The sequence below is a fragment of the Pseudophaeobacter sp. 1A16562 genome, assembly GCF_041008785.1.
In the GTDB taxonomy this organism is placed as follows: domain Bacteria; phylum Pseudomonadota; class Alphaproteobacteria; order Rhodobacterales; family Rhodobacteraceae; genus Phycobacter; species Phycobacter gallaeciensis_A.
In genome coordinates this window covers 1-115,343 of record NZ_JAXGFT010000013.1, presented here as the reverse complement: position 1 = coordinate 115,343, position 115,343 = coordinate 1, and the positions used below count along the sequence as shown (strand labels likewise).

Annotated in this window: 93 protein-coding genes, 1 tRNA gene and 1 riboswitch (1 of these 95 running past the window's edge); of the genes, 50 read left to right on the top strand and 44 right to left on the bottom strand. The window is 61.7% G+C overall.

Annotated features, from left to right (window positions below):
- The 8 genes in view from SM764_RS17515 to SM764_RS17480 are tightly spaced (at most 10 nt apart) and all read right to left on the bottom strand, a layout consistent with a single transcriptional unit that may run on beyond the window.
- Nucleotides 1-459 carry the 5' portion of an SDR family NAD(P)-dependent oxidoreductase gene (locus SM764_RS17515; RefSeq protein ID WP_369002355.1) on the bottom strand. The gene continues 267 nt to the left of window position 1, outside the view, so only the first 459 of its 726 coding nucleotides appear in the window; its start codon is at nucleotides 457-459; the stop codon falls past the left edge of the window.
- Nucleotides 456-1,229: a cyclase family protein gene (locus SM764_RS17510; protein WP_369002354.1), complete on the bottom strand. Its 774-nt coding sequence runs from the start codon at nucleotides 1,227-1,229 to the stop codon at nucleotides 456-458. The genes SM764_RS17515 and SM764_RS17510 overlap by 4 nt, the downstream gene beginning before the upstream one ends.
- Nucleotides 1,226-2,476 (bottom strand): SDR family NAD(P)-dependent oxidoreductase, encoded by a 1,251-nt coding sequence (locus SM764_RS17505; protein WP_369002352.1) that lies wholly within the window; start codon nucleotides 2,474-2,476, stop codon nucleotides 1,226-1,228. The genes SM764_RS17510 and SM764_RS17505 overlap by 4 nt, the downstream gene beginning before the upstream one ends.
- The gene (locus SM764_RS17500) at nucleotides 2,473-3,642 is read right to left on the bottom strand and encodes a thiolase family protein (RefSeq protein ID WP_369002351.1); all 1,170 of its coding nucleotides are present in this window, start codon (nucleotides 3,640-3,642) and stop codon (nucleotides 2,473-2,475) included. The genes SM764_RS17505 and SM764_RS17500 overlap by 4 nt, the downstream gene beginning before the upstream one ends.
- The gene (locus SM764_RS17495; protein WP_369002350.1) at nucleotides 3,639-5,243 is read right to left on the bottom strand and encodes an AMP-binding protein; all 1,605 of its coding nucleotides are present in this window, start codon (nucleotides 5,241-5,243) and stop codon (nucleotides 3,639-3,641) included. Before SM764_RS17495 ends, SM764_RS17500 begins: the two co-directional genes overlap by 4 nt.
- Nucleotides 5,240-5,713, bottom strand: a complete 474-nt coding sequence (locus tag SM764_RS17490; RefSeq protein ID WP_369002349.1) for an aromatic-ring-hydroxylating dioxygenase subunit beta — start codon at nucleotides 5,711-5,713, stop codon at nucleotides 5,240-5,242. The genes SM764_RS17495 and SM764_RS17490 overlap by 4 nt, the downstream gene beginning before the upstream one ends.
- Nucleotides 5,710-7,050 carry an aromatic ring-hydroxylating dioxygenase subunit alpha gene (locus SM764_RS17485; protein ID WP_369002348.1) on the bottom strand — a complete coding sequence of 447 codons (1,341 nt, stop codon included), beginning with the start codon at nucleotides 7,048-7,050 and terminating at the stop codon, nucleotides 5,710-5,712. Before SM764_RS17485 ends, SM764_RS17490 begins: the two co-directional genes overlap by 4 nt.
- Before the next feature lie 10 nt (nucleotides 7,051-7,060).
- Nucleotides 7,061-8,005, bottom strand: a complete 945-nt coding sequence (locus SM764_RS17480) for a PDR/VanB family oxidoreductase (RefSeq protein WP_369002347.1) — start codon at nucleotides 8,003-8,005, stop codon at nucleotides 7,061-7,063.
- A gap of 90 nt (nucleotides 8,006-8,095) precedes the next feature.
- Here SM764_RS17480 and SM764_RS17475 point away from each other — a divergent pair, with 90 nt between their 5' ends.
- From SM764_RS17475 to SM764_RS17460, 4 genes are all read left to right on the top strand, one after another.
- Nucleotides 8,096-8,569, top strand: a complete 474-nt coding sequence (locus SM764_RS17475) for a MarR family winged helix-turn-helix transcriptional regulator (protein ID WP_369002346.1) — start codon at nucleotides 8,096-8,098, stop codon at nucleotides 8,567-8,569.
- A 117-nt stretch (nucleotides 8,570-8,686) separates the two neighbouring features.
- Nucleotides 8,687-9,709 carry a TRAP transporter substrate-binding protein gene (locus SM764_RS17470; protein ID WP_369002345.1) on the top strand — a complete coding sequence of 341 codons (1,023 nt, stop codon included), beginning with the start codon at nucleotides 8,687-8,689 and terminating at the stop codon, nucleotides 9,707-9,709.
- A gap of 75 nt (nucleotides 9,710-9,784) precedes the next feature.
- Nucleotides 9,785-10,291, top strand: a complete 507-nt coding sequence (locus SM764_RS17465; protein ID WP_274867577.1) for a TRAP transporter small permease — start codon at nucleotides 9,785-9,787, stop codon at nucleotides 10,289-10,291.
- Nucleotides 10,284-11,597: a TRAP transporter large permease gene (locus SM764_RS17460; protein ID WP_369002344.1), complete on the top strand. Its 1,314-nt coding sequence runs from the start codon at nucleotides 10,284-10,286 to the stop codon at nucleotides 11,595-11,597. The genes SM764_RS17465 and SM764_RS17460 overlap by 8 nt, the downstream gene beginning before the upstream one ends.
- 131 nt (nucleotides 11,598-11,728) lie before the next feature.
- On the opposite strand, the gene SM764_RS17455 is transcribed toward SM764_RS17460, so the two are convergent.
- Entirely contained in the window at nucleotides 11,729-12,691 is a 963-nt protein-coding gene (locus SM764_RS17455; protein ID WP_369002343.1) for a Gfo/Idh/MocA family protein, read from the bottom strand.
- A 707-nt stretch (nucleotides 12,692-13,398) separates the two neighbouring features.
- Between SM764_RS17455 and SM764_RS17450 the strand changes: the two genes are divergently transcribed.
- Entirely contained in the window at nucleotides 13,399-15,624 is a 2,226-nt protein-coding gene (locus tag SM764_RS17450; protein ID WP_369002342.1) for a hybrid sensor histidine kinase/response regulator, read from the top strand.
- A 106-nt stretch (nucleotides 15,625-15,730) separates the two neighbouring features.
- On the opposite strand, the gene SM764_RS17445 is transcribed toward SM764_RS17450, so the two are convergent.
- Entirely contained in the window at nucleotides 15,731-17,308 is a 1,578-nt protein-coding gene (locus tag SM764_RS17445) for a bifunctional metallophosphatase/5'-nucleotidase (protein WP_368946811.1), read from the bottom strand.
- Nucleotides 17,309-17,482: 174 nt separating this feature from the next.
- Here SM764_RS17445 and SM764_RS17440 point away from each other — a divergent pair, with 174 nt between their 5' ends.
- From SM764_RS17440 to arsC, 4 genes are read left to right on the top strand one after another with little or no spacing between them, the layout of a single operon-like run.
- Nucleotides 17,483-17,821: a DUF952 domain-containing protein gene (locus SM764_RS17440; protein WP_369002341.1), complete on the top strand. Its 339-nt coding sequence runs from the start codon at nucleotides 17,483-17,485 to the stop codon at nucleotides 17,819-17,821.
- Nucleotides 17,818-18,249 carry a DUF1330 domain-containing protein gene (locus SM764_RS17435; protein ID WP_274833844.1) on the top strand — a complete coding sequence of 144 codons (432 nt, stop codon included), beginning with the start codon at nucleotides 17,818-17,820 and terminating at the stop codon, nucleotides 18,247-18,249. The genes SM764_RS17440 and SM764_RS17435 overlap by 4 nt, the downstream gene beginning before the upstream one ends.
- Nucleotides 18,246-19,304, top strand: a complete 1,059-nt coding sequence (locus tag SM764_RS17430) for a quinone-dependent dihydroorotate dehydrogenase (protein WP_369002340.1) — start codon at nucleotides 18,246-18,248, stop codon at nucleotides 19,302-19,304. The genes SM764_RS17435 and SM764_RS17430 overlap by 4 nt, the downstream gene beginning before the upstream one ends.
- The gene (gene arsC, locus SM764_RS17425) at nucleotides 19,301-19,642 is read left to right on the top strand and encodes an arsenate reductase (glutaredoxin) (protein WP_369002339.1); all 342 of its coding nucleotides are present in this window, start codon (nucleotides 19,301-19,303) and stop codon (nucleotides 19,640-19,642) included. The genes SM764_RS17430 and arsC overlap by 4 nt, the downstream gene beginning before the upstream one ends.
- Here the strand turns inward: arsC and SM764_RS17420 are convergent.
- From SM764_RS17420 to SM764_RS17410, 3 genes are read right to left on the bottom strand one after another with little or no spacing between them, the layout of a single operon-like run.
- On the bottom strand, nucleotides 19,639-20,961 hold the full coding sequence (locus SM764_RS17420; RefSeq protein WP_369002338.1) for an MATE family efflux transporter: 1,323 nt from the start codon (nucleotides 20,959-20,961) through the stop codon (nucleotides 19,639-19,641). The two genes, arsC and SM764_RS17420, sit on opposite strands and share 4 nt — an antisense overlap.
- A gap of 13 nt (nucleotides 20,962-20,974) precedes the next feature.
- Nucleotides 20,975-21,493, bottom strand: coding sequence for a PaaI family thioesterase (locus tag SM764_RS17415; RefSeq protein WP_065273350.1), 519 nt, complete (start codon nucleotides 21,491-21,493; stop codon nucleotides 20,975-20,977).
- Nucleotides 21,490-21,912: a PaaI family thioesterase gene (locus SM764_RS17410; protein WP_065273823.1), complete on the bottom strand. Its 423-nt coding sequence runs from the start codon at nucleotides 21,910-21,912 to the stop codon at nucleotides 21,490-21,492. Before SM764_RS17410 ends, SM764_RS17415 begins: the two co-directional genes overlap by 4 nt.
- 173 nt (nucleotides 21,913-22,085) lie before the next feature.
- Here SM764_RS17410 and SM764_RS17405 point away from each other — a divergent pair, with 173 nt between their 5' ends.
- The 9 genes from SM764_RS17405 (at nucleotide 22,086) to SM764_RS17365 (ending at nucleotide 31,142) form a co-directional block, all read left to right on the top strand.
- Nucleotides 22,086-22,454 (top strand): MerR family transcriptional regulator, encoded by a 369-nt coding sequence (locus SM764_RS17405; protein ID WP_065273349.1) that lies wholly within the window; start codon nucleotides 22,086-22,088, stop codon nucleotides 22,452-22,454.
- A 371-nt stretch (nucleotides 22,455-22,825) separates the two neighbouring features.
- Nucleotides 22,826-23,227 (top strand): MerR family transcriptional regulator, encoded by a 402-nt coding sequence (locus tag SM764_RS17400; RefSeq protein WP_065273348.1) that lies wholly within the window; start codon nucleotides 22,826-22,828, stop codon nucleotides 23,225-23,227.
- Between the two features lie 78 nt (nucleotides 23,228-23,305).
- Nucleotides 23,306-25,087, top strand: a complete 1,782-nt coding sequence (locus SM764_RS17395) for an acyl-CoA dehydrogenase C-terminal domain-containing protein (protein WP_369002337.1) — start codon at nucleotides 23,306-23,308, stop codon at nucleotides 25,085-25,087.
- An 84-nt stretch (nucleotides 25,088-25,171) separates the two neighbouring features.
- The gene (locus SM764_RS17390) at nucleotides 25,172-25,384 is read left to right on the top strand and encodes a hypothetical protein (RefSeq protein WP_274827894.1); all 213 of its coding nucleotides are present in this window, start codon (nucleotides 25,172-25,174) and stop codon (nucleotides 25,382-25,384) included.
- 35 nt (nucleotides 25,385-25,419) lie between these two features.
- Nucleotides 25,420-26,571, top strand: a complete 1,152-nt coding sequence (locus SM764_RS17385; RefSeq protein ID WP_065273345.1) for an acyl-CoA dehydrogenase family protein — start codon at nucleotides 25,420-25,422, stop codon at nucleotides 26,569-26,571.
- Nucleotides 26,572-26,601: 30 nt separating this feature from the next.
- Nucleotides 26,602-27,234: a glutathione S-transferase family protein gene (locus tag SM764_RS17380; RefSeq protein ID WP_065273344.1), complete on the top strand. Its 633-nt coding sequence runs from the start codon at nucleotides 26,602-26,604 to the stop codon at nucleotides 27,232-27,234.
- A 10-nt stretch (nucleotides 27,235-27,244) separates the two neighbouring features.
- The gene (locus tag SM764_RS17375; protein ID WP_369002336.1) at nucleotides 27,245-28,456 is read left to right on the top strand and encodes an acetyl-CoA C-acetyltransferase; all 1,212 of its coding nucleotides are present in this window, start codon (nucleotides 27,245-27,247) and stop codon (nucleotides 28,454-28,456) included.
- Nucleotides 28,456-28,941, top strand: a complete 486-nt coding sequence (locus tag SM764_RS17370; protein ID WP_369002335.1) for a cupin domain-containing protein — start codon at nucleotides 28,456-28,458, stop codon at nucleotides 28,939-28,941. The genes SM764_RS17375 and SM764_RS17370 overlap by 1 nt, the downstream gene beginning before the upstream one ends.
- Nucleotides 28,938-31,142, top strand: coding sequence for a 3-hydroxyacyl-CoA dehydrogenase NAD-binding domain-containing protein (locus SM764_RS17365; RefSeq protein WP_368946729.1), 2,205 nt, complete (start codon nucleotides 28,938-28,940; stop codon nucleotides 31,140-31,142). The genes SM764_RS17370 and SM764_RS17365 overlap by 4 nt, the downstream gene beginning before the upstream one ends.
- 124 nt (nucleotides 31,143-31,266) lie before the next feature.
- On the opposite strand, the gene SM764_RS17360 is transcribed toward SM764_RS17365, so the two are convergent.
- The 3 genes from SM764_RS17360 to SM764_RS17350 all read right to left on the bottom strand — a co-directional run bounded on the left by SM764_RS17360 (nucleotide 31,267) and on the right by SM764_RS17350 (nucleotide 33,665).
- A complete protein-coding gene (locus SM764_RS17360) occupies nucleotides 31,267-31,929 on the bottom strand; it encodes a Hint domain-containing protein (RefSeq protein WP_368946730.1) in 663 nt (220 codons plus the stop codon).
- 109 nt (nucleotides 31,930-32,038) lie between these two features.
- Entirely contained in the window at nucleotides 32,039-32,689 is a 651-nt protein-coding gene (locus SM764_RS17355) for a sulfotransferase family 2 domain-containing protein (RefSeq protein ID WP_274832076.1), read from the bottom strand.
- 52 nt (nucleotides 32,690-32,741) lie between these two features.
- Nucleotides 32,742-33,665, bottom strand: coding sequence for a DMT family transporter (locus tag SM764_RS17350; RefSeq protein WP_274827886.1), 924 nt, complete (start codon nucleotides 33,663-33,665; stop codon nucleotides 32,742-32,744).
- Nucleotides 33,666-33,742: 77 nt separating this feature from the next.
- Between SM764_RS17350 and SM764_RS17345 the strand changes: the two genes are divergently transcribed.
- From SM764_RS17345 to SM764_RS17335, 3 genes are all read left to right on the top strand, one after another.
- Nucleotides 33,743-35,371 (top strand): AMP-binding protein, encoded by a 1,629-nt coding sequence (locus SM764_RS17345; protein ID WP_369002376.1) that lies wholly within the window; start codon nucleotides 33,743-33,745, stop codon nucleotides 35,369-35,371.
- A 110-nt stretch (nucleotides 35,372-35,481) separates the two neighbouring features.
- On the top strand, nucleotides 35,482-35,673 hold the full coding sequence (locus tag SM764_RS17340; protein WP_065273337.1) for a YgaP family membrane protein: 192 nt from the start codon (nucleotides 35,482-35,484) through the stop codon (nucleotides 35,671-35,673).
- A 124-nt stretch (nucleotides 35,674-35,797) separates the two neighbouring features.
- Nucleotides 35,798-36,808 carry a hypothetical protein gene (locus SM764_RS17335; protein WP_065273336.1) on the top strand — a complete coding sequence of 337 codons (1,011 nt, stop codon included), beginning with the start codon at nucleotides 35,798-35,800 and terminating at the stop codon, nucleotides 36,806-36,808.
- 72 nt (nucleotides 36,809-36,880) lie between these two features.
- On the opposite strand, the gene SM764_RS17330 is transcribed toward SM764_RS17335, so the two are convergent.
- The 7 genes from SM764_RS17330 to SM764_RS17300 form a co-directional block, all read right to left on the bottom strand.
- Nucleotides 36,881-38,659 carry a methyl-accepting chemotaxis protein gene (locus SM764_RS17330; RefSeq protein WP_369002334.1) on the bottom strand — a complete coding sequence of 593 codons (1,779 nt, stop codon included), beginning with the start codon at nucleotides 38,657-38,659 and terminating at the stop codon, nucleotides 36,881-36,883.
- A gap of 256 nt (nucleotides 38,660-38,915) precedes the next feature.
- Nucleotides 38,916-39,692 (bottom strand): type 2 periplasmic-binding domain-containing protein, encoded by a 777-nt coding sequence (locus SM764_RS17325; RefSeq protein WP_274827884.1) that lies wholly within the window; start codon nucleotides 39,690-39,692, stop codon nucleotides 38,916-38,918.
- Nucleotides 39,693-40,016: 324 nt separating this feature from the next.
- Nucleotides 40,017-42,866, bottom strand: coding sequence for an aminomethyl-transferring glycine dehydrogenase (gene gcvP / locus SM764_RS17320; protein WP_274827883.1), 2,850 nt, complete (start codon nucleotides 42,864-42,866; stop codon nucleotides 40,017-40,019).
- Nucleotides 42,867-42,976: 110 nt separating this feature from the next.
- On the bottom strand, nucleotides 42,977-43,336 hold the full coding sequence (gene gcvH, locus SM764_RS17315; RefSeq protein ID WP_065273332.1) for a glycine cleavage system protein GcvH: 360 nt from the start codon (nucleotides 43,334-43,336) through the stop codon (nucleotides 42,977-42,979).
- A gap of 40 nt (nucleotides 43,337-43,376) precedes the next feature.
- Entirely contained in the window at nucleotides 43,377-44,516 is a 1,140-nt protein-coding gene (gene gcvT / locus SM764_RS17310; protein WP_369002333.1) for a glycine cleavage system aminomethyltransferase GcvT, read from the bottom strand.
- Between the two features lie 91 nt (nucleotides 44,517-44,607).
- A riboswitch (glycine riboswitch) is annotated at nucleotides 44,608-44,692 on the bottom strand.
- Between the two features lie 185 nt (nucleotides 44,693-44,877).
- Nucleotides 44,878-46,332, bottom strand: coding sequence for a glutamine synthetase family protein (locus SM764_RS17305; protein WP_368946738.1), 1,455 nt, complete (start codon nucleotides 46,330-46,332; stop codon nucleotides 44,878-44,880).
- A 78-nt stretch (nucleotides 46,333-46,410) separates the two neighbouring features.
- Nucleotides 46,411-47,727, bottom strand: coding sequence for a Rieske 2Fe-2S domain-containing protein (locus SM764_RS17300; protein WP_369002332.1), 1,317 nt, complete (start codon nucleotides 47,725-47,727; stop codon nucleotides 46,411-46,413).
- 179 nt (nucleotides 47,728-47,906) lie between these two features.
- Here SM764_RS17300 and SM764_RS17295 point away from each other — a divergent pair, with 179 nt between their 5' ends.
- From SM764_RS17295 to SM764_RS17280, 4 genes are all read left to right on the top strand, one after another.
- Nucleotides 47,907-48,683: an IclR family transcriptional regulator gene (locus tag SM764_RS17295; RefSeq protein WP_369002331.1), complete on the top strand. Its 777-nt coding sequence runs from the start codon at nucleotides 47,907-47,909 to the stop codon at nucleotides 48,681-48,683.
- Between the two features lie 199 nt (nucleotides 48,684-48,882).
- Entirely contained in the window at nucleotides 48,883-49,713 is an 831-nt protein-coding gene (locus tag SM764_RS17290) for a bifunctional allantoicase/(S)-ureidoglycine aminohydrolase (protein ID WP_369002330.1), read from the top strand.
- A gap of 95 nt (nucleotides 49,714-49,808) precedes the next feature.
- Entirely contained in the window at nucleotides 49,809-50,201 is a 393-nt protein-coding gene (locus tag SM764_RS17285) for a hypothetical protein (RefSeq protein WP_369002329.1), read from the top strand.
- A gap of 121 nt (nucleotides 50,202-50,322) precedes the next feature.
- On the top strand, nucleotides 50,323-51,309 hold the full coding sequence (locus SM764_RS17280; RefSeq protein WP_082996131.1) for a type I glyceraldehyde-3-phosphate dehydrogenase: 987 nt from the start codon (nucleotides 50,323-50,325) through the stop codon (nucleotides 51,307-51,309).
- Nucleotides 51,310-51,585: 276 nt separating this feature from the next.
- On the opposite strand, the gene SM764_RS17275 is transcribed toward SM764_RS17280, so the two are convergent.
- The 3 genes from SM764_RS17275 to puuE all read right to left on the bottom strand — a co-directional run bounded on the left by SM764_RS17275 (nucleotide 51,586) and on the right by puuE (nucleotide 55,001).
- On the bottom strand, nucleotides 51,586-53,013 hold the full coding sequence (locus SM764_RS17275) for a uracil-xanthine permease family protein (RefSeq protein ID WP_274836857.1): 1,428 nt from the start codon (nucleotides 53,011-53,013) through the stop codon (nucleotides 51,586-51,588).
- Between the two features lie 87 nt (nucleotides 53,014-53,100).
- Entirely contained in the window at nucleotides 53,101-53,589 is a 489-nt protein-coding gene (locus SM764_RS17270; protein ID WP_368946741.1) for an ureidoglycolate lyase, read from the bottom strand.
- Entirely contained in the window at nucleotides 53,586-55,001 is a 1,416-nt protein-coding gene (puuE, locus tag SM764_RS17265) for an allantoinase PuuE (RefSeq protein ID WP_369002328.1), read from the bottom strand. The genes SM764_RS17270 and puuE overlap by 4 nt, the downstream gene beginning before the upstream one ends.
- 182 nt (nucleotides 55,002-55,183) lie before the next feature.
- Between puuE and uraH the strand changes: the two genes are divergently transcribed.
- Nucleotides 55,184-55,540, top strand: a complete 357-nt coding sequence (gene uraH, locus SM764_RS17260; RefSeq protein WP_369002327.1) for a hydroxyisourate hydrolase — start codon at nucleotides 55,184-55,186, stop codon at nucleotides 55,538-55,540.
- A gap of 12 nt (nucleotides 55,541-55,552) precedes the next feature.
- Here the strand turns inward: uraH and SM764_RS17255 are convergent, their stop codons facing one another.
- Nucleotides 55,553-56,488 (bottom strand): LysR family transcriptional regulator, encoded by a 936-nt coding sequence (locus SM764_RS17255; RefSeq protein WP_274827872.1) that lies wholly within the window; start codon nucleotides 56,486-56,488, stop codon nucleotides 55,553-55,555.
- Nucleotides 56,489-56,627: 139 nt separating this feature from the next.
- Here SM764_RS17255 and SM764_RS17250 point away from each other — a divergent pair, with 139 nt between their 5' ends.
- The 3 genes from SM764_RS17250 to SM764_RS17240 all read left to right on the top strand — a co-directional run bounded on the left by SM764_RS17250 (nucleotide 56,628) and on the right by SM764_RS17240 (nucleotide 63,315).
- The gene (locus tag SM764_RS17250; RefSeq protein WP_369002326.1) at nucleotides 56,628-57,857 is read left to right on the top strand and encodes a urate hydroxylase PuuD; all 1,230 of its coding nucleotides are present in this window, start codon (nucleotides 56,628-56,630) and stop codon (nucleotides 57,855-57,857) included.
- 167 nt (nucleotides 57,858-58,024) lie between these two features.
- Entirely contained in the window at nucleotides 58,025-59,836 is a 1,812-nt protein-coding gene (locus SM764_RS17245; protein ID WP_369002324.1) for an autotransporter assembly complex protein TamA, read from the top strand.
- Nucleotides 59,833-63,315 (top strand): translocation/assembly module TamB domain-containing protein, encoded by a 3,483-nt coding sequence (locus SM764_RS17240; protein WP_369002323.1) that lies wholly within the window; start codon nucleotides 59,833-59,835, stop codon nucleotides 63,313-63,315. Before SM764_RS17245 ends, SM764_RS17240 begins: the two co-directional genes overlap by 4 nt.
- A gap of 54 nt (nucleotides 63,316-63,369) precedes the next feature.
- Here the strand turns inward: SM764_RS17240 and SM764_RS17235 are convergent, their stop codons facing one another.
- Complete coding sequence (locus SM764_RS17235) at nucleotides 63,370-64,338, bottom strand: glucokinase (protein WP_369002322.1); 969 nt, start codon at nucleotides 64,336-64,338, stop codon at nucleotides 63,370-63,372.
- Nucleotides 64,339-64,520: 182 nt separating this feature from the next.
- Here SM764_RS17235 and SM764_RS17230 point away from each other — a divergent pair, with 182 nt between their 5' ends.
- Nucleotides 64,521-65,588, top strand: a complete 1,068-nt coding sequence (locus SM764_RS17230; protein ID WP_369002321.1) for a glycosyltransferase family 2 protein — start codon at nucleotides 64,521-64,523, stop codon at nucleotides 65,586-65,588.
- Here SM764_RS17230 and SM764_RS17225 read toward each other — a convergent pair.
- Nucleotides 65,585-66,337, bottom strand: coding sequence for a WecB/TagA/CpsF family glycosyltransferase (locus SM764_RS17225; RefSeq protein WP_369002320.1), 753 nt, complete (start codon nucleotides 66,335-66,337; stop codon nucleotides 65,585-65,587). The two genes, SM764_RS17230 and SM764_RS17225, sit on opposite strands and share 4 nt — an antisense overlap.
- 257 nt (nucleotides 66,338-66,594) lie before the next feature.
- On the opposite strand from SM764_RS17225, the gene SM764_RS17220 reads away from it, so the two are divergent.
- From SM764_RS17220 to SM764_RS17180, 9 genes are all read left to right on the top strand, one after another.
- On the top strand, nucleotides 66,595-68,058 hold the full coding sequence (locus SM764_RS17220; protein WP_369002319.1) for a hypothetical protein: 1,464 nt from the start codon (nucleotides 66,595-66,597) through the stop codon (nucleotides 68,056-68,058).
- Nucleotides 68,059-68,413: 355 nt separating this feature from the next.
- Nucleotides 68,414-74,935 carry a type I polyketide synthase gene (locus SM764_RS17215; RefSeq protein WP_369002318.1) on the top strand — a complete coding sequence of 2,174 codons (6,522 nt, stop codon included), beginning with the start codon at nucleotides 68,414-68,416 and terminating at the stop codon, nucleotides 74,933-74,935.
- A 6-nt stretch (nucleotides 74,936-74,941) separates the two neighbouring features.
- Nucleotides 74,942-75,973, top strand: a complete 1,032-nt coding sequence (locus SM764_RS17210; protein ID WP_369002317.1) for a glycosyltransferase family 2 protein — start codon at nucleotides 74,942-74,944, stop codon at nucleotides 75,971-75,973.
- The gene (locus tag SM764_RS17205) at nucleotides 75,970-80,559 is read left to right on the top strand and encodes a MupA/Atu3671 family FMN-dependent luciferase-like monooxygenase (protein WP_369002316.1); all 4,590 of its coding nucleotides are present in this window, start codon (nucleotides 75,970-75,972) and stop codon (nucleotides 80,557-80,559) included. The genes SM764_RS17210 and SM764_RS17205 overlap by 4 nt, the downstream gene beginning before the upstream one ends.
- The gene (locus SM764_RS17200; RefSeq protein ID WP_369002315.1) at nucleotides 80,556-81,275 is read left to right on the top strand and encodes a 4'-phosphopantetheinyl transferase family protein; all 720 of its coding nucleotides are present in this window, start codon (nucleotides 80,556-80,558) and stop codon (nucleotides 81,273-81,275) included. The genes SM764_RS17205 and SM764_RS17200 overlap by 4 nt, the downstream gene beginning before the upstream one ends.
- A 3-nt stretch (nucleotides 81,276-81,278) precedes the next feature.
- A complete protein-coding gene (locus tag SM764_RS17195) occupies nucleotides 81,279-82,211 on the top strand; it encodes a hypothetical protein (RefSeq protein WP_369002314.1) in 933 nt (310 codons plus the stop codon).
- Nucleotides 82,208-84,727, top strand: coding sequence for a hypothetical protein (locus SM764_RS17190; protein WP_369002313.1), 2,520 nt, complete (start codon nucleotides 82,208-82,210; stop codon nucleotides 84,725-84,727). The genes SM764_RS17195 and SM764_RS17190 overlap by 4 nt, the downstream gene beginning before the upstream one ends.
- The gene (locus SM764_RS17185) at nucleotides 84,724-85,554 is read left to right on the top strand and encodes a glycosyltransferase family 2 protein (protein ID WP_369002312.1); all 831 of its coding nucleotides are present in this window, start codon (nucleotides 84,724-84,726) and stop codon (nucleotides 85,552-85,554) included. Before SM764_RS17190 ends, SM764_RS17185 begins: the two co-directional genes overlap by 4 nt.
- 295 nt (nucleotides 85,555-85,849) lie before the next feature.
- Nucleotides 85,850-87,217, top strand: coding sequence for an oligosaccharide flippase family protein (locus SM764_RS17180; protein WP_369002311.1), 1,368 nt, complete (start codon nucleotides 85,850-85,852; stop codon nucleotides 87,215-87,217).
- 93 nt (nucleotides 87,218-87,310) lie between these two features.
- Here SM764_RS17180 and SM764_RS17175 read toward each other — a convergent pair whose 3' ends face one another.
- The 4 genes from SM764_RS17175 to SM764_RS17160 all read right to left on the bottom strand — a co-directional run bounded on the left by SM764_RS17175 (nucleotide 87,311) and on the right by SM764_RS17160 (nucleotide 92,073).
- Nucleotides 87,311-88,555 carry a GumC domain-containing protein gene (locus tag SM764_RS17175; RefSeq protein ID WP_369002310.1) on the bottom strand — a complete coding sequence of 415 codons (1,245 nt, stop codon included), beginning with the start codon at nucleotides 88,553-88,555 and terminating at the stop codon, nucleotides 87,311-87,313.
- A 111-nt stretch (nucleotides 88,556-88,666) separates the two neighbouring features.
- A complete protein-coding gene (locus SM764_RS17170; protein ID WP_274833780.1) occupies nucleotides 88,667-89,530 on the bottom strand; it encodes a CpsD/CapB family tyrosine-protein kinase in 864 nt (287 codons plus the stop codon).
- A 193-nt stretch (nucleotides 89,531-89,723) separates the two neighbouring features.
- Nucleotides 89,724-90,359: a sugar transferase gene (locus tag SM764_RS17165; RefSeq protein WP_369002375.1), complete on the bottom strand. Its 636-nt coding sequence runs from the start codon at nucleotides 90,357-90,359 to the stop codon at nucleotides 89,724-89,726.
- 634 nt (nucleotides 90,360-90,993) lie between these two features.
- On the bottom strand, nucleotides 90,994-92,073 hold the full coding sequence (locus tag SM764_RS17160; RefSeq protein ID WP_369002309.1) for an AraC family transcriptional regulator: 1,080 nt from the start codon (nucleotides 92,071-92,073) through the stop codon (nucleotides 90,994-90,996).
- A 417-nt stretch (nucleotides 92,074-92,490) separates the two neighbouring features.
- Between SM764_RS17160 and SM764_RS17155 the strand changes: the two genes are divergently transcribed.
- Nucleotides 92,491-93,381 (top strand): 2-dehydro-3-deoxygalactonokinase, encoded by an 891-nt coding sequence (locus SM764_RS17155; protein ID WP_369002308.1) that lies wholly within the window; start codon nucleotides 92,491-92,493, stop codon nucleotides 93,379-93,381.
- Between the two features lie 58 nt (nucleotides 93,382-93,439).
- Here the strand turns inward: SM764_RS17155 and SM764_RS17150 are convergent, their stop codons facing one another.
- Complete coding sequence (locus SM764_RS17150) at nucleotides 93,440-94,234, bottom strand: TIGR03084 family metal-binding protein (protein WP_369002307.1); 795 nt, start codon at nucleotides 94,232-94,234, stop codon at nucleotides 93,440-93,442.
- A gap of 101 nt (nucleotides 94,235-94,335) precedes the next feature.
- Between SM764_RS17150 and SM764_RS17145 the strand changes: the two genes are divergently transcribed.
- Both SM764_RS17145 and SM764_RS17140 read left to right on the top strand, forming a co-directional pair.
- On the top strand, nucleotides 94,336-95,007 hold the full coding sequence (locus SM764_RS17145) for a TetR/AcrR family transcriptional regulator (RefSeq protein ID WP_369002306.1): 672 nt from the start codon (nucleotides 94,336-94,338) through the stop codon (nucleotides 95,005-95,007).
- A gap of 5 nt (nucleotides 95,008-95,012) precedes the next feature.
- A complete protein-coding gene (locus SM764_RS17140; protein ID WP_065273304.1) occupies nucleotides 95,013-96,155 on the top strand; it encodes an acyl-CoA dehydrogenase family protein in 1,143 nt (380 codons plus the stop codon).
- A gap of 15 nt (nucleotides 96,156-96,170) precedes the next feature.
- Here the strand turns inward: SM764_RS17140 and SM764_RS17135 are convergent, their stop codons facing one another.
- Nucleotides 96,171-97,178, bottom strand: a complete 1,008-nt coding sequence (locus SM764_RS17135) for a hypothetical protein (RefSeq protein ID WP_369002305.1) — start codon at nucleotides 97,176-97,178, stop codon at nucleotides 96,171-96,173.
- A gap of 328 nt (nucleotides 97,179-97,506) precedes the next feature.
- Here SM764_RS17135 and SM764_RS17130 point away from each other — a divergent pair, with 328 nt between their 5' ends.
- From SM764_RS17130 to SM764_RS17120, 3 genes are all read left to right on the top strand, one after another.
- Nucleotides 97,507-98,805: a hypothetical protein gene (locus SM764_RS17130; protein WP_369002304.1), complete on the top strand. Its 1,299-nt coding sequence runs from the start codon at nucleotides 97,507-97,509 to the stop codon at nucleotides 98,803-98,805.
- A gap of 207 nt (nucleotides 98,806-99,012) precedes the next feature.
- Nucleotides 99,013-99,798, top strand: a complete 786-nt coding sequence (locus tag SM764_RS17125; RefSeq protein WP_274827852.1) for an EAL domain-containing protein — start codon at nucleotides 99,013-99,015, stop codon at nucleotides 99,796-99,798.
- 150 nt (nucleotides 99,799-99,948) lie between these two features.
- Nucleotides 99,949-101,559, top strand: coding sequence for a calcium-binding protein (locus tag SM764_RS17120; RefSeq protein ID WP_368946767.1), 1,611 nt, complete (start codon nucleotides 99,949-99,951; stop codon nucleotides 101,557-101,559).
- Between the two features lie 136 nt (nucleotides 101,560-101,695).
- On the opposite strand, the gene SM764_RS17115 is transcribed toward SM764_RS17120, so the two are convergent.
- Nucleotides 101,696-103,015 (bottom strand): ATP-binding protein, encoded by a 1,320-nt coding sequence (locus SM764_RS17115; RefSeq protein WP_369002303.1) that lies wholly within the window; start codon nucleotides 103,013-103,015, stop codon nucleotides 101,696-101,698.
- 89 nt (nucleotides 103,016-103,104) lie between these two features.
- Between SM764_RS17115 and SM764_RS17110 the strand changes: the two genes are divergently transcribed.
- From SM764_RS17110 to SM764_RS17100, 3 genes are all read left to right on the top strand, one after another.
- A complete protein-coding gene (locus SM764_RS17110; RefSeq protein WP_369002302.1) occupies nucleotides 103,105-104,019 on the top strand; it encodes an MBL fold metallo-hydrolase in 915 nt (304 codons plus the stop codon).
- Between the two features lie 124 nt (nucleotides 104,020-104,143).
- A tRNA-Asn gene (locus SM764_RS17105) sits at nucleotides 104,144-104,218 on the top strand.
- 101 nt (nucleotides 104,219-104,319) lie between these two features.
- Entirely contained in the window at nucleotides 104,320-106,410 is a 2,091-nt protein-coding gene (locus tag SM764_RS17100) for a tyrosine-type recombinase/integrase (protein ID WP_369002301.1), read from the top strand.
- A gap of 53 nt (nucleotides 106,411-106,463) precedes the next feature.
- Here SM764_RS17100 and SM764_RS17095 read toward each other — a convergent pair whose 3' ends face one another.
- The 6 genes from SM764_RS17095 to SM764_RS17070 form a co-directional block, all read right to left on the bottom strand.
- Nucleotides 106,464-106,880, bottom strand: a complete 417-nt coding sequence (locus SM764_RS17095) for a hypothetical protein (RefSeq protein ID WP_369002300.1) — start codon at nucleotides 106,878-106,880, stop codon at nucleotides 106,464-106,466.
- 11 nt (nucleotides 106,881-106,891) lie between these two features.
- Nucleotides 106,892-107,269, bottom strand: a complete 378-nt coding sequence (locus tag SM764_RS17090) for a hypothetical protein (protein ID WP_368946793.1) — start codon at nucleotides 107,267-107,269, stop codon at nucleotides 106,892-106,894.
- A gap of 217 nt (nucleotides 107,270-107,486) precedes the next feature.
- Complete coding sequence (locus SM764_RS17085; protein WP_368946794.1) at nucleotides 107,487-107,870, bottom strand: hypothetical protein; 384 nt, start codon at nucleotides 107,868-107,870, stop codon at nucleotides 107,487-107,489.
- 227 nt (nucleotides 107,871-108,097) lie between these two features.
- Nucleotides 108,098-109,486, bottom strand: coding sequence for a hypothetical protein (locus SM764_RS17080; protein ID WP_369002299.1), 1,389 nt, complete (start codon nucleotides 109,484-109,486; stop codon nucleotides 108,098-108,100).
- Nucleotides 109,483-111,354 carry a site-specific integrase gene (locus SM764_RS17075; protein WP_369002298.1) on the bottom strand — a complete coding sequence of 624 codons (1,872 nt, stop codon included), beginning with the start codon at nucleotides 111,352-111,354 and terminating at the stop codon, nucleotides 109,483-109,485. The genes SM764_RS17080 and SM764_RS17075 overlap by 4 nt, the downstream gene beginning before the upstream one ends.
- A 17-nt stretch (nucleotides 111,355-111,371) precedes the next feature.
- A complete protein-coding gene (locus SM764_RS17070) occupies nucleotides 111,372-112,079 on the bottom strand; it encodes a helix-turn-helix transcriptional regulator (protein ID WP_369002297.1) in 708 nt (235 codons plus the stop codon).
- 392 nt (nucleotides 112,080-112,471) lie between these two features.
- Here SM764_RS17070 and SM764_RS17065 point away from each other — a divergent pair, with 392 nt between their 5' ends.
- Nucleotides 112,472-113,152, top strand: a complete 681-nt coding sequence (locus SM764_RS17065) for a hypothetical protein (RefSeq protein ID WP_368946798.1) — start codon at nucleotides 112,472-112,474, stop codon at nucleotides 113,150-113,152.
- Nucleotides 113,152-114,165, top strand: coding sequence for a hypothetical protein (locus SM764_RS17060; protein ID WP_368946799.1), 1,014 nt, complete (start codon nucleotides 113,152-113,154; stop codon nucleotides 114,163-114,165). The genes SM764_RS17065 and SM764_RS17060 overlap by 1 nt, the downstream gene beginning before the upstream one ends.
- Nucleotides 114,166-114,345: 180 nt before the next feature.
- On the opposite strand, the gene SM764_RS17055 is transcribed toward SM764_RS17060, so the two are convergent.
- The gene (locus tag SM764_RS17055) at nucleotides 114,346-114,720 is read right to left on the bottom strand and encodes a hypothetical protein (protein ID WP_368946800.1); all 375 of its coding nucleotides are present in this window, start codon (nucleotides 114,718-114,720) and stop codon (nucleotides 114,346-114,348) included.
- A complete protein-coding gene (locus SM764_RS17050) occupies nucleotides 114,710-115,210 on the bottom strand; it encodes a hypothetical protein (protein WP_369002296.1) in 501 nt (166 codons plus the stop codon). Before SM764_RS17050 ends, SM764_RS17055 begins: the two co-directional genes overlap by 11 nt.
- Nucleotides 115,211-115,343 lie beyond the last annotated feature (133 nt).

Sequence of the window (115,343 nt, the reverse complement as noted above, 5' to 3'; positions counted from 1 at the left end):
GCGGGCCATGCCGATGATCCCCGCCTTGGTCGCCGAGTAGGCCGTGCGCGTCGGCACACCAAGTGCCGCACGCGAGCCGTTGAAAAGAACGCGTCCAAAACCGCACGCCTTCATCGCAGGCAGGAAGGCCTGCAACAGCGTCAGCGGGGCCGCAAGGTGCAGCTGCGTCAGCCCGGCCAGATCTTCGGGCGATGCCTCTTCCAGCAGATTGGGCCAGATCATCCCGGCATTGTTCACCAGATGTGTCACGTCATGATTGGCTGCGATTTCTGCTGCAGCCCTCGCCGTGGCGCTTGCGTCCAGCAGGTCGACCTCCACGTGGTGCAGGCCCGGATCCGACCACTCAGGCGCGCCGCGTGACAGGGACACGACCGTATATCCCCTAGCAATCAGGCGCTGCCCCAAATCGGCGCCAATGCCCTTGCTGCCGCCCGTGATCACGGCTGTATACTTGCTCATGTCGTCACCATTGCCAGCACGCGCAGGGGGCTGCCTGTGCCGCCTTTTATCTTGAGAGGGGGGGCGATCAGAAGCGCGCCCGTGGGGGGCAGCTGATCCAGGTTGCGCAGGCATTGCAGCCCGAATTTGCCTGCCCCATGAAGCAAGTAATGCGCCGGATAGGGTGGCACGTAATGAGCGCCCTGACCGGCATCGGTGCCAACGGTTTCGGTGCCAAAGCCGCGAATATCGCGTTTCAGCAGCAGTTCGATCGCTGCCGGGCTCGGCCCCGGTGAATGCGGCCCGTCCTCTGCCATGTTGAGATAGGCTGCCCCGCTGCGCTTGGACCAGTCGGTGCGCATCAAGACCCAGCTATCGGCAGGGATTTCTCCGTGTTCGGCTTCCCAGGCTTCGATGATCTCTGGCGTCAGTTCGAAATCGTCGTCCTTGGCCGCGCCTTCGGAACAATCGATCACCACGACCGGGCCGACAAAGACGCTAGGATCGATCTCATCCACTGCGCCATTGGGCACATCCTTGCCCGACACCCAGTGGATAGGGGCGTCAAAATGGGTGCCCGTGTGTTCATTGAGGGTCAGGTTGTGCCACTTCCACGCGGGTCCGCGATGATCATAGGCGCTGACCTCTTCCATGCGGAAGCGGGCACATTGGCCAAATTCCGGCGGCAGGATGATCACCGGGAAATCCGGGTCCAGCGTATGGGTCAGGTCCACGATACGCGCCGCACCGCTGCCCAGCGCCACCGCCACATCTGCAATAAGATCGCTCATGATCCGCCTCCGGTCATTTCCCGCTCCAGCAGCAGCGCATCCGCCTGCCAGCGCGCATAGTGATCACGCGCGATGTCGCCGCAGGTGACCTCTTCCAGCCCATCAACCAACCCGCCGACGACCGAGCGCGCCACGGCGTTCGGCGTCACCTTGGGCGGTGGCAGGGGCTGGAACCAGGCATCACCCTCGATGGGGCCGATATAGACATTCATCACACGCAAGCCGCTCTGGCGGAATTCGGCGCGCAGGCTTTGCGAGATCGACCGCGCCGCCGCCTGGGACGCCCCGAATGTGCCAAAGCCCGGATCCGGCACCAGCGCCTGAACCGAGAGGATGTTCACGAAGGCCGCCGCCGAGTTGGTGCCATCCTGCACCCGCGCCGCCATGCCGGGGCCAAACCCCTGCGCCAGCCGCATCAAGCCCAAGGTGTTCACCTCGAAACCGTCGCGGGCAAAGACCGTGTCATTGCCCATGATCCCGCCGGGGCGCACGAAACTGGCCGTGTTGATCAGGATATCGACCTTGCCGCCGATCTCGGCCGCCAGCTTTTCGATCGACGTCACATCCGTCACGTCCAGCGGCAGCAGCGAGACGTTTTCCATCGCTTCAAAGGCCGCGCGTTCCGGCCAGCTGCGCCAGGCTTCCGGCTCCCCCAGGAACACATGGGAGGCACCGGCCTTGAGCAGCGCCTGCGTCAGGGCTAGGGCCACCGGCGCGCGCGCATCACTGATCAGGACGCGGCGGTATTTTGGATCGGACGACATCGCCCGCAGCACGGAATCATCTTGCATCGCATCGCTTCCTTTCTGTGGCAGCGCAACCAAGACGCCCTGCCCGGCCCTGTCCAGTTTCAACGCCATGCGCACCACATCGCCGCGACCGACCTCGCCATGCAGATGGCAATTCAGCATCGGCCCAGCATCGAGTTTCACCGCGCCCATGCGCCAGGGCATCCGTTCACGGAAATAGGGTTCGGGCGACACACGGATGGTGGTTTCAGCCATGACTGTGCCGGATGGATCCACATCCTGCCAAGGCAGATCAGTGGATAGGCATTTGTGGCAGGCATCGCGTGGCGGATATTGCACCGCCTGGCAGTCTGCACAAACCTGCAGGCCAAAACGACCCTGCGCGGCCATCACACCCAACCCCAACGCGGCCCGGCTGCGCGTGGCGGGGGGCAGCACCGGCACGGTCGTGCGTTTTTGCGGGTCTTTCTTTTTCGGTGGGACCAGCGGTTCGCTCATGTCGCCCCTCCTTCGATGACGGCGGCAGAGGAACAAAGACCCCGGTCATAGTTGATCACGCCAAAGCCCGACACGGCCGCCCGGCGGGCGCCCTCGACCTGGGTTGGCCCCGCCGTTCCTGTCACCTGCCGCAGCGCCTCGACAAGACCAAGGTAGCCGCCTGCCGCGCCGGCCTGCCCGACCGACAGCTGCCCGCCCGAGGTGTTATGCGGAAAATCGCCGCCGATGGTTAGATCGTGGCGGCGCACGAACTCCGCGCCCTCGCCCTTGGCGCAGAACCCCAGATCCTCGAACTGCATCATGCAGATCACCGGGTAGTCATCATAGGTTTGCAAGACGTCGATCTCGTCCGGGCCATGGCCCGCCATCTGCCACAGCTCGTCCACGTCCACGGCCCAGCCGCCGCGCAGCTGCATGGGATCCTCGGGAAAGGCATTGGTGCGCTCGATGGTGGCGCTGATGCGGGCAAAGGGCAGCCCCTTGGCCACGGCCATCTCTTCGCGCATCACTACAAAGGCTTCAGCGCCTGCGCAGGGCATCACGCAGTCAAACAGGCCGATCGGGTCCGAGATCATGCGGCCCTCAAGGTATTGATCAAGACTCAGCGGTTTTTTCATGATCGCCTGCGGGTTCTTCAGGGCATTGGCCCGCTGCGCCACCGCGATGCGGCCAAAATCCTCACGCGTGGCGCCAAACTCTTGCATATAGGCGTCCTGCAACAGGGCAAAGCTCGCGTTGGGGCCGCCAAACCCATAGGGAAAGGTCGCATCCATCGAGAACCGCGAAAAGGCGGACAGAAGGGTGCGGAAACTGTCGATCCGGTTGGTATCCCCCGACACGCAGGCGATGACATCGGCATCGCCGCATTGCACCGCGCGCGCCGCCCGGCGCAGGGCGGCAACACCGCAGGCTCCGCCCATCGGAACGGTATCGAGCCAGCGGGGCGAAAGGCCCAGATGCTGGGTCAGGCCAACAGGCGTATCGGGCGCCAGCGTGAAACTGGAGACCGAAAGCCCGTCCAGTTGCTGCGGCGTCATGCCGATCACCTTCAGCGCCTCGCGCAGGGCGCGGGCGATCCACCAATGGGCGGTTTCATTGGTGTAGCGCACGTAGGGCACCGACACGGGCGCGGTCAGCACAACCCCGTCATAGGGCAGTCGGTTCATGCCGCGCTCCGCTTTTTCAGATGGCGGGTGTCGATGGTCTGGGGATCCTTCAGCAGTTCAGCCGCGCGCGTCTTCAACACCGCCCGTTGCAGTTTCTGGGTCGCGGTGACGGGCAGGTCTTCGACAAAGGCGATGTAGCCGGGCGCCTTGTAATAGGCCAACTGCGTCAGGCACCATGTGGTGATCTCATGGGCAAGCTCTGGGCTGGCCCCCTCCTTGGCAATGATGCAGGCAAAGACCTCGTCGCCCCGGATCTCATCAGGAGCGGCGGCGACCGCAACGCTTTGAACTGCCGGATGGCGGGCCAGGACGGATTCCACCTCGACCGCCGCGATGTTTTCCCCGGATCTGCGGATCACGTTCTTCTTGCGGTCGACGAAATACATTGTCCCGTCCGCCGCGCGCCGCACGATATCGCCGGTGTGGAACCAGCCGCCTTCCCAGGCCTCATCCGTTGCGTCCGGGTTCTTGAAGTATCCGGCAAAGAAGCCCTTGCGCGGATCCGACCCCGCATGGCGCACCAGCAATTCGCCCTGATCTGCATCCGCGCCGCTGTCATCCACCAGCCGCGCCTCGACCGTGTCCTGCGGCCAGCCGATGCAGGAGGTGCCCACATTGCGTGGTTCGCGGTTGGCACAAATGGTGGCCCCTGCCCCGGTTTCGGTCATCGCCCAGGCCTCGGTCAGGGCAAAGCCGAAGCGTTCTTCGAAGGGGGCATGGAGTTTGGGATCAATCCCTGCGCCAAACCCGAAGCGTACCGAGTGATTGCGATCCTCCGCGCAAGGCTCCGCCCCCATCAGCATCGAGGGCATCACGCCCAGATAATGCAGGCAGGTTGCCCGGCTGCGGCGCACCGAGTCCCACCAGCTGCGCGGATGAAAGCGGTCCAGCGCCGTGAGACACCCGCCCACGGCAACCATCGCCATGAAGGAAAAGGCCATGGCGTTCATGTGAAAGATCGGCAGCGGCGTGATCATCCGCTCGCCATCCGTGTTCAGCGCACAAACACCGGTTGCGGTGCTGTACCAGCGGCCCGCCTCGATGAAATACTCATCGGTCAGGATACAGCCCTTGGGCTGCCCGGTGGTGCCCGATGTATAAAGGAGCGCCGCCTCTGCATCGCCATTACGCACGGCGATGGCCTCGGTTCTGACGGCCTTCGGCAGCGGTTCCCCAAGTGTCACCACAGGCATCTGCACCTTGGCCGCCTCGGCGGCGCGGCGCAGCTCGTCCGCGCGACTGGCCAGCGACAGCGCCAGAACAGGTTCGCCGTGCCCGATCATGTATTCCATTTCAGCGGCGCGCAGATCGGGGTTCACGGGAACGACGGAGATCCCGAGTGCATTGAAGGCCAGCCACCACAGGAAATAGCTGGGCCGGTTCTCCAGCAAGACCATAACGCGCTGACCCTTGACGTATCCGGCAGCCTCAATCTCTGCGACATGGCCCTGCACCGTCTTTAAGGCCTCGGCGTAGGTGATCTCACCTGCGTCGATCCCGTAGATCTCTGCCGTCTCTGGCAGCACATTCAGGAACGGACGGTCAGGCCAGCGGGCGGCGCTCTCTGCAAAGGCGCCAAAAACGGTCTGTGCGGTAATCATGGCAGCAACTGGATATTGCGGAAGGCCGCGTCGCAATTGAGGAGATCAACCCGCTTGCCCGCGATCCGAAGCGCCCCGTCCACCAGGGCGAGATCATGCCGCACGGTCAAGGCCAGCAACTGCTGCTCGTCCAGGCGCGTCTCCACGTAGTGCATCGAGGTATTGGTCACGAAACGGTCATCCCCCATCTCATCCACGAATGGGCGCTGAATGACATGATGACAGCGGCTTTTAGGCTTTTGGCTGAAGGTGCGCGCGCCGTTCAGACGCTCCACCCGCAGCTTCAGCATGAACATGTCCTCGTATAGAAGCGAGGTCTGATTGATCGGATCGGTCTGCTTGTAATCAAGCGGCATCCAGTAGATCCCGTCGGGCAGCCAGAGCGACAGCCACTCGTCATAGCGCCCCTCGTCCAGCATCCGCACCTCGCCATAGATGAAATCGATCAGCTGATCCCGTGTGACACTCATTCCGCCACCTCCTGCTCCGGGGCATCATAGGTCATGAACTTGGCCCAGGCGTTGAACTGGTTGCGCATCTGGCGTTCGGTGGTGCCATTGTGGACGGCTTCCTCGCTGAAATCCTCGTCGTCTTCGAGAAGGCGCTGGACATTGACCCATTCCATCCCGTCGGCGTGCAATCCTTCCTGCGCGCGCTCGTACATCTCAAGGTCGTCATGTCCGACAATCGAGGTGGGCGCATTGATCATGCGGTTGTACATCGCGGTGCGGGCAGTCAGCGCATCCGGCGCCCCGACCAGACGGTAGATGTAGCTTTCCACGATGGTCTTGTCGGCCGCGAGCGGGATGAAGACCCGCAGCTGCTGGATCGGACCCTTGATCATGATATTGGGGAAATAGACGGTGTTGTGCCGGTTGTCGTCTAGGATGGCCTTTGCCCTCTCCTCTCCGTAGCTTTCCGTCAATGCTTCGAAATACCCCGGAATGGCGGAGTAGTCCGAATGGATCGAATGGCTGACGCCCGTGTGCCCATGCCCGTTGGGCCATGTGCGGATGCCCATGCCCTCGAAGAACTCATAGGGGGACATGAAGGGCGCGATGATCTCCATCGCGGGGGGCTTGGGCGTGCCTTCTGGCAGGTCCAGCTCTTCGTATAGATTCACTGCGGTTCCGGCGCTGCTTTCATGCGCGACCATTGGATGGCAGGTGTCGGTCTGGTTCTCGACCAGCATTTTCCAATTGCAGTGATGCAGATAACGCAGCGGCGGGCCGACCACCTCAAGCCGACCTTCGGGCGAGCGGTCCACCATATTGTCGAGCGAGCTGAGACTGTCGCCAAAGAACTCCTCGAAACTGATGCCCTCTTCGGCCAGCCGCGCAAAGATGAAGCCACGATAGTTCTTGACGGCGCCAACCGCCTTCATGCCCTTGCCGCTTTCTGTCTCTTCAAGGCCGGTGCCCTCGTATCCCTTTTTGAGTGGGATCGCGAGCAGGCAGCCATCGGTCTTGAAGGACCACGCGTGATAGGGGCAGCGGAAGAATTTACCGGTATTGCCCTGGCGGTCGATGACGATCTTGGTGCCCTTGTGCGGGCAGCGATTATAAAGAACCTGGATGTCATCCGCCTTGTGGCGCACCTGGATGACCGGCTGATCCCCGATCTGGGTCGCAAAGTAATCGCCCTTGGCCGGGGTCTGGCTTTCGTGGCCGACAAACACCCAGGAGTTGGCAAAGACGTGCTTCATCTCAAGCTTGAAGATGTCCTCGTTGATATAGACATCCCGGTGCACCTGATGGGGCTGCACAAGGGACGCCGCCGCAGTTGGGTTTCCTGAATAGCTGACCATGTCCGTTCCCCTATATATCCAGCACCAGCCGCGCGGATTTCGCGCGGCTTACGCATATCTGCATCACATCACCGGCGGCGCGTTCCGCTTCGCTGAGCACAACATCGCGGTGATCCGGCACGCCCTCGATCACATCGCATTGGCAGATGCCGCAATCGCCACGCTGGCAATCGTAAAGGACATCGACGTCATGCTCCTCCAGCACCTCGACGATGGTTTTGTCCGCAGGGATGGTGAAGACCCTGCCATCGTTGATCTGCACCTCAAAGGCGCTGTCACCCTCCTGCGCCTCGGCCGCGGTGAAGAGTTCGAAATGCACATGATCCGCTGGAATACCGGCACCTTCGGCCTTGGCGCGCACCGCATCCAGCAGGCCCCGCGGACCGCAGGCGTAAAGATGTGCATCCCCCAACCCGCTGATGAGCGCATCCAGATCCAGCGCGCTCGAGTCATCATCGCAATGCAGGTGAAACGCCTCGCCCAAGGTGTCCGCCAGCCTCTCGTGATAGGCCATGGCGGCACCCGTACGGCCCGCATAGTGGAACGCGAATCTTTGGCCTGCCGCCTGCAAGGCCGCCGCCATCGAAATCATTGGCGTGACCCCGATACCGCCCGCCAATAGAACAGCCGGGGCGTCCAGCTTCACCGGGAAATCATTCTTGGGCGCTGCAATAGTAACAGGATCTCCCACCGTCAGCGCATGCATCGCCTTGGAGCCACCCTGCCCCTCGTCTTCGCGCTGAACGGTGATGCGGTATTCCTTCGGCGCGGACATCAGGTCAGCATCAAACGCCACCAGTGAATAGGCGCGGGTTCCGCCCGGCACGTCGAACTCGACATGCGCGCCGGCCTCCCATTCGGGCAACACGCGACCATCTGTTGCAGCCACTGTCAGGCTGCTGATACGGTCGGTCAGCGGTGTAACCTCCAGCACGACACCATCAATTTTGCTCACGGGAGTCCTCCTTTTGAAAGAATATGAAATTTCATATAACTCAGGTCAAGACATTTCTGGGCGTCGCCTTGGCGCATGCTGGGTGGACCTATGACAACGCCAGTCAGCCCGGATGGCACACCGGGGTTTGTGAGCAACTACCTGCTTTATCTGCTTGCTGCCGCCAGCGAAGGGGCCAGTGCCCAGTTTCACGCCCAAGTCCGCAGCTCGGGCCTGCGCGTGCCGGAATGGCGGGTGCTGGCCTGCCTGCACGACTGCGAAGGCGCAATGATCACGCAGTTGGCCCGGATCGCGCTGGTTGAGCAATCCCGCCTGACCCGCATCATCGCCCAGATGGAGAAGCGCGGACTACTGATCCGCCAAAGCGATCCCGAAGATGGCAGACGGGTCCGCGTCTTTTTGACGCCGGAGGGGCGCGCGTTGACCAACAGGCTGGTTCCACAGGCACAAGCCCATGAAAAGGCCTTGCTAGAACGCCTGAAAGAGCACGGCGGACACCACCTGAAGCCCATACTGCATGCATTGCTGAACACCCTGGAAGAGGACGCGCCAGAGAAGCTTTAAGCAGAAAATAGTTTTCAAGACGGCAAAAATGGAGTTACATGAAAACGCATATACCTTCCGAATTGGGGCGATAGACCCTGAAAATGGTATGAATCCAACATTCTGGGAGACACTCCAATGACCAAGCTAACCAAGATTCTGGCCAGCGCCGCCGTTGCGATCAGCATGGGAACCAGTGCATTTTCTGCCGAAACGATCACCATTTCCACATGGCTGCCGCCCACCCACCCGGTGAACACTGAAATGTTCGCTCAACTGGGCGAGATGATGTCCGAGGCCACGGACGGCGCCGTGACGACCGAGCTGAAGAGCGGCCTTGCCTCGCCGCCTGCGCAGATGGATCTGGTCCTTGATGGCATCGCGGATGTGGCAATCCTGTTTCACGGTTACACGCCCGGACGGTTCGTCGGCACCAAGCTGGTCGAGATCCCCGGCTACGAGGGCAACGCCGAAGCCTCCTCGGTCGCTCATTGGCGGGTGCACGAAGCCATTCTCAAGGACCTGAACGAGCATCGCGGCGTCAAGGTCATCGCGCTGACGACCCACGGCCCGGGGCAGATCCACTCGAACAAAGAGGTCAACACCCTGGCCGATCTGTCTGGCCTCAAGACACGTTTGGGCGGTGGTGTCTCCGCAGACGTAGGCGCGAAACTGGGCCTTGTCGGCATCCAGGTGCCTGCCCCCAAGGTCTACGAGACGCTTGATTCTGGCGCTGCAGATGCGGTTGCTATGAACCTTGGCGAACGTATCAGCTTCAAACTGAACGAAGTGGCCAAGAACGTGTATGAAATGCCCGGTGGTTTTTATCGTGGCTCCTTCTCGGTCATCATGAGCCAGGAGAAATTCGACAGCCTGCCCGCCGATGTGCAGGAGGCCCTCGACGGCAAGGTCTTCGGCGAACCTGCTTCGCGGATGATGGGCGCGGTCTGGGACAAAAGCGACGCGACCGCACGCAAGCTGACCCTGGACACCGCGGACAATAAGATCGTTGAGGCCAGCGCGGAAGATCAGGCAGCCTTTGCCGTCATGGCCGCAGAGGTCCGCGACAAGATCATCGCAGAGGTGACAGATGCAGGCGTCGACGGGCAAGCCGCCTATGACATGATGGTCAAGGAAATGGCCGCCGCGTCTGGCAAGTAAACGATCCGGAAAACGGGACCGGCGCACAGATGGGCGCCGGTCCTTTCATATCCTACTGCGCTCAAGCGAGGCCCGATGCAATACGCCCTCCGGTTCCTGACCGCCCTTTCAAAACTGCCGATGTTCCTGGCCAACCTGTCCCTTTTTGCGCTGATGTGCCTGACCTTTGCAGATGTGCTGATGCGTTCGGTTTTCAATGCCCCGATCGAAGCGGCAACCGAGCTGATCCGTATCGGCATTGCGCTTATCGTGTTCGCCGCCTTGCCGGTTCTGAGCGCCCAGAACGGCCATATCGCCGTTGATCTGTTGGACGGGCCGTTCCGCAGGATGAGACTTGAACGCTGGCGTGATGCGGCTGTTGCCCTGATCTGTGCTGTGATGCTGTGGTATCCGGCGGGCCGTGTTGTCGATCTGGCGGAACGCTCGCGCAGCTACGGCGACGTGACAGAATATCTGTCGATCCCCACTTTTTATATCGCCTATTTCATCGCAGCGATGATCTACATCACCGCTGTCGCATTGATCGGGCGCGGCCTGCTGCACCTCATTGCGCCGCATATGCTGGAGGCCAAGAATGCTTGAATCCTTCCTTGGCTTTATCGCCGTCTTCGTTCTGGTCCTGCTGCGCATCCCGATTGCCTTTGCCATGGGTTTTGTCGGCATGATCGGGCTGATTTACGAAACCAGCTATCGCGCTGCGATTTCGATGGTCGGGCGCTTGATCATCGACACCGCACAGGACTACGGCCTCAGCGTCATTCCCCTGTTCATCCTGATGGGGCTTTTCGTCAACAAGGGTGGGATCAGTCGCGAGCTCTACCGCGTCTCGAACGCCTTTCTGGGACATTTCCGTGGCGGTCTGGCCATGGCCACAATCGTGGCCTGCGGTGGGTTTGCGGCCATCTGCGGATCCTCGCTGGCAACGGCGGCAACCATGGCCAAGGTGGCCATGCCGGAAATGCGCAAATACGGATATGCAGACGGTCTTTCCAGCGCCTCCATCGCGGCGGGCGGCACCCTGGGCATTCTCATTCCACCCTCGGTGATCTTGGTGATCTACGGCCTGCTCACGGAAACCTCCATCGGCAAGCTCTTTATCGCGGGCATCGTTCCCGGCTTCCTTGGCGTCCTGTTCTACCTTGCGGCCGTGCGCCTGACGGTGATGCGCAACCCGGCGGCCGGTCCTGCCGGGGCGCGTGCCACATGGGGCGAACGCCTGCGGGCGCTCAGCCATGTCTGGGCCGTCCTGCTGTTGTTCTTCCTTGTCATCGGCGGCCTTTACGGAGCGCTCAACTTCTGGCCGCTGAATCTCGCCTTTTCCCCTACCGAGGCCGCAGGCATGGGCGCAATGGGCGCTTTCCTGATCGCCCTGGCCCGGGGCAACCTGAATTGGCGAAGCATTCGCGAAGTCCTGGGGGAGACGGCTCTGACCACGGCCTCGCTCTTTGCGGTTCTCATAGGGGCCTGGGTGTTTTCCAACTTCGTCAATCTGGCCGGTCTGCCCGAAGGGCTACTAGCGCTGGTCACATCGCTTGATCTGGGGCCCTGGGTCGTGATGATCCTGATCATATTGATCTACCTCGGCCTCGGCTGCATCTTCGAAAGCATGTCGATGCTGCTCCTGACCGTGCCGATTTTCTTTCCCCTGATCACATCGCTGGGGTTCGATCCGGTCTGGTTCGGCATCGTTGTCGTCGTTGTGATCGAGATCAGCCTGATCACGCCTCCCGTCGGCTTGAACGTCTTCATCCTCAAAGGGGTGGTTGGTGACGTTTCGACCGCTACCATCTTTCGCGGCGTGACGCCTTTCTGGCTGATGGATATCCTGCGCCTGATCCTGCTGCTCGCCTTCCCTACGCTTGTGCTGTTCTTGCCAAGTCAAATGTAGGAAGCGCGGCGGAACTGGTGCTTGGGGTTTCGTAGGCCGAGGCGCATGTACCACGTGAGGGCGGCTCACCTCGCCGCCACTTCGCAAGGTATCGAGGATGGACCTGCCCCAACGGCAGGTCCAAACGCCTGTCAGCCTTTTCCGCCCAACATCTCCTCAACCAGGCGCTGCACCTCCAGCGCCTCTTGCGGGGTGGCAAGCCGGTGAGGTTTGCCCGCCATGCACAAAAGGAAATCGTCCAGCTGCGCTTGCAGCGCGACGATGCGGCGGTCTGCCGGAGGTTGGGGCACCGGAACGAAGTCGTCCCCTTCCGAGATGGCATGGTCCGAGAAATTCGAAACCCGGTGGCTGGCCTTGCTGCCCTTGATGGTGAACTCCTGACGATCCGGCTGCGCACCGCCGACCGAAGCCAGGATCGACACCGGCAATCCTTCCTCGTTTTCCAGCCGAGCCAACAACGCCGTTTCGCACAGCGCCGGGTCCCCAGGGTAAGAGGGCTTCGCCCAGGAGACGGTGAGCGGGCCAAAGATCCGCTGGGTGAAGAACAGGAAATGCGACAGGACCTCGCGCGTCATGCCGCCTTCGGCGCGGAACCGCAGCCAATCCGCCGCCTGCTGCCAGGCGCGCGGCCAGGCGGCATAGGTCACCACCATATCCACCCCGACGAGATCGCCCATTTCCCCTGCAAGGGCAGCACTGGAGATATCCGTTAGAGCCGCACCGGCGGCCTGAGTGAAATTCACCGCTGCTGGTACGCCGCTGGCCTTGAGCCCCGCCACCAGCGCCTCGCTTTCCGCCAGATCAACGCCAAGCGGTTTTTCCAGAAACACCGCTTTGCCAGCCGCAGCCGCCGCCAGGGCATAGGCTTTGCGCGGTACCGGAGGGCAAGCAAGATAGACCAAATCAGCCGCCGCGATCGCCGCCTCGGGCGAACCTGTCACCTCAGCCTCGGGCGCCAGTGCCTGCGCGGCTGCGCAAGCGTCCGCAGACGGATCCCAAAGGGCTACCGGAGTGTAGTCTTTGTGCAGGATCAGTTGCTCAAGCATCCGCTGCCCCATGATCCCCAGTCCGATTACCGCTGTCTTTACGGCCATGTTGGCTCCTGTTTTTACTTCCAATTGTATTGATCCAGCATAGCCGGTTCAAAGGTCCCGCCCCACAGAGGTGGATCGGCTACTGTTGTTTGTCATGTGTAATTACAGACAGATCGGCGCTTCCGCAGTAGGCGCTTTGTGACAATTATCCCTAACACATGCAAAGAGAGCGATGCGACCTGTTTCCGGACCCCCATGCCACAGACGCCGCGATCAAAAGTGGCAGCCGCTCAGGTCTCAAAATGAAAACAATCTACGTATGACTGGAGCTTAGCGGCACCTCAATCACAAACCTCCGTTTACCTGACGGCACCTGCAAGCCGGAGTTGTGACCGCAGAAACGATCACAAAGCCTCGCTTTTCCCCTGTTGCCACGGCCAAGATTGCCCTTGGAATTAACCTGTATTGGCCCAAAACCGGCCATCGCCCACTTGCTGAGGGGCGACAGCGAATCCTGCTCTGCTGAGAAAGCTCAAAGATATGGGCGATCGACAGCCCAGCCCAAGCCCGGCAACACACCATTTACCACACAGGCTTTCCGCCTTGTTTTCAATATCTTCGCGATATACCGTCACTCTGTCCTCACGAAACAATGATCGACACCCTTTGTGCGAAACCGGACGCCATACGTATCAATATCGAAGATATCTTTTCATGCTCTCGCCTCTACGCTGCACAACTTGCCCCCAGGGTGTTCCGGTTAGGCCATGACCTGCCTGACACACCTGCATGTTACGCTGGCCGCTGCGACCGCTGCCATGCTCTGGGCGATCTGCGCCATGATCTTGTTCTGGGTCGCACGCAACACCCGCTTTGCGGGTAAGCCCGCCTTTCTGCTGACATTGAGTGCGATGCTGTGGTGGCTGTTTACCGTTGCCGCCGATCTCGCTTCGCCCGGAGAAGCCTGCAAGGTTGCCTGGTCCCTTGCTGCCTGGCCCGGCATCACCTTGCTGCCGATCGCCTGGTCCTTCTTTGTCTTCGACTACACGATGAATTCCAGCCGCAAGCGGCAACCGATCCGGTTGTTGCTCTATGTCGCTCTGCCAATCCTTGTCGCCCTCATCGCTGCCACCAACAGTCAGACGCAGCTGTTGTATGGTCCTGACACCCGGCTCGTGACCGAGGGCAAAAATACGTTCGTCATTTTTGACCATGGCCCCCTGTTCTATGCGGTTGCGGCTGGGCTTTATATTTTTGTGAGCACCGCCCTTGGGCTGCTGACCTATGCGCTGATCCGGGCCAGGAAAATTATTCGGCCATTCCTCGCGGTGCTGATTTTCATCACCGCAGCGCCGCTCACGGCCAATTTGGCCTATATCTTCAATGGCTTTACTGTTTTCGGATATGATCCCACCCCCTTCATGTTTGCCGTGACCCTCATCGCGCTGAGCTGGCTGCTGCTGAACAACACGATGATGGATACCGTCGCACAGGGCCGGAGCCTGTTGTTCTATGCCACCCATGATCCGGTGATCATTCTGGACGCAGACGGTCGCTTTGCAGGGGCCAATCCCGCCGCCAAAATGCTGTTTGGTGAAACCCTTCCACGCCATGGCGACACGCTGGATCATCTGGACAAGATCGGTACGACACTGCAGTCATTTCTGAACAGTGGCGTTCTGGCCAACGCGGAACCGATCCGGCTCAACCAGCGTATCTTTGATCTGCGCGCGCTGCCGATCGAAAGCCCGATGCAAAGCAAGAGCCCGCTCCTGGGTTGGTCCGTTTCCCTTGTCGACATCACCGAAAGAGAACGCTCTGCCGAGGCCCTGCGCGAGGCGCTGGCGACAGCAGAAGCCGCCAACCGCGCGAAATCGCATTTTCTGGCGAATGTCAGCCACGAAATCCGTACGCCGTTGAATGGCATTCTGGGGATGGCCTCGGTGCTGAGCGAAACCGAGCTGGACGGGGAACAGCATGACTATCTTCGCATTATCGAGGATTCCGGTCAGGTGCTGCTCACGACGATCGGCGATGTACTCGATCTGTCAAAGATCGAAGCGGGACGGATGGCTCTGGAAACCCGGCCTTTCGCACTCCGCGATGCAATCGAAGGTGCGCGATCACTGTTTTCAGCTAGAGCCGAAGAAAAACACCTGCAGCTCAGCGCCAGCATTCACGAGGATCTGCCTCAGATGATCGTCGGCGACGGACACCGGTTCCGCCAGGTCCTCCACAATCTGGTCTCCAATGCCATCAAGTTCACCCAGTCAGGCAGCGTCACCATCACAGCGGAACCCACGGCTGAGGGCAGAGAGCTGTTGGTCCGGGTCAGTGATACCGGTGCCGGCGTTCCCATCGGGGCCCGGCAGGCGATCTTTCTTCCTTTTCAGCAGGCGGATGCGGGCGACACACGCAAGTTCGGCGGAACCGGACTGGGGCTGTCGATCTCTCGTCAATTGTGCCACCTGATGGGCGGCAGCCTGGAACTGGCCGATAAAGCCGGGAAAGGAGAAACCTTTGAAATCAGACTACCGCTGGTCCCAGGCCCTGACGTAGACACGGGACCGCTTCAGTCCACCACGGATGTCGCCACAGTGTCAGACGCTCCGGCGATGGAGGTTCTGGTAGTCGATGACAACAAGACCAACCGGCTGATCCTCGAAAAGTTCCTCTGCCATACCTCCTGCGAGGTTCACAGTGCCTGTAGCGGCACAGAAGCGCTCGACATGGTGCGCGCTTCTGCCTTTGATGTGGTTCTGATGGATATTCAGATGCCCGGTATAGACGGCGTAGAGGCGACGAAGAAGATCCGCGCCATGGAACAGGCCACCCGTCGGCTGCCCTGCTTTATCGTCGCCGTCACCGCCAACGCCATGCCTGAGCAACTGGAACAATATTTGGCGGCAGGCATGGACGAGGTTCTGGCGAAGCCGGTGTCAAAACCTCAGTTGCTGTCGCTCTTGCAACAGGTCCCCCGGAAAGCCGCATAGGGGCAGTTCAGTGTTCCAGAACCGGCCCCATAGAGGCGGGGCACGTCAAATGTATGATTTGCGCGCAGCCTTTGACCGCGCGCAAATCCACTACCCGCAAGCCCGATTACTTCTGCGCGATGCGCCCATCGGTATAGGGCGAATATGCCCCTTGCTCTGCCAGATATTCCGCCAGCACATCCGCAAGATCGGGACCAAAGTCATAGGCGTTCTTGTCATCGCCTGAGAAGACCTTGTAGCCATCGCCCCCATTGCGCACGTAGTTGTTGGTTACAACCAGATAGGTCTTGGCTGGATCCAGGGGGGTAAACCCGTCGCCCATATCGACCATCACCTCCTGCACGCGCCCTTCGTTCGGGGCAACCGTAGGATCCCAGGTGAAGGTCAGCCCGGCTACCTGCGGAAAGCGGCCTTTGACCTCTTCCACCTGGCTGACACCGTTTTCAAGCGCAGCAACCAGATCCTGCCCCGAGATTTCAAACGTGGACAGCGTATTCTGGAACGGCAGGATGGTCAGAACCTCGCCCATCGTCACCTCGCCCGGCTCCAGGCTGGCGCGGATGCCGCCCGAGTTGGCAATGGCGATCTGCACGCCTTGATCCTTGACCCGGTCCAGCATCGCATCCGCAACAAGATTACCCATCTGGCATTCCTGAATGCGGCAGTTCTGGCGGTCTCCGTCCACCGCAGCCGCAGCCTCGGCCACCACCTTGTTGCGGATCTCATCAAGCGGCTGCGCCAGCTCGGCGATACGGGCGACGGTGGCTTCATCCTCAGCCACGGTGCCATCCATGATCAGCGGCTCACCTTTCGCCTCGACCAGGTTCCCAGCCTCATCAAAGGTCACGTTCAGTTCGCCCAGAAATTTGCCATAGGCATAGGCTTGCACGATGGCCACACCGTTCACCATCGTCGGATAAGGCCCAACCGCCCGATCCGAAACATTGGAGAGATAAGTGTTACTGTGCCCTCCTACGATCACATCGACGCCCTTGGTTTCGGCCGCAACGCGCTGATCTACGCCATAGCCAGAATGGCTCAGCACGATGATCTTGTTGACGCCTTCCGCTGTCAGACGGTCGACCTCGGCCTGCACGGCAACCACCGGATCGGAAAAGGTGATATTCTTGCCGGGGCTGGCCAGCTCATGTGTGTCTTCGGGCGTAAGACCGATCAGACCGATCTTTTCGCCGCCGCGCTCGATCACAGTGGATTTCTTCAGCACATCGGCCAGCGCAGGTTCCGCGCTGACATCTGCGTTGGACATCAGCACCGGAAACCCAACGGAATCCATGAACCCGCGCAGCACCTCGGGGCCATCGTCGAACTCGTGGTTGCCGACGGTCATCCCGTCATAGCCCATCTTGTTCATCATCTCGGCCGCGGCTTTACCCTTGTAATAGGTATAGAACAGCGAGCCCTGGAATTGGTCACCACCATCCACCAGGATCGAATTGTTGCTGCGTGTTCGGGCATCGGAAATCGCGCTCACCAGACGGGCGGAACCGCCAAAGCATTTGCCCTCGGCGTTGTCACCCTCGCGGCAGCCGCTGTCGTATTTGCTGATCGGTTCAAACCGGGAGTGGAAATCATTGGTGTGCAGAATGGTCAGCTTGTAATCGGCGGCCGCAACGCCCGCCGTCAGCCCCAGTGCCGCAACCGACATCAGGAAACGTGTCATCATCATCAGGACTCCCTTGTTTTATGATTGGAGGAATGGTGCGACCAAACAACGCGCCAGTCAAAGGGGAAAAACAACCAGACCGGGTTTCCTAGGGTCAGCCTGCGCAGGCAGTGGGCATCAGTACCGCCGGATTACAGGCTTGATTCCATACGCGGCGCGGGGCATCACGATTTCATGCTGATCTACAAAATTTTCCGGGCGGACGAATGGGCCGCATTTGAGGCTGCGGGCACCACCCGTGGCGCGCCGATCGACCTTTCCGATGGCTATATCCACTTCTCTACCGCCGCGCAGGCCGCCGAAACCGCGGCCAAGCATTTCGCGGGCGCGGAGGGGCTGTTTCTCCTCGCGCTGGAGGCTGACACCCTGGGCGATGCGCTGAAATGGGAAATCTCGCGCGGCGGCGCGGAGTTCCCCCATCTTTATCGCGAAATGAAGCTGGACGAGGTGCTTTGGGCCAAACCGCTGCCACTGAAGGATGGGCGCCACCAATTCCCGCAGGAGATGACATGAGCCATTATATCGACCCGGATCGCGCCCAGTTCGAAGCCTTCAAGGGGCTCGACCGCGACCAGCCCATCGAGATGCTGAACCTTGTGAAGTTCCGCGATACCGCCGCCTACCCCGAGGATCACGCGCTGGCTGGCACCGGGCTGACGGGAGCCGAGGCTTACAAGAATTACGGCCGCGAAACCGCGCCGATCATCGCCCGCCTCGGCGCCGGTATCGTCTGGCGCGGCAACTGGCAGGCGACCCTCATCGGTCCGGGGGATGAGGTTTGGGACGAGATGTTCATCGCCCGCTACCCCACTGCCCACGCGTTTCTGGAGATGGTCACGGACCCCGATTACCGCAAGGCGGTAGTGCACCGTCAGGCCGCGGTTGAGACCTCGCGCCTGATCCGCACCAACCCTGCGAAAGGCGGAGCGAGTTTCGGATGAAGCTGACAGAGAAGCTGGCCCTTGCCGCCCTGCACCGCGTTGATCCCGAAACCGCACACGGGCTGTCGATCAAGGCGCTGACATCGGGGCTCACACCGACGCCCGGCCCGGTGACTTCGCCGCGTCTGAAGACAACGCTTGCCGGGATTGAGCTACCGAACCCGGTGGGTCTGGCAGCAGGGTTTGACAAGAACGCCGAGGCGCTGTTGCCGCTGTCACGCGCCGGTTTCGGGTTCATCGAGGTGGGCGCCGCAACGCCCCGCCCGCAGCCCGGCAACCCCAAACCGCGCCTGTTCCGCCTGACCGAGGATGGCGCTGCCATCAACCGCTTTGGCTTCAACAACGAAGGCATGGAGGTGATCGGCAAGCGCCTTTCGCAGCGTCCCCGCGATGCCGTCATCGGTCTGAACCTTGGCGCCAACAAGGACAGCGAAGACCGCGCTGCCGATTTCGCCCAGGTCCTGGCCCATTGCGGTGCGAATCTGGATTTCGCCACCGTCAACGTGTCCTCCCCCAACACCGAAAAACTGCGCGACCTGCAGGGCAAGGCAGCGCTGTCGGCGCTGCTGGCCGGGGTGATCGAGACCCGCGATGGTCTGCCGCGCCGGGTTCCCGTGTTCCTGAAAATCGCCCCCGATCTGGACCGCGCCGGGATCGAGGACATTGCCGCCGTGGCGCTGGAAAGCGGCATCGATGCGGTGATCGCCACCAACACTACCCTGTCGCGCGAGGGCCTCAAAAGCGCCCATCGGGACGAGGCAGGCGGGCTATCCGGGGCGCCGCTGTTTGACCGCTCTACCCGGGTTCTGGCGCAGCTTTCAGAGCTGTTGCAAGACCGGGTGCCGCTGATCGGGGTTGGCGGGATCAGCAACGCAGAACAAGCCTATGCAAAGATCTGCGCAGGCGCCTCGGCGGTGCAGTTCTACACGGCGATGGTCTTTGGCGGTCTGTCGCTGGCGAGCGATATCGCACGCGGGCTGGATGCGCTGCTGGCACGTGACGGCTTTGACAACGTCGCGCAAGCTGTTGGAACCAAAAGAAAGGACTGGCTGTGATCACCTATTGGCATAATCCCCGCTGCTCCAAATCCCGCGCTGGTCTGGCCCTGCTGGAGGAGCGCGGCGCCGAAGTAGACGTGCGGCAATATCTGAAAGACGCGCCCAGCATGGAAGAGATCGAAACGGTAAGGACCGCGCTGGACCTGCCTGCAATCGGCATGATGCGCACGGGCGAGAAAACTTTCAAGGAGCTGGGCCTCAGCAAGGACAGCGCCGAGGCGGATCTGCTCGCCGCAATGGCGGAACATCCGATCCTGATCGAACGCCCTATCGCCATCAAGGGTGACCGGGCCGTCATTGGCCGCCCGACCGAGGCTATCGAGGCGCTGCTTTAGGCGGCGACGCTGGCCTCCAACCGTGGATATCGAAGGGCAAGCGTGGCGGCCCGCGCCACGTTCAGCACCATCAGTGCGCCCCAGAGGCCATGATTGCCAAACAGCGGCACCAGAACCATCAGCGACACCACATAAAGCGTCACCGACTGGATCATCGCAACGCGCATATCCCGCGTCCATGTGGCGCCGATAAAGACACCATCGAGCATGTAACTGGCCACGCTCAGCACCGGCGCCAGCGCTGCCCAGAAGAGGAACAGCCGCGCCGTGCTGCGCACCTCAGGCGAGGTTGTCATCACATCGATGATCGCACCGCCGCCAAACGCAAAGGCCAGCGACAGCGCCACCGCCCCGCCAAGCGCCCAGAACGAGGCCAGCAAGGCCGCCCGGCGCATCCGGTCGCGGCTATTTGCGCCCACGGCGCCGCCCACCAGGGCCTCGGCAGAGAAGGCAAAGCCATCAAGCGCAAAGGCGGTGATCTCCAGAAACTGCAACAGCACCTGATTGGCCGCCAGTTGCACATCGCCAAGATCCGCACCGATGAACAGGAAGGTGGTGAAGGAGCCGGTCAGCAGAACCGAACGCACCATGATGTCGCCGTTGACCTGCAGCATGCGGCGCAGCCTTGCGGGGTCGAATACCCGCCCCCAGTCGCGCCACTGATTGCCACCAAAGGCATCGCGGCACAGCCACAGCCCCAACGCCAGACCGCTCCATTCGGCGATCAGGGTTGCCGCCGCGACGCCTTCGACGCCCCAGTCGAGGCCCAGAACAAACCACAGATCCAGCAGGATATTGAGCCCGTTCATCCAGATCTGCAGGATGAAGACGCCGCGCGTCCGCTCCATCGCGATCAGCCAGCCGGTCACGGCATAGAGCGCAATTGTGGCAGGTGCCCCCCAGATCCGAATGGTCAGATACTCGCGCGCCAGCGTCTCCACCTCGGCGCTGGCCGGGGCCAGCGCAAAGGCGCCCCAGAACAACAGCGTCTGGAACACAATAAAGACGCCCCCGGCCAATGCGGCCAGGATCAGCCCGCGCATCAAAAGGGCGCCGGTTTCGGCCATATCCCCGGCGCCACGCGCCTGCGCCGCAAGCCCGGTGGTGCCCATACGCAGGAACCCGAAGATCCAATAGACCGTGGCCAGGATGACGGCACCAATACCCACGGCGCCAATCGGGGCCGCCTGCCCCATCTGCCCCACCACGCCGGTGTCGACCGCGCCAAGGATCGGCACCGTCACGTTGGACAGCACGATCGGCACCGCGATCTTCAGAACCCGGCTGTGGGTGATTGGCGCCTCGGACGCGGCAGTCATCGCGACACCCGGTTCAATCCTTTTTCACGGGATCCTGTGGGATCAGGAAATGGCCGGTGGCCTGCGCGAACAGCCGGTCCTTGTGATCCTGCCAGGCCTCGACATGGACCGAGGCATAGCGGCGCCCAGCCCGGTTCACCGTGGCCCGCGCATAGGCATCACGCGGCAGGCCAGATCGCAGGTAATCAACTGTGAAATCGATCGTCTTGGGCTGGCGCGGCAGTTTGCCTGCTGTCAGCTCATTCGGGTCCAGCTCGCCGGATTCGATTTTCGGCCACAAATGCGCCCAGTTCAGTGTGACCACTGAGGTGACCTCAAGGAAAGCCGCCGTGACCCCGCCATGGATAGCGGGCAGGAACGGATTGCCGATCAGCTTCTCATCGAAGTTGAGGATCGCCGTCAGCTCATCCCCGCGCCGGTCAAAGGTGATCCCCAGAAAACGGATATAAGGCACGGCCTCGACAAGGGCGGCAAGGGCGGCATCGCGGCGCTGCTTGACCACCTGAACGGGTTCGGGTCGGGAACGGTTCAAAACCCTTTCTCCACTGTGAAGGCACCCGAAGCCGTAGCCACGGGGCGGTCGCTGTCGTCATCCATCGCAACCGCGCGGACAAAGGCAACGTTGCGGGTGATGTGATGGCAGGTGGCGCGGGTGACAATGGTCTGCCCCGGGGTCGCTGCCCGCATGTAATCGATACGCAGATCAATGGTTGCGGTGCCGCCGGGCGCCGAGGGATGGCTCATCACTGCCGCACCGCAGCAGGTGTCCATCACGGCCGAAACCGCGCCGCCATGAATAACGCCCGTTTCTGGATCACCGATCAGTTTTTCATCATAAGCCATGGTGATCTCGGCCATGCCATCGCCGATTTCGGTCAGCACCATGCCCAATTCACGGGCGTGGGGGATGGCTTCGATGAACTGGCGCGCCAGCTGGGTCTTGTCCGCCATAGGGGCGTTCCCTTTGATCTGTTTGGTCTTTGTATGCGCAACCTTGGCCCTGCCCGCCCCAAAGCGCAACCCCGTGATCACAGCGCTCCGTGACGTCGGGTGAAGTTGCCTGCTGCGGGTGCTTGCACTGTTTGCCGCAGTTGCATAGGTTCGCGGCCAAGGGGAGAAAGTGGATGACCGAAGCCAGATTGTCATTCAAGGAAATGTGCGCTGCGTTCGACGTGACACCGCGTACATTGCGCTATTACGAGTACATCGAGCTGCTGCAGCCCGATCGCGAAGGGCGGTCGCGGTTCTACGGCCCGCGTGAAAAGGCGCGGATGAAGCTGATCCTGCGCGGACGCCGGTTCGGCTTTCAGCTCGAAGAGATCAGGCAATGGCTGCTGATCCGCGAAAACGAAGGCGATCAGGCGCAAATGCAGGCCTTTGTGGAGATGGCGGACCGGCAGATGATCGAGCTGCAAAAGCAGCGCGAGCAGCTGGATGAGGCCATGGAAGAGCTGAGCGCCCTGCGCGTCACCACCCTGGCTCTGGCGAAATAACACGAAAACTCCCGTTTCGGCGGCTCTCGGAATACCGGATTTCACGCGGCAGCTATGCCTGTGTGGCCGTGCTGTGAAGTGCCCTTGAACCGCCCGCGCGGCATATCTGACGTGCTGGGTAGGATTCGCCGCACCGCCGCATCGAATCCCGAAAGATCCGACCTGAATTCCGTCTTTTCCCCTGCCCCGGCTCCCCCTTTCGCCGGATTTTCCGGGCGTTCCGGAGTCCGACGCAGCGTCATAAATGGCTCTCTCCACGTCACCCACGCATGTGACGCAGCGTACAGCTTACGTAAACGTCAAGAAGATGTTGTAAAACACGCCTCAGCTGTTCAATTTTAGGCTGCACCCAGCAGTCAAGAGTGACGACGATGACCGAAGAGACAAAATCCATCCGTCAGATGTGCGATGAGTTCGACGTGACTCCGCGCACCCTGCGGTTTTACGAAGCCAAGGAACTGTTGTTCCCGATCCGCGACGGCCAGAAACGCCTGTTCACCAAACGGGACGGCGCACGCCTGAAACTGATCCTGCGCGGAAAACGGTTTGGCTTCAGCCTTGAGGAAATCCGCCAGCTTCTGGACCTTTATCACATTGGGGACCAGCAGCTGACCCAGCTGTCGCGGACCTATGATGTCGCCTGCGAACGGCTCGCCGATATGGAACGTCAGCGGGACGAGCTGAACGAAGCGATCGAAGATCTGCAACAGCAGCTGAAATGGGGCGAAAGTGTCATCGCCTCGATGAAATCCGAACAGGAGGCTGCCGAATAACCGGTTGCCCCGCCCCGGCCTTCCGCCCTTCGGGAGGTCACGCCAGACAAACACTGAAGAAATTCAACGAGGACCGCGATGCCCGTTTACAATGCTCCCACCAAGGACACCCAGTTCATCCTGCACGATGTCTTGAAAGTCTCTGAGGCCGCCACGCCGGGATATAGCGAGTTGGAACGCGATTTCACCGGCGCCATTCTGGAAGAGGCCGGCAAGATTAGTTCCGAGGTTCTGCACCCGCTGAACGTGGTTGGCGATACCGAAGGCTGCCGCCTTGAAAACGGGATTGTCTACACCCCAATCGGCTTCAAGGACGCCTTTGAGCAGGTCAAGGAAGGCGGCTGGACCGGCCTTGATATGCCGGAACAATACGGCGGCCAGAACATGCCCTATGTGCTGGGCACCGCAGTGGGTGAGCTGTTCTCCTCGGCCAACCAGGCATTTGTGATGTATCAGGGCCTGACCCATGGCGCCGCCTCGGCGATCCTGGCGCATGGCACCGACGCGCAGAAAGACACCTACCTGCCCAAGATGGTGTCCTGCGAATGGACCGGCACCATGAACCTGACCGAACCGCATTGCGGCACCGATCTGGGCCTGATGCGCACCAAGGCGGAACCGCAGGCAGATGGCACCTACAAAGTGTCGGGCCAGAAGATCTTTATCTCGGCCGGCGATCACGACATGTCCGACAACGTGATCCATCTGGTTCTGGCCAAGATCCCCGGCGGTCCCGACGGCATCAAGGGCGTCAGCCTGTTCATCGTGCCCAAGTTCATCGTCAACGAGGACGGCTCGGTCGGCGAGCGCAATGGCGTCTCGGTGGGCAATATCGAAAAGAAGATGGGCATCCACGGCAACTCGACCTGTGTGATGAACTATGACGAGGCGACCGGCTACCTCCTTGGCACAGAGCACAAGGGCATGCGCGCCATGTTCACCATGATGAACGAAGCCCGTCTGGGTGTCGGCATGCAGGGCGTCGCCCAGGCCGAGGCCGCCTATCAGAACGCTGTTGAATACGCCAAGGACCGCCTGCAGGGCCGCGACGTGACCGGCGTCAAAAACCCCGATGGCCCGGCCGATCCGCTGATCGTGCATCCGGACATCCGCCGCAGCCTGATGGATCAGAAAAGCTTTGTCGAAGGGGGCCGTGCCTTCCTTCTGTGGGGCGCAACCATGATCGACAAGGCGCATCGCGACGGTGACAAGGATTCCGACGGTCTGGTCTCGCTCTTGACCCCGGTGATCAAGGGCTTCCTGACCGACGAAGGCTACGACATGACCGTGAAGGCGCAGCAGGTCTATGGTGGTCACGGCTATATCGAAGAACACGGGATGAGCCAGTACACCCGCGACGCCCGTATCGCGCAGATCTACGAAGGCGCAAACGGCGTTCAGGCGCTCGACCTCGTGGGCCGCAAACTGGCGCAGGACGGCGGCAAGCACGTCATGGCCTTCTTTGAAGTGGTGAAAAACTTTTGCAAGGAAAACGCAGGCATCTCCGAGGATTACGCCAAGGACTTCATTGAACCGCTGAAGGCCGCCTCCAAGGATCTTCAGGCCGCGGGCATGTATTTCATGCAGAACGGCATGAAGAACCCCAACAACGCGCTTTCTGGCTCTTATGACTTCATGCACATGTTCGGTCATGTCTGCCTCGGCCTGATGTGGGCGCAGATGGCAAAGGCCGCGCATGCGGCGCTGGAGGCCGGAACCTCTGACGCGGCGTTCTACGAGACAAAGCTGACCACCGGTCGTTACTACATGGCACGGCGCCTGCCCGCCACGCAGCTGCACCTTGTGCGCATCCAGAGCGGTGCGGATACGGTGATGGCGCTGGACGCGGCAAGCTTCTGATCCTTTGCCGGGGCGTTCCGACCGGGACGCCCTGCTTTACCTTCCTTTCCGGCCCGGTGCCCCAACCAAAAGGACCACCGAACCATGCCAAAACGGTTCCGCCTGACCCGCCGCTTTCCGGTTGCCATGACCGAGGATGGCTATCGCAGGCTGAAACGTTTTGCCCATGAGGCCGGGTTGGACGAAGGCGAGGCGCTGTCATTCCTTTTTGAGAATTTCGACAGCGTCACCGACAGCGAAAACCTGACCCACCGGCTGCGTCTGTTCAATAGCGCGCTGGAGGACAGAAAACGATAGGCACGCCGCAACGACGCGTGCTGAAAGGGAGAGACATGAGCACCGAGACCCGTTCCGCCTGGATGACAGACGAGCATCAGATGCTGGCCGACATGACGGCGCAGTTCATCACCAACGAATGGATGCCAAAATACGAAAAATGGCGCAAACAGGGGATGATGGACCGCGAGACGTGGAACCAAGCCGGTGAATTGGGGCTTCTCTGCCCCTCGATCCCTGAGGAATACGGCGGCGCGGGCGGTGATTTCGGGCACGAGGCCGCAATCCTGATTGAAGGCAGCCGCGCCAATCTGGCGAGCTGGGGCCATGGCATCCATTCCGGTATCGTTGCGCATTACATTCTTCAGTACGGCACCGAGGAGCAGAAAAAACGCTGGCTGCCCAAGATGGTATCGGGTGAGCTGGTTGGCGCACTGGCGATGACCGAACCCTCGACTGGGTCGGACGTGCAGCGGATCAAGACCAAGGCGATCCGCGATGGAAACGCCTACCGTCTATCCGGGCAAAAAACCTTTATTACCAATGGCCAGCACGCCAATCTTATTCTGGTCGCAGCCAAGACGGATCCCTCGCAGGGTTCCAAAGGTGTGTCGCTGGTGGCGCTTGAAACCGACGGCGCAGAGGGCTTCCAGCGTGGGCGCAACCTCGACAAGGTGGGCTTGCATGCTGCCGATACCTCCGAGCTGTTCTTCGACAACGTCGAAATCCCGCCGGAAAACATCCTTGGCCAGGAAGAGGGCAAAGGCTTTTATCAGATGATGCAGCAGCTGCCGCAGGAACGTCTGATCATCGCCTGCGGCGCCGTTGGCGCCATGGAAGGCGCGGTTGAGCGCACCATCGCCTATTGCAAGGAACGCGAAGCCTTTGGCGGCCCGCTGACCCAGTTCCAGAACACCCGTTTCAAACTGGTGGAATGCCTGACCAAAACCAAAGTGGCGCGCGCCTTTCTGGATGAATGCATGGCTGAGCATCTGCAAGGCAAGCTGACCGTGGAAAAGGCGGCGATGGCGAAATACTGGACCACCGACACGCAAGGCGAAGTGCTGGACGAATGCGTCCAGATGCATGGCGGTTATGGCTTCATGCAGGAATATGCCGTCGCGGAAATGTGGGCTGACGCCCGGGTGCAGCGCATCTACGGTGGCACCAATGAAATCATGAAGGAACTGATTTCGCGCAGCCTTTGATCTGCTGAATTCCGTGGGAGGATTTGAAGAATGACCATCAAACTGCACTGTTTCGGAGAAAGCGGTAACGCCTATAAGGCCGCCTTGGCGCTTGAGCTGTCGGGCCTTGAGTGGGAGCCTGTCTTTGTCGATTTCTTTGCCGGGGTGAACCGCACGCCGGAATTCCGGGAAATGAACGTGATGGGCGAAGCACCGGTGCTGGAAGACGGCGACATGCGCCTGACCCAGTCGGGTGCCATCCAGCAGTATATCACTGACAAAACCGGGAAATTCGGCGGCGCGCCGGAAGACAAATACGAGGTGCTGCGCTGGGTTTTGTGGGACAACCACAAACTCTCCAGCCAGGCGGGCATGACCCGGTTCCTGATGAACTTCCTGCCCGAAGACAAACGCCCCGATCAGGTGATCGGCTTCATGCAGGGAAGGCTCAAGGCCGCCTATGCGACGCTGAACGCCCATCTGGACGGACGTGACTGGATCGTTGGCGATGGGATCACCAATGCTGACCTTTCCTGCTGCGGCTACCTTTATTATCCCGAACCCTTCGGCTTTGACCGCGCCGAATGGCCCCATATCGACGCCTGGCTGACCCGTCTCAGCGAAACGCCCGGCTGGAAACACCCCTATGATCTGATGCCCGGCAACCCGTCGGACCGAGCTTGAGGAGATACTTATGACCGAAGCTTATATCTATGATGCGATCCGCACCCCGCGCGGAAAGGGCCGCAAGGACGGCTCCCTGCACGAGGTGACCTCGGTGCGCCTGTCCGCGCTGACCCTGAACGCTCTGAAGGCGCGCAACAATCTGGACGGTCACGCCGTCGAGGACGTGATCTGGGGCAACGTCACCCAGGTCATGGAACAGGGCGGCTGCCTTGCACGCACCGCGGTTCTGGCCTCGGATCTGGACGAAAGCATTCCGGGCCTCGCCATCAACCGTTTCTGTGCCTCGGGCATGGAGGCCGTGAACCTGGCCTCCAACCAGGTGAAGGGCGGCGCAGGCAAGGCCTATATCGCGGGCGGCGTTGAGATGATGGGCCGCGTTGCCATGGGCAGCGATGGCGCGGCCATCGCCGTGGATCCCTCGGTTGCAATGGAAACCTATTTCGTCCCGCAAGGCATCTCGGCCGATATCATCGCCACAGAATACGGCTTTTCGCGTGAGCAGGCCGATGCGCTGGCCGTTGAATCGCAGCGCCGCGCCAAGGAAGCCTGGGACGATGGCCGTTTCGACAAGTCGGTGATCGCCGTCACTGATCAGAACGGTCTGACCATTCTGGACCGCGACGAATACATGCGCCCCCAGACCGACATGCAGAGCCTTGGTGCGTTGAACCCTTCATTCCAGATGATGGGCGAGCAGATGCCGGAGTTCGATGCGGTGGCCAAGCTGAAGTACCCGCACCTGGAGCGGATCAACCACATCCACCACGCGGGCAACTCCTCTGGCATCGTCGATGGCGCTGCCGCCGTTCTGATCGGCAACAAGGAGTTCGGCGAGGAATACGGCCTGAAACCCCGCGCGCGCATCAAGGCGACGACCAAGGTCGGCACCGATCCCACCATCATGCTGACCGGCCCTGTGCCCGCAACGCAGAAGATCCTTGCCGACAATGGCATGGCAATCGGCGACATCGACCTGTTCGAAGTGAACGAAGCCTTCGCCTCGGTCGTGCTGCGCTTCCAGCAGGCGTTTGACGTGGACCCTGCCATCGTGAACCCCAACGGCGGCTCCATCGCCATGGGCCACCCGCTGGGCGCCACCGGCGCGATGATCATCGGCACGCTGCTGGACGAGTTGGAGCGCACCGACAAGGAAGTTGGTCTCGCGACGCTCTGCATCGCATCCGGCATGGGCGCGGCCACGATCATCGAGCGCGTCTGATGCCCAAGCTGAACCTGGCCGATATCCCCTGGCGGACCGGCTCCGCCTACCCCGGTAAGCTGGCAGAGGCGGTCGCGGGCCGCTCCAGCCAGCGCTTGGGCGATGCGGGTGGCCTCACGCAGTTTGGCGTGAACCTCGTTCAGCTGGAACCGGGTGGCCTGTCGTCCTTGCGCCATTACCACATGGAGCAGGACGAATTCCTGATGGTCACCGCCGGGGTCTGCACCCTGATCGATGATCACGGGGAAACCGAGCTGCACCCCGGTGACTGCGCCACTTTTCCTGCAGGAGATGCCAACGGCCATCACCTGAAAAACAACACCGACGCGCCGACCACCTTCCTGGTGGTGGGCACGCGCACCGAAACAGAGACCGCTTATTACAGCGACATAGACATGATGGTGAAGGACGACGCCAATGGCTTCAACTTCACCCGCAAGGACGGCAGCCCGCTGACGGCTGACCAGATCGGAGACGAAACATGACTGAGTTTACGCTTTCCAAGGACGCCGACGGCGTCGCAACCATCACCTGGGATGTGCCGGGCAAGACCATGAACGTGATGTCCTTTGACGGGCTCATGGAACTGGAAGCCGCCATCGACGACGCCCTAGCCGACGACGCGGTCAAAGGCATCGTGATCACCTCGGGCAAGGAAGGCTCCTTTGCCGGCGGCATGGACCTGAACCTGCTGGCGGTGATGAAGGAAGAGGCCGGAGACGATCCCGCGCGCGGCGTCTTTGACGGCATCATGAAAATGCATGCCCTGCTGCGCAAGATCGAGCTGGCAGGCATGGACCCCAAGACCAAGAAGGGCGGCAAGCCGATTGCCACCGCCCTGCCCGGCACCGCTGCGGGCATCGGTATGGAGTTACCGCTGTCCACGCATCGCATCTTTGCCGCGGAAAACCCTAAGGCGAAATATGGTCTTCCGGAAATCCTGATCGGTATCTTCCCCGGCGCCGGCGGTACCACCCGCATGGTACGCAAGGTGGGCGCCATCGCAGCCGCGCCGCTGCTGCTCGAAGGCAAGATGCTGGACGCGAAAAAGGCCAAGAGTGCAGGTTATATCGATGAGATCGCAGCCGATCCCGTCGCCGCCGCGAAAGAATGGGTGCTGAATGCCAAACCCGCCGATCTGGTGAAACCCTGGGACGCCAAGGGCTACAAGATGCCCGGCGGCGCGCCCTATCACCCGGCTGGTTTCATGAACTTCGTTGGCGCTTCGGCGATGATCAACGGCAAGACGCAAGGTGCCTTCCCGGCGGCCAAGGCGCTTCTGTCGGCAGTCTATGAAGGCGCGCTCGTCGATTTCGACACGGCATTGAAGATCGAGGCCCGCTGGTTCACTTCCGTGATCATGAACCCCTCCTCCGGCGCGATGATCCGTTCGCTGTTCCTCAACAAGGAAGCCCTGGAAAAAGGCGCCGTGCGGCCCAAGGACGTGCCTGATCAGCGCGTCAAGAAACTCGGCGTTCTGGGTGCCGGCATGATGGGCGCGGGCATCGCGCTGGTTTCGGCGCAGGCCGGTATGGAAGTGGTTCTGGTGGACCGCGATCAGGCCGCAGCCGACAAGGGCAAGGCCTATACCGAAGCCTATCTCGACAAGGGCATCAAGCGCGGCAAGGTCACTGCCGAGAAGAAAGAGGCGATGCTGGGTCTGATCAACGCAACGCCGGATCTGGACGCGTTGAAGGGCTGCGATCTGATCATCGAAGCGGTCTTCGAAGATCCGGCCGTCAAGGCCGAGATGACCCAGAAGGTCGAGGCGATCATCCCCGAGGACTGCATCTTTGCCTCCAACACCTCGACCCTGCCGATCACCGATCTGGCCAAGGCGTCGAGCCGTCCTGAGCAGTTCATCGGCATCCACTTCTTCTCTCCGGTTGAAAAGATGCTGCTGGTGGAGATCATCAAGGGCAAGGAAACCGGTGACCGTGCCGTGGCCAAGGCGCTCGACTATGTGCGCCAGATCCGCAAGACCCCGATCGTGGTGAACGATGCGCGTTTCTTCTACGCCAACCGCTGCATCATTCCCTATATCAACGAAGGTCTGCGCATGATCACCGAAGGCGTCTCGCCTGTGTTGATCGACAATGCGGCGCGTCAGCTGGGCTTCCCGGTGGGTCCGATCCAGCTCAACGACGAGACCTCGATCGATCTGGGCGCCAAGATCGCCCGCGCAACCAAGGCTGCCATGGGCGATGCCTATCCCGACAGCCCGGCGGATGATCTGATCTTCTGGATGGAAGGTCTGGGTCGTCTGGGCCGCAAATCCAATGCCGGCTTCTTCGACTATGACGAAAAGGGCAAGCGGGTCGAATACTGGAAAGGCATGCAGGAAAAATACCCGCTGGCCGAAGACCAGCCCGATCTGATCGAAGTGCAGGAACGCCTGATGTTTGCGCAGGTGCTGGAAGCCGTGCGCGCGCTGGAAGAAGGCGTTCTGATGGATATCCGCGAAGGCGACGTGGGTGCAATCCTGGCTTGGGGCTTTGCGCCTTGGTCCGGCGGCCCGCTCAGCTGGCTCGACATCATCGGCACGCCCTATGCTGCCGAACGCTGCGATCAGCTGACCGAAGCCTACGGTGAGCGCTTTACCTGCCCGGCGTTGCTGCGGGAGATGGCGGAGAAGGGTCAGACCTTCTATGGCCGGTTCAATCCGGATGCAGCCGCCGCTGCTTAAGATTGGGCACTCAACAAACGAAATGGCCGACCCCAAACCGGGTCGGCCATTTTTCTTTCTCGGCAAGGCTCTGTAGAAAAACAAAGCCCTGACCGGCTCACCCAGTTTTTTATCGGGCGAAACCTCAGATCAGGGACGGAGCTCCCGAAGGGTCAATCGTGGGGCCAGCACCCAAACCCCCAAGTTGCTCTGCTGCAGCCATGGCCAGCACAAGATCGCGCGCCTCGGCTGCCGACAGTACATTGTAGAACTCAGGTGCGGCGGCGCCATTCAGCAGATCGCCTTGCATCGGTGCAAAGCCAAGGAAGCCAGCCTCCAAATAGATCACCTCGTCCCGGGCAAAGCGGGGGATGATCAACTCCATCCGCTCGCCTGGATGCAGGCGGCGGATACCGCGATAGCCGTCCAGCGCACAGGCGGGAACCACGGCAAAGGGATCGCCATGGGCGTCCTCGACCAGATCACTTTCTATCAGAACGCCCTGATCCGGCATCAGATACATCGGCACGCGGTTGTTCAGCGCGTCCTGCGGCACCAGCAGTGGGCAGAACACCGGATCCACGTCGCCTTCACCCACCAGCACCGTTTCGCGCCGCACTTCGACCAGTGGCTGCATGCCATGATCAAAGGTCAAAAGCTGGTCGCCGACAGTCAACGCCTCGACCGGGCGCCAGCCCAGGTTCGACGCCGCATGGGTTCCGGCCAGAAAACCACCCTGCCCAACCGACACCATCGGCGCCGCGCCCTCGGAAAAAGGGTTGCTGCGTTTCTGGAACCAATCAAGCATCTGCGATCCTTTCCGGCCTTTCGGTCCGGGGTGCCTGTCCCCTGCGCCGTTTAGCCTGTTACATCCGTTTCGCGCGGGCGGTTTTGCCCGTCTTAAACAGAGGTAAAGGTTAAACGTTAAAAGAATATTCAAATTGTTCGATTTCTTCAGCGCAGCTTGCCGCCAGTGCGGCGCGACTTTGAGGATCGTAATATTCCCGCCAATCCCGCGCCCGGACCGAGGCATTGGCCCGCTCTAGGTCCAGCCGAAAGCCGAGATGATCAAACAGCGGCTCAGCATCCTTCTCAAAATACTCGATGCGGATATAGGCCTGACACTGTTCGCTCCCGTCCGCATGGCGCATGTAGGAACGCGGCGGATGCGCACGAAACGCCGAAAGCGTATCGGAATGCAGGATAAATTCGCGGAAATCCAAGGCCTTGGATCGCGTGACTGCGGGATGATCGAACGTCTGGTCCCGCAGCCAGTGGTAATAGCTGACCGCCCGATCAAAGGGATTGCGCACCAGAGTAAAGGCAAAAAGCCCCCTCATCTGGTCCTCCGGCAGCAGCCCTTCGATATCTGCGAGGGTGGAATGTTTCCACAACCTACCCCGCGTCTGCACGTCTTTCAGCCGCCGCCGCCGGTTGCGCGCCTTGGGCGTATCCCCCAGCATCATGTCGTCCTTCATCGCCCGCGCCTCCAGCGCCAGCGACAGGGAGGTGCCCCCGGTTTTTGGGATATGGATAAAAACGAAGTTGCGGCCGGGGGACAGGATCATGACGCCAGCCTATGCAGTCCCGCGGGAAAAGAAAACGGCGGACCGCTGCGGTTTACGATCCGCGCAGGGCCAGTGTCGCCCCGGCCAGAACAATCAGGCCGATCCCCGCCATTTGCAGCAGATCCAGCGTCTGACCGAACACAAGCCAGGCAAAGGCGGGTCCGACGATGATCACCGAATATTCGAAGACTGCAACATAAGACGCCTCGCCCTGCTGATAGGCCTTGGTGATCAGGAACACCCCGACGACCGAAGCCATCCCCTGCAGCAGCAGCCAATGCGAAATCTCCCACACTGGCCAGACCCAGCCTCGGGTCACAAACCCATCGGCGCCCTCGGCTACCGGCAACGGCCAGATCGCCAGCCCGCCTAGGGCCACAGCCCCGATCACCGCCTGCGCCAGCAGCATGGCAAACAACATCGACACCGTGCTTTCGCCCCGGCACATCAGCCCGGTCGCCATAGATCCCAGCGCGTAGAACAGCCCGCCACAGACCGGCAGCAGGATCAGCCAGTCGAAATCGGACAGGTCCGGCTGCAACACGCACAGCACACCGACAAACCCCAGCACCACCGCCCCGATGCGGACCGGGCCAATACGGTGCTTCAGGAACAGCACCGAGATCAGCACGATCAGGATCGGCGAGGTGAAGAGCCCGGCCAGCGCCTGCGCCAGCGGCATCAGCGCGACAGCTGAAAAGTAGAACACCATCGACACCGCCACCAGAAAACCCCGCAGCGCCACCGGCCCCAGCCGCTGAGGCCGTAGCCCGCCCAGGCCGGCACGCATCATGACCCAGATCAACGGCAGGGTGATGACCGTACGCAACAAGTAGAACTGCCAGATTCCGATCTGCTCCGCCATGAGCGGCACGGCATTGTCACTGATACCGATGATGGCCATGGCGGCCAGCATCGCCTGCGCGGCTGTGGTCTGACTGCCTGCCACGCCGGGGGGAATGGTCAATTGTTTCATATCTCTTTCAATGAAAGTAACTTTCGGCAATATCTGTCCTCTAAGCGACACGGCGCAGAATCATGGGAGGAAAATTCATGGGCTGGATGCAGGATGAAACGGGACTGGAAAAAAATGCGGCAAACTATGTTCCGCTGACCCCGCTGTCGCACCTGCGCCGGGCCGCGCATGTGTTTTCCGACGTTCCGGCGGTGGTCTATGGCAAGCACCGCAAGACCTATGCCGCCTATTATGATCGCTGCACCCGGCTGGCCTCGGCGCTGGCGGGGATGGGCGTGAAACCAGGCGATGTGGTCGCAACGCTGATCCCCAACCTGCCCGCCCAGGCCGAAGCGCATTTTGGCGTGCCCGCCTGCGGCGCCGTCCTCAACACCATCAACACCCGCCTGGATGTGGACACGGTCGCCTATATCTTTGAGCATGGCGAGGCCAAGGTCGCGCTGGTGGACAGCGAATTCCTGGCCCTCGCCGAAGCGGCCAAGGAGCGGATGGAGGGCGACGGACCGATCCTGATCGAAGTGCCGGACACCGAGGCTGGTTTCACCGCTTCTGGCCGCTATTCCGTTTATGAGGACGTGCTAGGCAATGCAGCGCATGATTTCGACTGGATCATGCCCGAGGACGAATGGGAAAGCCTGGCGCTGAATTATACCTCTGGCACCACGGGACGTCCCAAGGGGGTCGTCTATCATCACCGCGGCGCCTATCTGATGACCATGGGCACGGTGATCTCCTGGCGCATGGTGATGCACCCGGTCTACCTGACCATCGTGCCGCTGTTTCACTGCAACGGCTGGAACCACACCTGGATGATGCCGGTTCTGGGCGGCACGCTGGTCTGCTGCCGTAACATTACCGCCCCCGCCGTTTATGACGCGATCGCGGATGAAGGCGTCACCCATTTCGGCGGCGCGCCCATTGTGCTCAACACCATCGTCAACGCCAAGGAAGAGGACCGCCGTGCCTTTGATCACACGGTCGAGGTCTTTACCGCCGGCGCCCCGCCTGCCCCGGCAACGCTAGAGAAAATCGAAAAGCTCGGCTTTCACGTGACGCAGGTCTATGGCCTCACCGAGACCTATGGCCATGTCACCGAATGCCTGTGGAAAGGCGGCAGCTGGGACACGCTGGACCAACAGGGCCGCGCCGCGATCAAGGCGCGTCAGGGCGTTGCCTTCCCGATGATGGACCATATCACCGTCGTGGATGACGACATGCATCAGATCCCGATGAATGCCAAGGATCAGGGCGAAATCGTCATGCGCGGCAATTCGGTGATGAAGGGGTATCTGAAAAACCCCGAGGCCACCGCCGAGAGCTTCAAAGGTGGCTACTTCCATTCGGGCGATATCGCGATCCAGCACCCCGATGGCTATATCCAGATCGCCGACCGTGCCAAGGACATCATCATTTCGGGCGGCGAGAATATTTCCTCGGTCGAGGTAGAGGGCGTGCTGATGGCCCACCCGGATGTCAATCTGGCTGCCGTTGTGGCCAAGCAGGACGACAAATGGGGAGAGGTTCCCTGCGCCTTTGTCGAGCTGAAAGAAGGCGCATCTGTGGATGAGGCCGGGCTGATCGCCTTCTCCCGCGAGACGCTGGCTGGATTCAAGGCGCCCAAAAAGGTGGTGTTCCAGGAGCTGCCCAAGACATCGACCGGGAAAATCCAGAAATTTGAGCTGCGCAAGATCGCAAACGGCCAATAATATCGGCACCGGCGGGCCTGCCCGTCGGTTGCCTCTTGCATTCACCAAGTCTTATTCTTATTTTTGAATATGAAGGCGCCACAGGGCGCGCGTATCAGAAAGGATAAGACATGACGATCAACAAAGCGGTTATGGCGCTTGCCGGTTTCATGGTATTGCTGTCCGTGGTGCTGACGCAATTCGTGTCGCCCAACTGGGTCTGGCTGACGGTCTTTGTCGGCGCCAACCTGTTTCAATCGGCCTTCACCGGCTTTTGCCCGGCGGCGATGATCTTTGCCCGTATGGGTTTGAAACCCGCGTGAGGCACGGCGGTCGCTAAGGCACCCCACTGAGTTGTGAAATCTGCGGCAAAGCGGTTTGCTGCCTTGCCGTGAGGCATGCTATCCTGCGGCAAACAGAACAACCGCAATGATACGGGCAGGCTGAATGACCGCACTCAGGGACTTCGAACGGCTGGAGGCTGCGGGTTTGTGGCGCGCAGCCCCTGATGCGCAGCGCCGGGATGTGATCATCTCGGTTGGGGATGCGACCCTCACCATTACCGACATGAGCGACCGCCCCCTGGCGCATTGGTCCTTGGCGGCGGTCGAACGTGCCAACCCCGGCGAATTCCCGGCGATCTTTCATCCCGATGGCGATCCCGGTGAAACGCTGGAGATCGCAGAAGATGAAACCACCATGCTCGAGGCGATCGACAAGGTGCGGGCCGCCATTGATAGGCGCCGTCCGCATCCCGGGCGCCTGCGCGCAGCAAGCGTCCTTGCCAGTCTGGTCGTCCTTGCGCTGGTGGTATTTCTATGGCTGCCGAGCGCGCTGCAGAACCACGCCGTCAGCGTTGTGCCCGATATCAAGCGCAAGGCGCTGGGTCAGGCGCTGCTTGGCCGGATTGAGCGGGTTACCGGTCAGGCCTGCAGCACGGCGGACACGGTGCCCATTCTGGAAAAACTCGCGCTGCGCACAGGCGTGCGCCGTCTTGTTGTGTTCCGCTCCGGCCTCGCCACCAGCCTGCACCTGCCGGGTGGTATCGTTCTTTTGAACCGGACGTTTGTCGAGGATCACGAAGACCCTGCCGTGGCAGCAGGAGCCGTTTTGGCCGAACGGGCCCGGGCCGAGGCGCAGGACCCGCTGGCAGAACTGCTGGCATCAGGCGGTGTGCTGGCCTCTTTCCGGCTTCTGACCACGGGACAGCTGAAACGCGAGACACTCGATCACTATGTTGAAACGGTTCTCAGCACACCGCGCCCCGAGGTTGCGGATGAGACGCTGCTGGCCGAATTTGCCCGCACCGCGATCCCGTCCACCCCTTACGCCTATGCGCTGGATATCACCGGAGAGACCACCATCGGGCTGATTGAGGCCGATCCGATGGCAGGCCGGGTTCTGGAACCGGTTCTGAATGACCGCGACTGGGTGCGCCTACAGAACATCTGCAGCTAACCCCAGGAAGGCTCAAAAACGCCCGGGCCAACGGCCCGGGCGCAATGGATTATCCTGAGCGTAAAAAGAGAGTTAGCCCGCCATGAGTTCCTGACCAAAATTATCGTCATAGCCCTGCCCCGCGAGATCCCAATCACCATGGGCACTGGGCGTTGGAGCCGAAGCGAAAGACGAAGACGAGGGTTTGAACTGCGCCACCAGTTGCGCCAGCTCGGTCGCGGCCTGCTGCAACGACTTGCCTTGCTCACTGGATTTCAGAACCATGCTCGCGTTCTGCTGCGTCACCCTGTCCAGCTCGGTCATGCCCGAGTTGATCTCGGATATGGTCGAGGCCTGCTCACCGGATGACTCTGCGATCTGGCTGGCCAGGGTCGACACCGACTGGATCTTGGTGATAATCTCGTCCAGAGATTTACCTGCCTCATCAACCAGTTCCACGCCGATCTTGACCTTTTCCGAGCTGCTCTGGATCAGTTCCCGGATCTCATTGGCCGAATTGGCCGATTTCAGCGCAAGGGAACGCACTTCGGAGGCCACCACGGCAAAACCACGGCCGGCCTCGCCCGCACGCGCCGCCTCAACCCCGGCATTCAGCGCCAGCAGGTTGGTCTGGAACGAGATATCGTCGATCACGCTGTTGATCTCGGAAATCTTGCCCGAGGCCTCATTGATCTCCTGCATGGCCACGACGGTCCGCTTCACGATATCGCCGCTGCGCATCGCCTCGCTGGTGGTTTCGGCAATAGTGCCTTCGACCGCTTTGGTCTGTTCGGTGGCGGATTGAACATTGGACGTGATATTGTCCAGTGCAGCCGCAGTTTCTTCCAGGGTCGCCGCCTGATTTTCGGTGCGGCGGGACAGCTCGTCCGTGCCAACCGCCATCTCGCCGATCTGACCTTCAATATCTCCGACCGTGCTCAGCACCCGCCCGATCACGTCATCCAATGCTTCGGCAGTCTGGTTGAAATCGGAGCGTAGCGCGGCATATTCGGCGCTCATTTCCTTGGTGATCCGGTACCCGAGGTTGCCCTTGGACAGGTTGTTCAGACCGTTCGCCAGCTCCTGAACGACATCCGCCTGCTCCTTCGCGGCAGCGCGGGACTGGCCCTCAAGCTCGGCATTGGCGCGCATCGCCTCGACGAATTCGACAACAGCAGCAGCCAAACGCCCCAACTCGTCGCCTCGCGCCTTTTCTGGAACCGCGCTGTCGGTGTCACCATTGCGCAGCGCATCGATACGATCAACGATCCGGTCCAGTGGACGCGTGACCGAGGCCGCGGAGAAATAGACGATCAGGCCAATTGCAAGACAGATCGCAAGACCGATGACCGCCGACTGCAGATAGAGAGCGGAGACGGTGTCCTGGATCGCGCTGTTGTCAAAACCCATCACCATTTCACCCACAACGGTGCCATCGGTGAGGGAGATCGGAAACTTGACGTAGACCACTTGATTGACCTCGGTGGTCTTCTCATCCTGCGGATCCGCCAGCAGGGTTTCCACCGCCCCGGTAACTTCCGCGCGCCGGTCCTCGCTCACGAACACCTCGGTAAAGGTCTCACCATCGACCACGACCTGCGCGAACAGAGCGTTTTCCATATCCGCCACGCCCTGGATCACCCCCTGCGCCGCATCACTGTTGAAATCCCAGACCGCCGCAGCGACCGGAGGCCCGACAAACCGTTGCGCCAGCCCGACCTCATCCTCGAAGGCGTCAATCAAGGCGCTGCTGTGCTTGGACGCCCAGAAGACGGTGTAAGCAATGTTCGATACAACAATGCAGGCGAGGATGGGCAGCAGCAGTTTCTTCTTGATGGACATGCCCAAGAAACGTGAAAGCTGGCGTTTCATTATGGTGCTCCGGTTTGGTGACAAACGTGTCAGTGATCTTGAGGCCAGGCTGCATGCAGAGCTGCGTACACCCCCGGCAAGCAGGGTTCCGGGTTCAAAAATTCTTTTTGGAGGCGCCACGCATGGCGCCCCGTTTTCCCGAAGGAGAGGTTATGCGCCTGCCACACGCAAAGGGGTCGTTCCCCCCGCGAAGGCAGATCGCACAGGGTGGCAGGCGCGGGCCGGGTTAGACCGACACGCCTGCCACCGCTGCGGATCAGAAGGACATGTAGTTGTCTTCCAGCGCGTCCCGGTATTTGTCGGTCCAGCGGGTGTTGATCTCCTGGATGGTTCCATCTGCTTCCAGCTCACCAAAGCAGCGGTCGAAATCAGCGGCAATCGCCGGATCCCGGAAGCTCATGACATAGGGGCTGGGTTCAAAGATGGCACGGAATTCAAGCGGCTGGCTGGCGTCGACACCGGCGGAAGAACCAGCTTCCTGCAGTTGACGGCTGAACTCGGCGAAGAGCATACCATCGCCCAGAATGCCATCGACCCGCTTGCCATAGAGCAGCTTGCTCTGGGTCTTCTGGTCAGCCATCTCGCGATAGGATTTGAAGCCTGCGGTTGCCCCATCCAGTCCGGGAATGATGTTGCTCGCGCCCTCAAAGGCCACGATGTTCCAGCCATCCAGATCCGACAGCGCATCGGCCTGCTGCTCTGAAGAGGTCAGGAACGAAACACCATTCTGATAGTTGATGTAGGTCTTGGTTTGAGTCCCGGCTGTGGGCATGCCCAGCGGCACGGTGGCCACCGCATCACCAGACCCTTTTTCGAAGGACTGCCAGTGACGGGTAAAAGGCTGCACCTTGAAAACAGCGCTGTGGCCGCAGTGCCCCAGAACCGCCGAGATAATCTCAGCCTCGCGCCCGGTGCCATCCTGATTGATCATCGGAGGCAGATCACCGGCCATGACTGTAATTTCGGCCGCTACCGCGGGATTGGAAAAGACGAGAAGAGACGCAGACACACATGCTGCAATTCCGAACTTCATACTTCGCTCCTGGTATTGAGTACCAAGCCAAAGAAGTCGATTCGTCTTAACGGGTGCTTATCACTCACGCGCCTGTAGGTTGCAAAAAAGGTCATAACTTCGCGAAAAATTGACCTGCACATAAAATGTGCATCAATGTGGAAGCGCCTCGAAAGAGTTACGAAATATTATTTCCAAAACAAGCCACACTTTGAACACTTACGTCTCTCTGGAGGGTCAACGTATTCCCGCGCAAACAGAGATAGTCGGCCGCCGAAGGCAATCCGCCAATAGAAAACGGGCCCCGAATGGGGCCCGCTGTCCTTCTTCAATTGAGACCGCGCCTTACTCTGCCGCTTCGGCGTAGTCCTCCAGCGGCGGGCAGGTGCAGATCAGATGGCGGTCGCCATAGACATTGTCGACCCGGTTGACCGGTGGCCAGTATTTGTCGACGCGGAAAGCGCCCGGCGGGAAGCAGCCCTGTTCGCGGCTGTAGGGACGGTCCCAATCCTTGACCAGATCCTCCATCGTGTGCGGTGCGTGTTTCAGCGGGTTGTTCTCCCCGTCGATACGGCCTTCCTCGATGTCGCGGATCTCTTCGCGGATCGACAGCATGGCCTCACAGAACCGGTCCAGTTCGGCCTTGGTTTCGGATTCCGTCGGCTCCACCATCAGGGTACCTGCCACCGGCCAGCTCATCGTCGGGGCGTGAAAACCGCTGTCCATCAGACGTTTGGCAACATCGTCCACGGTGACATGAGCACTGTCCGCATAGGGGCGAGTATCCAGGATACACTCATGCGCGACGCGGCCCGAGGGACCTTTATACAAGACGTCGTAGGCCCCTTCGAGCCGCTTGGCGATGTAGTTGGCGTTGAGGATCGCCACCCGCGTCGCCTGGGTCAGACCGGCGCCCCCCATCATCAGGCAATAGGCCCAGCTGATGGTTAGGATCGAAGCCGAGCCGAAGGGCGCACCCGACACCGGACCTTCTTCGCCGCCGGTTTCGGGATGGCCCGGCAGGTGCGAGACCAGGTGCGATTTCACACCGATCGGTCCCATGCCGGGGCCGCCGCCGCCATGCGGGATGGCAAAGGTCTTGTGCAGGTTCAGGTGGCTGACATCGCCGCCCAGATCACCGGGACGGGACAGGCCGACCATGGCGTTCATATTGGCGCCGTCGATATAGACCTGACCGCCCAGATCATGGGTGATCTTGCAGACCTCATGCACGGTTTCCTCGAACACGCCGTGGGTCGAGGGATAGGTAATCATGCAGCCCGCAAGGTTGTCGCGGTGCTTTTCCGCCTTGGCCCGGAAATCGTCGAGGTCGATATCGCCATTCTCGGCCGATTTCACCACCACGACCTTCCATCCGACCATCTGCGCCGAGGCCGGGTTGGTGCCATGCGCGGAGACGGGGATCAGGCAGATGTTACGATGCCCTTCGCCACGCGCCCGGTGGTAGGCTGCGATGGTCAGAAGACCGGCGTATTCGCCCTGCGCCCCGGAATTGGGCTGCATCGAAATCGCATCATACCCGGTGATCTGGCACAGTTTGTCGGACAGATCCGTCACCATCTCGCCATAGCCTTCGGTCTGGTCTGCCGGGGCAAAGGGGTGGATATGGGCGAACTCGGGCCAGCTGAGCGGCATCATTTCCGCGGCAGCATTCAGCTTCATGGTGCAGGAGCCCAGCGGGATCATCGCCCGGTCCAGCGCCAGGTCGCGATCCGCAAGACGACGCATGTAGCGCATCATCTCAGTCTCAGCCCGGTTCATGTGGAAGATCGGATGGGTCAGGTAGTCCGAGGTCCGATGCAGGTTCTCTGGCACCCGGTATTCCGGGGTGAAATCGTCATCCTTGCGGACAATCCCGAAGGCGCGCCAGACGGCTTCGATGGTTTCCGGACGGGTGGTTTCATCCAGCGTGATCCCAACCCGGGTTTCACCGACGCGGCGCAGATTGATACCTTCGTCGACCGCGGATTTCAGGACTGCCGCCTGCAACGGGCCCACATCAACGGTGATGGTGTCAAAGAACACCTTGGGATCGACCTTGAAGTTCGCCTCTTCCAGCCCTTTGGCCAGACGTACGGTCTTGCGGTGGATACGCTGTGCAATCGCCTTCAGTCCCTTGGGACCATGGAAAACACCATACATCGAGGCCATCACGGCCAGCAGCGCCTGCGCGGTACAAACGTTCGAGGTCGCCTTTTCGCGGCGGATGTGCTGTTCACGAGTCTGCAGCGACAGGCGGTAAGCCTTGTTGCCATGAGCATCGACCGAGACGCCGACGATCCGGCCCGGCATCGCGCGCTTGTAGGCATCCTTGGTCGCCATATAGGCCGCGTGCGGCCCGCCTGCCCCCATCGGCACGCCAAACCGCTGAGTGGAGCCGACGGCGATATCGGCGCCCATGGCACCGGGCTCTTTCAGCAGCGTCAGCGCCAGCGGGTCGGCAGTGACCACGGCGATTGCCTTGTGCGCGTGCAGCTTTTCGATATGGGGGGTGAAATCGGTGACGTGACCATAGGTGCCGGGATACTGGAAGATGGCGCCAAACACCTGCTCGGGGTCCATCTTCTCCGGATTGCCGACGATCACCTCGATGCCCAGCGGTTCGGCGCGGGTCTTGATCACGGCGATGTTCTGCGGGTGGCAGTCGCGGTCGACGAAAAACGCCTTGGCCTTGGATTTGGCAACCCGCTGCGCCATGGTCATCGCTTCGGCGGCGGCGGTGGCTTCATCCAGAAGCGAGGCATTCGCAATTTCCAGACCGGTCAGATCGGAAATCATCGTCTGGAAATTCAACAGCGCCTCAAGCCGACCCTGCGAGATTTCCGGCTGATAGGGGGTGTAGGCCGTGTACCAGGCCGGGTTTTCCAGAATGTTGCGCTGGATCGCGGGCGGGGTCACCGTGCCATGATAGCCCTGCCCGATCAGCGAGGTCATCACCTTGTTCTTTTGTGCGACTTCGCGCATGTGGAACAGCAGCTCGCGCTCGGACAGCGGGCGCCCAAAATCCAGCGCAGCCTTTTGCCGGATCGACGCCGGAACGGTGTCGTCGATCAGCGCATCCAGACTGTCGGCGCCCACGACGCGCAGCATCTCGTCCATCTCCTCGGGAGACGGGCCGATGTGGCGGCGGTTGGCAAAGTCATACGGCAGGTAGTCCGTCGGTTCAAAAGACATGAGGCACCCCTTCAGGTTCATGTTTCAGGCACAACCCTATCATTCGGGCAGGCCCGTTCGCACAGCGCAGTGGTTCCCCGCCCCCGGATCTGGCGGCGGGGAATGAGAAATCAGCCGATGAACGCCTTGTAACCGGCTTCGTCCATGTAATCGTCCATCGGAGACAGATCGGACGGTTTGATCTTGAAGAACCAGGCTTCGCCTTCGGGGTCTTCGTTGACCTTGCCCGGCTCATCCGCGATGGCTTCGTTGATCTCGACGATCTCGCCGTCCAGCGGCGACAGGATGTCCGAGGCGGCCTTGACGGATTCGATCACCACGATCTCTTCGTCCTTGGTCACTTCGCTGCCGACCTCGGGCAGTTCGACGAACACCACATCGCCCAACTGTTCAGCCGCATGGGCGGTGATGCCCACGGTGATGATCTCGCCTTCGGCCTGCAGCCACTCGTGTTCTTCGGTATATTTCATGTCCACTTTCCCTTTGAACAAACGCGCCTGTTTTTCTGTTTCAGCGCTTGAAGTTGGCCGCCACGAAAGGCAGCGTTGCAACGGTGACGGGGGCGCGTTTACCGCGCAGCTCGCCATAGATACGGGTGCCGGGCGTGGCCATGTGCGCAGGGACATATCCCATCGCCACCGGGCCGCCCTCTGTGGGGCCAAAGCCGCCAGAGGTGATCTTGCCGATGGGCGCGCCACCCTCGGGTTCGGCAAACAGCTCCACACCTTCGCGCATCGGCGCGCGGCCTTCGGGTTTCAGGCCCACACGGCGCATGGCCGGACCCTCTGCCATCTCGGCAAAAACCTTGTCCGCCCCCGGAAAACCACCTTCGCGGTCGCCGCCGGGGCGACGCACCTTCTGGATGGCCCAGGTGAGCGAGGCCGCCGCCGGGCGGGTCTCTGCGTCAATGTCATGGCCGTAAAGGCACAGACCGCCTTCAAGGCGCAGGGAGTCCCGCGCGCCAAGGCCAATCGGCTCTACATCAGCATGCGCCAGCAGGCGGCGGGCAAACGCTTCGGCCTGGTCTGCAGGTACGGAGATCTCATAGCCATCCTCGCCCGTGTAGCCCGAGCGGGAGACCCAGATTTCGACCCCATCTGCATCCAGCGTGGCCACATCCATGAATTTCATGTCCGCGGCGGCAGGCGCAATCGCCGAAAGAACCGCCTCGGCCGCAGGACCCTGCAGCGCCAGCAGCGCGCGGTCAATAATGGGGGTAACAGTCACAGCCGGTTCCAGCGCCGCCTTCATGCGGGCGATATCGGCCTCTTTACAGGCAGCATTCACGACCACGAACAGGTGATCACCGCGATTGGCAAACATCAGATCATCCTCGATGCCGCCCTGATCGTTGGTGAACAGACCATAGCGCTGGCGCCCTTCCTTGAGGCCCAGCACGTCCATCGGTACCAGCGTTTCGAATGCCTCGGCCACCGCCGCATAGCTCGCGCCGGTCAGGATCACCTGCCCCATGTGGCTGACATCAAAAAGGCCCGCCTTGGCGCGGGTGTGCTTGTGCTCGCCCATAATGCCCATGGGATACTGCACCGGCATCAGATACCCGGCAAAAGGCACCATCTTGCCACCCAGCTCTTCATGCAGGGCAAACAAAGGCGTCTTTTTCAAATCAGACGTGGTTTCATCAGACATGCGTGTCCGTCCCGTTGTCACGGCCGGTCCGATCCATCTGTTCGAATGGGTCCGGCATCCAAGTTCTGCGCAGATTTCGCCTGCACACTTCGATGCCCCCTCTGTCCCTTGCGCCTGAGATCGCTATCCCTTCGGCGCCCCGGTACCTACGCCGGGGTCTCTCCAGAGTTTATTGCGTAGGCGGTCCCTTTGGCCTGAGAGTTTCCGGGGCGGTTGCTCCTTCGGCACCGGTTGGAGCGAGGTGATTCCGCTCCGCTGCGGTTCTCCCGTCTGCGCGCCCCGAAGCTAACAGCGTGCCGCCCGCCGTTCAAGACGCAAACGGCAGCAATACTGTCGCTTTCAAGGAAGTTTGATGCCGATTTCAGAACAGGTTGAAATATTCGGCCTGTTCCCATTCGCTGATGGTGTTCAGGTAACGATCCCATTCGAAGCGTTTGAGATGGGACAGATACCCCGTGAAGCCCTCCCCCAGAACGCCACTGAACAGATCGCTCCCTGCCTCGAATGCCGCCAGCGCCGCGCCCAGCGATTTCGGCAATTCCTGCGCCCCCTCACCATAGGGAGAGGTCGTGGGCAACGGCGCCTTGAGCCCCGCCGCGATTCCATCGCCGCCCGCGATCAGCTGCGCGGCAAAGGCGTAATAGGGGTTTGCGGAACTGTCCGGCGCGCGGTTTTCGATCCGGCTCGCGGGATCGCCGGGCGCCATCAGCCCGCGCAGCATGGCGCCGCGGTTGTCGGCGCCCCACTGGATCCGGTTCGGCGCCAGCTGGAACGGCATATAGCGTTTGTAGCTGTTGACCGTCGGTGCGATCATCAGCGACGAAGCCTCCGCATGGGTCAGCAGCCCGGCAATCCAGCCCGACGCCTCGGCGCTGAGACTGCCATCCGCCTGTGGCATGAACAGGTTGCGGCCCGTGGCGATATCCTGCAGCGACTGATGCACGTGCCAGCCGTTGGCCATCGCGTTCTCCAGCCGCGGCTTGGCCATGAAGCTAGCGTGCAATCCTTCGCGGGCACATACCTCCTTGACCATGGTACGGAACATCACCATCGCGTCCGCCTGCGTCACCGGATCGGCAGGGGCAAAGGTCAGCTCGACCTGGCTTGGCCCCATTTCAATCTCGACCGAGCGCACCTTCAGACCCAGCCCCTGCGCGTTGCGGCGGATGAGATCCAGCACGCTTTCCATTTCGCCATAACGGGTTTCGGTCAGATACTGGTACCCCTGCGCCAGATTGCGGGTCTCAACCGGCGCGCCAGGCATGCCCGACTGACCGTGATCGCGGGCATCGCTGGTCCGCTCAAAGACCTGAAATTCCACCTCCAGCCCCAATGTTGCAGCCATGCCCTGCCCGGCCAGCCGATCCACCGCCGTCTGCAGCACGGCTTGCGAGGCAAAGGGAACCGGGCTGCCATCGCGCATCACCGGCGTGCAGAGGATCCAGGCCGAATGCGGCGACCACGGCAGTACGCGGAAAGTCTCCGGACGCGGCACCAGCAGCACATCACTCGCCCCCTGCATCAGGCTGGCAGGACCGTCATCTGCCTCGCTCCAGACGGGAAAGGCGGTGCGATGCGAGGTATCTTTCAACAGCAGGGTCGAAGGCACATTGAGCCCCGCAGAGAACAGGCTGTCAAAGGCGTCGGCCACGATGGTTTTGCCACGCAGGATGCCGTGCTGATCGGCAAACAGAACCCGGACGGTTTCTATACCCTCTGACCTGACCCTTTGCAGCAGATCCGCCGCCTCAGCGCGGCATGCATCGGACAAGAGGCCAAGACGGGCCAGCTTGCCTGTGGAAATATCTTCGGCCATCTCGCCTCTTTCATCGCTATGCATCCGACCCTACCGGGGCCGGTGCTGGCTGTGGTGTTGCGTTGCTTCCGGGACGGTTCAGACGCTCGCATCCCAGGAGCACTGGCCGCGGCGCGCATCGTCTGCCTCTTCCGCCGCCTTTTGCCAATCGCCGTCCTGGGCGATCGAGTCATTGGAAATAGGCCCGAAAATGCTGCCAAGGTCCAGTCCGCCCGCCATCGGCAGATCCGCTTCGCGGCCTTCCTTCACGGCCGCAATCGCCGCCCGCAGCATACGACGGTAGCGGATGATGGCCACATCCGACTTGCCCAGATGCTCCTGCGTGCGGTCCTGAATGGCGCCCATGCTTTCAACTGCCCATTGATCGTGCACGTTGATGTCGAGCCCCATGCCCGTATAGGTCTCGCTTTCCTGCTCGGCCGGGTTATAGCCGTATTCGTTGCGCTTGTTCTTTTTCGGCGCATAGCTGGGCAGCACGTGTTCCTTGAGGCGCTGTTCGCGCATCAGCTCCTTGTTCACCGGTTTGTCGAAGCTGGTGAACATCGAATACCAATAACAATTCTCGTCATCGATCGGCACGTGCCACTGGGTGATGGTCATTTCCCGGCTCATCGGAATGCAGATCGCCTCGGGGAAGATCTGGTTGGTGACCCGCACGTGGCTGCGGCCATCCTCCATGTGGCGCAGGGCGGTGATTTTCAGCCCGTGATCGGCCTCTTCCACCTGAATTTCCGGGCGCGGATAGTCGCGCAGCAGCTTGGTCATCGGAATTTCGGTGTTGCCCGCCTTATCGCGGAACTGCTTGCCATAGCTGTCGGCGGGATCTTCGTCCTGCAGGAACCGGTGCAGGAAAGAGGCATGCGCCGGGTCGATCCCCACTTCCATTGCCTGCAGCCAGTTGCACTCCCACAGGCCCTTGAAGGCAAAAACATGCGTATCGGGTGCGCGGAAACAGTCAAAGTTAGGGAATTCCGGTGGCTCCCCCGGCCCCATATAGGCCCAAACGATACCGTTCTTTTCGACCACCGGGTAAGACGCGGTCTGGATCTTCTCGTGCATCCGGCTGCCTTCCGGCTCACCCGGCTGCTCAACGCATTGCCCCGAACGGTTGAAATGCCAGCCATGGAAGGGGCAGCGCAGACCGTTATCCTCAAGCCGCCCATAGCACATGTCTGCGCCCCGGTGCGGACAGTGCCGCCCGATGAGGCCGAGCTTGCCTTCGGCATCGCGGAACAGCACCAGATCCTCGCCCAGCAGACGCACCGGCACCACCGGGCGCCCCTGCTGCAGTTCATCCGAGAGCGCCGCAGGCTGCCAATAGCGGCGCAGCACCTCTCCGGCATCGCTCCCCTTTCCGACGCGTGTCAGACTGTCGTTGAGTTCCTGGCTGATCATGGCGGGATCCTTATTCCTGTCTGCAATAATTCGAACCGAAGGTAACAGGCTGCAACGAGTGACTTGACGAAGTTCGAAATACGCACCAATATATGTTCATACGCACAATTACTGCGCAGCCTGAGGATCGGTGTCAAGACCTGTTCCCCTTATGGCGAGCGGCTTCTTTGGGACTTCGAATGGACAAACCTCCTCAGGACCGGAACATTTCATCCAGCTTTGCCAAGGGGCTGGCCGTCATGGCGACCTTTGACGCCGAAACACCCAGCCTCACCCTGGCCGAAATCGCGCGCCGCAGCGGACAGGACCGGGCGACTGCGCGCCGGGGGGCCCTGACCCTGGTGCAGGCCGGGTATCTGCGGCAGGACGGCCGCATGCTATCGCTGACGCCGCGGGTTCTGGCGCTCGCGGGCGGTTTCCTGCAGGCCAACCAGTTCGGCCACCGGGTTCAGCCGGTGCTGAACCAGCATGCCCGCAAGCTGGAGGTCGGCATCACCCTTTGCATTCTGGATCAGGACCGGGTTCTGCTGTTGGCACAATCCACCGTCGATCAAGGACCGGTCACCTACGGCTTTACTGCGGGGGCGCATATCCCGCTGCTGCACACCAGTCTCGGACGGATGCTTCTGGCCTGCCTACCGCCCGAGGAGGCGGGCGAAGCCGTCGCGCGCGCGGATAAACCGCGCCATACGGAGCAGTCCCTGACCCACCCCGAAGACATCACCAATCAGGTCGACCTCGCCCGTCGTCAGGGCTGGTGCCTGACCGACAGCGAATTCGAACCAGGCATCCTTGGCCTTGCGGTGCCCGTCTCCGTTCCGGGACAAACTCCGATCGTGGTTGGCGCCTCCGTCCCGCGCGGAAACAACCCCGAGGCCGACACCGGCGATCTGCTGCAGGGATTGCAACTCTGCGCCGCCGATCTGCGCCAGTCCAAAGCCGTGGACTGCCTCTGATCGTTGCCCGCTCGCACCCCGGGGCGCCGGCTCCGGGGCATATTCAAAAATTATTGAACAATGTTTTTACCACGCCGCACCTTGGACCCGCGCGCGCATCGGCTCATAGTCGCTCCTGACGCGCGGTAACCGCCTGCCCAAACAATGCCAGGCGGGACAGTCCGCGCCCCATCAGAGCCTCACAAAGGACGGCGGCACCATGACAGAGCGCAGCTATTTCACCCCAACAGGCGGGCACCCCGGGCAGGACCAGCTGCTGACAGACCGGGCCATGTTCACCGATGCCTATGCGGTCATTCCCAAGGGCACCATGCGGGACATCGTCACCTCGGTGCTGCCGGGCTGGCAGGGCATGCGCATGTGGGTGATCGCGCGCCCGCTCAGCGGGTTTGCCGAAACCTTCTCTCAGTATATCGTCGAGCTGCAACCGGGCGGCGGGTCTGACACCCCGGAGACCGATCCGGCTGCGCAGGGCAGCCTGTTTGTTACCGCTGGCCAGGTCGAGCTCAGCATCGACGGCACCGCGCATATGCTGGAGGAGGGCGGGTTTGCCTACGTGCCCCCAGGCAGCGACTGGTCGCTGCGCAATCCCGCCGCAGACACCGCCTCCTTCCACTGGATCCGCAAACAGTGGCAGTCCGCACCGGGCCTGACCGCCCCTGCCTTTTTCACCGTCAATGAAAAGGATCTGTCGCCCCATATGATGCCTGGAACCGAGGGGCGCTGGGGCACCACGCGCTTCATGGATCCCGAAGACCTCTCCCATGACATGCATGTGACCATCGTTACCTTTGAACCCGGCGGCACCATTCCTTTTGCCGAAACCCATGTGATGGAGCACGGGCTTTATGTGCTGGAAGGCAAGGCAGTCTACCGGCTCAATCAGGACTGGGTCGAGGTGGAAGCCGGTGATTTCATGTGGCTGCGCGCTTTCTGCCCACAGGCCTGCTATGCGGGTGGACCGGGCCGGTTCCGCTACCTGCTTTACAAGGATGTGAACCGCCATATGCCGCTCACGCCCCTGCGCTGAAAGGCCGGGTCGGCGGCTTTTCCTCGGACGCCCCATTGCAAACCGCAGCCGCGACGCTAGGCTGCGATTACGTCTTTGCCTTCAGGAGCAGTCCGATGACTTTTGCTTTTGCCCCGGCCCGCACCCTTGCCCGCCTTGTTTTCAGCCGCCGCACAGCGGTTCCCACTCTGGCGCTTTGCGCCCTGTTTGGCGTAGGCCTGATGTCGCTGCACGCCACGACCGCCACGGCAGGGGAGAAGGTACTGGGAAGTCAGGTCACCGTTCTGGGCCGTACCTGGATCGTCAGCCCCGCGGGCGATGACACCGGACGCTACCGGGCCGAGCGGCTGAACCGCAAGCTGGAAGCCTTCCGCCCTCCTGCAATGATCAGCGCCCGTCAGGCTGCGCGCGCCTACAAGGCCGCCACCGGTTGCACCGTCCGCCGCGACAGCATGCTGCGCACGATCTCCGGCGTCTACTACGCCGATCTGGTCTGTCGGTCGCGGTAACCGCGCACCGCGACGCCGCACGGCGCCTGCCACTCGCTCCCTTTTGCCTTCCCATTCAGATATTCATCGCCCCAATCCGGACCGGCTGCGCCGCTCCATTTCGGGGGCCGGAGAACAATTCATGAAAATTGCCATCAACGGATTTGGCCGCATTGGTCGCACCATCCTGCGCCAGATCCTGACACTGCCCGGATCCGAAAGCATCGAGATCGCCCGGATCAACGATATCGCACCGCTCGATATCTGCGCCTACCTGTTCCAATACGACAGCACATTCGGCCCCTTCCCCGCGCCGGTGGAGACAGGAGAAGCCAGCCTGCACGTGATGGGCCGCACTATCCCGGTCAGCCATGCAGCGGACCTGACTGAGGTCGATCTGTCCGGTGTCGATGTGGTTCTCGAATGCACCGGCATCGCCCGAACCTCCGACGTGGCGCAACGCGGCCTGCAGGCCGGCGCGCGCAAGGTGCTGATCTCCGGCCCCTCCCCCGCCGCCGAACGCACCGTGGTTCTGGGCGCAAACGAGGATAGGCTGACAGACGCCCGCATCGTCTCCAACGCCTCCTGCACCACCAATGCTCTGGCACCACTGGTGCGCCTGCTGGATGAACTCGCGGGCATCGCTTCAGCCCATATGACCACGATCCACTGCTACACCAACTCTCAACCTTTGGTAGATGCGCCTCGCGGCGATTTCGCACGCTCGCGTGCGGCGGCAATGTCGATGGTTCCAACCACCAGCTCGGCCACTCACCTGATCGACGAGGTCCTGCCGCAGCTGAAGGGCCGGATCAGCGGCGCTGCCGTCAGGGTGCCTGCCGCCAGTGTTTCCGCCGTCGATCTGGTGGCTAGCCTTGAAACCCCGTTCAGCGAAACTGACGCCCTCAGCGCGCTGAAGGAAGCCGTCGAAGGCTCTCCGGTGCTGGGCTGGACCGATCTGCCGCTGGTTTCCTCGGATCTGCGGGCCCGGCCGGAATCACTGGTGATCGCAGCGCCGGAAACCCGGATGTGCGGCGACAGACAGATCCGTATCTTCGGCTGGTATGACAATGAATGGGGCTTTTCCGCGCGCATGCTGGATGTGGCCCGGCTGATGGCGCAAAGCTGACGCTCTGCGAGCCGCAGACACTCTCGCCCCGCTCTCAAGGTCTGGCTTCGGGGTCAAGGGCAGCGCAGCTGCCGCGCCTTGGCGCGGGCTCCCCTTGAGGCCGAAACCAGTCCAATAGAATGGCGCAGGTGCCTGAAGGCAGACCTGCCCTTCAGGCACCTCTCAGCAAAAAGAAAAGCGCCGCGCGGCAGCGCGGCGCCCGGCCCAACGGGACCAGATCATCACAGGATGATCGCAGGACGGGCTGGAGAGACCCGCCAGTCCCGAAAAGCTGGCTCAGTCGTGCCCGAGGCTGCCCTGACCATGCCCCGACATGCCGCCCGAGACCTCCTCGGTGGCGCTGCCGGGCAGTTCCATGGGCAGCACCAGGTTCAGCACGATGGCGATTACCGCCGCAGGCAGTAGGCCGCTGGTCATCAGGATCCGAAGCGTATCGGGCAGATACTGAACCGCACCGGGTTCCAGCTGTAGCCCCAGCCCAACCGACAGGGAGATCGCAAAGATCACCATGTTGCGGCGGTTCCAATCCACATCGGACAGCATCGAAATACCTGCCGCGACCACCATGCCGAACATGACGATGACGCCGCCACCCAGCACCTCGATCGGAATGGTGCGGATAATGGCGCCGACCTTGGGCACCAGGCCGCAGATGATCAGAAAGATCGCGCCGCAGGTCACCACATGGCGGCTCATCACGCCGGTCATGGCGATAAGGCCGACGTTCTGGCTGAAAGATGTATTCGGCAGCCCGCCAAAGATCCCCGCAACCGCCGTGCCCAAACCATCGGCATAGGTCGCTCCGGCGATCTCTTTGTCGGTGGCCTCGCGCCCGGCGCCGCCCTGGGTGATGCCGCTGACATCACCCACGGTCTCAACAGCCGAGACAAAGGCCATCAGGCAGAAACCCAGGATCGCGGCAAAGGAGAACTCGAACCCGTATTTGAACGGCACCGGCAAGGCAAAGGCCGACGCGCGCGACCAGCTGGTTCCGATGGCCTCAAAGCTCACCATGCCGACCATCAGCGCGTAGATATAGCCCACGATCAGCCCCAGAAGCACCGCCGAAACCGACAGCATGCCACGGGCAAAGAATTTCAGTCCCAAGGTGGCAAAGATCACGATCAACGCGGCCGACCAGTTCAAGAGCGAGCCGTATTCCGGCTTACCAATGGCAGGCACGCCGCCTGCCGCGTACTGGATGCCGACCTTGACCAGCGCCAGGCCGATCATCGTCACCACCAGCCCGGTCACCAGCGGCGGCAGGGCAAAGCGGATCTTGCCGATCACCATGCCCAGCGCCGCATGAAACAGACCGCCGATCAGAACCCCGCCATATAGCGCGCCCAGCGCATCGACGCCCTTGCCCGCGACCAGCGGAATCATGATCGGCAGGAAGGCAAAGCTGGTGCCCTGCACGATCGGCAGCGCGGCGCCAACCGGGCCGAGAGTGATCGTCTGCAGCAGCGTCGCCACCCCGGCAAACAGCATCGACATCTGGATCATGTACAACAGCTCGGGAAAGTCGGGCGAGTTCGAACCAAACCCGAACCCCGCCGCCCCGGCGACGATGATCGCAGGCGTCACATTGGACACGAACATCGCAAGCACATGCTGGATCCCCAGCGGTATCGCCTGGGTCAGCGGCGGCGTGTAATTCGGATCGCGCAGCTCTGCTGCCGTTCCGATGGAACCATCTGCCATTTTCATTTCCCTCTTCTGTTGGATCTGTTGGTGTTGTTATCGGTGCCACCTCTTATCGGGTTGGCTTGAAAACAGACGAGGCGCCCGTCAGGGGCGCCTCACCTCATATGCGGTATCGAACCAGTGTTCCTGCAGATTTGCGCCGGGACCGATCCGGTCCACCACGGCAAAGAGGCCGGGTTCGCATAGCGGCGTCAACACGCCGTGCCAGGTGCCACGGTGGAAATTGATGGCCTGACCCGGCTCTGTCTCAAAAGCCAGCGGCCTGCCCGGCGCATCGCCCAAATCTTGGGCAACAACCACAAGGAAACCCTGCCCCCCCATGGGGATAAAGGCCTGGCTTCCCTCCGGGTGGCGCTCCACCATTTCCAGCCGCATCGGCAGGCTGCGCGGCTCGGCGTTGAACAGGCTGAGGCCCGCGCGCCCGTCCGCAAAATCCATCTTTGCCCGGTCGTGATAACGTCCGCACAGGCCCTGATTGATGATCTTGTCGGGCGCGCCGGAAATGTCGATCAGATCCCCGAACGGTGCGAATGCCTCAGCGCTGATCGGCGTGATCTCGATGATCTCACTCATGGCAGGAGATCCTTCAGGCGAAATTCGGCAATCCGTTCAACCTGTCGGCAAGCCTCGGCAAATTCGGTATCCCGGTCGTTTTCGCTCCGCCGTTCAAAGGCCGCCAGGATCGATGCCTTGTCGTGATCGCGCACGGCGATGATGAAAGGGAAACCGTGTTTTTCCACATAAGCAGTGTTGAGTTGCGTGAAGCTCTCCCGCTCAGCGTCAGTCAACGCGTCCAGCCCGGCGCTGGCCTGCTCTGAAGTGCTTTCTGCAGTCAGGCGTTTCGCGGCGGCCAGCTTTCCGGCCAGATCCGGATGGGCGGTCAGCACGCCCAAACGCTCAGCCTCACTGGCGGAGCGGAACATCCGGCAGAGCGCATTGTGCAGCCCCAGTGCCGTGTCATGCGCCGGTCCCAGCTCCAGATCAAAGGCCCGCTCGGCGATCCAGGGGGAATGTTCGAAGATGCCGCCATAGGCCGCAACAAAGCTTTCCCGCTCCATCTGGCTCGGACGCGTGTAGCGCTTGTGCGGGTGAGTCTCTGCCCAGTGATCGGCGATATCGGCCCGGCGCGGGTACCAGACGCCCTCAAACCCTTGGATATAATCAAGGAACCGCTTCAGCCCTGCGGCCTTGCCCGGCCTGCCGATCAGGCGGCAATGCAGCCCCACCGACATCATCTTGGGCGCTCCGGCCTCTCCTTCGGCATAGAGCACGTCAAAGGCGTCCTTCAGATACTGAAAGAACTGCTCACCCGTGATGTAGCCCGGCGCGGTGGCAAAGCGCATGTCGTTGGCTTCCAGCGTATAGGGAATGATCAGCTGGTCCCGCTCGCCGACCTCAAGCCAATAGGGCAGATCGTCGTCATAGGTATCCGAGATATAGTCGAACCCGCCTTCTTCGGCGACCAGTCGCACGGTGTTGGCGCTGCAGCGGCCGGTGTACCAACCGCGCGGGCGGGTTCCGACCACCTCGGTATGAAGGCGCACCGCCTCGGCGATCGCGGCGCGTTCCTCCGCCTCGGGCATGTCCTTGTGCTCGACCCATTTCAGCCCATGGCTGGCGATCTCCCACCCGGCGGACTTCATCGCGGCCACCTGCTGCGGGGAGCGCGCCAGCGCGGTGGCGACGCCATAAATGGTGACCGGGATATTCGCCCCGGTGAACATCCGGTGCAGCCGCCAGAACCCGGCGCGGGCGCCGTATTCGTAGATCGACTCCATGTTCCAGTGCCGCTGCCCCGGCCAGGGTGCGGCCCCGGCGATATCCGACAGGAAGGCTTCAGACCCGGCATCCCCGTGCAGCACGCAATTCTCGCCGCCCTCTTCGTAGTTCAGCACGAATTGCACCGCGACCTTCGCACCGCCCGGCCAGGCTGCATCCGGAGGGGTGGCGCCATAGCCGATCATATTGCGCGGATATCTGTTCATGGTCTGCTGTCTCTTTGTTGATGTCGCCCGCCACTTTGGCAGGCAACCGCAAGCATAACCTCTATAATGGCAGAAGACCTGGCCCTTTTATCAAAATTTCCCGAAAACACTGTCAATCCGGCGCCATTTGCTCAACTCTCGCGCTTGGTGCAGGAAGAACAGACATAGCGAAGGAACTGCCAATGACCGGATACCTTACCACCCATGTTCTGGATACCGCCCGCGGCTGCCCGGCCAAGGGGCTTTCGATCACGCTTTATCGTGTCGAAGGTGGCACCCGGACCGAGCTGGCGCAGATGCAGACCAACGCGGATGGCCGCACCGACAGTCCGATCCTGCCACAGGGAGAGTTTGCGACCGGCACTTACGAGTTGGAGTTCGACGCAGGCGGCTATCTGCGCGCCACCGGTCAGACCGCAGAGGAGCCACTGTTCCTCGACATCGTGCCGATCCGGTTTGGCATCAGCGATCCAGAGGCCCACTACCACGTGCCGCTGCTGCTATCGCCCTATGGCTATTCCACTTACCGCGGCAGCTGAACGCCGCATCGGTCAGGCCCCGGGATCCTCGGCGCCTGTTTCGGTCTGGCGCATCGCCCGCGCCATCCGCTCGGTCATGAAATCCATGAACAGCCGGGTTTTCGGATCTTGATGGCGCCGGTGGGTGTAGAGACAGGCCATCTGCACCGGTACCGGCGGCGTCGCGGTTGCAACCGGCACCAGCCGCCCGGCCTCCAGATGCGGCGCCACCTCGAACACGGGTTTGAGGGCGATCCCCTCACCAGCCAGAGCCCAATCGGTCAGCACATCGCCATCATCGCATTCATAGCGCCCGGAGACGGCAAAACGCTGCGGCCCCTCCGGGGTTTGAAGCATCCACTGGAACTCGCTCGCGCCCGGATAGCGCAGGTTGAGACAATTGTGCCCCTCTCGGATCAGTGCTGCCCCGTCCTTTGGCATGCCACAGCGAGCAATATACTCCGGCGCCGCAACCAGAACCCGGCGGCAATCGGCGATCTTGCGGATCCGCAGGGTGCTGTCTTCGGGTTGCCCCAGAAAAAACGCCAAATCCAGCCCTTCGGTGGTCAGATCCACCGCCCGGTCCGATAGTCGCAGGCGCAGGTTGATTTCAGGATAGCTCGCCAGGAATTCCGGCACCGCAGGCGCAACCAGTCGCCGCCCCACCCCCAGCGGCGCCGCTACGAACAGCGTGCCGCGCGGCGCATCGGTGAGATGCATCACCTTCGCCTCGGCCTGATCCACCGCATCCAGCACCGTGACCGCGCCGCTATAGAACACCTGCCCCTGCTCGGTCGCGGTCAGGTTGCGGGTGGTGCGCTGGAACAGACGAACGCCCAGATAATCCTCAAGCTGGGAAATCCGTGCCGAAGTAACAGCCGGAGAGATCCGCAGATCCCGCCCCGCCGCCGACATGGAGCCAAGTTCGTAGACACGCACGAAGGTGCGGATATTGTCGAGGTAAGACATGGACGGGGCCGATATTATTCCAGAATTTTTGATACAGCTTGGATTTTATCTGCAATACCGAAGAATGTCCCTCTTGCCTAGGGTAAGAGCCAGAGACCGGACTGAGACCAGAAAGCAAAGACAATAGGGGCGTTTGCGCATGTATGAACTCGTGATGATGTGGGATTGGCTGGGCTTTGCCATCCGCTGGCTGCATGTGATCACCGCGATCGCCTGGATCGGCTCGTCCTTCTATTTCATCGCGCTGGACCTGGGCCTGCGCAAGGCGGCGGATCTGCCCCCCGGCGCCCATGGCGAGGAATGGCAGGTCCACGGCGGCGGCTTCTACCATATCCGCAAATACCTGGTGGCCCCGGCCGAGATGCCGGAGCATCTGATCTGGTTCAAATGGGAGAGCTATTCCACCTGGCTCTCCGGCTTTGCGCTGCTGATGGTGGTCTACTGGGCCGGGGGTGAGCTTTACCTTATCGACCAGTCCAAGGCGGATCTGTCCCTGTGGCAGGGCATCGCGATCTCTGCCGCCACCTTGTCGATTGGCTGGCTCGTCTACGACCGCCTGTGCAAATCCGGCTTGGCCGAACGCCCTACCCTGCTGATGGTACTGCTGTTCGTACTGCTGGTCGCCATGGGTTGGGGGCTCAACCAGGTCTTCACCGGTCGCGCCATGATGCTGCATCTGGGGGCCTTTACCGCCACCATCATGACCGCGAATGTCTTTTTTATCATCATGCCGAACCAGCGCATCGTGGTGGAGGACCTGCAGGAAGGGCGCACCCCCGATGCCAAATACGGCAAGATCGCCAAGCTGCGCTCGACCCATAACAACTACCTGACCCTGCCAGTCATCTTCCTGATGCTGTCGAACCACTATCCGCTGGCCTTTGCCAGTGAATACAACTGGCTGATCGCGGCGCTGGTATTCTTGATGGGGGTGACGATCCGGCATTATTTCAACACCCGCCACGCCAATGCAGGCAACCCGACCTGGACCTGGCTGGCCACGTTCCTGCTGTTCCTCGGGGTGATCATCCTATCCACTGCCGGACTGGAGCACGAAGGCGATGCTGAGGAAGAGGCAGCGCTGCAAGGCACCGCCCTGGTGATGGCCGAGGCAGCGGGGTTCGAAGAGGTGCATGAGATCGTCATGGGCCGCTGCAGCATGTGCCACGCGCGCGAACCTTTCTGGGACGGCATCCGCACAGCGCCCAAGGGCGTGGTTCTGGAAACCGAGCGCGACGTGGCCCGCCGCGCCCGCGAAATCTATCTGCAGGCAGGCGTCACTCATGCCATGCCCCCGGCCAATATCACCTATATGGAACCCGAAGACCGCGCCGCGATCCGTCGCTGGTTCCGTGCCGCGCAGATGTGATCCGCGCCTTCTGATGGCGAGCGGCATGTCTATGTGCGCACCAATCCGCCACCTGCCCGATCCGCTCCTGCGATGATACCTATCCCGGCTTTACCTCGGCTGTTGCTGTGCTAGGTTTTCCGCCGACAGGGGGGCACGCCCGCCCCCTGCCGCTGCCCGGAGCCTTGATGTACTCAAAACCGAAATCACGCTTTGCCTTGCGGCGTTTGGCGTCGGGCCTGCTGGTCTGCGGCTGCCTGCTGTCCGCTCCTGCTGAGGCGGCCGAAACCCTGCTGGTCGCTCCCGGTGCGCCGGATGATCTGACCGCGCGTCTGCAAGGCGCCTCTGCGGCTCTGGCCACAAGAGATCAGAGCGACGTTCAGGATCTTCTGGCGGCAGCGCTGTCGGATTACCGCACCATGGTCCAGGTTCTGTATGATGCGGGCTATTTCGCGCCGGTGGTGAATATTCGCCTTGATGGGCGCGAGGCAGCAGCGATTGATCCCGTGACACCGCCCAGCCACATCGACCGGATCGAGATTTCGGTCAAACCGGGGCGCAGATTCACCTTTGGCGCGGCCGAGGTTCGTCCCTGGCCCAAGACCAGCGATGTGGAGCTGCCGGACGAGTTTACCAGCGGCGCCCCCGCCAGCACCGGTGCCATCCGCGATGCAGCCAATGCCGGGATCCGCGCCTGGCGGCGACAGGGGCATGCCAAGGTCGCCCTTGGCGGGCAGGACATCACCGCAGATCATCGCAGCGCCACGCTGAACGCGCGGCTGCGGCTGCAGCCCGGTCCGCAGCTGCGGTTCGGCAAGACCGCGATTCTCAGCCCCAGCGCCGTCCGCGAAGACGCCATCCGCAAGATCGCAGGTTTCCCGCAAGGCGAAGTCTATCACCCCGATCTGATGTCGAAATCCGCGACGCGCCTTCGCCGCACCGGGGCCTTCTCCTCGGTCTCGCTGCAAGAGGCCGAGCGCGCCAACACCGATGGCACGCTTGCTCTGAACGTAATGCTGGAAGACATGCCGCCCCGCAGGCTGACCTTCGGCGCCGAGCTGAGCACCACCGAGGGGGTGACGCTCACCACCAGCTGGATGCACCGCAACCTGTTCGGCGCTGCCGAAAAACTACGCTTCGAGGCCCGCGTCAGCGGCATCGGCGGCAGCAGCGATATCGACGGGCGCATCGCTGTGCGTCTGGACCGGCCTGCCACGCTCGGCCCCGATGACAATTTTTTCTACCTGGCCGAAGCCGAGCGTCTGGATCAGGAGCATTTCACCGCCACCCATGGCATGGGCGGCATCGGGGTTCGGCGGGTGTTTTCCGACACGCTCTTCGCCGAAGCAACCGTCGGCTTCGATTCCATCCTCGCCACGGACGCCTTTGGCAAACGGCGCTTCAAATATGCTTTCGCCAGCCTGCGGGCCGAATATGACGGACGCGACAGCACGGTGGATCCCACCCGTGGCCGCTTCCTGAGTGGCCGCTTTACGCCTTTCTTTGGTGTCGATGGCAGCGATCCCGGTGCGCAGATCACGCTGGATGCCCGGACCTATCATGGGTTTGGCGCCGATGACCGGATCGTGCTGGCCGGGCGGGCGCAGCTCGGGTCGGTCATTGGTCCTTCGCACAGTGGGGTCTCTCCGACGCTGCTGTTCTTCTCCGGCGGCGGCGGGTCGGTGCGCGGGCATGAATATCAATCCCTTGGCGTGCCCGTCGCAGGAAAGACCGCAGGCGGCCGGGGCTATCTGGCCCTGTCCGCGGAACTGCGCGGCCGCATCACAGAGAAAATCTCACTCGTCGGATTTTACGACCACGCCTACGTCGATGCGGATAGCTTCGTGTCGTCGGACTCGGCCAGCCACTCGGGCGCCGGGCTGGGCCTGCGCTACAACGTGTCGGGCATCGGCTCGATCCGGGTCGACCTCGCCTATCCCGTGACCGGCGGCAGCGACGACGGGCCACAACTCTACATCGGCATAGGACAGGCGTTTTGACCAGTACCCGCACCCTCACGCGCGGCAGCTGCCTGGCTGCGGCCCTGTCGCTCACCGCTGCTGTCGGCCCCTCCGGCGCTCAGGAAACAGAAAGCGACAGCGGCGGCATGCTGGTGGGGTTCCTCGAAGACACCCTGTCTGCCGACAGTCGCTATATCACCGTGACCGGCCTCACTGGTGCCCTGTCCTCACAAGCCACGATCGAACAGCTGACCGTCGCGGATGATGATGGCGTCTGGCTCACCATCGAAGAGGCAAAACTGGACTGGAACCGGCTGGCCCTTCTGCAGGGGCGGTTTTCGGTCAACAGCCTCAGCGCCGAGAGCATCACCGTGGTTCGCAGCCCGACACCGGTGCCCGCAGACCCGGAGCTGCCCACCCCGGAAGCCACCCCACTCCGCCTGCCCGAATTGCCCGTCGCGATTGAACTGGGTGAGATCCGCGCAGGCCGCGTGGATCTGGGCGAAGACCTGCTGGGCCAATCCGCCAGCCTCTCCGTCACGGGGGCACTGAGCCTGGCCGATGGCGCGCTGCAGACCCGGCTGGAAACGGCGCGGCTCGACAAACCCGGCGACCGGCTGTCGCTGGTGGCGGGCTATTCCGATCAGACCCGCCAAATTGATCTGGACCTGTCCCTGACCGAGGCCGCAGGCGGTTTGCTCTCCACCGTCCTGGCACTTCCCGGTCGCCCGACCCTTGGCCTCACCGCAAAGGGCAGTGGCCCGGTCAGTGATTTCAAAGCGGATATCGCGCTCAGCAGCAACGGACAGGAACGTCTTTCGGGTCAGGTCGTTCTGGCTGCGCTGCAGGATGCCGAAAGAGAACAGGACGCAGGCCCCAGCGGGATCGCCTTCTCGGCTGATCTGGGCGGCGATATCGATCCGCTTCTCTTGCCCGACTACCGCCCCTTCTTTGGCCCGGGCCTGCGACTGGTGACACGTGGCCAGACCGTGACAGAAGGCGGTGTCGCGCTTGATACGCTCGCGCTCAGCACCCGCGCCCTGCGCGTGACCGGCGCGCTTGCCACCGGCGCCACCGGCAACCTTGATACCGCCAACCTGAAGGTCCAAATCCAGCCCCCGTCAGGAGAAGCCGCCGTCGTCCTGCCCGTCCCCGGCGCGGCAACGACCCTTGCCGGGGCAGATCTCACCGCGCGCAAGACCACCGATGGCGCATGGAGCGTCGCCGGAACGGTGAACCAGCTCAGCCATCCGCAGATGCGCCTTGGGGAACTGCACCTTGACGGCTCCGGCACCCTCAAGAGCGCAGAAGAAGACACCGGCCCGGCAGGTCTTGTCGGAGATCTACGTCTGGCCCTACGCGATTTCGCGCCGCGCGATCCGGCGCTGGCACAGGCAACCGGTAGCGAACTGGAGCTTGTCACCACTCTCACCACAGACGGGCCGGATGCGCTGTCGCTGACCGGCCTGACGCTGAGCGGCTCCGACTACCGCGCCGCAGGCGACGCCACGTTTTCCGGCCTCGATAGCGGTCTCCGGGTGGCGGCGGACCTCAGTGCAGGTGCTGGCGACCTGTCACGGTTCTCTGCGCTGGCGGGCCGCCCGCTGGGCGGCGCGGTGCAGGCATTGTTCACCGGGCAGTTCACGCCTCTTTCCGGCGCCTTTGACGTGGATCTGAACCTGCAGGCGCAGGACCTGAGCGCGGATATCGCCCAGATGGATGCGCTGATGACCGGTCCTACCACGCTGAAACTTGTAGCCGCGCGCGGCACAGACGGATTGCGGATCGATGATTTCAACCTAGATGGCCGTGCCCTGTCTGCCACTGCCAGCGGCAGTCTCGACAGCGCCGCCGGACGGCTCTCCCTCACCGCCCGGCTTCTAGAGCTTGAACAGCTGGTGCCAGAGGTCCCCGGCACGCTGGAACTTGCAGCGGACCTGACCCGCGATGGCGACACCCTGTCCGGCAAGGCGCGGCTCAAGGGACCGCATTCCTCCCATGCGGATCTGGAAGGGTCCGTGCAGCTGGATGGCAGCGCCGATCTGACATTTGATGCGGCGCTCAACGAATTGCAGCGGTTCGTGCCTGAATTGCCAGGCGTCCTGACCGCCAAGGGCGAGGCCCGGCGCCACGATGGGGTCTGGACAATCGATGCCAGTGCCACCGCCCCGGCCGAGGCCCGCGCCGATCTGTCTGGCACCTTTAGCGAGGCCAGCGGCGCGGCCGATATCTCCGCCACCGGTCAGCTGCGTCTGGAGGGTGCAAACCCCTTCATCAAGCCCAACCTTGCAAGGGGCGCCGCCCGCTTCGATCTGGCCTTGAAGGGCGCGCCCGCATTGGAAAGCCTCTCGGGCACGATCACCACGGCAGGGGCAACGCTGGCCCTGCCATCGGCAGGACAGCGCGTCGATGAGATCAACGCCACCGTGACCCTGCAGCAGGCGCGCGCCTTGCTGCAACTTTCCGCCAGCCCCGGCGACAGCGGCAGCCTGCGCGTCTCCGGGCCGGTGGCTCTGGCGGCCCCGTTCAATGCAGACATCAGCATTGAGATCCTCGATCTTCTGATGAGCGATCATCTGAGCTATGACAGCCAGTTGAACGGCCGCTTGGCCCTCACCGGCGCGCTCACCGGCAACAGTCGCCTGTCCGGGCGCATCGATGTGGGTGAGACCAATATCAACCTGAACGCCACGGGCGGTTCGGTCACCGCGGCGCCGATCCCGCCGATCTCTCATATCGGGGCCTCTGGCGCCGTAAATGCCACCCGCGCCCGTGCAGGGCTTATCTCATCGGCGCAGAGTACCGGCAGCAGCGCAGGCCGCTCGAACATGGCACTGGACGTGCTGATCGATGCGCCAGGCAAGATCTTTGCCCGAGGGCGCGGCCTGCGCGCCGAACTGGGTGGGCGCATTCAACTGCGGGGCAGCACCGCGCGCATCTCTCCGGCCGGGCAGATTGGCCTGATCCGCGGCACCTTCGACATTCTGGGGCGGCGTCTGGATCTGGACGAAGGGCAGATTACCCTGCTGGGCAACCTGGTCCCCTATCTTGAATTCCGCTCCTCGGCGCAGACGGAACAGGGCAGCGCAACGCTCGAGATTTCGGGCCTGATCGATGCCCCAGAAATCAAGGTCACTTCAGAACCGCCCCGTCCCAGCGAAGAAGCACTGGCGCTGCTCCTGTTCGGGGACAACATCAAGGATCTGTCGCCGCTGGCGCTGGCCCGGCTGGCGGCCTCCGCTCTTCAACTGAGCGGACGCGGAGGCAAGACCCAGGAAACCCTGCGCGAAAGCACCGGCGCGGATGATGCCGAGGTCGGCCTCGACAGCATTGGTGCCGGGCGGCTGGGTCTGGGCGGTTATATTTCCGAGAACGTCTATACCGATGTGGATGTGAACACCCGCGGTGACAGCGAGCTGAGCATCAATCTTGACCTGTCCAAAAGCCTGACGGTGAGCGGCAAGGTCGACAGTGAAGGCGAATCCGGTCTGGGCCTGTTTTTCAAACGTGATTACTGACAGGCAGGCGCCGCGCCCGGCAACACTCTCCGCTCCGCGTTGGTAGCCGACCGATTACGCCCGAACGGGTGCGGCACCCCGGCGCTGCGCTGCTTCGATGGCATAGCGGGCGGTGCCGCTGACGCCGGCAGCATCATCGGTGATCAGCCATAGGGGCGTGGTGGCGCATTGCGCGGCAAGTTTGCCCCCCGGTTCGGCAAAGGCCGCCAGAAAATCACCGCGCGCACCGGTGCCAAGCACCCCGCGGGCGACGCTACCGGCAAAGAAGATCCCCTGACCCGGCATATAGGCAGGCACCAGCTCGCGGGCCAACAGCCCAAGCAGCCGCGCCCAGGCAGGCACGCTGCGCTGCGCGACGTGTTCTTCGCCATCCTGAAAGGCGGCAACGATCTCTGCCCCGCCTTCGGAGGGATCGCCGCCAAGGGCGCGGTGCAGCCGCACGAGTCCGCGACCGGAAAACAGCTCTTCCACGCTGGGGAATTCCTCCGGACTACGCCGCAGAAGACGTGCCAACTCCTGCGCCAGCGGCTCCGGCAGGCTGGCGTGACCCAGTTCCGCCTCGATCGTGTTCCCACCGGCCGAAAGCGAGACATTGAAGCCGGTGCCAACACCGGCCACCAGTGCCTGCTCTCCCTGCTGGCGCCCGGCGCGCAGCGAGGACAGCTGTCCGGGGATCAGCACCGGCAGTGCATGACCAAGGGCGGCTAGGTCATTCACCACATCGACCCCGCCACCGGGCTCCAGCGGCAATCTCTCAGCCAGCCCAGCCGCCGTGCCATGCCAGTCTCGGTTGGTCAGCCGGTAGGTTCCACCATAAACCGGCCCGGCCACGGCCAGGCAGCAGCCCTGTAAGGGCGGCAGATCCGGCTGCGCGCAATAGGCGGCCAGAACCTCATCCAGGCTGGAATAGCTGTCGTTCGGGAAATGTTTGAGCCCTGTCACGCCGATCTCCGGCCCCGCAAGAGCCAGCCGCGTATTACTGCCCCCAACATCCCCCACCAATACGGTCAGATCCGATGCCATTCCTGTCAGCCTCCTCGGGCGCCCCGGTTGTCGGGTGCTGTTATTTTAAGCTGCCGCATCGAATAGCAAAATGCAAATGTTGGCGCAACCATTGCCCGTGCCAGGATCGGCAAACACATCTTGCCGCAGATACGGCCCTCGCCTTAGGTTGGCCGCACCTAAGCTGAAGGAAACAGATGCAAATGAAGGACAGTGCCGAACCAAGCTCCGTCGCCCTACGGCTGCGCAAACGGCTCGGCCGAACCTATCAGCGGATGCGGTTCCTGTCCTCGCTGCGTCACTTGCACGGGCCGCGCGGCGTCTTTGCAGCCCCGGATGAGGTCACCCTGATCGCCCTTGTGCGTGACGGGAGTTATTACCTCGACGCGTTTTTCGATCACTACAGCAGCCTTGGCATCCGCCATTTCGTGTTCTTCGACAACGGCTCGGAGGATGACACGATTGCGCGGATCCGCGAAAGACCGGGCACCGCCATCCTGCAATCGCGCCTGCCCTGGGGCCAGTTCGAGAACATGTTCCGCAGCTATGCCGCACAGCGCTATGCGCAAAAACGCTGGTGCCTGATCGTGGATATGGACGAGATTTTTGATTTCGAAGGGCGCACTGAGATCGGACTTCAGGGGCTGACGCGCTACATGTCCGCGCGCGGATATACCGCCATGATGGCGCAGATGCTGGAAATGTTCCCCAAAACGCCTTTGGCCGAGGTCGCGGACATGACCTACCCCGAGGTGCTGCGCCAGTTCAGATGGTGCGACCTCAGCGCGATTACCGCCCATGACTATGACGCGCCGGACACCGGGCTTTCCTATTTTTTGAACCAGAACCGGATCGCCGTGGGTGGTTCGCAGCCACTGCAAGTGTTGTTTGGCGGCGTGCGCGCCAAGGTGTTTTCAGAGCATTGCTGCCTGACGAAACACCCGTTGGCCTTTGTCGGTCCCGGGGTTGAGGCAGGCGTGCATCCCCATGCCGCCACCGGGGTGACACTGGCGCCGATAACAGGGCTGCTTAAGCACTATAAATTCGCCAACGACAGCTTGGCGCGCGACCGCAAATCCGTTGCCGAGGCGGCCATCGCGCATGGTGAGGACCAATTGCGCCTGTCGGTTCTGTCCAGCAACTCCAATCTGTCGCTGTGGTCCAAGGCGGCGCTGCGGGCGCCGGATATCGCCACCCTGCAGGACAAGGGGTTTCTGATCGCGTCAGAGGACTATAGTCAACACATCCGGGCCTCGGCTGAGGGCGGCTAGCTGCGTCTGATGCGCAGGGCGCTCCGCATCTGGCGGGGCAGGATGGCAAAACACTTAAGATAACGGGGAACCATCCGGCCGGGGCTGCTGAGCGCCCGCCAAAGCCATTCAAGTGCCAGTTTGCGCATCCACAGTGGCGCGCGTTGCTGGTGCCCACCGAGAAAATCCAAACCCGCACCGACCGAAGCAAACCCGACGCCCGGGGCTAGTTCGCGCCCGCGCGCCGCCAGCAGCTCCTGCTTTGGCGCACCAAGCGCAAGGAAACACAGGCGAATTCCCTTTTGATCCAAGTTGCGCAGGATCTCTTCCGCCTCGGGGCCTGCGGAGTCGAACACGCCAGAGGGCGCATGGCACCATGCCAGATCAAGTCCCGGCACCTTGGCTGTCAGCGCAGCGGAGGCATCCGAAAGCGCCTCGGCAGTACTGCCAATCAGCGCCACCGGCACCCCAGCTTTTGCGGCCAGCCTGCACAGAGGTAGCACCATGTCCGATCCCGGCATCAGCTCAACCGGTCTGCCCGCCAGCTGTGACAGCCAGACCACCGGGCGCCCATCGGCAACAACCAGATCCTGCGCCGCATAAGCGGCCAGAAAATCGGCGCTTGTTTCCAGTTTGACGAGATGATCCAGATTGACCGTAGCAAGAGCAAAGCCTTCACCGCTTGCAAACCGCAACAGGACCTCACTCTCCAGCCGGGGCCGGTCCGCGATGTTGACCTCAATCCGTGTGCCTTGAAACTCGAAATACACCAGTCCGCCTCATCCCTGTCTGCAAACCCTGCCAATAAATCCAGTCTGCAAAGGACTGATTACCCGTCTGCCCGCGTCTGGACCAGTCCGGCAGGGGTGCGCATAGGTAAACGTGGCATTGTTGCCATCCGTTTACCCGATTTCGCATTTCAGCGGGACACGAGGTGCAAGTTTACGTAAACTTTGACAGGTAAGGTCTATAAAACAGGCCATTACTGATCGTTTGTGATCGTCACCATCGAGAGTCCCGAACGCCGATGCCCAACGCCCTGGCCAATATGATGCTGCTGATCTGGCCGCTGGTCAGCCTGCTGCTGTTCCTGCGGCTGCCGCTGGAACGGGCAATCCTGTGGTGTTTCATCGGTGGCTATCTTGTGCTGCCGCCCCTGGCCGAGTTCGACCTGCCGCTGGTGCCGGACATGGACAAGTTCACGATCCCTTCGGTCGTCGCTTTTGGCCTCTGCGTCTGGCTGTTGCGCAAGCCGGTGCCGCTGTGGCCGCGCCATCCGCTGGCCCGTGCGCTGACAATCCTGTTTGTCCTATGCGTCATCCCGACGGTCATGACGAATAAAGATCCCGTTCTGTTTCAGGTGCTTGAAGGGGCCGGCCCGATCGTCTTTCTGACCGATATGCTACCTGGACTGCGCTGGCGTGATTTGGGATCAGTGATCATCAATCAGATCATAGTGCTGATGCCGTTTTTGCTGGCCCGACGCTATCTGTCCTGCGAAGCGGGACAGAAGGAACTGTTGCTGGCCCTCTGCCTTGCCGGTCTGGCCTATAGCATTCCGTCGCTGTTCGAGATCCGCTTGAGTCCCCAGCTCAACATCTGGATCTATGGATTTTTCCAGCACGATTTCGGCCAGATGATGCGGCAGGGCGGATTTCGTCCCATCGTGTTCCTGCCGCATGCGTTGTGGCTGGCCTTCTTCATCTTTTCCTCCGTTGTTGCAGCTGTCGCACTTGCCCGGGCCGCACAGGAGCGGGAACGGACCAAATTCGCCCTCGCCGCTGTCTATCTCTTTGGGGTGCTCTACCTGTGCAAGAGTCTGGCTTCGCTTGCCTACGGGCTTTCCATCGTGCCGGTTGTGGCCCTGGCCCCGGCCCGCTGGCAAATGCGTCTGGCGATGGTAATTGCGGTGATCGCGGTGACCTATCCGATGCTGCGCAACCAGGGACTTATTCCAACCGACGCCATTCTGGCACAGGCAGAGGCAATCAGCACCGAGCGGGCACAGTCCCTGGGTTACCGGTTCCACAACGAGGCGATGATGCTGGAGCGGGCGGCCGAAAAGCCCTGGTTCGGCTGGGGGGGCTGGGGGCGCAATCTGGTGCGCGACATGGAAACCGGCCGGATCATATCTGTGCCCGACGGGCGCTGGATCATCACTTTCGGCGCATTTGGCTGGCTGGGTTACATTGCCGAAATGGGCATGCTGACCTTGCCGATTTTTCTGCTCGCTTGGGAAATCCGCCGCCACCGGGGCCACGCGTTCTCCCCCTATGCAACACCGATCGCCCTGATCCTAGCCGCCACATTGGCCGATATGCTGTTGAATGACACACTCATCCCGATCACCTGGCTTTGTGCAGGCTCTGTGCTGGGATATGCCGAACGCCTGCGCAATCCGGACGTATTTCGCAGTAAGCGCAGCCTGTTTGACCGACAGCAAGCCATTGGAACGTCGGAACAGGCTTCGGGGCCACGCAGTGTCTTGTGACAGACGCTTTGCAAGCTTTTGCCCTTGCTGCCTCATTTTTATCGCGTTTCCGGCGTAATTGGTCACCATCCGTCCATAGCTTGGCCGCATATGGCGATCACTCTGGCCTTGGGCAATCAGGATCTCGGGTGTCATGTTTCCGAGGTTTTGACTGAATTCAACCCAGCCGCATCTCGGTTTATTATTCCTAGGACCCCGCTTTCCCGGGGGCTTTTCCTATTTCGGAACAGAGGTTAACCGGGCGCGACAAGGGGTTGAAGGGATTGACAAAAGACGACCGGCCGTTCCACCTTCACGGCGCTGCGGGTTTCGGTTCAGGGTTGATGCGTAAGACGCGTAAAAGGTGAAGACTAAGTTGGGAAACAAAGACGAGAGCCAAACACGCGCCGACGCCTACTCCGGTGACATCGCCATCGTCGGACTGTCCGTCTGCCTGCCTGGCGCCGAGTCAGCTGCTGCGTTCTGGCGCAATCTGCGTGACGGCATTGAATCCATCGAAGTGCTGGACGAGGCAAGCCTGCTGGAAGCCGGTGAACGGGCCTCTGTCCTCAGCGATCCCAACTATGTGCCTGCCGCAGCGCGTCTTGAGGGCTATGACGAATTCGATGCCGATTTCTTTAGCTTCAGCCCCAAGGAAGCCGCCATTCTGGATCCCCAGCACCGAAAGTTCCTTGAGGTCGCATGGGGCGCCATGGAGGATGCCGGCCACCCGCCCGAAACCATGGATGCGCCCATTGGTGTCTACGCGGGCTGCGGCATGGGCAGCTATTTCTATTTCAACATCTGCTCGAACCCCGCCCTGGTGGACGAGGTCGGCATGTTCCTGCTGCGCCACACCGGCAACGACAAGGACTTCCTGTCGACCCGCGTCAGCCATGTCTTTGATCTGAAAGGGCCATCGGTCAACATTCAAACCGCCTGCTCGACTTCTCTGGTGGCGGTGCACTACGCCTGCAAAGCGCTGCGCGAAGGGGAATGCGGCATGGCGCTGGCAGGCGGCGTCACCATCGAGCTGCCGCAGGGGCGTGGATACCTTTACAAGGAAAACGAGATCCTGTCGCCCGACGGCCATTGTCATGCTTTTGACCACCGGGCGCAGGGCACCGTCTTCGGCTCTGGTGCTGGGGCGGTGGCGCTCAGACGGCTGGAGGATGCCATCGCCGATGGCGACCATATCTGGGCCGTGATCAAGGGCTCCGCTATCAACAACGACGGCGCCGACAAGGCTGGCTATCTGGCGCCTTCGGTCGGAGGGCAGGCCACTGCCGTACGCAAAGCGCTGGCGGCAGCGGATGTGGCGGCTGAGACCATCGACTATGTGGAATGCCATGGCACCGGAACCTACCTAGGTGATCCAATCGAGGTCACCGCCCTCACAGAAGCCTACCGCGACAGCACCGAGGAAAGCGGCTTTTGCCGCATCGGCTCGGTCAAGACCAACATCGGCCATCTCGATACGGCCGCAGGGGTCGCTGGGCTGGCCAAGACCGCGCTGGCGCTGAAACATCAGCAGATCCCGGCCTCGCTTGGCTACGAGGCACCAAACCCGGCCATTGATTTCGACGGCTCACCGTTCAAGGTCAACGCCGCTCTCAGCGACTGGCAGTCCAATTCCGGACCGCGACGTGCCGCGGTGAACGCGCTGGGGGTTGGCGGCACCAACGCCCATGTCATTTTGGAGGAAGCGCCAGACCGCGGCGCCTCCGACGAAAGCGATTTCCCCTTCCATGTGCTCTGCATTTCGGGCCGGTCCAAGGCGGCGCTTGACGACAACAGCGCCGCGCTGGCCGCGTGGCTGCGCCAGAACCCCGAGGTGGATCTGGCCGATGTGGCCTATACTCTGAAGGAAGGGCGGCGCGGTTTTGCCAAGCGTCGGGTGCTGGTGGCCGAAACCGCAAGCGAGGCCGCCGATCTTTTGGAGACTGGCGATCCACGCAAGGTCTTTACACACGACCATCTGGGCGATGCGCCCGAGGTCGTCTTCATGTTCCCGGGCGGTGGTGCACAATACGCGGGCATGGCGCGCGACCTTTACGAAACCGAACCGGTCTTTGCCGACTGGATGGACCGGGGGATTGATCACCTCCAAGCCAGCCTCGACTATGACATCCGCGCCCTGTGGCTCCCCGAAGAGGGGCAGGAGGAGGCCGCGAATGCAGCCCTGCAAAAGCCCTCGGTGCAGCTGCCGCTGATCATGATCGTGGAATACGCGCTGGCGCAGCTCTGGATCAGCTGGGGCGTGCGCCCCGCTGCGCTGGTCGGCCATTCCATGGGCGAAAACACCGCCGCCTGTCTGGCAGGGGTGATCTCATTCGAGGATTGCATCGATCTGGTGCTCTTGCGCGGGCAGCTCTTTGACACCGTGCCTGCGGGCGGCATGCTGTCCGTCTCCCTGCCGCTGGCCGAGGTGGAGGCACTGATCGGTGACGATCTCGATATCGCCAGCGTCAACGCGCCGCGCCTGACCGCAGTTTCCGGTCCGCAAGCGGCGCTGGACCGGCTGGCCAAGGACCTGAGCGCACGCGACATCGACCATCAGCGGATCCAGATCGATATTGCGGCCCATTCGCGGATGCTGGATGGGATCCTTGAGCAATACGGCGCCTTCCTGCGCGGTCTGACCCTGTCGGCGCCGCAGATCCCGGTGATGTCCAACCGCAGCGGCGCCCAGCTGACGCCAGAGCAGGCCACCGACCCCGACTATTGGGTCAGCCAGCTGCGCGGCACTGTGCAATTTGGCGCCTGCATCGACAGCTTGGCCGAGGTGCCGGGCCGCATCTATCTGGAGGTCGGCCCGGGCAAGGCGCTCAGTGCGCTGGCGCAAATGGCCCCGGCGGTCACCCCTGGACAGGCGCTCAGCTCATTGCGCCATCCCGAACAGGATGTGATGGATGATGCCTATTTCTTTGGCGTCATAGGTCGGCTCTGGGCCTGCGGCTATGACGCCGATTGGGATCAGATCTGGGGCGAGGCAAAGCGCCATCGCCTGCCGCTACCCACTTATGCCTTTCAGCGCAGCCGCTATTTCATCGAACCCGGCACCGCCGCGCAGGTCGAAGAGGCTCCCCTGCCCGCCCGCCATGATGACATCGACAACTGGGGTTACCGTGCGGCGTGGCGCCCGCGCCTTGCCGATTGCGCGCTGGATGTGGACACCGAGCTGGATCAGGACCCGCAATGCTGGCTGATCTTCGAAGACGACATCGGCCTTGCCTCTCAGGTGGCGGACAGGCTGGTGGCGGCAGGGCACGCCGTGGTGCGGCTGCGCACCGGGGATACCTATGCGCAGCTATCGCCGACCTCTTACATCTTGGCGCCCGAACAGGGCCGCGCGGGCTATGCTGCACTGCTGGCGGATCTGGCCCGGACCGAGATGCTGCCAACCCGGATTGCGCATTTCTGGCTAGCGACCGACGGCGAGACCTTCCGCCCCGGCAGCTCCTTCTTTGACCGCAATCTGGAAACCGGGTTTTACGCCCTGACCGCGCTGGCGCAGGAGCTTGGCAGCGCCGATCTGCCCCAGCCGCCGCACATCACCGTCTTCACCACCGGCGCCGCGCAGTTGCGGGACGAGGCTTTGCCGGATCCGGAAAAGGCGATGATCGCCGGTCCTGCCCGGGTGATCCCACGCGAATTGCCTGGATTCTCCTGCGCCACGGTGGACATCGAACTTCCCCGCGCAGAAACAGGTCTGCTGGCCCGGATCAAGGGCGCGGCGGCGCCAGATATCTCCTCTCGCCTGCTTGAGGAACTTCTGGCCGAGCCGACCAGCACAGCCGCCGCCTGGCGCGGTGAAAAACGTTATGAGCTGGACTGGCGCCCGGTCGAACTGCCGCCTGCCGAGCTGCCCACCTTCAAAAAAGGCGGAACCTATCTGATCACCGGTGGCTATGGTGGCATTGGCCTCTCAATCGCCCGGCACCTGCTGGAAGAATACGCCGCAAATGTCATCCTGATTTCGCGCGAGGGCCTGCCCGAACGCGGCGGATGGGCGCAATATCTGCGTAGTCACAGCCCCGCCAACCGCACCGCCACGCGCATCCGCGCGGTCGAGGTGCTGGAGGAGATCGGCAAGGGCGCGGTGCTGCCGCTGGCCGCCGATGTCTGCAACTCCGGCCAGATGCGCGCCGCGCTGAAGGCCGCCGAGGACCGCTTTGGCCCCCTTACCGGGGTGATCCATGGCGCGGGCAGTATCGATGACGGGCCATTGCTGGCGAAATCGGACGAACAGATCGCCAAGGTCCTGGCCCCAAAGGTCAGCGGGTTGCGAGTTCTGGACAGCCTGTTCCCCGATGGCAGCCTTGATCTGATGGTGCTGTTCTCCTCTTCCTCGACGGTGACGGGACCGGCGGGACAGGTGGACTACATCGCCGCCAACGAATACCTCAATGCATGGGCAGCGCATCGCCGGGGCGGCAAGACCCGTGTCGTGGCGGTAGATTGGGGCGTCTGGGCCGATACCGGCATGGCCTCCGAAGCGATGGCCGCGCGGCAAGGCAGTGACGGCCCCTCGGATCCTGTGCCCTGCGCAGAGGCCCTGCTGGACAGCGAAGGATTTGATGGCAGCGGCAACCGGATCTACCGCACCCGGCTCGAGGCGGCCCGTCATTGGCTGCTGAATGAACACCGCACCGCCGATGGCACCGCAGTGATGCCCGGCACCGGTTACATCGAACTGGCTGCAGAGGCGATGACGGCCCTTGGCATGGCCGAGGATGGCGCGCTTCCGGCCTTTGAACTGCACGACCTTTACTTCCTGCGCCCGCTTGTGGTCGCCGATGACAGCCCGGCAGATCTGCTGATCCGGCTGCTGGCCGAGGAAGACGGCTACGCGCTGTCCTTCTACACCGCTAGCGGCGAAGGCTATGCCCTGCATGCCGAGGCCAAGGTGACATTTGCAGAAACACAGACCATGGCGGCGCCTGTTGACCTCAGAGCTCTTGCCGCTCGCTGCCCGTCGCAGACCGAAACCGATGGCGCGCGGCTGAAATCCCCGCAGGAGGCCAACCTGCTTTTTGGCCCGCGCTGGCATGTGCTGCAGCGCATGGCCTTTGGGAGTGGCGAAGGGATCGCGACACTGCAACTGGCCGATGCGGCCAAATCCGACGGAACGATTCTGCACCCGGGGCTGCTGGATCTGGCAACCGGCTGGGCCATCGCGCTGGCGCCGGGCTATAGCCCTGACCACCTTTGGGTGCCCCTGTCGTACCGGGCCATCCGCATCCATGCGCCACTGACCGAGACAATCCACAGCCACATGCGCCTGTCCGCGCAAGCCGCCGACGCCGCTGGCGAAGGGACCGCCGTATTCGACGTGACGCTATGCAATGATACAGGGCGGGTTCTGGTCGAGATCGAAGGCTTCCGCATGCAGCGGATGACGCAGGCTCTGGCTCCCGCTGCAACTGCGGCGGCTGATGTCAGCGCCGCCGATATTGCCATGGGCAAAGGTGGCAGCGCCCAGCCCCTGTCGCCCGAGGAACGCCGCCTTCACCACAATATCGCAAACGGCATCCGCGCCGAAGAAGGGGGCGAGGCCCTGACGCGCGCCCTTGCCGCGGCAAATTCCGGCGGCCTGTCGCAGGTCGTGGTCTCAGCCCTTGATCTGCCTGCCCTGATCGAACAGGCCAAGATGACCAGTTCCGAGGCCCCATCGGACAGCCAAAGTTTTGAGCGCCCGCAGCTCGACACTGATTACGTAGCGCCGGAAAACGCGGTTGAGGAGGTCCTGGCGGGATATTTCCAGACCCTTCTGGGGGTGGGCGAGGTCGGCACCCGCGACAGCTTCTTCGATCTGGGTGGGCATTCCCTGATCGCGGTGCGGCTGTTTGCCCAGATCAAGCGGGATTTTGGCGTCGAGTTCCCCCTGTCAGTCCTCTTCGAAGCCCCAAGCGTTGCTGATCTGGCGACCAGGATTATCGCCCGAACAGGTGGCGGCGTGACCACCGAAGGCAGCGCGCAGGCCCCGGACACTACCGATGAGGCAGGGCCAGAACCCTTTACCCATCTGGTCAAGCTGCACTCTGGAGATGGCACCGGTCGGCGTCCTTTCTTCCTTGTGGCTGGCATGTTTGGCAACGTGCTGAACCTGCGGCATCTGGCCCAGATGCTGGGCAGCGACCGCCCGGTCTACGGCCTTCAGGCGCGCGGGTTGATCGGGGACGTTGCGCCCCATGACAACATTGCCAAGGCCGCCGCCGATTACCTGCACGAGGTGCGGCAGATCCAGCCGCAGGGCCCCTATCTTCTGGGCGGTTTCTCGGGCGGTGGCATCACGGCCTATGAAATGGCGCAGCAGCTGAAGGCTGCCGGAGAGGAAACCGCAGCGCTGGTCCTGCTCGACACACCGCTGCCGGTGCGCCCACCGCTGAGCCGACAGGACAAGGCGTTAATCAAACTGCAGGAGTTGCGCCGCAAGGGACCGTCCTATCTGGCGGAATGGGCGCGCAACCGCGTTGCCTGGGAGATCGCAAAACGCCAACGCCGCCAAGGTAGCAACGATTCAGGCGCCGCGCCTGCCTTTAACAACCGGCAGATCGAAATGGGCTTCCGCGCCGCTGTTGCCTGCTATGAATTGCAGCCCTGGGACGGCGCCATGTCGCTGTTCCGTCCGCCACTGGACCAGCACTGGCAGGTCTCGGGTGGCAATTGGGTCAGCGCCGAGCGGGAGTATGTCTTTGCCGACAACGACTGGACCCGCTGGGCGCCGGAGATCGAGGTGATCGAAGTGCCCGGTGACCACGATAGCATGGTGCTGGTACCCAACGTCAGCGTTCTGGCGGCCGAGGTCAAAGCGCGACTGGACCGGGCCGAGGCTGGCTATACTGCGCCAGCACCGGTACATGCCGGGCAAGTGCGTAATCAGGCGGCGGAGTAGATGTCCATGGCCCCTCCCCCACAGTTCCAAAGCGACAGCGTTCTGACCATCATCCTAAACTACCGCACCCCGCAGATGACGCTGCAGGCGGCAGAGGCAGCGCTGGCGGAAATGGAAGATCTGCCCGGCGCCGTGGTGATCGTGGAAAACGGATCGGGCGATAACTCATGGGAAAAGTTGCAGGCAGGCGCCGCCAGCCGGGGCTGGCTGGACAGCGGCAAACTGCGGCTGATCCGTTCGCCCGTCAACGGTGGCTTTGGCGCGGGCATGAACATCGGCATGGAGGCCGGTCTGCCCGATGGCAGCGCGCCGGGGTTCTATTACCTGCTGAACTCCGATGCCTTTGTAGAGGGCACGACGATTTCTCGGCTGCGGGAATTTCTCCTTTCCAGCCCCGGTGCTGGCCTCGCCGGATCCTTTGTGCATGGCACGGATGATGTGCCCCACCGCACCGCCTTCCGCTTCCCCTCGATCGCGGGGGAGTTCGAAATGGCCGCCCGCACCGGTATCGTGACCCGGCTGCTGTCCCATGCAGTGGTGGCGATGGATATGCCGCAGCAAGAGACCCAGGTCGACTGGACCGCTGGCGCCAGCCTGATGATCCGCCGCGAAGTGATCGAGGATATCGGTGGCTTTGACGAAAGCTTCTTCCTCTATTTCGAGGAAACAGATCTGTGCAAGCGCGCCGCGCAGGCCGGATGGCGCACCCATTACGTGCCGACCAGCACCGTGGCGCATCTCGGCTCGGCCTCGACCGGGATGAAGTCCTGGGACCGCACACCGACCTACTGGTTCGATTCCCGCATGCATTATTTCGTCAAGACGCACGGGGTGATCTACGCCACCCTCGCCACGCTGGCGCGCGTCCTCGGCTGCGGCCTTTATGGGCTGCGGCGACTGATCCAGAAAAAGCCAGCCGCGGATGCGCCGCATTTCCTGCGCGATCTGCTGACCCATGCGCTGCGGTCGGCGATCCGCCCCAAGACAGCAATACGTGAAACGCGCCCTCACAGTCATGTTCCGGAGGAACAGAAATGAGCCAATTTTCCTCAGTCATCATCGGCAATGAATCCCTCGCGGTGGGATGCGGCGATGCGCTGCTGGCGCGCGGGCATCAAATCTCTGCCGTCGTGTCGCAGGATGATGGTATTCGCAGCTGGGCCGAAAAACACGGAATCCCAGTGCACGCCAGCCCGGATGCGCTGACCGAAGGCTTTGACTGGCTGCTCTCCATTGCCAACCTGCGGGTCATTCCCGACCGGGTGCTGACGCTGGCCGCCAAGGGCGCGGTGAACTTTCACGACGGGCCGCTGCCACGTTACGCCGGCCTCAACGCGCCGAACTGGGCGCTGATTGAGGGCGCCGACAGCTATGGCATCACCTGGCACATGATCGAAGGCGGCATCGACGAAGGCGATATCCTCGCCCAGCGCCTGTTCGATGTGGCGGCGGATGACACCGCCTTCAGCCTCAACTCCAAATGCTATGCCGCCGCGATGGATAGCTTTGGCACGGTGATAGACCAGCTGGAGGCAGGCACACTCAACCGCCAGCCACAGGACCTGAGCCAGCGCAGTTATTACGCCCGCAGCGACCGGCCCGCGGCAGGCGCGCTGATCGATTTCACCGCCCCGGCGGCGGCGATCACCCGTCTGGTGCGTGCGCTTGACTTTGGCGGCTACTGGAACCCGCTTTGCGCCGCGAAATGCGCCATCGGCGAGAATATTCTGCTGGTCGGCAGCGCAGAGGCGGTCGAGGGCGCAGGCGCGCCCGGCAGTGTGATCGAGGTCAGCAAGGACAGCCTGACCGTGGCCTGCGGCGATGGCGCGGTGCGGCTCGGCGGTCTGACCGATCCTGCAGGACGCAAACGGGCGCCTGTCGGTCTGTGCAAGCCGGGCGATGCGCTGCCGGTCCTGAATGCGGCGGAAAAGCACGCGATCACCGAAGCCCTTGCCAAGACACAGAAAGGCGAAAGCCATTGGCGCCGCGCGCTGGCTGCGATGCGCCCGGTCGCTGTTCCCCTTGCAGAACCGACCGGTGACAGCGGCCTCACCCGCCGTCCCATTGCAGCGCCGGATGGCCTGACAGAGGCACAGATCGCCGCCGCAGTCCTGACCTGGGCCCTGCGCAGCGCGGGGGAAGAGGTCGCCGATATTGCCCTCAGCCTTGAGACCATGACACCGCTGGCGGGGCTTGTCTCTGGCTGGGTTCCGGTGCAGGGACAGCGCGACGACACCCTCGCGGATCTGCAGGACCGCGTCGCCAAAGAGATTGAAAAAGCCCGCGCAACAGGCGGGTTTGCCGAGGATTTGATTGCCCGCGCGCCGGAACTGGCACCGCAGGCACAGCCCGGCATTGGTTTGTCCATGGGACGGGATGCAGCTCTGCCAGGCTGCGTCGCGACCGTGTCATGGGCGGATGGGGTGCTTGCGCTCCATGTGGATGGTGCCCGGCTGACACCAAAGGCCGCGGAGCTGCTCGCCGCGCGGCTGGAGCTGCTGCTGGGCGCCATTTCCACCCCGGATCAGGCTGATAGCCCTCTCGCCGATCTGCCGGTCCTGCCCGAGGATGAGCGCCGGGTGTTGCTCAGCGACTGGAACCAGACAGCCGCAGACACGGGCCCGGATCAGACCATCCACGCCGCATTTGCCGCGCAGGTGTCCCGCACACCCGAGGCCACGGCGCTGGTGTTCGAGGATCAGAGCCTCAGCTACGCAGACCTCAATGCCCGCGCCAACGGGGTCGCGGCCAGACTACAGGACATGGGCGTCAAACCCGGCAGCCATGTGGGGATCTACGTCTCCCGCAGCCCGGATCTGGTGGTGGCCGCCCTTGCGGTGATGAAGGCAGGTGGCGCCTATGTGCCGCTCGACCCCGCCTACCCTGCGGATCGGATTGCCCATTTCATCAAGGACAGCGGCGCCGATGTCATCGTGACCCAAGTCGCCCTGCACGGCAGCCTGCCCGCCTCAAGCGCGCAACTGCTGGTATTGGATGGCGCGGATGCCCCCGCCCCGAGTGTCGCGCCTGTTGATGGCGGCGCCACCGGACAGGATCTGGCCTATGTGATCTATACCTCCGGCTCTACCGGCCTGCCCAAGGGGGTGATGGTGCGCCACGCCAATGTGGCGAATTTCTTTGCCGCCATGGATGCGCGCATTCCCCATCAGCCCGGCGATGCCTGGCTCGCGGTGACCAGCCTCTCCTTTGATATCTCGGTGCTGGAGCTGTTCTGGACCCTCGCGCGCGGCTTCAAACTGGTGCTATCCAGCGATGAAAGCCGCCTGCAGCTATCCAACGGGCCGATTGCCATCTCGGACCGGAAGATGGACTTTAACCTCTTCTACTGGGGCAATGATGATGGCCCCGGCCCACGCAAATACAACCTGCTGCTGGAGGGTGCGAAATTCGCCGATCAGCATGGGTTCAACGCGGTCTGGACGCCCGAGCGGCACTTTCACGCCTTTGGCGGTCCCTACCCGAACCCCTCGGTCACCGGGGCAGCCGTCGCGGCGGTGACGCAGAATATCGGTGTGCGCTCCGGCTCTTGCGTGGCGCCGCTGCACCATCCTGCGCGCATCGCCGAGGAATGGGCGGTGATCGACAACCTGACGGCGGGGCGCGCCGGTATCGGCTTTGCCGCAGGCTGGCAACCGGATGATTTCATCCTGCGCCCGGAGAATACGCCGCCGGCCAACAAACCGGCGATGTACGAAGCCATCGAAACCGTGCGCAAACTCTGGCGCGGCGAAGAGGTCGCCTTCCCGCGCAAGGATGGCGGCACCCATGCGGTGCTCACTCAGCCCCGTCCCGTGTCCAGCGAACTGCCGGTCTGGGTCACTACGGCTGGCAACCCCGACACCTGGCGCGAGGCAGGCGAGATCGGCGCCAATGTCCTGACCCACCTTCTGGGGCAAAGCATCGATGAGGTCGCGGGCAAGATCCGCATCTATCACGACGCCCTGCGCGGCGCCGGGCATGATCCGGCGGAGTTCACCGTGACGCTGATGCTGCACACCTATCTGGCCGACAGCCGCGAGGAGGCCCGTCAGACCGCGCGCGAGCCGATGAAGGATTACCTGCGCTCTGCCGCGGGTCTGATCAAGCAATACGCCTGGGCCTTCCCCGCCTTTAAGAAACCCAAAGGCGTCAACAATCCATTCGAAATGGATCTTGGCATCCTCTCCGAGGAAGAACTGGATGCGATCCTCGATTTTGCCTTCGAACGCTATTTCGAGGACTCGGGCCTCTTCGGCACCGTGCAGGATGGCGTCGCCCGGGTCGAGCAACTGAAGCGCATCGGCGTGGACGAGATTGCCTGCCTCATCGACTATGGCATCGCGCCTGAGGTGGTGCTGGACGGCCTGAAACCGCTGGCCGAGGTGCTGCGCCTGTCCAACGCCCCGCAGGACCTAGCCGAGGATGACTTTTCACTTGCGGCGCAGATCCTGCGCCATGACGTCAGCCATATGCAATGTACGCCTTCGATGGCCCGGATGATGGTGCAGAACGATGAGGCCCGCATGGTGCTGCCGCACCTGAAGCATCTTCTGGTGGGGGGCGAAGCGCTGCCCGGCGATCTGGCCGGTGATCTGCGCGAGGCGGGACCGGGGCAGATCCACAACATGTACGGGCCGACCGAAACCACCATTTGGTCGACCATGCAGACCCTTGATGACGTTCCGGCAGGCATCGCCGATATCGGCGCGCCCATCGCCAATACCCAAGTTTACGTGCTGGATGCTACCGGCGCGCCGCAGCCCATCGGGGCGCCGGGGGAGTTGTTCATCGCCGGGCACGGCGTGACCGCAGGCTACTGGCAACGGCCCGAACTGACAGCGGAGCGGTTTGTCCCCGATCCCTTTGGCGGCGGGCAGATGTATCGCACCGGCGATCTGGTGCGCTGGCGGGCGGACGGGCGGCTCGATTTCCTGGGACGCACCGACCATCAGGTGAAGATCCGCGGCCAACGTATTGAACTTGGGGAGATTGAAGCAGCCCTGGCCGTCCAGCCCGGCGTCACCGGCGCGGTTGTCATGCCGCGCAAGATCGGCGCGGGAGAACAACTGGTCGGCTATATCACCACCTCTGCTCCGGTGCAGGAGGCTGCGTTGAAACAGGCGCTTTCGGCCCGGCTGGCCGAGGTGATGGTGCCATCGCATATCGTGACGCTGGATGCCTTCCCGCTGACCCCCAACAAGAAGATCGACCGCAAGGCACTGCCCGATCCGAAACCGGCGCGGGTTGCCGCGCCTACCGCAGCAACACCGCCCAAAGGCGGTGCGCAGGGCAAGATCGCCGCGATCTGGGAGCAGATTCTTGGTCTCGACGGGATCGGCGCGCAGGACAATTTCTTTGTCCTTGGCGGCCATTCCCTGCTGGCGGTGCAGGCGCACAGGGACATCCGCACGGCACTTGAGGTGCCGAAACTGTCGATCACCGACATCTTCCGCTTCCCAACGCTCGCCGGTCTTGCCGCTCATATCGAAGGGCTTGCAGGCGGCGCGGAATCGCCGGATGATCCGGCCGATGCAGAACAGGCCGCCGTAGCCGAGGCGGCCAAATCGGAAACCATGTCGAAACGGCGGGCGATGCGCGCCAGCCGCAAAGCCCGGACCGGATGATAACTGACAGCCCCGCCCCCCTTGATCAGACAACCGATGCGCGGCTGGCTCTGGTCCGGCCGCTCTTTGGCGCGGGCATATCGCTGGGGGCGGCCAACCCGCTGGGGACGCTGCCCGATCCCTTCCCGCAAGAGCGCGCCTGCCTGTCGCCCAGCGCCGTGGAGAAACGCCGCCGCGAATTTGCCGCCGGGCGGGCGGCTGCGCACCGGGCGATGCAGGATCTTGGCCGGGCACCCTGCCCCATCGTGATTGCCAAATCCCGCGCGCCCATTTGGCCCAAAGGGTTGACCGGATCGATCACCCATACCCACAGCTGCGCCCTTGCCGCCGTGACCTCAACACAGACCCGGCGCGCGATTGGCATCGACGTCGAGGAAGACACCCCGCTGAAAGACGACCTGCGGCCCGCGATCTGCTCTGCCCGCGAACAGGACTGGCTGAGCACACAGGACAACCCCGGCCAAATGGCCAAGCTGATCTTCTCCGCTAAGGAAGCCGCCTATAAATGCCAGTATACTGTCAGTGAACAGTTTTTTGGCTTTGACGGCATGGAATTGGAGATCGAACCAGAAGACGTGGGTGAAACGGTCCGGCGCGGACGTTTCGTAGCCGCCTTCACCGCCGACCGCCCGCCGTTTCGCACTGGCGCCCTGATCGACGGCGCCTATGTCATCGGGGAAGGTATCATTTTCACCGCAGCAAGCCTGGAGGCGTGAGCAATGGGAAAACGATCTCTGCTTCTGGCGCTGACGACCTGCCTGCATGGGATTTGGGCCAGTCTGCCCCTGCAGGCCGCGCCGTTTCCGGTGCCGGTGCTGACCCCGCCAGAGCATCCAATGAAGGTCTATCACCTTGGCCACTCTCTGGTCGGCCCTGTGATGCCTCATATGCTGGCGCAGCTTGCCCCCAAGGGGCACAGCTGGAATAGCCAGCTCGGGTCGGGCACCTCGCTAAAGCAGCACTGGGAGCCGGAGGAGACGATCCTTCATTTCGATCTGGTGAACCAGGCCCCCATCTGGCGCGACGCCAAAGAGGCCATCGGTTCCGGCGATTATGATGCGGTGGTGCTGACAGAAATGGTCGAGCTGCGCGACGCGGTGAAGTATTTCGGCTCCGCCAAATACATGCGCCGCTGGGCCGCGCTGGCCCGTGATGCTTCGCCTGACACGCGGATCTATCTTTATGAGACCTGGCATCACCTCGATGACCCGAACGGCTGGCAGGCGCGCATCGCAAGCGATCTGGACCGGCTCTGGCTGGGCAAGGTGCTCGGATCAGACACGCGTCGCAATCCCAAACGCCCAGTCTACCTGATCCCTGCCGGACAGGTCATGGCCGCTGTCGCACGGGCCATTGATGCAGGCCAGATCGACGGGTTGAGCGATATTGCGGATCTTTTCGCCAAGAGCCCAGAGGGCGCACAGGATACCATTCATATCAACGACTTGGGCGCCTATATTGTCGCCCTCGCCCACTATGCCGTGCTCTATCACCGCTCCCCTGTTGGCCTGCCGCACCAGCTGTCGCGACCGGATGGAGAGGCAGCGACGGCGCTGTCACCGGCCGCTGCCGAGACGGTGCAGCAAATCGTCTGGCAGGTGGTGACAGGGATCCCCCGCACGGGTCTCTCTGACGCAGGCCAGAACGGATGAACCTTGAAACACTGATCACCTCGGTCCTGATGGTGGGCCATTCGCTGTTTGGCCAGGACAATCCCGCCATGCTGGAACAGCTGTTGCGTCAGTCCAGTAGCAGTGCCACCGTCGAAGCGCAGATCATCAATGGCGCGCCGCTCAGCTACAACTGGGAGCACGGCGACAGCGCCGAAGGGGTGAACGCCCGCGAGCGGCTCCAGACCCCAGTCGACGCGGTGATCCTCACCGAGGGCCTTCCGCTGGCCAATCACCTGAAATGGAGCAAAACCGAAGAGACCGTCACCCGCTATTACCAACTGGCCAAGGATGCCAATCCGGATGCCGCGGTCTATCTGCAGGAAACCTGGCACAGCCTCAGCAGCGGAACCGGCACCGAGGTGCCGTTTGACGAAGGCGCCGATATCGCCTGGCGTGACCGGCTGGAGCAGGACCTGCCCCGCTGGCAGGCTGTGGTGGATGAAGTCAACGACAGTGTCGGTGGTGATATGCGCCTACTTCCCGCCGGGCAGGCCATGGCGCGTCTGGACGATGCCATCCGGGCCGGAACGGTGCCGGGCCTCACCGAGATTTCCGAAGTCTTTTCCGATGACATCCACCCAAATGCCACCGGGTTCTACTATATCAGCGCGCTGCAATATGCGGTTCTGACCGGACACAGCCCAATGGGCCTGCCGCACCGGCTGAAGGATCGTTGGGGCAAGGCCTATCCGGCGCCTGCTCCCGCACTGGCCCGGCGGCTGCAGGAGATCGCCTGGGCCGCGGCCCAAGGCGAGGAGGTGCGCACCGCCGCCCTGCCGCCCGACCCGCCGCCGCTGCCCTCCGACCCCGTCACGCCGCACCTGAATGAGGAGGTTGCGGCCTCTGCCACTGCCGTCGAGACTGTTGCGAAGGCACCGCCGCGCCAACCGATCGCCATGAACCTGATGGAGGTCGCCGACTGGAGCCCGCAGGCGCCTTTCCTTGATCATTTCAAGACTGCCCGCCCGTGGATCGGCCACCTGCCGGGGCGCTGGGGCGGCGTCGGCCATGACGATCTTGCCGCCGCAGGCTATCTGGACCCACAGGGCTGGCCCACCGCCATGCCGCCCGAGCTTGGCTCCATCGGCACCGTCATCCTGACCGACCTGCCCGCCTCGGCGCACTCGCTTGCCGGACGTTATGTGCTGCGCTTTGACGGCTCCGGCATTGTCGAGGTCTCTGGCCGCGCCGAAAACGTCCGCTACGGCAAGGGCGAGATCACCTTTGACTTTACCCCCGGCCCCGGCCCGGTCGAAATCCGCATTCAGCGCACCGGGCGCGGGGCGGACTATGTCCGCAACATCACCGTGGTGCACGCCGATCAGCTGCAGGCCTATGAAGATGGCGCCCTGTTCAACCCACTCTGGCTCGACATGCTGGATGGGTTTGACGTGCTGCGCTTTATGGACTGGATGCAGACCAACGATTCCGAACAGGTTGGCTGGGAAGACCGCCCGGAGGTCTCCGATTACACCTGGGCGCGCAAGGGCGTTCCGGCCGAGATCCTGCTGGCGCTGGCCAATACGCTGGGCGCCGATCCCTGGTTCAACATGCCCCATATGGCCGACGACAGCTATCTGCGCAATTTCGCCCAGCTGGTGGATGGCGGCCTGGACGAGGATCTACGTGCCTATGTGGAATACTCTAACGAGGTCTGGAACTGGCAATTTGCACAGGCCCAATGGGCCGACGAGCAGGCTCGCAGCCTCTGGGGCGGCAGTGACCTCTGGATGCAGTTCTACGGCGGGCGGGCGGCGGAAATGTCGCGGATCTGGACCGATGTCTTTGGCACAGACGCCGAGCAGCAACTGGTGCGGGTGATTTCAAGTCAGACCGGCTGGCCGGGCCTTGAGGAACAGGTGCTGAACGCACCGCTCTGGGTGGCCGGGGCGCCAGACCGCCTGCCCCCGGCGCGCTATTTCGATGCCTATGCGATCACCGGCTATTTCGGCGGCACGCTTGGCCTGCGCGACAGCGCCCCCATGGTACGCGCCTGGATCGCCGACAGCCGCGACCGGGCCCGCTCTACCGCCGCCGATCTGGGGCTGCAGGGCGCTGAGGCTGCGGCCTATATCGAGGCGCATCAGTACGATGTGGCAACGGCGCAGGCTATGCTGGAAATCGAGGATGGCCTCCTCAGCGAGGACGGCAATGGCGCTATGGCCGGTTTTCTGGACAAGGAGCTGCCCTATCACAAATCCGTCGCCGACGAATACGGGCTGGACCTAATCATGTACGAGGGCGGCAGCCATGTGGTGGGTGTCGGCCAGATGGTCGAGGACGCAGAGCTGACCGGCTTTTTCACCCACTTTAATTACACCGAAGAAATGGCCGCGCTTTATACGAAGATGCTGAACGGCTGGGCCAAGCATGGCGGCACCCTGTTCGCGGCCTATGCCGATGTGGCTGTGCCCGGCAAATGGGGCAGCTGGGGTGCGCGGCGCACGCTCAGCGACGACAACCCGCGCTGGCGGGTGCTGGAGGCGGTGAAATGACACCGATGATATCCGTGCTGATCCCGGCCCATAACGAGGCGGCGTATATCCGCCCCTGTCTTGAGGCACTTTTTGCCTCTGATCCGCTGCCCGGCCCGGCCGAGGTTCTGGTGCTGGCCAATGGCTGCACTGATGACACCGCTGAAATTGCCCGTTCTGTCACCCTTCCCCAAGGCTGGAGCCGCAAGGTGATCGACCTGCCACAGGGCGGCAAGCTGGCCGCGCTCAACGCCGGGGATGCCCGTGCAAAGGGCGCTGTGCTGGTCTATCTTGATGCCGATGTCACTGTTACCCCGCCTCTCTTGGCGCAACTGGCCGGAGCTCTGACGCCGGAGCGACCGCTTTATGCCAGTGGCAGCCCCCGTGTCGCCCGGGCCCGCTCTTGCCTGACCCGCGCCTATGGGCAGTTCTGGTCCAGACTGCCCTTTGTCACGGATGGCGCCCCCGGTTTTGGTCTTTTCGCCATGACCCGCACCGGGCGTGAGCGCTGGCAGGACTGGCCCGACATCATCTCGGACGACACATTCGCACGGCTGTCCTTTGCCCCTGCCGAGCGCATTCGTGTGCCCGCCCGCTATGACTGGCCGATGGTCGAAGGTTTTGCCAATCTGGTGCGGGTGCGCAGGCGGCAGAATGTCGGCGTCGAAGAAATCGCCAAGCGATTTCCGCATCTGTTGGAAAACGATGACAAACGAAGTCTCGGCGCATCGGGTCTGATGCGTCTCTTCCTGCGCGACCCGCTGGGGTTTGCCGCCTATGCGCTGGTCAGCCTGACGGTAAAAACGCCACTGTTCAGGACCAAGACACGCTGGGCGAGAGGTCGCTAGGCCTCCTGACGCCTGCGGACTGACGCCACCGCGCCGCGCTTGCGCGGCGCCAGGCCCAACCGTCGCACACGCGGCTCAGCCGTGGGCAAGATGGGCGGGAGAGCGCCGTTGGCAGCAGAAGTTTCCGCCGTCGCGCTGCTCCACTGCCTGTCACGACGGCGCATCAATCACTGCCCAGCCAACGGATTGTCGCATGCAACTGCCGGGTTTCGTGCTTAGGCAGCGCCGAAAGTTGCATGTCGATTGACGCGCCGCGCCGCCCTGCCTAGCGTGCAGAAAACCATCAGGAGGTCAGATGCTTAAGCAAGCCGCGCTGTTTTCCGGCCAGGGTCTGCTGGCGCGGGTGCTGCGCTCGGCCTCCTGGCTGATGATCGGCTATGGCGGCAGCCAGGCACTGCGGCTTGGCGCCAATCTGATCCTAGCCCGGCTGCTGTTCCCCGAGGCCTTTGGCCTGATGGCACTGGTCAGCGTGGTGACCGTTGGCCTTTCGCTGTTTTCCGATGTCGGGATCGGCCCGTCCATTGCGCAGAATGAACGCGGCGATGATCCCGACTTTCTCAACACCGCCTGGACCATTCAAGTTGTCCGCGGGTTCGGTCTCTGGGGGATGACTCTGCTGCTGGCCTGGCCTGTTTCCTGGCTCTATCAGGCCCCGGATCTGCTGCTCTACTTGCCGATCGCCGGCATTGGCCTCGCCATCGCAGGCTTCAACCCGACCCGCATCGAGACTGCGCACCGGCACTTGCTGGTCGGGCGCCTCACTGCACTGGATCTCGCGGCGCAGGCCCTTGGCATCGGCGCTATGGTGCTTTTGGCATGGGCAACAGGATCGGTTCTGGCGCTGGTTTTGGGCGGGGTCATTCAGGCCGCGGCGAAACTGGCGCTGACCCATTTCGGCCTGCCGGGACAGACAAACCGGTTTCGCTGGGAACCCCGCGCCGCGCAGGAGCTGATCCGCTTTGGTAAGTGGATATTCCTCTCCACGGCCTTCTGGTTCCTGACCTCGCAGGGGGACCGGGCTATCTTGGGCCGCTTTGTGCCGCTGGATGTGCTGGGCGTCTATAATATCGGCTACTTTCTAGCGAGTTTCCCGATGCTGCTGGGCCATGCGGTGAACCAGAGGCTGATGATTCCGGTGTACCGCGACAAGCCCGCCGATGGCCCGCCGGAAAACCGGCGCAAACACCGCCTGCTGCGCGCAGGTCTGAGCGCCGTGATCCTGTCGTTGCTGTTGATCATGGCCTGGATCGGCACCTGGCTGACAGATCTGCTCTATGATGCGCGCTATCAGCAGGCGGGCGCGATGATCGTGCTGATCTCACTGGCTCTGGCCCCGGCCGTCATCACCATGACCTACGATCAGGCCGCATTGGCCGCCGGAGATAGCCGGGCGTTCTTTGTCTTCACCGCCAGCCGCGCCCTGCTGCAAACAGCACTTTTCTTACTCGGCAGCTACTGGTTCGGGCTGCCCGGCGGTATTGCAGCGCTGGGACTGGCGATGCTGGGCGCCTATCCGGTGCTGATCTGGCTGGCCCGTCGCCACGGCGCCTGGGATCCCCTGCACGATCTGGTCTGTGGCTTTCTGGTTGTTCTGGTCGGAGGCGGCGCCCTTTGGTGGCATCAAGATGCGGTGCTGACCCTGATCAAGGCGCTAGCCCCCTGATCCACCGCCTGCCCTACAGCCGCCCCTGCGGCAGGACAACTGGGACTGCACGCCCGGCTTTTGGTCGTGACGGTCCCCTCACAAGGCAAACGATCAGCTGCGCCGCCCTTTGCCTGAGCGCCGTTTTCCGCCGGGGGACTTCATTTCCGGGATGGTGACAACCGGCATTAGCCCAGTTTCCCGCTTCATCTGCGCGACCGAGCGCAGCACCGGCTTTCGTAGCTCCAGAAGGAAGGCAATCACCAAAGCGGCGAGCAGGCTGGCGGCGCCGCCCAAAAGCGCCGTGCGCTTACGTCCCCCGGTTACCGGGTAATCGGGCAAGGCAGCTGGTTCCAGCACTGTCAACCGCTCGGACTGGCGCGCGGTTTCCAGACGGAATCCGATCTCGGCCTCGTTGCGGCGAGCACGTGTCGTCTCCAGTTCGCTCTGCAGCTGTTGCAGCCTGCGGTCATAGGCGGCGAGCTGACGCTCGACCTCAGGAGAGGTTTCTAGTGACGCTTCGATTTCTGCCTTGCGCCGGGTCAGAAGATCGCGCTGCGCGGTCAGGGTAGCAAGCTGCTCTTCGAATTCTTCAAGCATGCGCTGCGCTGTTGCCGGGCGTTCATTGGACATCGCCTGATCTGCCGCCCGACGGATCTGGATCTGCTCCCGGTCAATATCCAGCAGCGCCTCGTTCAGCGTGGCAATTTCCCCTTGGCGGATTTCCAACGCCCCCGGCTGAGCAACGTCGTGCTCGGTCCGGTAGGAGGCGATCTCATCGTCCAGCGCCGCCAGTTCCTTGGCCACGGCCGTTTCCTTTGCGGTAAAGAAATTCAGCGTTTCCCGCGCCTGCTCGATACGGGTACTGACGCTGAGCTCGATCGTCCGGCGCCCAAATTCCGCTGCAACCGCCTGGGCCTGTTCAGGGCTGGGCATGCGGGCGGTGATGGTCAAAACAGCGATGGTACCATCATCGGCAAAGCCTTCGCGCACCGCAGCTACCCCGGTAATCGAGACGTTTTCGCGCACCAGCGTAACCAGGTCCGAAGGTCTAAGGTCCGGCATATCGGCATATAGATCGAACGCCTCGACAATCTCCAGTACAGAGCTGCGCGCCATCAGTCGCTGTTCGATCAGCTGCATGCGACGCGCGGTGGATCCTTCGACCGTTGATTTGGCCAGATCATCTGCGATTGTCGGCTGTGCGACCTGGATGACCTCGGAGCTTTCGTAGAAATGCTGCTGTCGGGCGGCCAGAAACAGCGACACCAGACTGCCCAGAACGGCAATCGCAAGGATCACCAACGCACGGCGGCGCAGCATGTCCAGAAGATCCGGCAAGGAGTAGATAGGACCCATTCAACATCTCTTGGTTTGCCGCGGTCGCGCCGCTGGGCAGATTAACGTGCAAAGTGTGCTGTGCCATACACACCATGGCAAGCAGGCAAAACTTTGACCGGTTGGCGGAAGTTATGCGACAGGACCGATGTCGGCCGTCGCGCGCCCTCGGTTCAGGACCACCCCCAGCAACGGCGCGTTTCCATTGAGGATCCTCTCGCAAGCGGCCAGATGCGCCGCCGTTGTCTGCGTCCCGTCCGAGATCACCAGCACCCCATCGACCTGCGGCAGGAAGGCCGCCGCATCATCGTACTCCAGCATCGGTGGCAGGTCGAAGACAACCGTTTCCGGGTCGAGGTCCGCCACCATGTGGTCCAGTACCGCGGCGCTACGGCTGTCATGCAGGATTTCTGCCGCGTTCAGGTCCGGCGTCGCGTTCAACCCGACCGCGAGCGTATCGAGCGGGCGCACCAACGCCTCTTCTACAGGGCGGGTGCCGGACAGGAAGGACGCCATGTCGCCCGCCGCCACCAGCCCCATCGCAGGGCCCACCCCAGGGCTGCGAAAGTTGAGATCCATCAAGATGGTCCGGCTAGACGGCACCCGCGCCAAGCTAAGCGCCAGATTGACCGCACAGAATGTGGCTCCACAGCCCCCGGTGGGCGCAGTGACCGCAACCCGGTTCCAGCCGCGGGCCTTCAGGGTTTGCAACAGCCGCGTGCGCAGCAGATCAAAGGCGCGCCCGGCCGGGTCGGTCCGCACGGCTGAAGCCAGCGGCGCACCATCACGCCCCCCCCTGTCAGGATCAAATGAAATTCTGGCCAACCGTTCCCATGGGCTTGGCAAGGTGGTGGGGAGGATTTCGGCAGGTTCGGACTGCAGGCCGGTTGGTACGTTCTCCAGCACAGCCTCATCCGGTTCCGGGCGCACCTGTTCCTGCACTTCGGGCTGAACCTGCGCGCGCCGCCGAAACTTCTTAAAACCCTGTTGCGTCATGCCTTGCTCATATTGTCATCACAGCCTTGCCACGTGGCCGCAGCTTTGCCAACTTCAGGATCATATCAACTTGCCCCTGCGAAAGAAGCCCGCAACGCGCCTCGCTCCGGCCATGGCCGCAAGGCAGCGCGCGCACCAAAAATGAGATGCACGGCGCGGGTCCTCTTCGCGACTGCATTGAACCAGACAGGGATTAATATCCTGTACCTTTCAGAACCACGCCGATAGTACGCCAGATCAGACCGATGTCACAGCCAAGGCTTAGCGCGCGACAGTATTCGGAATCCGCGGCAGCGCGAAAGGCAAAGGTGCTTTCGTTGCGGGCCGACACCTGCCACAGCCCCGTCAAACCGGGTTTGAGATCAAAATAGTCGCGCGGATCACCGTAAATCGCCAGCTGCTCGGGCATCATCGGACGCGGACCCACAAGGCTCATCTCGCCTTTCACCACGTTCCACAGCTGCGGAAGCTCATCCATGGAGGTGACTCGTAGGATACGGCCAACACGGGTGATGCGGGGATCGTTCTTCAGTTTCTGCGTTGCGTCCCATTCCCGCCGCAAGGCCGGGTCCCGCGCAAGGCATTCGGCCAGACGGGCATCCGCATCCCGCACCATGGTGCGCAGCTTCAGGATTCGGAAGCGTCTGCCATTCCGGCCCAGGCGCTCCTGCGTGTAAAACGGGCTGCCGCCTTCAAGTGCAAGCGCCAGCGAGCAGAACAACACGACAGGCAGAGTGACAGGCAAGGATAATAGGGTTAGCAGCAAATCTAGGGTCCGTTTTCCAGCCCGACGATACAGCTCCGGACGCGAGGACCGGCGGTGCGGCATCTGCAGCGGTTCATAGTGTGATGGACCGATCCATTGGGCCACGTTGGCATTGGCGGCCTGCGCTGTCATCGCCTGTCGCAGAGCTTCATCCTTGAGCCGTTTCAAAACCAAGGTTCCCTGCCCAGCAGTATCGACTGAAGCAAATGACAGCATCGGAACTTTATTCTTACGCAACAGGTCCGTCATCAAAATCCCCATTCCTCACCAGACCCCATGGGTCGGGCACACCGCATCCTGCGGAACCGTTTAATTTGCACAGGTCCGGCATGGCAGCAGCCGGCAACACACGTCTGTAATTGAAGGGTCTGATAGGACGCGCCCCCACGCGTCTTCCCTGCACCCACTTCTCCGCATTTAGGGCGAAAGAAGTTCAAATTATCGACACATTCTTTTTAATATATTTTTATCTAAATTGCTGCGAGTAAATGAAAAAAGGTTAACCAGCCACATTTTCACCTGAATTCCAGCACATTTGGGAAACAATAATCCAAAATATGCTCACACTGTTGGGGAACTGGGGAATATAGACCCGGAATCGGTGGCGCAGCGCACCTCAGCCCCCACATTGGGTCCGGGCTAAGCGTGCACGCTATCAGCCTGCAACAGAATGAGATTCGACAGGATCACGGCCGTTTCAGGAGCCGCTGCGGAATTTTCCGGGGCTTTTTCCTGTCCAACGCTTGAAGGCATCGTTGAACGAGCTGAGCCCGCGATAGCCCAGCAAATGCGCGATCTCTGCCAGAACCAGATCGCTGTGCAACAGATATTGCGTGGCCATTTCTTCGCGCAGCTTTTCCAGAATTTCGAAATAACTGGTACCCTGATCGCCCAGCTTGCGCGACAAGGTACGGGGACTCATGCCAAGGTCCTGCGCCACGGTCTCCAGCGCTGCCGTCCCCGAGGCAAGTCGACGCGAAATGCTCTGCTCAACTTGCGATGCGATATCTCTCTCCCCGGCCATCATGGTCTTCATCTGCGACGCGGCGCATTGCAGCAAGATGCGCAACAGGATCGGGTCACCTGTCGCAAGCTCCCGCGTCAGGTCATCGGTTTCGAACCGTAACAGGTTTTCCGGTGCACCAAACTGGACACGGCAGCCAAAGAACTCTTCCATCTCGGCGGCGCCGGACAAACGGTGATGGCAGAACGCCACCTGCCGCAGCCGGATACGGGTCTGGCTGGACCGGCGCAGGCTGGACAGGATCAGTGCCACGAGGAATTCCACGTATTGTCCGCTTAGCTCGATCCCCGCCGTGTCTGGAGCAGATGTCCGCACTCGGCTCTCTCCTCCGCGGATCTCGGGGCGAGTGCCTGCATCCACCGTATAGGTCCAGGTCAGCGCACCGGTTTCAGCAAGCTGTGAGCGATCGAAATGCAGGGCCTCTCCGAATAGGCGGGCGTAGTCCGACAGGTTCGACAGAAACCCCAGCACCTGCGGCGCACACAGGGCCAGATACCCCAGAAGCCCGGCCTTGCGCAGATCGGTCTGCTGCCCGAACCGCAGTCCGAAGAGATCAATCTCGCTGATTTTCGCCGCATGCTGAAAGAACGATGCGATCGAACGGCTGTCGGTATAGGGCTCTTCTTGGCCAACAAGACTCTGGCCAAAAGGCACCGCACGAAAGATCTCTGCCGAAGAATGCCCAAGCTCGGCCAGCCTTTGCGCGGCACATTGGACGAAAATTGCATTTTCAAGGTTCAGATGTCGGGTCATAACACAAGCCCCACTCAAAACACACTCAACACCACAGTCAGAGGGCATTGTCTTGGCCCCTGACATGGCCTCTGTGGTGCATCCGGGCAGAGCGTCCCGGCGTTTCATCCGTGCGTTGTACGCGGGTGCGCCGCTTGGCCAGGCAGCCCCACGAAACGCTGCAGGCTGCTTCTACAATATAGCCTGATTTGAATATTTCCCAACTCTGTCCAGCGGAAACCGGCCACCGCTTGGCGTCTCTTCCGGTCATCCCCCCTCACCTTTTGGATAGTACCCCAAGACCTGCGGATAGGTCTGGCCGCTTTTCGGGGCGATCAAACGCCGCGCCAGCAACATTGACGGTCGCCTGCTTGCCTGTTGGCGGGAATCGCGTCTTTATGCGCGCCATTCCAAAACAGACGGAAGGCGCGGATGACCATGGCTGCAGATAGATCGTCTCTTTTTCAGTCCGACAACTGGATCGCTGCCGAGGCGCAGGGCACGGAGTGGACTTTCTGGGCCATGTCCGGGGACACGCCCGGCGCTCGCCGCAAGGCACATCTGCCGCAGGGCAGCAACGATCCGGGCTTGTCCGAGATCCATGCCGCGCTGTGCGGCGAGCTGACTGCATCGCAACTGCCAATTGTCGCCTGTGGCACCGGCCTGGCCGCACCGCAGGCCGTCCCGACGCGCCCGGACCAGATGCCATTGGCCCCACAAGGCAGCGCCCTGCCCCCGGAAACCGTACTCATCACACTGCCCGGGCTGGCGCAAAAGGCGCCGCCTGCCATCATGCAGGGCGCCGAAACCTGCATCGCCGGGTTTCTGGCGCTCAATCCGTCCTGGGACGGGGTTCTTTGTCTACCCGGCAAGACCACTCACTGGGCTCTGATCAGCGCAGATGAAGTCGTCAGTTTTCAAAGCTTCCTGACCGTGGAACTGGCCGAATCCGCCTGCGCCATGGCTGGATTGCAGGTGCAGGACTGGGCAGCGAGTGAGCTGACCGGAACCGTGGCCGACACCATGTCAAAGCCGGAACTGATGGCCGCGCGATTGGCCGAAGCCAAGGCAGCCATGCATGGCGGCAGCTGCACCCCTGAAGAGGCCACCGGGCGGATCTGGGGCGCCGTGCTGGGCGCCGAACTGGCCGCCGCCCGCCCTTACTGGCTGGGCCAGAATCTGGCGCTGATCGGTGATAAGGAGACCGCCCGCCCCTATGCCGCTGCATTGGAAATGCAGGGGCTGCCGGTCACCATTGCAGACGCGGAACGCATGACACTGGCCGGGTTGACCCGGGCCTGGCGCAGCTTGCGCAAAGAAGACGACTAACCTCCACCGTCGCGCCAGCCCCCTGCACGTTCACAGGACAGAGGGCCGCGGCAAGCGATCAAACCTTGTGACGGACACCTTTTGAAGGCGGCGTTTCGGGCGGGCCAGCAAAACACTGGGCGATCTCCATCCAGCGCGTCGCGGTCGCCCCTGTCACCTCCAGCGCGGTGTCTTCGATATTTCGGACCTGCGTCACCACCTGCGCGAACTCCACCGCAGATCCGACAACCCGGTTGTCCTCTTGCGGCGTGTTCCATTCCCAGACCGCCGAAGACGGTCCGGTCAGCTGCACGAATGGCGCGGGGTCGGGCACCTCTTCTCCCCGGTTCAGGAAGGTCCAGCCATAAGTCGCAACGCCAAGATGGGCGATATTGCGGATCCGGTCCTGCTCCACCCGCTCCAGCCCCAGAAGATCAAAGACCTCCTGACCATGCGCCCAGGTTTCCATCTGCCGTGCGGTGATCGAGGACAGCGCGCTCATGTCCGGGCCGACCCATTTCACCCGCGCCTTGGGGTCGGCCACAGCAAAGGCATCGGCGCAGGTTTCCGCGCCAGCCTTCCAGGCCTCAAATAGCGCCCGTCCCGACAACCCGTCCAGCCAGGGGAACTGGCATTGCAGGATCGTCTTGCCCGATTGCATGTCCTGCACGATCGGGCCGATGAATGCGGCAAAGGCCGCCTCCCCCTTGAGCGAGGTTTCTGCCGCCACGTTGAACAGGTGCAGGTGGCCCAGCACGTGATCGATAGTCCAGTCTTTGAACTGCGTCGGCCTGTGAAACGCCTCTTCCGGCAGATCCTCCAGTATCGCCGCCAGCGCCCGGCTTTCGGCACGAAAATCCTCTGCCTGCTGCATGGATGCCCTCCTCCCAATTGAAATTCCGCTACGTCCGGCGAGCCCTTCCACGATTGAACCGACCGAACGTTCTGTTTTACGATTCCTCAAAGGATAGGCGCATGACACAGAAAACCGAAGACCAACCCGACGTCACCGCGCCCGGCGCTGCGGGCACAACGCGGGCCGAAACGCGGGCAGACAAGACCCGGCAGCGGATTTTCGATGCGGTCACGGACTGTCTGGACCAGTCGGGATACGCGGAAACCTCGATCAACCGGGTACAGACCGCCGCTGGTGTGTCGCGCGGGGCGCTGACCCATCACTTTCCTTCGAAAGAGGAAATGATGGTGCGCACGCTGGAACATCTTCTGGCGCCGGTGCGCGGCCCGGAACAGGCGAGCGAAAGCGGCCATATGCTGCGCAAGGGCGGCGCGGCGCAGGATCTACCTGCCGAGCTGCACCGTCTGTGGGCCCGGGTAATCAACACCCGCGAAGGTCGCGCGGTGATGGAAATCCTCGTCGCCTCGCGCACGGATGACACCCTGCGCACGCGCATCACCCCCTCGCTCTGGGATTATAACGACGCCTTCAACCGCAATATCGCCAACCTCTACACCGCCTCCTCGGGCGAGGATCTGGCGCTGCTCTGGTCGATCTGCCGTAGTTTCATGCGCGGGCTGCACAGTCAGGCACCCTATGAACGCGACCCCGAGATCATCACCAAGATGGTCGATCTGTTCGCCCGCATCATGTCGCCGCATCTGGCGACCCGCCCCGGCCCCAAGGAGTAAACCGCATGCAAAGCCCCTTTGACACCGAAGAGCGCCGTGCCTTCCGCGAGAGCCTGCGGAGCTTTGTGGCGCAGGAAATCACTCCCTTCTGCGATGACTGGGACGAAGCCGGGAAAATCCCCTGGGAGCTGCACCAGAAAACCGGGGCGCTGGGCGTCTGGGGCTTTGGCATCGACGAGAAATACGGCGGGCTTGGCTTTGACGACTGCTTCATGCGCGCCGCCTATAGCGAGGAGATCGCCCGCTGCGGCGCGGGCGGCGTCGCGGCGGCCATGGGTGGGCGTCAGATCTCGCTTGATCCCATTGCCCGGCTGGCCAGCGAAGAAATCAAGATGCAAGTGCTGCCGGAGGTGATCGCGGGGCGCAAAGGGTCTTCGCTTGCGGTGACGGAGCCGGGCGGCGGATCGGACGTCGCCAATATCACCACCACGGCGCGGCGGGATGGCAATCACTGGGTGCTGAGCGGCAGCAAGACCTTCATCACCGGCGGCATGACGTCGGAGTATTTCGTTATTCCTGCCCGCACTGGTGGGCCGGGGCTGGAGGGGATTTCGCTGTTCTTTGTCGAAGCAGACACCCCGGGGTTCACCCGCAGCGCGCTGAGCCGGAAAATGGGCTGGTGGTGCTCGGATCAGGCAACGCTGTTCCTCGATGACGTCCGCCTGCCCGCCGACCGGATGATGGGGCCGGAAAATCATGGCTTTCTGGCGGTGATGGAGAATTTCAACCTCGAACGGGTCGGGCTGATCGCCGGCATGCTGGGCATGATGAAAACCTGCCTTGAGGACAGTATCGCCTGGGCACAGGAGCGGCAGACCTTTGGCAAGCCGCTGATCCGCCATCAGGTGATCCGCCACAAGATCGCCGATATCTCGGCCCGGATCGACGCGGTAGAGGCCACGCTCAACACGATCTGCTGGCAGGTGAACGAGGGGCGGATGCCGGTGGCCGAAATCTGCAAGGCGAAGGTGTTCACCTCCAAAGCCTGCGAGTTCTGCGCCTCCGAAGCGATGCAGATACTCGGTGGTGCGGGCTATCTGCGCGGCAACCGGATCGAACGTATCTACCGAGAGGTCAAGGTGATGGCCATCGGCGGCGGATCCGAGGAAATCATGCGCGATCTGGCAGTGCGGCAGATGGGGCTGTAATCGCGCAGCGGCGCGTCATACCGCCGAGGAAAAGCTGCGTTCAGCTGCCTCGAAATTGCGGGTCAGCGGCGCCGTCAACGGCGATTGCGCCGAATAATAGGCCCCGACCCGGCACAGCTGCACTGCAAAATCGGGATGCACGCCCGCATCATCGTATTTACGCACCCGCTCCTTGTGTAGCCAGCCGCGGCGTTTAACCTCCTGCTCAATCAGCTTCAGGCGCTGTACGCAATGCAGCGTCGTGTAGACTGACAAGTAATCCATGTAGTCGGCAATGTCGTGGCCACAGCCGGTATCGAAATTCTCGATCACGATATCGGCCATCACATCGGGGGCGATTGGCCAGGTTTCATCGGCAATCAGCCAGGCCAGATCCTCGGCCCCGTGGCGTAGTCCGGCGTATTCGAAGTCGAACCAGCGCAGGTATCCGTCGTCGCCGATGGCGGCATTGCCCGACCGGCAATCCCATTTCAGGAACTGCACGCCCGGGTAATCCATCCGCTCAGCCACAGCCGCCATATCGAACTGGCGGGAGATGCCTACCGAATAGGGCTCCATCGCGGCAACCGAGCCGACAAAGGAGCCAACCCAATCCGCGTTCGAGCCCAGATGCGGCAGCATTTCCGCCAGCTTCGTCTGCCGCCCGGCCGCGTGAATACGAAAGATCGCCGCCACCGCCTCGGCCGCCAGTTCCACCTGATCCTCGGGGTCCTGCTCCATGATCTCGGCATTCAGACGCATCTCACCGGTGTCAGACTGGAACATCACGTCATCGCTGACGCCCAGAACCTGCGGAATATCGTCACAATGGGGCGCCAGCTCCTGCAGCACATGCGCCTCCAGATGGGTGCGGCGAAAGTCGGGCCGCAGCGTGGCAATCACGTTGTGATCTGGATAATGCAGCCGCAAGGATGAGCGTGAATTGCCTCCCGGAGCAGAAATCCGTTCGGGGGCCGCGCCCAGAACCATCTCAGCCTTGGCCGAGATATAGGCCTTGCGATCCTCAAAACTGCCGTCCGCCACGTCTGTCCCTCTTCACCTCAGCCTCTTTGCTCCTGTCCTGACAGCAGAAAACGGCGGTTTTCGGGACAAACAAGGGCAAAGGCCCGGAAAACGGACCGATTCGGGCGCCACTCGCTATGATTGAACATTTCAATCACTTCATTCGCAGAACAATAAGAGCCCTCAGGATGGCTTTGTTTCCTGAAATATCTGATGCACGCGCGAATTTGACTAAAATGAGACGAAAATTTGTTCCACCCCAGCGTGTTTCATATGTTCACCGTTGAGCGGCACGCCTCCCATTTTGCGCCTGCCGAAACGCATCATTTCAGATCGTAGGGGTGACAATATGACTTGGGGACATTTTTCGCACAAAGGCTGGTCCGGTTGGGGAAAAAGCAGCGGCAAGGACGCCTGCGGCAGCAACAGCTACCACAATGGCGGCGTGCGCGGCGAACACTTCGCGCGCTGGTATGACGGACATCTGTCCGACCGGTTTGGTCACGGCGGCAAAGGCCATAAAAACTGGTGGGACCGCGACGAAAAGGACGATCACGGTACGGGCGGCAGCAAGGGGACCGGTGGCAGCAAGGGCTCCGGCGGAACCAAAGGCTCTGGCGGCACCCGGGGATCGGGTGGCAAGGACGGCTGCGGCACGGGAGAAGGCACAGGTCGCGGATCAGGCGGCGGCACCGGTGGCGGCTCGAAAGGCCATCACGGCGGCAAGGACTGGTGGAACCACGGTGGCAAGAACTGGTGGGACCATGGTCGCAACGAAGATGACGATTGCGCATCCGATGGCTCTGGCGGAACCCGCGGCTCTGGCGGAACGCATGGTTCTGGCGGCACCCACGGTTCTGGCGGGACTCACGGTTCCGGCGGAACCGGCGGATGGGGCAGCGGTGGCCATTGCGGCTCCGGAGGCACGGGCGGAACCGGCGGTACAGACGGCGGCGGCGGCGAAAACACCGACGATGGCAAGACCACAATCACTTTCACCCTGGGCGAAGAAGGCGGCAGCCAGGTGGACATGTCCGTCACGCAGACGCCCGGCGGTGAGCTGTTCGTGAAACTGGATCCAACCACCTTTGACGGCCAGGAGGCTGATCTCGACGGCATGTTCTTCAACCTGAGCGACGACGGCCGCACCGATGCGCTGCACTTCTACCCGGATGAAAACGCGCTGCCGGTAACCGGCCACAGTGCATCCGCCAATTCGGAGAACACGCTGGATAACGGCGCCACTGTCTCCGAAAACTATGACGCCCACGTGCAATTCGGACAGGTGCCGGACAGCACCGAAGGGACCGTCAACAACCTCAACTTCACCCTCTGGTCCGAAGATGGCGCGCTGACGCTGCAGGATCTAGACCTCACCAATGTGTCGATTGTGGTCAACAGCGACGGTCGGGATCCGCAGGAGCTGCACGGCGGTCTGACTGATGAAGCGCAGGCGCAGGTCGAAACCGACCCGGCAGCGGTGAATGGCATGACGCTGGACAGCTGGTCCGAAACCCTTCCGGTCGCCTTTAGCCAACCCGCAACCGAACCGGATGTCATGTCTCTCATGACCCTACCGCCGGAGGATGACATGATGCCGGAAGACCCGGCTGACACGGAAGACGACATGATGGCCGAGGCTGTCTGAGGCCACGCTGCCTCACAATGAACCGAGAAGACATTGACCGGAGGCCCCCAAACGGGGGCCTCCGGCGATTTTTAGGAGCAGCATTACCGAGCCCCTTCGACGATCAACCGTTCACCTAAAAAGGAGGGTGCATCCCGCTGATGCATAAACCTTTCTTTAGGAAGAAAGGTTACACAGCTGGCCGACGGATCCTCAGGAGGTGCAGCGGTGAAACAGGAAAAATGTCAGGCCTGCCGGAATGGCGCAAAGTTCGACCTGCCCATCACCATGGCGTTCCAGCCCATGGTCGCCCTTGGCGCGGAAAAGATCTTTGCCTACGAGGCGCTGCTGCGCGGCAAGGACGGCGCTGGTCCGCGCGAAGTGTTCTCGCATGTCACTTCTGATACGCTTTACGCCTTTGACCAGAAGTGCCGCACCACATCGATCGAACTGGCAGCAAAGCTGAACCTTGCGGAAACAGGCGCACTCCTGTCGATGAACTTCCTGCCCAATGCGGTTTACGATCCTAAGGCCTGCATCCGGCTGACGCTTGAAACGGCCAAACGCACGGGATTTCCGGTGGACCAGATCATGTTTGAGTTCACCGAAACCGAACGGGTGAACACGGACAAGCTGATCGAAATCCTGACCACCTATCGCCGCCTTGGCTTCAAGACCTCCATCGATGATTTCGGTGCCGGCTATTCCGGCCTGAAACTGCTGACGATGTTCCAGCCGGATGTGGTGAAACTGGACGCCGGGCTGATCCGCAATATCGATGTCTCATCGGCGAAACAGACGATTGTTCGCAACACTATCAGGATGCTTGAGGAAATGGGTATCCTGATCGTCTGCGAAGGGATTGAAACCCAGGGCGAATACGATGCGCTATATGATCTGGGTGTGGACCTGATGCAGGGGTATCTGTTCGCCAAGCCGGGATTTGAGTCCCTCCCTGCGCCGCAATGGCCTGTCCACAGCAGCCTGTCCATGGAGAAAAGCGTGCTACGCTGAGGCACACGCCACAAGTTACCGTCACGTCATCCACTTTTTGAGCGAATTCTCCTACCTCCACCCGCTCCTATTTGATCCTGGTCACGTTCCCCGCGTACGCCCGGCTTTAAAATTGCGCTGTATTTACGGGCACGGTGAAGGAGGTTTCCCATGTATCAACTGACCGAAGACGGCGACTGGACCAACGATTTTGACTACACTCAGACCAACGTCGCAGACATCCAACCCGGTCACAGCGTCAGCGGTACCGTAGGCGGCACCGATGCAGGCGATCTGATCCGGGTCTCACTGGCCTATGATCAGCCCTACACCTTTACCCTGGAGGGCGACGGAGTTTCCTTTGAGATGCTGGATGACGGCACCGATGCCGGGGCAACAATCGACGGCAACACCATGACCTACACGGCCGAGCACCCCTCGGACTATTATAACATCCGCGTCACTGGCAGCGGCAGCTACACCGTCACCATGCAGGGCCTTCCTGCGGATTATCTGGAGGACGAGGACGCAGGCGACATGAGCGGCGCGCCAACCCTTGAGATCGGATCCAGCATAACGGGCGTCATCAATGGCAGCGCCCGCACCGGAGAGACCGACTACTATGCCTTCCACGCGATTGGCGGAATGGACTACGGGTTCTCCATGGCGCAGGCTGACTCGCCTTTTGGGGCCACGTCCGGCGGCTGGCTGGAAATCCTCGACGCGGATGGAGAGCCGGTCGACGGTGTGTCCGGCGGCGCCAGCGCCTGGGACGGATCAGTGAAGACCTTCTCGCCAGAGCTTTCCGGCACCTACTACCTCGCTGCCTGGACCTATTTCGGCTACTCCGGCGCCTATACGATCAGCAGCTATACGGACGCCGCACCGACCAACCTGGCCAGCCTCGGCACGATTTCCGCTACCGAAAGCGGTGGCTCCACAATGGTTACCCTGCGCGTTGATATCGCCGAGGCCCCCGAAAGCGATATCACGGGAACCGTCTCTGTCACCGCAGTGGACGCGGATTACTCTAAGACGGTCAACAGTTTCGACGCCGCCTTCACGCTGGAGGCAGGCCAGACCTATGTGAACGTCACCGTCCCGGTAGGCAGCAGTGCAGATTACTCAGAAGACACGATCTTTGTCGGTGATATTGCGGAAATTCGTGGTGCCGGGATCGACCAGGGTTTCCTCGCCTCAGAGAGCTTTGTCAGCGAGCTGAGCAACACCCCAACCGCGGGCGACGACGTTCTGGTCGGCACCGATGGAAAAGACCGCATTTTGGGCCTTGCGGGCGACGATGAAATTTCCGGCCTCGGCAGACGCGATACCCTGAAGGGCGGTGCTGGCCGCGACACGCTGGACGGAGACACCGGCAACGACAAACTTCTGGGCGGCACCGGTCGGGACAAGCTGTTCGGCGGCGACGGCGACGACATACTGCTGGGCGGCGGCGCCCGTGACCGGCTGTTCGGTGGCAGTGATGCCGACATCCTGGACGGTCAGGGCGGCAACGATATTCTGACCGGCGGTCGCGGTCTGGATGTCTTCGTGTTCTCCGGCGACTTTGGAAATGACAAGATCCGCGATTTCAACGCCACACGCAACGGTGAGGACATTGATCTGAGCGGGGTGGAAAGCATCACCGGCATGCGGGATCTGCGCAACAATCACATGAGCCAGGAAGGCGACGACGTGCTCATTCAAGATGGCAACGGCAATTCGATCACGCTGCTGGACGTCGATATGGCCGACCTAGGTGTGGGCGATTTCATCTTCTAAGCCTGAAACCAAAAACGACAACGGGTCTGCCAGGCGCAGGCCCGTCCTTCCAGACAGAGATTGGAAAGTTCAGCCGCCCTGCCCTTTTTAGTTTTCAAGCCTTCCTAGTTCTCAAACGCGCGCCGCCGCAGCGGGTCTAGCGTGCGATCACGATATCGGCCTGCAACCCGCCCAGTTCGGCGCTTTCGGTCAGGCGCAGCGTGCCGCCATGCGCCCGCGCCACATCCACAACGATGGCAAGCCCCAGTCCAACCCCGGTTCCAAGGTTCTGATTGCGCGCAGCATCCAGCCGGGTAAAGGGACGTATCGCATCACCGCGCTGCGCGGGGTCGATACCGGGACCGTCATCCTCGACCCGGATGCGCAGGGATTTTTCCGTCAAAGTCACAGAGACCCGCGCCCGGCTGCCATATCGTACCGCGTTCGAGACCAGATTTTCCACCGCCCGGCGTATCGATTGCTGGCGCAGCATCACGGTGCCAGACCCGCTCAGCTCTCCCAGCATCACATCCTTGCCTTGCCGCTGCCAATCCTCGACGATGGCATGCGCCATTTGCATCGGATCCACCGGTTCAGGCTCGCCTGTTGACGCACCGCGGGAGAAATCCAGAAAGGCATCCAGAAGCGCCTGCATTTCATCGACATCACGCAACAGCGGCTCCGCTTCCTCTTCGTCCAACATCGCCAGCCCCAACTTCAGCCGTGTCAGCGGCGTGCGCAGATCGTGGCTCACCCCTGACAGCATCAGGGTCCGCTGCTCGATCTGCCGCTCGATCCGGGCGCGCATATCCACGAAGGCGCTGCCAGCGGCCCGTACCTCTGTCGCGCCGCGCGGCGAATAAGGGATCATCCGTCCCCGGCCAAAGGCCTGCGCCGCATCCGCAAGCCGCTTGATCGGGCGCAGTTGGTTGCGCAGGTAGATGAAAGAAATCAAAGCCATGAAAAGGCCGAAGAAAACCATCGTCACGATCAGCTGATGCGGCGCTGCCGCCGTCAACCGCCGCCTGTCCACCCGCAGTTCCATCCTGCCAAGGTCGGTATCCAGGAACACCTTGACCTCGCGGTTATCGGGAAACTGCGCCGCGACAAATCCTGTCAAATCCTGCTGCATCTTGTCCCGGACAACGCGGCCAGAGAATTCGTACCACCCCACCAGATCCTGCGGGTCAGGTTCATCCTCCTCAAGGAACCGTGCCCCCATCTGCAGAGGCTGCAGGAACGGAGCAATCCGCACCAGCATGTCCTGTTGGCTTTCCGCGCCTGCGCCCTGCTGTTGCAGCAATGCGATCTGCTGCATCACCGTGGCCGTCATCTGGGTGGTCACATCCTCCAGATCCCGTTTGATAAAGACGATGGAGACCACAAGCTGCATCGACACGATAGGCACGATCAGGATCAGCGCCGCCCGGCCATAAAGGCTCCGTGGAGAATATTGTTTGAGCCTTTGCAAGAACATGCGCTAAGCCTACAGGGTCGCCCCATGGCTGTGAAGGCACCCGGCAAGCTTTTGCCCGCGCGCCAGCAACAAAAGGAACGGATACCCGAATGCAGGCTCCAGACGATTTCAATCCCGCCCCCGGTCGTGCCGAAGAACTGCAACCGGGTGTGCGCCGCATTCTGGCCCCGAACCCCTCGCCAATGACCTATCGCGGCACCAACACCTATCTGATCGGAACCCGGGATCTGGCGGTGATCGACCCAGGTCCGGTGCTGCCAGAGCATCTGGAGGCGATTTTGGCCGCAGTGGGCCCTGATCAACGTATCGGCCATATCATCGTCACCCATGCGCATGTGGATCACTCCCCCCTTGCCGACGAGCTCAGCCAGCGTACCGGCGCGCCGGTCTATGGTTTTGGCCCGGCCAGCGCAGGCCGGAGCCCGGCGATGCAGCAACTGGTCGCGCAAGGCATGGCGGGCGGCGGCGAAGGCATCGACACCGAGTTTACGCCTGACATCCCGGTGGCAGATGGCGATGTGATCTCCGGTGAGGGCTGGAACCTTGAGGTGCTGCACACGCCCGGGCATCTGGGCAACCACATCGCGCTGGCTTTTGGGGATGCCTGTTTCACCGCTGATCACGTGATGGGCTGGGCCAGTTCGCTGGTCTCGCCGCCCGATGGCGATCTGACCGACTTCATGGCTTCCTGCCGCAAGCTGCGCGCCCGCGACTGGCGGATCTTCTATCCCGGCCACGGCGCCCCGATCACGGACCCTGCCGGACGTCTCGACTGGCTGATCGCCCACCGCGAAGCCCGCGAAGCCGCCATCATCGATGCGCTGCGCTCCGGCCCGGCCAGCCCGGGGGATCTGGCCGCCCGGATCTATACCGAAACCCCGGCGGCCCTATTGCTCGCTGCCGAGCGCAACGTTCTGGCCCATCTCATTGACCTAATGGGAAAATCCCGCGTAGCCCCGGTCGGTGACCTGAGCGCAACCGCAGAATTCAGGCTGCTGGGCTGATCCCTGGACGACCCTGCCCCAGAGCGGTTTTCGGTCCCGGAATGTGCGATCCGATGTTATTTGCATTTTTTTCGCCTCCCCCTCTGGACGCCCCCACGCAGGGCCGCTATACGGCGCGAACCGTTCCGGCGTAGCTCAGCGGTAGAGCAGTTGACTGTTAATCAATTGGTCGTAGGTTCGATCCCTACCGCCGGAGCCAATCCTCCCGCAAGGGATTTTTTGTTGTACAAAGCTTTGCACAAAGGCTTGCACGGAATTCCCGCCCCCTTGCCTGGCACCTCCCAACCGACGGAGGCGCATTTGGCCATTTCCCAACCCCACCTCGAAAGACGCAAGACAGGTTTCTTCTGGCGCCGGCGTGTGCCGGCGCGGGCATCAAACCGGTTCAAACCAACTTTTTTCTGTTTTCCGCTGCGAACGCACGTCCCCCGCGAAGCCGCAGAGCTTGCCCGACGATTGACTTCGATCAGCGAGCTCTGCTTCGACGCGGAGACCGAAGTGCGCCCGGAAATTTTCACATCCATTCTGACCGGATATGCCCGGTTTGAAATCGACGCATTCGACCACCTGCGCGCCCTTTCCGGGCCGCGCACCCGGCAGGCCGCAGAAACCGCGCTGGAAATCGAAGCCGCCGCCAGGGCCTCCCTCAGGGATGCCATCTTCCTGTGTGATCACTCCGTGGCCATTTCTCCCATCCATGATACGGCTCGCCGCCTTGGCCTGGAGATTGAAGAAGACGATGAGGATATTCCGGTCCTGATGGCCAGGATGGTACGTCTGATGGTCGAGATCAGCGAAGAAAAGGACCGCCGTGCCAAGGGCATATTCTCAGATACCCAGCCCTATCTTCAGATGGCGCTGCACACTGAAAGGCCCTCTCCGGCTCCTCAGCATGCTCGCTGCATGGATCCAGCCCCGGAATCCAGTGAATTTCTTCCGGAACAACCAGCTCTCAAGGCGGAAGAAACGGGGCCTGCCAACTCCATTCAGACTGTCAGCGTTGACGAAACCAAGCAAAGCGACGAAATCCAGAAAAGTGACTTGTTTTTTCAACGCGCCGGGCTGAAAATCTCCGTGAGCAACGAACCGACGCCCCCAGCCCGCACCCTTGATGGAAGCCCAGCGAGCCTCCTCGACCTTTGGGATGGGTGGTTCAAGGCCAAGGAGAAAGGTCAAAGGCAGGAAGGCGCCTATGAATTTGAGGACGCGGAACTGGGGGAAAATTTCACCAGGAATTCTGATACCGTTCAATCCACGCGAAAGCTGATTGCGGACATGTTTGGAACCCAGCCGATCGACCAGATGCTGGACAGCGATTGGAAAGCATTCAATGACATGCTCTTTCAACTACCCCAAGGCCATGGGAAATCTCCGCTGCACAAGAAATTGCACTGCTCCGAGATCATCACTCGGGCGCGGAAAAAAGCCGAGCAGGAAATGCGCAAAGCTGAACTGAGGATCAAGAAGCAGAAGCTATCTGACGACGCAGCCGAAGCCCTGCGGCACAAAGCAACACTGAAGACCCTGGCACCGCGTACCGTGCAGCGGCATCAGGCCTATCTGAACATGGCCATCAACCATGCCGTCGATAAGGGCGTCATTTCCCACAATCCCTTCAAGCGATATGTGCTCAGCGAAAAAACAATTACGGAATTGCGGAAGGCGCGGCCTGACACGTCCCGGAAGCTCTGGCATGACGATTTCCAGGTCATGCTGGCCACGGACAAATGGAATTCCCCAAAGACCCGGATCAACGACCACATCTACTGGGTTCCCTTGATCAGCCGCTTGCATGGTCTGCGGAGTGAAGAGGCCCTCCAACTGGGACCAAAAAACGTGCGGTCCGAGGATGGGATCCACTATTTTGACATTCTAAAAGGAACCGGCACGAGCCTGAAAAGCAACAATGCGCGCCGGCTCATACCGATCCACTCCCAGCTGATCGAACTTGGCTTCCTGGAACTCGTTGCGCATCAGCGCAAACTCGGCCGATCGCGGCTGTTCGACCAGGTGTCGCGCTCAAAGACGAAGAAGGCGAACTTCACGGCAAACTTCACCAAGAATTTCACCTATTACCGCAAAAGCCGGGGAATCTACTGCGAGCGCATGGACCTGCATGCATTGCGTACCAGCTGCAACACGAAGATGGTCGAAAACGCGCTGCCGGATACTGCTCGCCGTTATCTCATTGGCCACAAGAACGGGGATGTGGGCATCATCAATTATTTGCCTGAAGGATTTCCACTCAAAACCCAGAAGGCATATATCGAGATGGACCAGATCGACATCTCGATGATCACCAGGCGTTTCGGCAAGGCGGAAAAGCCACGCAAAGGCCCCTACCTTGCGGTTGAAGACGGTGTTGAAGTGCCGAAACCGAAATCGGCCTGACAGCATGGATGCCGAATGGACCGCACCCCCGCAAAGCGGAGGTGCGGCCGTTCTCAACTGAACTGATCGGCGATGATCCTGGCACGGCGCATATCTATCACATGCTGGCGGGCATGTTTGAACGCCTTCCATTGCTCGATCAGATCCCGGCACCGCTGAAGCTCCGTGGTGCGCAACTCGTCGCCGCTTGTGTTCCGATAAAGGGCTCGGGTGCCGCACCCCTCGAGACGATCGTCGAGACACTGGACGATGGCCTTTTCGATCAGCTCGAGTATGGTTTCGTCCCGGCTGTCGTACAGAATTCCGTCTTCCAGCCGGTCGAGTGTTGGTGCCAGTTGTCTCAGCCGCAGGCCGTCAGCCTCAATGCTGGTCTCTCGCCATTCCTGCGCAAACCAGCGGGCAGTTTTCACCGCCCGCAGTGCCGCACGTTCCAGAGGCGTTTCCGGATCGAACTCAGTATCATACTGCATTTGAACCTCCCTTACGCGGCGATGCCGAAATCGAAGACCGGCAGATCAGACGCAGCATCGATTGCGCGCATGTGATCTTCCAGGCGGTCTGTCAAAAGACAGATCTCCTCAACCATCGGATCCATGGGATCGATTTCTGCGAAGAGCGCGGTTTCGAGGCGCAGCGGGTCACCAACGTATTTCAGGGTGAACAGCTCGTGCAGGGCGACGAGATCGAGACGGGCACGACGGGTCAGCTGCCGGGTCAATCCCAGATGATCCAACAGATACTGAACGCGTTTGAGGGCCTTTCCGCCCCCCAAAACGAGGGCAGCATTCTGCAGGCCCTCATTGTTCTCAGAAAGAAAGAGAAAGAGGGCTTGAACGGCAGGTGAAAGGGATGTGTGCATAGCGCGGCTCCTTGATAGTGGTTTGCTGCCACAAAGGACAGCTCAAGAAGGGGGCGGAGCGTCGCTGTGTTGTTCCTGTTCAGTTTTCGAATGACTTTGTTTTCTGCGCGGTCTCAACCTGAGGACTGCGCGGAAAACAAAGGTCTTCGATCTCTTCGTGATTGTGGGTTCGGCCAGATAATCAAATTCTCCTTCGGCATCATCACCGATGCATGCCTCATTCCTTGCTTTCTTTGATCCCTGTTAGCCATACCCGGGCCAGTTTGGCGGCATCTTCACCTGCGCGATGAACCGTCGTTTCATTCGCCAGATGGCTGTACACGTCATGCAGACGTCCTGGAGCAATCTGACCGTCCATTTCCGAAAAGGCCCACCAGACCGCACGATCAAAGTCGTCGAGCGTGATATCCGGTGCTCCACCGATGGATTGCATCAGACGGTCGAGCCAACGCTGATCGAATTCCGGCGCATCGCTGACAACGCGTTTTCCTTGGAGCTTGCCCCGAAGCCACATTGCTACACTTCCCGCCGTTTCCGCCTCATTCAGGGCGCCCCTGGGGATGCCGTGCACCTTCTCGCTTGCCGGATGCCAGTCATCCATCGACCAAGACGGCTCCGGACGGATGAGCTTCGCCTCGGCAGCAACCCGTCCGCTGTCCACCCAAGCGATACCAACCTCGATGGGCTAGCTTTTGGGCGCCAGACTTGACGCTTCGAAATCGATGAAAACAGGTTCCATGGTTCTTCCTTTTCTCAGGGGTGGAGGAGGCTTTTCAGCGCATTCTCACCTCGAGGGATGCGCTGAAAAGCGCGCCTCCAATCCCCGTTTCAGGTGAATTCAAAGAGCATCAGGTGCACGGCGCCGATCATATCCTCAAAGGCTTTTTGTCCTTGCAGACGCTGTGCTTTTGCAACCATTTGGTCCTGGTAGTCCGCGGCTGTCCGGGGTGATTTCTGGCCGTTGGCCGCCAGGGCCATGTCCGTTCCGGCAGCCCCCAACTCAATACCGAGAAAGGTGTGCAGGATGGTCCGGGCAATATGCTCGCCGGTTCCGAAAACACTGCGCCAGCAATCGGATATATAATTGTACCCCACACCTACCCCGTCGTTTCGCACGAAGAGCGGCCGATTGGACGTCAGGCAGCCATTGCGCATCTGGTCGAGCCAGGCCTCGTCACACCCCCTGAGGATCAGGGCATCAATGAATACATTCAGCCGCGGATCAATTTCCGCGTCATAAGTCTCATCATCCTTGGACAGGGTGATGTGCAGCTCATATCGCCCTTGCCGCCACGACAGGTGCTCCCCGAATACAAGCCGCGTATCCGCCAAGCGGACCGGCAGCACCGAAAACAGCGCCAAAGCAGCGGCGGTGTTTCTCAACGCCTGGCGCGAGCGTGGGCATGTCAGGCTTTCCGCCTCCTTCAGAAAGTCCTCCGCGCGGCCGATGATCGCTACCGGCGAATATCCGGTTTTCTGCAGCTTTTCATACTTCTTCTTTGGAGCTTTGCGGGCTTGATCCCCAGCCTTTCGCAGGAGCTGCGACAATAGCTCCTGCGCCTCCTGGTCGGCGCCGGCATAGCGGGCACATTTCTTCAATGCAGAGAAAGAGGCCAGCTGTGTCGCGGCGGCCAGCCCGCGTCCACGCATGTCGCGGGTGAAGGCCTTCACTGCCTCAACCGAGATTTCCTCCGGCACCCCGGCCTTTCTGGCCGAACAGGCCAGCTGCCTCAGCTTCATTCTGTATGTCGGGATCATTTTGGGAGACGGTGCAATGACACCGTCCCCGTCAAAGCCCGCCGCCATGTCTGCCAGCGCGCCTTTCCAGTGTTCTGGCAGTTCCTCCTCCGGAATCGACACCCTGAGCTTGCGCCGCCTCGGCGCCGTGGCCGCCGGCTTCCGGGTCTGCGCCTCTTTCCGGCGGATGGCGTCGGTCAGGACGAGGATGGCGGGCTGGGCCGGGAAAACCGCCTGCATCGCCTTTTTCAAGGCGCGCAGGCGGTTGGCGGACCGATACCCGGCATCGAATGACAGGCAGTCCGAAACCGAAAGTTCCCATATCGAAGCAATCTGCCTGCCTTCAATGAAGGCGAGGAAATCATCGAGGACACGCAATTGCGGCGCGGTGACAGCCCTCATGTTCAGCGTTGCGGCCAAGGGATCCCATCGCGGGTGCTGCAGGATTTCCGGAACGGTCCGGCGATCAGGTTTCTTCATGCCTTCAGCCTCGTCAGATCGAGCACGTATTTTTGCACCTCGGAGCGCTGCACGCGTTTGTTGACCCAGCCATAGTTTTTCCTGGCAGCGCCGACTGTATCGTCGAGCAGCCGCTCGAGCAGGTCCCACCTTCCCGGGTTGGCTTCGATCAGCAGCGAGGCCAAGCCGTGGCGGAAATTATGCGGGGTCATCGGCAGGCCGGCAGCACGGGTTTCGCGCTTGAACCAGCCGAGAAAGGTCTCGTAGGGCAGATTGCCCTCCGCAATTATCCCGGGAAACAGGAAATCGCTGCTATCTGCACCCGGATACAGCGGACGGATCGTTTCCATGTACCATTCGATCACTTCGAGCCCGTTCAGGTTGCCGCGTTCGATCGGCGCCCAGATCTCACTGTCGTTCTTGGTGTGCTCCGGCGACAGCGTGATTGTCGCGTGATCAGTCATCCTGCCCGGCAGGTGGAATGTGATGTTGTCGCCGCGGATCACAAGCGCCAGCGCGTTGTCGATGCGGATCGGTGCGCCGCGGGTTTCGAGCGCGCAGACGGCCGCCACCGAACCGACGGAACGCACCTCCTCGATTTCACTCCCGGTCATTGCTCGCCCATCCGCCGAGGATCTGTTGAGGAGCTCTTGGGCCCGATTGCGCAGCTGCACGTGCAGGGAAAGGAAGGTCAGGGTCAATTTCTGCGATCCCAGCAGAGTTTCACAGAAAGTCCGCGCGCCGGGTGACATATGGCTGCCCTGCTTCTTCCCCTGCTTCAAAAACCGGTTGTTTGCGAGCTGCGCCTTAATCGCATCCGGCGGCAGGCCGTTTCGCGCCATCACGACATAGATGGCCTTCAGGTAGTCATGTGCCGTTCGGGCGGTGATCCTGCCGGCCCCATCCATGTCAGACGACCACCTGCGCACGACCTGGACTGCATTTTCAGGAGAAAGAAGTTCCCTCAGCCCGATGTCCGTCTCCAGACCAGCGCATTCCGACAGGGTGCTGACGAACTTGCGCAGCGCTGCGGTCTTGAAGGACTTGTCATCCTCAGAGGTCCCTTCCTCGTATCTATCCTCGACCGGATCGTATTCTCCACGCGTCGCGTTGAGCACCCAGTCTCTGATTTCGGCGGCGACGTGATCCGGGATACCCGGCAGGATGTTGGCACGCAGAACCGCGGGTTCGGCAAACGGCTCAGGTGGAAGCAGCGGCCGTACCGACGACAGGTACCGGAAATGATTCAGTTGCCGAAGAGCGGATTGCAGGGATTTCCATTCATTTGATCCCAAACGTGTCCGAAGCCCGGACAGCCATTGCTGGGAAATTTGGCTGGGCTCCTTGCCATGCTGCCGGGCAAGATCGGACAGCTTCCGGATAGGAATCAGCACTTGGTGCGGATACATCGCCTCTTCGGGCATGCCGGTGAGCGGCTCCAGAGCACCGATCAGCTCCGCCCAGGCGTCTTGCCGCGCCCAGCGCTCCTGTTCTTCCGCAATCTGGCCGGTAGCGCCCTTAATGGCGGCCTGTACCTTGCGCCGCCAGGCTTTGTAGGCCTTTTCCGTCTTACCAAGACCAGGCCTGTAACCCTTCAGCGGGAAGCGTTTGTGAAACTCTTCGAGATCGGCAGGGATATCACGGAGGGCACGGTGATCATACCGCTCCTCGCATTTCTTCACTGGATTGACGTAGTCGTCCTTATTGTACGCGATGGTCCAGTCCAGCACGTCCTGCATGGTCACCGGCGCGATGGGTGTGAAAAAGCTCATGAAGACCTCTTTTCTTGTCCGCTGAATGACAAATTGGCCGTTATTCCAAAAACCGAAGCCGAAAATGACCAATAATCCTCCACTTGCCGGAACCGAAATTTCGGGGGCGTTTGTCATTTTGTCCGCTCGGCCTGTCATCTGTCCGTTGTTCGGCCAATTCCCTGCCCAGGTGTCATTTTCGCGGGAGTGTTGCTGATGAAATTGGCATGGCGGCACCCTGCTGGCAGACAAAAGAAAACCTCCTTTCCGGGTGCGGAAAGGAGGTAGGTCCCGGGAGGAGTTTCAGGAAATCCCGGTTCTGGTTCAGCCTGGTTTGGGCGGTACCATGAACAAGGCAGCTGCTGAGGGTGACGGAGACAATGCGGCCTCGGCCTCTCTGCGTGCTTCTTTGGCCGCTCCAGTTTTTTTGCCTGTCCTGGGATGAACGACAGTTTCTTCTGTTCCCGGCCGAAGAGCAGCTGTTCCCCCAGGAGCCAGCTTTCGATCTCTGCCGGGAAAAACAAGCGCTTTCGCGGACCAAGCTCGATATACGCCGGAATGGATTTATCCCGGTGTTCACCATTGCTGCGGCGGCGCGTTGTCTTTGCGCTCTCTCCCAGCTTAGCGGCCACCTGTTTCAGATTCAGCAACGGGATTTTGAGATCCTCCAGATTTTCTGCAGTCTTGAGATCAAGACCAAGCGCGCGCCAGATCCTGATCCAAGGATAACCCCGGCCCCGCTTCGGGACACCCATTGCTGTCATGACATCCCGCACAGCAGTGCGATCCAAGCGGAAAAATTCGGCAAGTTCTTCAACCGTCGCCAAGTCCGGCTTTTCGATTGCTGGCTCTGAATGTGGCATCTGCTCTCCTCAGCTGGGGAGGAGATGGGTCCAGAGCGACTTTCAAGAAAATGGTTTCAGATGGGACCGGTAGCATTTGACGGATGAGTGGCGCAGAGTGGTCTTGGGGAGCCGGATCTGACTGGTCCTTGGCACCGGCCCTGTGCTGGCTGCGCGCTTCACCTCTTCCAATCTGAAATCGGGAACTGTCACGAAACTGAGAACCTGCTTGTTTCAGGATGAACACGGCTTTTGGCCGGATGTGGTTTTCCCTTCCAAACACGGGGTGCCGCTGAAAAAAGGAAACGTGGCGACCGAAAGAACTTGAAGGGCGTTCACTGCCCTGGGCAATATGCAACTGATCTGAGGACAACTATTTTGACCACCCCGCATTAAGGCCCAAGCGATTCAATATGACAATGCCAGAGCCCGCCTTCCCGCTCGACCCGGCTGCCGAGCTTGAAATGATCCGATGGAAGCAGGCACGCTTCGAGGAAATCACCCAAGTTGTTGAAAACGCTCTACCCGAGCTCATGGCGGACATCGAAGAAACCGTCATTTCGATGTCGACACTCACGGCGAGCAAGGCACAGGTCTTTCCTGATGGTCCATGGAAAGACCTCTTTGAGCCTTGGGCAAAAAAGACCGCCAGGCTTGTCGAGGCGCAAATGGAAAAGGAAATTGGAGAGCTCGCAGCGTCATCTTCCGAGAAGGGCACGCTTGGCGAGGCTTTGCGTGTTGCGCGCCCCGCCCTTGCCGGGGCAGGGGTGCTTGCGGCCTCTCTTGCCGCCATCCCCTCCGTTGTTTCGCTTGCCACAATCACCACCACGTCCTTCTTCGTCCTGTCGACCACCACCATTTCGTGGCCGATCATTGCTGTGGGCGGTGCTGGTCTTGCCGTGACCTCATTTGCCGGCAGCAAGGGCGTCAAATGGCTTGAGGACAAAAACCGCGTACGGCTTGTGAACCGCCTGCAAGGGCGCGCCCTGACCGCGACGCTGGGTCATGGTCTCGCGCCGGGCGAGCGCAGTCTCGTGACCGATCTCCAAGCCGCCACACTGCGTCGCCTCGAAGCAAAATTGGAGTCCGTCTGATGCCCCTTCTCTACGATATACCTCTGAAGGTTGCTGGTCGGATCGCGTCCGGTGAGGCTGAAATCGTCGGCGCGCTCATCAAGGAGGTCGCGTCTGGCAGGATCCTGGCGCATGTCCAGCCGACCCAGGGTTTTCTCGATATTTTCGTTCAAACCGGCGGCGCCATGGCGCAATCCGGTTTTTCGCCCCTTGGGATCATCGCTGCCATTCAGGGAGAACAGATCAAGTCTGGTATCGAAAGGCTTGAGCTGGGACTGGGTCTTGTTCAAAATCTGCAGATTGCCAACATGGCGCTGACCGGAGTCGGAATTGGCGTGTCGGTCGCCGGGTTTGCGGTCATGAACATGCGCCTGAATGCGATCGAGAACAATCTTGGGCATTTGCGCCAGGACGTCCGGGAAATCGGCAAGATGATCCAGGCCTCCGAGATACGCCGTCTGTTCAGCGACATCCGCGCGGCACTCAAGGATCTTGACAGCGTCACAACGCGAACCGACCATCTTGCCCTTGCAAGCAGCCTGCAAAGGCAATTTTCGTCTCATGTCAGCGCACTCAATGACCTTTTGACCGAAGCCATGGCCATCGGCAACGAGACCCGCCTGCCCATCGAGCGGCTGGATCTGATCTGGACACTGAGCTCGGCCAAGTGGCTTTGCGAAGGCGCCGAGCTGCGGGCCCTCTTCGTGTCCGAGGACTTGGCCCATGCGGACGACTACGCGGGACGCTACATGAACGACAATCTTCGTTGCCTGGACCAGCTGAACCCGGATGCCATGACCCGATTGGTTGCCGCTGGCGAAACAAACCTGGCAAAGATCGTGGCCAAACGCCGCGAGGCAGCCGGGCTTGTCGGCAAGATCGCCGATGGCTTTGAAAGGGCCGTGGAAAACCTCGGTGAGCAGCAATCTCTGGCACGTGCACTCGCCGATGCGGGGACCGGCGGCAGGGCGTTTATTCAAGCTGCCAAACAAGAAACCAATAGCCTGTTTCTCGTTATCGTGCCTGAACAATAGCGCAGTGGCTTCGGCTGCGCCCAACTGTGGCCGGACAGGGGAGGCCGGCCGCCTATTGCAATCAACCGTGCCTCAGCAAACATAATACCGCGAACCAGCGTTAAACTGAGGGCTGCCAAACAGTTAACGAAGCAAACCAGCGGTTATGGGCCATGATTGTTTATCGAACCCGTCATGGTTTCACGCTCCTGGCCCCAACCTCGCCTCGAACCCATCGATGACTTGGAAGGTGCAACCCATCTCGCGCGCCACTTCCTGCATCGCATTTGCGTAGCGCAACCAATACGCAGAGCCCGTGGATCGTTTATCAAGATCATCGAGAAATGCCACGATCGTGCTCTTATGGAAATCCAACGGAAGGTCCTGGGTAACCGCCAAATCAATAAACCTGACCATTCCATGGAGAGCAGGTTTATGGAGGTATCCTTTTAGGCCGGTTTCCCCAGCTTCAATCGCCTTTGCCTGAGTTACAAACTTCTCTGGTGCTTCCATCGCGGCGAGCCGTTCGCTGATCCGCCCGGCACGCACGAATTTCCCCGTCTGCTTATCTTTCATCTTTGTCTTTCTTTCCCCTTCTTGGTTGCACCAGCTGTGGATTCCATTGGTGGAGGAAGGGTAGGACTTTAGAGAAGTATTCCTTTTTCATACCTGGCTTAAGCTGAAGACCTTTTGTTTTGTCCGCGATCTCGGAGATTTCCTCTAACACAAACTGGCGTGCGAGTTTGGCAGTTTCCAGGTTAAATTGGCCCGGGAACGCAACAGCAAAGCAACGCCAATACCAGGCGACCGCGAACCGGTACTGGCGCAGAGTTGCCTCCGCTACGGGTCTACGACGCCGCCCCCGGAACCCGATAGGCTCCCCAGCAGCCAGAAGACCAACCCATTCCTCAAAGTCCGCCTTGAAGCGCGGCGGCAAGGGCTGTTCTTCGTTAGGAGAAGGTTTGAACTGGAGCTGTCCAATCGGTGTTTCAGTCAGACCGAACTCCTCACGAATTTCAGGATCAGCGCGAGCTTTCTCAAAAGCGGCGACACCAGACCTGAACATGGCGCGTTGAGAATGACCTGCCCCCCGAGGCTCCCTTATTCATAACGAGAGTCTGCGGGTCTGGTTTTCATATTCTCCGTCGTCTGATTGGGCAAGCGCGCCGGGCGCGGAGCCCTCAAATTGCTCAAGCGTC

Coding starts and splice junctions, on each gene's coding strand:
- SM764_RS17170 (WP_274833780.1), bottom strand. CDS start 89,530: ATGACGCAACAGGGTTTTAAGAAGTTTCGGCGGCGCGCGCAGGTTCAG.
- SM764_RS17435 (WP_274833844.1), top strand. CDS start 17,818: ATGAGCCATTATATCGACCCGGATCGCGCCCAGTTCGAAGCCTTCAAG.
- SM764_RS17245 (WP_369002324.1), top strand. CDS start 58,025: ATGTACTCAAAACCGAAATCACGCTTTGCCTTGCGGCGTTTGGCGTCG.
- SM764_RS17255 (WP_274827872.1), bottom strand. CDS start 56,488: ATGTCTTACCTCGACAATATCCGCACCTTCGTGCGTGTCTACGAACTT.
- SM764_RS17160 (WP_369002309.1), bottom strand. CDS start 92,073: ATGACCCGACATCTGAACCTTGAAAATGCAATTTTCGTCCAATGTGCC.
- puuE (WP_369002328.1), bottom strand. CDS start 55,001: ATGAACAGATATCCGCGCAATATGATCGGCTATGGCGCCACCCCTCCG.
- SM764_RS17390 (WP_274827894.1), top strand. CDS start 25,172: ATGCCAAAACGGTTCCGCCTGACCCGCCGCTTTCCGGTTGCCATGACC.
- SM764_RS17470 (WP_369002345.1), top strand. CDS start 8,687: ATGACCAAGCTAACCAAGATTCTGGCCAGCGCCGCCGTTGCGATCAGC.
- SM764_RS17130 (WP_369002304.1), top strand. CDS start 97,507: ATGACTTGGGGACATTTTTCGCACAAAGGCTGGTCCGGTTGGGGAAAA.
- gcvH (WP_065273332.1), bottom strand. CDS start 43,336: ATGAAATATACCGAAGAACACGAGTGGCTGCAGGCCGAAGGCGAGATC.
- SM764_RS17060 (WP_368946799.1), top strand. CDS start 113,152: ATGCCCCTTCTCTACGATATACCTCTGAAGGTTGCTGGTCGGATCGCG.
- SM764_RS17400 (WP_065273348.1), top strand. CDS start 22,826: ATGACCGAAGAGACAAAATCCATCCGTCAGATGTGCGATGAGTTCGAC.
- SM764_RS17465 (WP_274867577.1), top strand. CDS start 9,785: ATGCAATACGCCCTCCGGTTCCTGACCGCCCTTTCAAAACTGCCGATG.
- SM764_RS17155 (WP_369002308.1), top strand. CDS start 92,491: ATGGCTGCAGATAGATCGTCTCTTTTTCAGTCCGACAACTGGATCGCT.
- SM764_RS17115 (WP_369002303.1), bottom strand. CDS start 103,015: ATGTTCTTGCAAAGGCTCAAACAATATTCTCCACGGAGCCTTTATGGC.
- SM764_RS17205 (WP_369002316.1), top strand. CDS start 75,970: ATGAGCCAATTTTCCTCAGTCATCATCGGCAATGAATCCCTCGCGGTG.
- SM764_RS17150 (WP_369002307.1), bottom strand. CDS start 94,234: ATGCAGCAGGCAGAGGATTTTCGTGCCGAAAGCCGGGCGCTGGCGGCG.
- SM764_RS17120 (WP_368946767.1), top strand. CDS start 99,949: ATGTATCAACTGACCGAAGACGGCGACTGGACCAACGATTTTGACTAC.
- SM764_RS17210 (WP_369002317.1), top strand. CDS start 74,942: ATGGCCCCTCCCCCACAGTTCCAAAGCGACAGCGTTCTGACCATCATC.
- SM764_RS17305 (WP_368946738.1), bottom strand. CDS start 46,332: ATGGCCGAAGATATTTCCACAGGCAAGCTGGCCCGTCTTGGCCTCTTG.
- SM764_RS17475 (WP_369002346.1), top strand. CDS start 8,096: ATGACAACGCCAGTCAGCCCGGATGGCACACCGGGGTTTGTGAGCAAC.
- SM764_RS17365 (WP_368946729.1), top strand. CDS start 28,938: ATGACTGAGTTTACGCTTTCCAAGGACGCCGACGGCGTCGCAACCATC.
- SM764_RS17490 (WP_369002349.1), bottom strand. CDS start 5,713: ATGAGTGTCACACGGGATCAGCTGATCGATTTCATCTATGGCGAGGTG.
- SM764_RS17065 (WP_368946798.1), top strand. CDS start 112,472: ATGACAATGCCAGAGCCCGCCTTCCCGCTCGACCCGGCTGCCGAGCTT.
- SM764_RS17075 (WP_369002298.1), bottom strand. CDS start 111,354: ATGACAAACGCCCCCGAAATTTCGGTTCCGGCAAGTGGAGGATTATTG.
- SM764_RS17350 (WP_274827886.1), bottom strand. CDS start 33,665: ATGAAACAATTGACCATTCCCCCCGGCGTGGCAGGCAGTCAGACCACA.
- SM764_RS17280 (WP_082996131.1), top strand. CDS start 50,323: ATGAAAATTGCCATCAACGGATTTGGCCGCATTGGTCGCACCATCCTG.
- SM764_RS17385 (WP_065273345.1), top strand. CDS start 25,420: ATGAGCACCGAGACCCGTTCCGCCTGGATGACAGACGAGCATCAGATG.
- SM764_RS17195 (WP_369002314.1), top strand. CDS start 81,279: ATGGGAAAACGATCTCTGCTTCTGGCGCTGACGACCTGCCTGCATGGG.
- SM764_RS17370 (WP_369002335.1), top strand. CDS start 28,456: ATGCCCAAGCTGAACCTGGCCGATATCCCCTGGCGGACCGGCTCCGCC.
- SM764_RS17485 (WP_369002348.1), bottom strand. CDS start 7,050: ATGGTCAGCTATTCAGGAAACCCAACTGCGGCGGCGTCCCTTGTGCAG.
- SM764_RS17405 (WP_065273349.1), top strand. CDS start 22,086: ATGACCGAAGCCAGATTGTCATTCAAGGAAATGTGCGCTGCGTTCGAC.
- SM764_RS17340 (WP_065273337.1), top strand. CDS start 35,482: ATGACGATCAACAAAGCGGTTATGGCGCTTGCCGGTTTCATGGTATTG.
- SM764_RS17145 (WP_369002306.1), top strand. CDS start 94,336: ATGACACAGAAAACCGAAGACCAACCCGACGTCACCGCGCCCGGCGCT.
- SM764_RS17440 (WP_369002341.1), top strand. CDS start 17,483: ATGCTGATCTACAAAATTTTCCGGGCGGACGAATGGGCCGCATTTGAG.
- SM764_RS17185 (WP_369002312.1), top strand. CDS start 84,724: ATGACACCGATGATATCCGTGCTGATCCCGGCCCATAACGAGGCGGCG.
- SM764_RS17325 (WP_274827884.1), bottom strand. CDS start 39,692: ATGAAGTTCGGAATTGCAGCATGTGTGTCTGCGTCTCTTCTCGTCTTT.
- SM764_RS17355 (WP_274832076.1), bottom strand. CDS start 32,689: ATGATCCTGTCCCCCGGCCGCAACTTCGTTTTTATCCATATCCCAAAA.
- SM764_RS17500 (WP_369002351.1), bottom strand. CDS start 3,642: ATGAACCGACTGCCCTATGACGGGGTTGTGCTGACCGCGCCCGTGTCG.
- SM764_RS17080 (WP_369002299.1), bottom strand. CDS start 109,486: ATGAAGAAACCTGATCGCCGGACCGTTCCGGAAATCCTGCAGCACCCG.
- SM764_RS17275 (WP_274836857.1), bottom strand. CDS start 53,013: ATGGCAGATGGTTCCATCGGAACGGCAGCAGAGCTGCGCGATCCGAAT.
- SM764_RS17165 (WP_369002375.1), bottom strand. CDS start 90,359: ATGCCGCACCGCCGGTCCTCGCGTCCGGAGCTGTATCGTCGGGCTGGA.
- SM764_RS17220 (WP_369002319.1), top strand. CDS start 66,595: ATGCCCAACGCCCTGGCCAATATGATGCTGCTGATCTGGCCGCTGGTC.
- SM764_RS17190 (WP_369002313.1), top strand. CDS start 82,208: ATGAACCTTGAAACACTGATCACCTCGGTCCTGATGGTGGGCCATTCG.
- SM764_RS17345 (WP_369002376.1), top strand. CDS start 33,743: ATGGGCTGGATGCAGGATGAAACGGGACTGGAAAAAAATGCGGCAAAC.
- SM764_RS17095 (WP_369002300.1), bottom strand. CDS start 106,880: ATGCAGTATGATACTGAGTTCGATCCGGAAACGCCTCTGGAACGTGCG.
- SM764_RS17050 (WP_369002296.1), bottom strand. CDS start 115,210: ATGTTCAGGTCTGGTGTCGCCGCTTTTGAGAAAGCTCGCGCTGATCCT.
- SM764_RS17505 (WP_369002352.1), bottom strand. CDS start 2,476: ATGAGCGAACCGCTGGTCCCACCGAAAAAGAAAGACCCGCAAAAACGC.
- SM764_RS17300 (WP_369002332.1), bottom strand. CDS start 47,727: ATGATCAGCCAGGAACTCAACGACAGTCTGACACGCGTCGGAAAGGGG.
- SM764_RS17290 (WP_369002330.1), top strand. CDS start 48,883: ATGACAGAGCGCAGCTATTTCACCCCAACAGGCGGGCACCCCGGGCAG.
- SM764_RS17110 (WP_369002302.1), top strand. CDS start 103,105: ATGCAGGCTCCAGACGATTTCAATCCCGCCCCCGGTCGTGCCGAAGAA.
- SM764_RS17330 (WP_369002334.1), bottom strand. CDS start 38,659: ATGAAACGCCAGCTTTCACGTTTCTTGGGCATGTCCATCAAGAAGAAA.
- SM764_RS17140 (WP_065273304.1), top strand. CDS start 95,013: ATGCAAAGCCCCTTTGACACCGAAGAGCGCCGTGCCTTCCGCGAGAGC.
- SM764_RS17180 (WP_369002311.1), top strand. CDS start 85,850: ATGCTTAAGCAAGCCGCGCTGTTTTCCGGCCAGGGTCTGCTGGCGCGG.
- SM764_RS17295 (WP_369002331.1), top strand. CDS start 47,907: ATGGACAAACCTCCTCAGGACCGGAACATTTCATCCAGCTTTGCCAAG.
- SM764_RS17285 (WP_369002329.1), top strand. CDS start 49,809: ATGACTTTTGCTTTTGCCCCGGCCCGCACCCTTGCCCGCCTTGTTTTC.
- uraH (WP_369002327.1), top strand. CDS start 55,184: ATGACCGGATACCTTACCACCCATGTTCTGGATACCGCCCGCGGCTGC.
- SM764_RS17375 (WP_369002336.1), top strand. CDS start 27,245: ATGACCGAAGCTTATATCTATGATGCGATCCGCACCCCGCGCGGAAAG.
- SM764_RS17395 (WP_369002337.1), top strand. CDS start 23,306: ATGCCCGTTTACAATGCTCCCACCAAGGACACCCAGTTCATCCTGCAC.
- SM764_RS17510 (WP_369002354.1), bottom strand. CDS start 1,229: ATGAGCGATCTTATTGCAGATGTGGCGGTGGCGCTGGGCAGCGGTGCG.
- SM764_RS17450 (WP_369002342.1), top strand. CDS start 13,399: ATGACCTGCCTGACACACCTGCATGTTACGCTGGCCGCTGCGACCGCT.
- SM764_RS17085 (WP_368946794.1), bottom strand. CDS start 107,870: ATGGATGACTGGCATCCGGCAAGCGAGAAGGTGCACGGCATCCCCAGG.
- SM764_RS17070 (WP_369002297.1), bottom strand. CDS start 112,079: ATGCCACATTCAGAGCCAGCAATCGAAAAGCCGGACTTGGCGACGGTT.
- SM764_RS17380 (WP_065273344.1), top strand. CDS start 26,602: ATGACCATCAAACTGCACTGTTTCGGAGAAAGCGGTAACGCCTATAAG.
- SM764_RS17420 (WP_369002338.1), bottom strand. CDS start 20,961: ATGACTGCCGCGTCCGAGGCGCCAATCACCCACAGCCGGGTTCTGAAG.
- gcvT (WP_369002333.1), bottom strand. CDS start 44,516: ATGTCTGATGAAACCACGTCTGATTTGAAAAAGACGCCTTTGTTTGCC.
- SM764_RS17335 (WP_065273336.1), top strand. CDS start 35,798: ATGACCGCACTCAGGGACTTCGAACGGCTGGAGGCTGCGGGTTTGTGG.
- SM764_RS17460 (WP_369002344.1), top strand. CDS start 10,284: ATGCTTGAATCCTTCCTTGGCTTTATCGCCGTCTTCGTTCTGGTCCTG.
- SM764_RS17430 (WP_369002340.1), top strand. CDS start 18,246: ATGAAGCTGACAGAGAAGCTGGCCCTTGCCGCCCTGCACCGCGTTGAT.
- SM764_RS17270 (WP_368946741.1), bottom strand. CDS start 53,589: ATGAGTGAGATCATCGAGATCACGCCGATCAGCGCTGAGGCATTCGCA.
- SM764_RS17055 (WP_368946800.1), bottom strand. CDS start 114,720: ATGAAAGATAAGCAGACGGGGAAATTCGTGCGTGCCGGGCGGATCAGC.
- SM764_RS17495 (WP_369002350.1), bottom strand. CDS start 5,243: ATGATTACCGCACAGACCGTTTTTGGCGCCTTTGCAGAGAGCGCCGCC.
- SM764_RS17235 (WP_369002322.1), bottom strand. CDS start 64,338: ATGGCATCGGATCTGACCGTATTGGTGGGGGATGTTGGGGGCAGTAAT.
- gcvP (WP_274827883.1), bottom strand. CDS start 42,866: ATGTCTTTTGAACCGACGGACTACCTGCCGTATGACTTTGCCAACCGC.
- SM764_RS17200 (WP_369002315.1), top strand. CDS start 80,556: ATGATAACTGACAGCCCCGCCCCCCTTGATCAGACAACCGATGCGCGG.
- SM764_RS17175 (WP_369002310.1), bottom strand. CDS start 88,555: ATGGGTCCTATCTACTCCTTGCCGGATCTTCTGGACATGCTGCGCCGC.
- SM764_RS17360 (WP_368946730.1), bottom strand. CDS start 31,929: ATGCTTGATTGGTTCCAGAAACGCAGCAACCCTTTTTCCGAGGGCGCG.
- SM764_RS17455 (WP_369002343.1), bottom strand. CDS start 12,691: ATGGCCGTAAAGACAGCGGTAATCGGACTGGGGATCATGGGGCAGCGG.
- SM764_RS17230 (WP_369002321.1), top strand. CDS start 64,521: ATGAAGGACAGTGCCGAACCAAGCTCCGTCGCCCTACGGCTGCGCAAA.
- SM764_RS17250 (WP_369002326.1), top strand. CDS start 56,628: ATGTATGAACTCGTGATGATGTGGGATTGGCTGGGCTTTGCCATCCGC.
- SM764_RS17090 (WP_368946793.1), bottom strand. CDS start 107,269: ATGCACACATCCCTTTCACCTGCCGTTCAAGCCCTCTTTCTCTTTCTT.
- SM764_RS17445 (WP_368946811.1), bottom strand. CDS start 17,308: ATGATGACACGTTTCCTGATGTCGGTTGCGGCACTGGGGCTGACGGCG.
- SM764_RS17410 (WP_065273823.1), bottom strand. CDS start 21,912: ATGGCGGACAAGACCCAGCTGGCGCGCCAGTTCATCGAAGCCATCCCC.